This is a genomic window from Streptomyces sp. NBC_01465, assembly GCF_036227325.1.
Lineage (GTDB): Bacteria > Actinomycetota > Actinomycetes > Streptomycetales > Streptomycetaceae > Streptomyces.
This window is the reverse complement of record NZ_CP109467.1, coordinates 344794-455684: the sequence shown is the minus strand read 5'-3', so window position 1 is coordinate 455684 and position 110891 is coordinate 344794. Positions and strand designations below refer to the sequence as shown.

General features: G+C 70.5%; 112 protein-coding genes and 1 pseudogene (2 of these 113 only partly in view). 60 read left to right on the top strand and 53 right to left on the bottom strand.

Features of this window, described 5'->3' with window-relative positions; translation table 11 throughout:
- On the bottom strand, positions 1-597 hold the 5' portion of the coding sequence (locus OG707_RS01950) for a TetR/AcrR family transcriptional regulator (RefSeq protein WP_329113626.1). It extends 36 nt beyond the left edge of the window; only the first 597 of its 633 coding nucleotides appear in the window; it begins with the start codon at positions 595-597; its stop codon lies beyond the left edge, outside the window.
- A 151-nt stretch (positions 598-748) separates the two neighbouring features.
- Positions 749-1456, bottom strand: coding sequence for an SDR family NAD(P)-dependent oxidoreductase (locus tag OG707_RS01945; protein WP_329113623.1), 708 nt, complete (start codon positions 1454-1456; stop codon positions 749-751).
- Between the two features lie 101 nt (positions 1457-1557).
- Here OG707_RS01945 and OG707_RS01940 point away from each other — a divergent pair, with 101 nt between their 5' ends.
- Positions 1558-2388: a helix-turn-helix transcriptional regulator gene (locus tag OG707_RS01940; RefSeq protein ID WP_329113621.1), complete on the top strand. Its 831-nt coding sequence runs from the start codon at positions 1558-1560 to the stop codon at positions 2386-2388.
- Here the strand turns inward: OG707_RS01940 and OG707_RS01935 are convergent.
- The 5 genes from OG707_RS01935 to OG707_RS01915 all read right to left on the bottom strand — a co-directional run bounded on the left by OG707_RS01935 (position 2360) and on the right by OG707_RS01915 (position 5975).
- Positions 2360-2965, bottom strand: a complete 606-nt coding sequence (locus OG707_RS01935) for an isochorismatase family protein (RefSeq protein ID WP_329113619.1) — start codon at positions 2963-2965, stop codon at positions 2360-2362. The two genes, OG707_RS01940 and OG707_RS01935, sit on opposite strands and share 29 nt — an antisense overlap.
- 53 nt (positions 2966-3018) lie before the next feature.
- Positions 3019-3714, bottom strand: coding sequence for an HAD family hydrolase (locus OG707_RS01930; RefSeq protein ID WP_329113617.1), 696 nt, complete (start codon positions 3712-3714; stop codon positions 3019-3021).
- On the bottom strand, positions 3711-4376 hold the full coding sequence (locus tag OG707_RS01925; RefSeq protein ID WP_329113615.1) for a phosphatase PAP2 family protein: 666 nt from the start codon (positions 4374-4376) through the stop codon (positions 3711-3713). The genes OG707_RS01930 and OG707_RS01925 overlap by 4 nt, the downstream gene beginning before the upstream one ends.
- Positions 4377-4409: 33 nt before the next feature.
- Positions 4410-5345, bottom strand: coding sequence for a M56 family metallopeptidase (locus tag OG707_RS01920; protein ID WP_329113613.1), 936 nt, complete (start codon positions 5343-5345; stop codon positions 4410-4412).
- Between the two features lie 75 nt (positions 5346-5420).
- Positions 5421-5975, bottom strand: coding sequence for a DUF5134 domain-containing protein (locus OG707_RS01915; protein ID WP_329113611.1), 555 nt, complete (start codon positions 5973-5975; stop codon positions 5421-5423).
- Positions 5976-6121: 146 nt separating this feature from the next.
- Here OG707_RS01915 and OG707_RS01910 point away from each other — a divergent pair, with 146 nt between their 5' ends.
- Complete coding sequence (locus tag OG707_RS01910) at positions 6122-6664, top strand: GNAT family N-acetyltransferase (protein WP_329113609.1); 543 nt, start codon at positions 6122-6124, stop codon at positions 6662-6664.
- On the opposite strand, the gene OG707_RS01905 is transcribed toward OG707_RS01910, so the two are convergent.
- From OG707_RS01905 to OG707_RS01895, 3 genes are all read right to left on the bottom strand, one after another.
- Positions 6654-7337 carry a glycerophosphodiester phosphodiesterase gene (locus OG707_RS01905; RefSeq protein WP_329113607.1) on the bottom strand — a complete coding sequence of 228 codons (684 nt, stop codon included), beginning with the start codon at positions 7335-7337 and terminating at the stop codon, positions 6654-6656. The two genes, OG707_RS01910 and OG707_RS01905, sit on opposite strands and share 11 nt — an antisense overlap.
- 67 nt (positions 7338-7404) lie before the next feature.
- Positions 7405-7530 carry a hypothetical protein gene (locus OG707_RS01900; protein WP_329113605.1) on the bottom strand — a complete coding sequence of 42 codons (126 nt, stop codon included), beginning with the start codon at positions 7528-7530 and terminating at the stop codon, positions 7405-7407.
- 78 nt (positions 7531-7608) lie between these two features.
- Positions 7609-8223, bottom strand: a complete 615-nt coding sequence (locus OG707_RS01895; protein ID WP_329113604.1) for a PadR family transcriptional regulator — start codon at positions 8221-8223, stop codon at positions 7609-7611.
- A gap of 66 nt (positions 8224-8289) precedes the next feature.
- Here OG707_RS01895 and OG707_RS01890 point away from each other — a divergent pair, with 66 nt between their 5' ends.
- The 7 genes from OG707_RS01890 (at position 8290) to OG707_RS01860 (ending at position 15131) form a co-directional block, all read left to right on the top strand.
- Positions 8290-9417 carry an LLM class flavin-dependent oxidoreductase gene (locus OG707_RS01890; RefSeq protein ID WP_329113602.1) on the top strand — a complete coding sequence of 376 codons (1128 nt, stop codon included), beginning with the start codon at positions 8290-8292 and terminating at the stop codon, positions 9415-9417.
- A complete protein-coding gene (locus OG707_RS01885; RefSeq protein ID WP_329113600.1) occupies positions 9414-10418 on the top strand; it encodes an alpha/beta hydrolase in 1005 nt (334 codons plus the stop codon). The genes OG707_RS01890 and OG707_RS01885 overlap by 4 nt, the downstream gene beginning before the upstream one ends.
- Before the next feature lie 81 nt (positions 10419-10499).
- Positions 10500-11900 carry a DUF6421 family protein gene (locus OG707_RS01880; protein ID WP_329113598.1) on the top strand — a complete coding sequence of 467 codons (1401 nt, stop codon included), beginning with the start codon at positions 10500-10502 and terminating at the stop codon, positions 11898-11900.
- A 44-nt stretch (positions 11901-11944) separates the two neighbouring features.
- Entirely contained in the window at positions 11945-12691 is a 747-nt protein-coding gene (locus tag OG707_RS01875) for an SDR family NAD(P)-dependent oxidoreductase (protein ID WP_329113596.1), read from the top strand.
- Entirely contained in the window at positions 12670-13749 is a 1080-nt protein-coding gene (locus OG707_RS01870) for a threonine aldolase family protein (protein WP_329113594.1), read from the top strand. The genes OG707_RS01875 and OG707_RS01870 overlap by 22 nt, the downstream gene beginning before the upstream one ends.
- A gap of 74 nt (positions 13750-13823) precedes the next feature.
- Complete coding sequence (locus OG707_RS01865) at positions 13824-14423, top strand: transglutaminase domain-containing protein (RefSeq protein ID WP_329113593.1); 600 nt, start codon at positions 13824-13826, stop codon at positions 14421-14423.
- A 15-nt stretch (positions 14424-14438) separates the two neighbouring features.
- A complete protein-coding gene (locus OG707_RS01860) occupies positions 14439-15131 on the top strand; it encodes a B3/B4 domain-containing protein (RefSeq protein ID WP_329113591.1) in 693 nt (230 codons plus the stop codon).
- Between the two features lie 13 nt (positions 15132-15144).
- Here OG707_RS01860 and OG707_RS01855 read toward each other — a convergent pair whose 3' ends face one another.
- Positions 15145-15876, bottom strand: coding sequence for a lysophospholipid acyltransferase family protein (locus tag OG707_RS01855; protein ID WP_329113588.1), 732 nt, complete (start codon positions 15874-15876; stop codon positions 15145-15147).
- 229 nt (positions 15877-16105) lie between these two features.
- Here OG707_RS01855 and OG707_RS01850 point away from each other — a divergent pair, with 229 nt between their 5' ends.
- The 5 genes from OG707_RS01850 to OG707_RS01830 all read left to right on the top strand — a co-directional run bounded on the left by OG707_RS01850 (position 16106) and on the right by OG707_RS01830 (position 20575).
- Complete coding sequence (locus tag OG707_RS01850) at positions 16106-16465, top strand: TlpA family protein disulfide reductase (protein WP_329113587.1); 360 nt, start codon at positions 16106-16108, stop codon at positions 16463-16465.
- A 195-nt stretch (positions 16466-16660) separates the two neighbouring features.
- A complete protein-coding gene (locus OG707_RS01845) occupies positions 16661-17167 on the top strand; it encodes a flavin reductase family protein (RefSeq protein ID WP_329113585.1) in 507 nt (168 codons plus the stop codon).
- Between the two features lie 200 nt (positions 17168-17367).
- Positions 17368-18153 carry an electron transfer flavoprotein subunit beta/FixA family protein gene (locus tag OG707_RS01840; RefSeq protein WP_329113583.1) on the top strand — a complete coding sequence of 262 codons (786 nt, stop codon included), beginning with the start codon at positions 17368-17370 and terminating at the stop codon, positions 18151-18153.
- Between the two features lie 55 nt (positions 18154-18208).
- A complete protein-coding gene (locus tag OG707_RS01835) occupies positions 18209-19171 on the top strand; it encodes an electron transfer flavoprotein subunit alpha/FixB family protein (protein WP_329113582.1) in 963 nt (320 codons plus the stop codon).
- Positions 19172-19276: 105 nt separating this feature from the next.
- Positions 19277-20575, top strand: a complete 1299-nt coding sequence (locus OG707_RS01830; protein ID WP_329113580.1) for a DUF6986 family protein — start codon at positions 19277-19279, stop codon at positions 20573-20575.
- A 10-nt stretch (positions 20576-20585) separates the two neighbouring features.
- Here the strand turns inward: OG707_RS01830 and OG707_RS01825 are convergent, their stop codons facing one another.
- The gene (locus OG707_RS01825) at positions 20586-21620 is read right to left on the bottom strand and encodes a LacI family DNA-binding transcriptional regulator (RefSeq protein ID WP_329113578.1); all 1035 of its coding nucleotides are present in this window, start codon (positions 21618-21620) and stop codon (positions 20586-20588) included.
- A 138-nt stretch (positions 21621-21758) separates the two neighbouring features.
- On the opposite strand from OG707_RS01825, the gene OG707_RS01820 reads away from it, so the two are divergent.
- Positions 21759-22718 (top strand): ROK family protein, encoded by a 960-nt coding sequence (locus OG707_RS01820; protein WP_329113576.1) that lies wholly within the window; start codon positions 21759-21761, stop codon positions 22716-22718.
- Positions 22719-22721: 3 nt separating this feature from the next.
- Here the strand turns inward: OG707_RS01820 and OG707_RS01815 are convergent, their stop codons facing one another.
- On the bottom strand, positions 22722-24743 hold the full coding sequence (locus OG707_RS01815; RefSeq protein ID WP_329113574.1) for an NPCBM/NEW2 domain-containing protein: 2022 nt from the start codon (positions 24741-24743) through the stop codon (positions 22722-22724).
- Between the two features lie 268 nt (positions 24744-25011).
- Between OG707_RS01815 and OG707_RS01810 the strand changes: the two genes are divergently transcribed.
- From OG707_RS01810 to OG707_RS01800, 3 genes are read left to right on the top strand one after another with little or no spacing between them, the layout of a single operon-like run.
- Positions 25012-26307, top strand: a complete 1296-nt coding sequence (locus OG707_RS01810; protein WP_329113572.1) for an ABC transporter substrate-binding protein — start codon at positions 25012-25014, stop codon at positions 26305-26307.
- 40 nt (positions 26308-26347) lie between these two features.
- The gene (locus OG707_RS01805) at positions 26348-27262 is read left to right on the top strand and encodes a carbohydrate ABC transporter permease (RefSeq protein WP_329113570.1); all 915 of its coding nucleotides are present in this window, start codon (positions 26348-26350) and stop codon (positions 27260-27262) included.
- Positions 27259-28173, top strand: coding sequence for a carbohydrate ABC transporter permease (locus OG707_RS01800; RefSeq protein ID WP_329113568.1), 915 nt, complete (start codon positions 27259-27261; stop codon positions 28171-28173). The genes OG707_RS01805 and OG707_RS01800 overlap by 4 nt, the downstream gene beginning before the upstream one ends.
- Positions 28174-28182: 9 nt before the next feature.
- Here the strand turns inward: OG707_RS01800 and nadE are convergent, their stop codons facing one another.
- The 3 genes from nadE to ku form a co-directional block, all read right to left on the bottom strand.
- Positions 28183-29013 (bottom strand): ammonia-dependent NAD(+) synthetase, encoded by an 831-nt coding sequence (gene nadE, locus OG707_RS01795; RefSeq protein ID WP_329113566.1) that lies wholly within the window; start codon positions 29011-29013, stop codon positions 28183-28185.
- 75 nt (positions 29014-29088) lie between these two features.
- A complete protein-coding gene (locus OG707_RS01790; protein ID WP_329113563.1) occupies positions 29089-29259 on the bottom strand; it encodes a hypothetical protein in 171 nt (56 codons plus the stop codon).
- Positions 29260-29428: 169 nt separating this feature from the next.
- Positions 29429-30370 carry a non-homologous end joining protein Ku gene (ku, locus tag OG707_RS01785; protein ID WP_329113561.1) on the bottom strand — a complete coding sequence of 314 codons (942 nt, stop codon included), beginning with the start codon at positions 30368-30370 and terminating at the stop codon, positions 29429-29431.
- 53 nt (positions 30371-30423) lie between these two features.
- Between ku and ligD the strand changes: the two genes are divergently transcribed.
- The 3 genes from ligD to OG707_RS01770 all read left to right on the top strand — a co-directional run bounded on the left by ligD (position 30424) and on the right by OG707_RS01770 (position 33261).
- Complete coding sequence (ligD, locus tag OG707_RS01780) at positions 30424-31308, top strand: non-homologous end-joining DNA ligase (RefSeq protein WP_329113559.1); 885 nt, start codon at positions 30424-30426, stop codon at positions 31306-31308.
- The gene (locus tag OG707_RS01775; protein WP_329113556.1) at positions 31305-32132 is read left to right on the top strand and encodes an ATP-dependent DNA ligase; all 828 of its coding nucleotides are present in this window, start codon (positions 31305-31307) and stop codon (positions 32130-32132) included. Before ligD ends, OG707_RS01775 begins: the two co-directional genes overlap by 4 nt.
- A gap of 91 nt (positions 32133-32223) precedes the next feature.
- Positions 32224-33261 (top strand): NUDIX hydrolase, encoded by a 1038-nt coding sequence (locus tag OG707_RS01770; protein WP_329113554.1) that lies wholly within the window; start codon positions 32224-32226, stop codon positions 33259-33261.
- Here OG707_RS01770 and OG707_RS01765 read toward each other — a convergent pair.
- The gene (locus OG707_RS01765) at positions 33220-33930 is read right to left on the bottom strand and encodes an MBL fold metallo-hydrolase (protein WP_329113552.1); all 711 of its coding nucleotides are present in this window, start codon (positions 33928-33930) and stop codon (positions 33220-33222) included. The genes OG707_RS01770 and OG707_RS01765 overlap by 42 nt on opposite strands.
- Before the next feature lie 53 nt (positions 33931-33983).
- Positions 33984-35348, bottom strand: a complete 1365-nt coding sequence (locus OG707_RS01760) for a dipeptidase (RefSeq protein WP_329113550.1) — start codon at positions 35346-35348, stop codon at positions 33984-33986.
- 155 nt (positions 35349-35503) lie between these two features.
- Here OG707_RS01760 and OG707_RS01755 point away from each other — a divergent pair, with 155 nt between their 5' ends.
- Entirely contained in the window at positions 35504-36718 is a 1215-nt protein-coding gene (locus OG707_RS01755) for a geranylgeranyl reductase family protein (protein ID WP_329113548.1), read from the top strand.
- Here the strand turns inward: OG707_RS01755 and OG707_RS01750 are convergent, their stop codons facing one another.
- Positions 36719-37168: a nitroreductase family deazaflavin-dependent oxidoreductase gene (locus OG707_RS01750; RefSeq protein ID WP_329113545.1), complete on the bottom strand. Its 450-nt coding sequence runs from the start codon at positions 37166-37168 to the stop codon at positions 36719-36721.
- A 124-nt stretch (positions 37169-37292) separates the two neighbouring features.
- Between OG707_RS01750 and OG707_RS01745 the strand changes: the two genes are divergently transcribed.
- Genes OG707_RS01745 through OG707_RS01735 form a run of 3 tightly spaced genes read left to right on the top strand, consistent with a single transcriptional unit; the run spans position 37293 to position 39926 of the window.
- On the top strand, positions 37293-37988 hold the full coding sequence (locus OG707_RS01745) for a TetR/AcrR family transcriptional regulator (RefSeq protein WP_329113543.1): 696 nt from the start codon (positions 37293-37295) through the stop codon (positions 37986-37988).
- A gap of 58 nt (positions 37989-38046) precedes the next feature.
- Positions 38047-39264, top strand: coding sequence for a sensor histidine kinase (locus tag OG707_RS01740; protein ID WP_329113541.1), 1218 nt, complete (start codon positions 38047-38049; stop codon positions 39262-39264).
- A complete protein-coding gene (locus tag OG707_RS01735) occupies positions 39261-39926 on the top strand; it encodes a response regulator transcription factor (RefSeq protein WP_329113539.1) in 666 nt (221 codons plus the stop codon). Before OG707_RS01740 ends, OG707_RS01735 begins: the two co-directional genes overlap by 4 nt.
- Here the strand turns inward: OG707_RS01735 and OG707_RS01730 are convergent.
- Positions 39887-40168 carry a DUF6332 family protein gene (locus tag OG707_RS01730; protein ID WP_329113536.1) on the bottom strand — a complete coding sequence of 94 codons (282 nt, stop codon included), beginning with the start codon at positions 40166-40168 and terminating at the stop codon, positions 39887-39889. The two genes, OG707_RS01735 and OG707_RS01730, sit on opposite strands and share 40 nt — an antisense overlap.
- Positions 40169-40247: 79 nt before the next feature.
- Positions 40248-41735: an MFS transporter gene (locus OG707_RS01725; protein WP_329113534.1), complete on the bottom strand. Its 1488-nt coding sequence runs from the start codon at positions 41733-41735 to the stop codon at positions 40248-40250.
- Between the two features lie 87 nt (positions 41736-41822).
- Here OG707_RS01725 and OG707_RS01720 point away from each other — a divergent pair, with 87 nt between their 5' ends.
- Positions 41823-42221, top strand: a complete 399-nt coding sequence (locus OG707_RS01720; protein WP_329113533.1) for a MarR family winged helix-turn-helix transcriptional regulator — start codon at positions 41823-41825, stop codon at positions 42219-42221.
- 16 nt (positions 42222-42237) lie between these two features.
- On the opposite strand, the gene OG707_RS01715 is transcribed toward OG707_RS01720, so the two are convergent.
- Both OG707_RS01715 and OG707_RS01710 read right to left on the bottom strand, forming a co-directional pair.
- Entirely contained in the window at positions 42238-42972 is a 735-nt protein-coding gene (locus OG707_RS01715) for a maleylpyruvate isomerase family mycothiol-dependent enzyme (RefSeq protein WP_329113531.1), read from the bottom strand.
- 21 nt (positions 42973-42993) lie between these two features.
- Positions 42994-44214 (bottom strand): MFS transporter, encoded by a 1221-nt coding sequence (locus OG707_RS01710; protein WP_329113529.1) that lies wholly within the window; start codon positions 44212-44214, stop codon positions 42994-42996.
- 88 nt (positions 44215-44302) lie between these two features.
- Here OG707_RS01710 and OG707_RS01705 point away from each other — a divergent pair, with 88 nt between their 5' ends.
- A complete protein-coding gene (locus tag OG707_RS01705; RefSeq protein ID WP_329113527.1) occupies positions 44303-45523 on the top strand; it encodes an ROK family protein in 1221 nt (406 codons plus the stop codon).
- Here OG707_RS01705 and ilvY read toward each other — a convergent pair.
- Complete coding sequence (ilvY, locus tag OG707_RS01700) at positions 45514-46365, bottom strand: HTH-type transcriptional activator IlvY (protein ID WP_329113525.1); 852 nt, start codon at positions 46363-46365, stop codon at positions 45514-45516. The two genes, OG707_RS01705 and ilvY, sit on opposite strands and share 10 nt — an antisense overlap.
- 89 nt (positions 46366-46454) lie before the next feature.
- On the opposite strand from ilvY, the gene OG707_RS01695 reads away from it, so the two are divergent.
- Positions 46455-47945: a ketol-acid reductoisomerase gene (locus tag OG707_RS01695; RefSeq protein ID WP_329113523.1), complete on the top strand. Its 1491-nt coding sequence runs from the start codon at positions 46455-46457 to the stop codon at positions 47943-47945.
- 2 nt (positions 47946-47947) lie between these two features.
- Here OG707_RS01695 and OG707_RS01690 read toward each other — a convergent pair whose 3' ends face one another.
- From OG707_RS01690 to OG707_RS01675, 4 genes are read right to left on the bottom strand one after another with little or no spacing between them, the layout of a single operon-like run.
- Complete coding sequence (locus tag OG707_RS01690; RefSeq protein ID WP_329113521.1) at positions 47948-48847, bottom strand: phosphotriesterase family protein; 900 nt, start codon at positions 48845-48847, stop codon at positions 47948-47950.
- Entirely contained in the window at positions 48841-49419 is a 579-nt protein-coding gene (locus OG707_RS01685) for a DUF4865 family protein (RefSeq protein WP_329113519.1), read from the bottom strand. Before OG707_RS01685 ends, OG707_RS01690 begins: the two co-directional genes overlap by 7 nt.
- Positions 49420-49429: 10 nt before the next feature.
- Positions 49430-49816: a (R)-mandelonitrile lyase gene (locus OG707_RS01680; RefSeq protein ID WP_329113516.1), complete on the bottom strand. Its 387-nt coding sequence runs from the start codon at positions 49814-49816 to the stop codon at positions 49430-49432.
- Between the two features lie 15 nt (positions 49817-49831).
- Complete coding sequence (locus OG707_RS01675) at positions 49832-50407, bottom strand: TetR/AcrR family transcriptional regulator (RefSeq protein WP_329113514.1); 576 nt, start codon at positions 50405-50407, stop codon at positions 49832-49834.
- Positions 50408-50575: 168 nt separating this feature from the next.
- Here OG707_RS01675 and OG707_RS01670 point away from each other — a divergent pair, with 168 nt between their 5' ends.
- Genes OG707_RS01670 through OG707_RS01660 form a run of 3 tightly spaced genes read left to right on the top strand, consistent with a single transcriptional unit; the run spans position 50576 to position 54179 of the window.
- Positions 50576-50857: an SHOCT domain-containing protein gene (locus OG707_RS01670; protein WP_329113512.1), complete on the top strand. Its 282-nt coding sequence runs from the start codon at positions 50576-50578 to the stop codon at positions 50855-50857.
- Complete coding sequence (locus OG707_RS01665; protein WP_329113510.1) at positions 50854-51612, top strand: ABC transporter ATP-binding protein; 759 nt, start codon at positions 50854-50856, stop codon at positions 51610-51612. Before OG707_RS01670 ends, OG707_RS01665 begins: the two co-directional genes overlap by 4 nt.
- A complete protein-coding gene (locus OG707_RS01660; RefSeq protein ID WP_329113508.1) occupies positions 51609-54179 on the top strand; it encodes an ABC transporter permease in 2571 nt (856 codons plus the stop codon). Before OG707_RS01665 ends, OG707_RS01660 begins: the two co-directional genes overlap by 4 nt.
- A gap of 32 nt (positions 54180-54211) precedes the next feature.
- Here OG707_RS01660 and OG707_RS01655 read toward each other — a convergent pair whose 3' ends face one another.
- Together OG707_RS01655 and OG707_RS01650 are read right to left on the bottom strand one after the other, a co-directional pair.
- Positions 54212-54667 (bottom strand): ATP-binding protein, encoded by a 456-nt coding sequence (locus OG707_RS01655; protein ID WP_329113505.1) that lies wholly within the window; start codon positions 54665-54667, stop codon positions 54212-54214.
- 141 nt (positions 54668-54808) lie between these two features.
- Positions 54809-55126 carry a hypothetical protein gene (locus OG707_RS01650; protein ID WP_329113502.1) on the bottom strand — a complete coding sequence of 106 codons (318 nt, stop codon included), beginning with the start codon at positions 55124-55126 and terminating at the stop codon, positions 54809-54811.
- Positions 55127-55346: 220 nt separating this feature from the next.
- On the opposite strand from OG707_RS01650, the gene OG707_RS01645 reads away from it, so the two are divergent.
- Positions 55347-56444: a PLP-dependent cysteine synthase family protein gene (locus OG707_RS01645; RefSeq protein WP_329113500.1), complete on the top strand. Its 1098-nt coding sequence runs from the start codon at positions 55347-55349 to the stop codon at positions 56442-56444.
- 3 nt (positions 56445-56447) lie between these two features.
- Here OG707_RS01645 and OG707_RS01640 read toward each other — a convergent pair whose 3' ends face one another.
- Together OG707_RS01640 and OG707_RS01635 are read right to left on the bottom strand one after the other, a co-directional pair.
- Positions 56448-56930: an SRPBCC family protein gene (locus OG707_RS01640; RefSeq protein WP_329113498.1), complete on the bottom strand. Its 483-nt coding sequence runs from the start codon at positions 56928-56930 to the stop codon at positions 56448-56450.
- 60 nt (positions 56931-56990) lie between these two features.
- Complete coding sequence (locus tag OG707_RS01635) at positions 56991-57830, bottom strand: DeoR/GlpR family DNA-binding transcription regulator (protein WP_329113496.1); 840 nt, start codon at positions 57828-57830, stop codon at positions 56991-56993.
- 147 nt (positions 57831-57977) lie between these two features.
- On the opposite strand from OG707_RS01635, the gene OG707_RS01630 reads away from it, so the two are divergent.
- Positions 57978-60257 (top strand): hypothetical protein, encoded by a 2280-nt coding sequence (locus tag OG707_RS01630; RefSeq protein ID WP_443071254.1) that lies wholly within the window; start codon positions 57978-57980, stop codon positions 60255-60257.
- Here the strand turns inward: OG707_RS01630 and OG707_RS01625 are convergent.
- From OG707_RS01625 to OG707_RS01610, 4 genes are all read right to left on the bottom strand, one after another.
- A complete protein-coding gene (locus OG707_RS01625) occupies positions 60217-62625 on the bottom strand; it encodes a right-handed parallel beta-helix repeat-containing protein (RefSeq protein ID WP_329113495.1) in 2409 nt (802 codons plus the stop codon). The genes OG707_RS01630 and OG707_RS01625 overlap by 41 nt on opposite strands.
- A gap of 87 nt (positions 62626-62712) precedes the next feature.
- Positions 62713-63318: an Rv1733c family protein gene (locus OG707_RS01620; protein WP_329113493.1), complete on the bottom strand. Its 606-nt coding sequence runs from the start codon at positions 63316-63318 to the stop codon at positions 62713-62715.
- A 70-nt stretch (positions 63319-63388) separates the two neighbouring features.
- Positions 63389-64222 (bottom strand): MOSC domain-containing protein, encoded by an 834-nt coding sequence (locus OG707_RS01615; protein WP_329113491.1) that lies wholly within the window; start codon positions 64220-64222, stop codon positions 63389-63391.
- Between the two features lie 41 nt (positions 64223-64263).
- Positions 64264-64716, bottom strand: coding sequence for a DUF6643 family protein (locus tag OG707_RS01610; RefSeq protein ID WP_329113489.1), 453 nt, complete (start codon positions 64714-64716; stop codon positions 64264-64266).
- A 260-nt stretch (positions 64717-64976) separates the two neighbouring features.
- On the opposite strand from OG707_RS01610, the gene OG707_RS01605 reads away from it, so the two are divergent.
- On the top strand, positions 64977-66230 hold the full coding sequence (locus OG707_RS01605; RefSeq protein ID WP_329113487.1) for a TerD family protein: 1254 nt from the start codon (positions 64977-64979) through the stop codon (positions 66228-66230).
- Between the two features lie 10 nt (positions 66231-66240).
- Here OG707_RS01605 and OG707_RS01600 read toward each other — a convergent pair whose 3' ends face one another.
- Entirely contained in the window at positions 66241-67413 is a 1173-nt protein-coding gene (locus tag OG707_RS01600; protein WP_329113485.1) for a glycosyltransferase, read from the bottom strand.
- 58 nt (positions 67414-67471) lie between these two features.
- On the opposite strand from OG707_RS01600, the gene OG707_RS01595 reads away from it, so the two are divergent.
- Together OG707_RS01595 and OG707_RS01590 are read left to right on the top strand one after the other, a co-directional pair.
- On the top strand, positions 67472-68257 hold the full coding sequence (locus OG707_RS01595) for a glutamate racemase (RefSeq protein WP_329113483.1): 786 nt from the start codon (positions 67472-67474) through the stop codon (positions 68255-68257).
- 59 nt (positions 68258-68316) lie between these two features.
- The gene (locus OG707_RS01590; RefSeq protein ID WP_329113481.1) at positions 68317-68874 is read left to right on the top strand and encodes a hypothetical protein; all 558 of its coding nucleotides are present in this window, start codon (positions 68317-68319) and stop codon (positions 68872-68874) included.
- On the opposite strand, the gene OG707_RS01585 is transcribed toward OG707_RS01590, so the two are convergent.
- The gene (locus OG707_RS01585; protein WP_329113479.1) at positions 68842-69924 is read right to left on the bottom strand and encodes an O-antigen ligase family protein; all 1083 of its coding nucleotides are present in this window, start codon (positions 69922-69924) and stop codon (positions 68842-68844) included. The two genes, OG707_RS01590 and OG707_RS01585, sit on opposite strands and share 33 nt — an antisense overlap.
- Before the next feature lie 183 nt (positions 69925-70107).
- Between OG707_RS01585 and lnt the strand changes: the two genes are divergently transcribed.
- The 4 genes from lnt to OG707_RS01565 are packed head-to-tail and all read left to right on the top strand — an operon-like array spanning position 70108 to position 74964.
- On the top strand, positions 70108-71688 hold the full coding sequence (lnt, locus tag OG707_RS01580) for an apolipoprotein N-acyltransferase (RefSeq protein ID WP_443071253.1): 1581 nt from the start codon (positions 70108-70110) through the stop codon (positions 71686-71688).
- Positions 71689-71697: 9 nt separating this feature from the next.
- On the top strand, positions 71698-72177 hold the full coding sequence (locus OG707_RS01575) for an NUDIX hydrolase (RefSeq protein WP_329113477.1): 480 nt from the start codon (positions 71698-71700) through the stop codon (positions 72175-72177).
- Positions 72178-72233: 56 nt separating this feature from the next.
- Positions 72234-73025, top strand: a complete 792-nt coding sequence (locus OG707_RS01570) for a 3-hydroxybutyrate dehydrogenase (RefSeq protein ID WP_329113475.1) — start codon at positions 72234-72236, stop codon at positions 73023-73025.
- A gap of 40 nt (positions 73026-73065) precedes the next feature.
- Complete coding sequence (locus OG707_RS01565; protein WP_329113473.1) at positions 73066-74964, top strand: helix-turn-helix domain-containing protein; 1899 nt, start codon at positions 73066-73068, stop codon at positions 74962-74964.
- Positions 74965-75015: 51 nt separating this feature from the next.
- Here OG707_RS01565 and OG707_RS01560 read toward each other — a convergent pair whose 3' ends face one another.
- The 3 genes from OG707_RS01560 to OG707_RS01550 all read right to left on the bottom strand — a co-directional run bounded on the left by OG707_RS01560 (position 75016) and on the right by OG707_RS01550 (position 77913).
- Entirely contained in the window at positions 75016-76392 is a 1377-nt protein-coding gene (locus OG707_RS01560; protein WP_329113470.1) for an MFS transporter, read from the bottom strand.
- Positions 76393-76553: 161 nt separating this feature from the next.
- Positions 76554-77210, bottom strand: coding sequence for a histidine phosphatase family protein (locus tag OG707_RS01555; RefSeq protein WP_329113469.1), 657 nt, complete (start codon positions 77208-77210; stop codon positions 76554-76556).
- 166 nt (positions 77211-77376) lie between these two features.
- Entirely contained in the window at positions 77377-77913 is a 537-nt protein-coding gene (locus OG707_RS01550; protein ID WP_329113466.1) for a MarR family winged helix-turn-helix transcriptional regulator, read from the bottom strand.
- Positions 77914-78023: 110 nt separating this feature from the next.
- On the opposite strand from OG707_RS01550, the gene OG707_RS01545 reads away from it, so the two are divergent.
- The 3 genes from OG707_RS01545 (at position 78024) to OG707_RS01535 (ending at position 80375) form a co-directional block, all read left to right on the top strand.
- Positions 78024-78368 (top strand): EthD domain-containing protein, encoded by a 345-nt coding sequence (locus tag OG707_RS01545; RefSeq protein ID WP_329113464.1) that lies wholly within the window; start codon positions 78024-78026, stop codon positions 78366-78368.
- A gap of 88 nt (positions 78369-78456) precedes the next feature.
- On the top strand, positions 78457-79749 hold the full coding sequence (locus OG707_RS01540; protein WP_329113462.1) for an MFS transporter: 1293 nt from the start codon (positions 78457-78459) through the stop codon (positions 79747-79749).
- Positions 79750-79781: 32 nt separating this feature from the next.
- Entirely contained in the window at positions 79782-80375 is a 594-nt protein-coding gene (locus OG707_RS01535) for a TetR/AcrR family transcriptional regulator (RefSeq protein ID WP_329113460.1), read from the top strand.
- 96 nt (positions 80376-80471) lie between these two features.
- Here OG707_RS01535 and OG707_RS01530 read toward each other — a convergent pair whose 3' ends face one another.
- The 3 genes from OG707_RS01530 to OG707_RS01520 form a co-directional block, all read right to left on the bottom strand.
- A complete protein-coding gene (locus OG707_RS01530) occupies positions 80472-81884 on the bottom strand; it encodes a methyltransferase domain-containing protein (protein ID WP_329113458.1) in 1413 nt (470 codons plus the stop codon).
- A 257-nt stretch (positions 81885-82141) separates the two neighbouring features.
- On the bottom strand, positions 82142-84553 hold the full coding sequence (locus OG707_RS01525) for a non-reducing end alpha-L-arabinofuranosidase family hydrolase (RefSeq protein WP_329113456.1): 2412 nt from the start codon (positions 84551-84553) through the stop codon (positions 82142-82144).
- A 137-nt stretch (positions 84554-84690) separates the two neighbouring features.
- The gene (locus tag OG707_RS01520) at positions 84691-86238 is read right to left on the bottom strand and encodes a sigma-70 family RNA polymerase sigma factor (RefSeq protein WP_329113454.1); all 1548 of its coding nucleotides are present in this window, start codon (positions 86236-86238) and stop codon (positions 84691-84693) included.
- Positions 86239-86402: 164 nt separating this feature from the next.
- Between OG707_RS01520 and OG707_RS01515 the strand changes: the two genes are divergently transcribed.
- From OG707_RS01515 to OG707_RS01490, 6 genes are all read left to right on the top strand, one after another.
- Complete coding sequence (locus OG707_RS01515; RefSeq protein WP_443071468.1) at positions 86403-87482, top strand: LacI family DNA-binding transcriptional regulator; 1080 nt, start codon at positions 86403-86405, stop codon at positions 87480-87482.
- Between the two features lie 125 nt (positions 87483-87607).
- Positions 87608-88909 (top strand): extracellular solute-binding protein, encoded by a 1302-nt coding sequence (locus OG707_RS01510; RefSeq protein ID WP_329113451.1) that lies wholly within the window; start codon positions 87608-87610, stop codon positions 88907-88909.
- 6 nt (positions 88910-88915) lie between these two features.
- A complete protein-coding gene (locus OG707_RS01505) occupies positions 88916-89905 on the top strand; it encodes a carbohydrate ABC transporter permease (RefSeq protein WP_329127576.1) in 990 nt (329 codons plus the stop codon).
- The gene (locus tag OG707_RS01500; protein ID WP_329113449.1) at positions 89902-90741 is read left to right on the top strand and encodes a carbohydrate ABC transporter permease; all 840 of its coding nucleotides are present in this window, start codon (positions 89902-89904) and stop codon (positions 90739-90741) included. The genes OG707_RS01505 and OG707_RS01500 overlap by 4 nt, the downstream gene beginning before the upstream one ends.
- 50 nt (positions 90742-90791) lie before the next feature.
- Positions 90792-93014: a beta-glucosidase gene (locus tag OG707_RS01495; RefSeq protein ID WP_329113448.1), complete on the top strand. Its 2223-nt coding sequence runs from the start codon at positions 90792-90794 to the stop codon at positions 93012-93014.
- A 103-nt stretch (positions 93015-93117) separates the two neighbouring features.
- Positions 93118-94230, top strand: coding sequence for an endo-1,4-beta-xylanase (locus tag OG707_RS01490; RefSeq protein ID WP_443071252.1), 1113 nt, complete (start codon positions 93118-93120; stop codon positions 94228-94230).
- Between the two features lie 15 nt (positions 94231-94245).
- Here the strand turns inward: OG707_RS01490 and OG707_RS01485 are convergent, their stop codons facing one another.
- Together OG707_RS01485 and OG707_RS01480 are read right to left on the bottom strand one after the other, a co-directional pair.
- Positions 94246-94467, bottom strand: a complete 222-nt coding sequence (locus tag OG707_RS01485; RefSeq protein WP_329113445.1) for a helix-turn-helix domain-containing protein — start codon at positions 94465-94467, stop codon at positions 94246-94248.
- Positions 94467-94958, bottom strand: a complete 492-nt coding sequence (locus tag OG707_RS01480) for a DUF2975 domain-containing protein (RefSeq protein WP_329113443.1) — start codon at positions 94956-94958, stop codon at positions 94467-94469. The genes OG707_RS01485 and OG707_RS01480 overlap by 1 nt, the downstream gene beginning before the upstream one ends.
- Positions 94959-95061: 103 nt before the next feature.
- On the opposite strand from OG707_RS01480, the gene OG707_RS01475 reads away from it, so the two are divergent.
- Positions 95062-95700, top strand: coding sequence for a LysE family translocator (locus tag OG707_RS01475; RefSeq protein WP_329113441.1), 639 nt, complete (start codon positions 95062-95064; stop codon positions 95698-95700).
- Positions 95701-95721: 21 nt separating this feature from the next.
- Here OG707_RS01475 and sigJ read toward each other — a convergent pair whose 3' ends face one another.
- Complete coding sequence (gene sigJ / locus OG707_RS01470) at positions 95722-96606, bottom strand: RNA polymerase sigma factor SigJ (RefSeq protein ID WP_329113440.1); 885 nt, start codon at positions 96604-96606, stop codon at positions 95722-95724.
- A 158-nt stretch (positions 96607-96764) separates the two neighbouring features.
- Between sigJ and OG707_RS01465 the strand changes: the two genes are divergently transcribed.
- Complete coding sequence (locus OG707_RS01465) at positions 96765-97394, top strand: LUD domain-containing protein (RefSeq protein WP_329113438.1); 630 nt, start codon at positions 96765-96767, stop codon at positions 97392-97394.
- A gap of 165 nt (positions 97395-97559) precedes the next feature.
- Here OG707_RS01465 and OG707_RS01460 read toward each other — a convergent pair.
- Together OG707_RS01460 and OG707_RS01455 are read right to left on the bottom strand one after the other, a co-directional pair.
- Positions 97560-97967 (bottom strand): annotated as a pseudogene (locus tag OG707_RS01460) (hypothetical protein); the annotation flags it as partial.
- 180 nt (positions 97968-98147) lie between these two features.
- Entirely contained in the window at positions 98148-98747 is a 600-nt protein-coding gene (locus OG707_RS01455) for a TetR/AcrR family transcriptional regulator (RefSeq protein WP_329113435.1), read from the bottom strand.
- Positions 98748-98863: 116 nt separating this feature from the next.
- On the opposite strand from OG707_RS01455, the gene OG707_RS01450 reads away from it, so the two are divergent.
- Positions 98864-99709, top strand: coding sequence for a class I SAM-dependent methyltransferase (locus OG707_RS01450; protein WP_329113433.1), 846 nt, complete (start codon positions 98864-98866; stop codon positions 99707-99709).
- Positions 99710-99733: 24 nt separating this feature from the next.
- Here the strand turns inward: OG707_RS01450 and OG707_RS01445 are convergent, their stop codons facing one another.
- Positions 99734-100531 carry a polysaccharide deacetylase family protein gene (locus OG707_RS01445; RefSeq protein WP_329113431.1) on the bottom strand — a complete coding sequence of 266 codons (798 nt, stop codon included), beginning with the start codon at positions 100529-100531 and terminating at the stop codon, positions 99734-99736.
- Positions 100532-100648: 117 nt separating this feature from the next.
- On the opposite strand from OG707_RS01445, the gene OG707_RS01440 reads away from it, so the two are divergent.
- From OG707_RS01440 to OG707_RS01420, 5 genes are all read left to right on the top strand, one after another.
- Complete coding sequence (locus tag OG707_RS01440) at positions 100649-101422, top strand: hypothetical protein (RefSeq protein WP_329113429.1); 774 nt, start codon at positions 100649-100651, stop codon at positions 101420-101422.
- A 139-nt stretch (positions 101423-101561) separates the two neighbouring features.
- Entirely contained in the window at positions 101562-102935 is a 1374-nt protein-coding gene (locus OG707_RS01435) for a hypothetical protein (RefSeq protein ID WP_329113427.1), read from the top strand.
- A 59-nt stretch (positions 102936-102994) separates the two neighbouring features.
- Complete coding sequence (locus tag OG707_RS01430) at positions 102995-104221, top strand: AAA family ATPase (protein WP_329113425.1); 1227 nt, start codon at positions 102995-102997, stop codon at positions 104219-104221.
- Positions 104218-105462, top strand: a complete 1245-nt coding sequence (locus OG707_RS01425; RefSeq protein ID WP_329113423.1) for a vWA domain-containing protein — start codon at positions 104218-104220, stop codon at positions 105460-105462. Before OG707_RS01430 ends, OG707_RS01425 begins: the two co-directional genes overlap by 4 nt.
- Before the next feature lie 57 nt (positions 105463-105519).
- Positions 105520-106068: an FABP family protein gene (locus OG707_RS01420; RefSeq protein ID WP_329113421.1), complete on the top strand. Its 549-nt coding sequence runs from the start codon at positions 105520-105522 to the stop codon at positions 106066-106068.
- Here the strand turns inward: OG707_RS01420 and OG707_RS01415 are convergent.
- Positions 106052-106657 (bottom strand): sigma-70 family RNA polymerase sigma factor, encoded by a 606-nt coding sequence (locus tag OG707_RS01415; RefSeq protein ID WP_329113419.1) that lies wholly within the window; start codon positions 106655-106657, stop codon positions 106052-106054. The genes OG707_RS01420 and OG707_RS01415 overlap by 17 nt on opposite strands.
- Positions 106658-106733: 76 nt before the next feature.
- Between OG707_RS01415 and OG707_RS01410 the strand changes: the two genes are divergently transcribed.
- The 3 genes from OG707_RS01410 to OG707_RS01400 all read left to right on the top strand — a co-directional run bounded on the left by OG707_RS01410 (position 106734) and on the right by OG707_RS01400 (position 110082).
- On the top strand, positions 106734-107561 hold the full coding sequence (locus tag OG707_RS01410) for an alpha/beta fold hydrolase (RefSeq protein WP_329113417.1): 828 nt from the start codon (positions 106734-106736) through the stop codon (positions 107559-107561).
- Positions 107562-107657: 96 nt separating this feature from the next.
- The gene (locus OG707_RS01405) at positions 107658-108383 is read left to right on the top strand and encodes a response regulator transcription factor (protein WP_329113415.1); all 726 of its coding nucleotides are present in this window, start codon (positions 107658-107660) and stop codon (positions 108381-108383) included.
- A 10-nt stretch (positions 108384-108393) separates the two neighbouring features.
- Positions 108394-110082: a hybrid sensor histidine kinase/response regulator gene (locus OG707_RS01400; RefSeq protein WP_329113413.1), complete on the top strand. Its 1689-nt coding sequence runs from the start codon at positions 108394-108396 to the stop codon at positions 110080-110082.
- Here OG707_RS01400 and OG707_RS01395 read toward each other — a convergent pair whose 3' ends face one another.
- Both OG707_RS01395 and OG707_RS01390 read right to left on the bottom strand, forming a co-directional pair.
- A complete protein-coding gene (locus OG707_RS01395) occupies positions 110083-110427 on the bottom strand; it encodes an STAS domain-containing protein (RefSeq protein ID WP_329113411.1) in 345 nt (114 codons plus the stop codon).
- A gap of 207 nt (positions 110428-110634) precedes the next feature.
- Positions 110635-110891: the 3' end of a M28 family peptidase gene (locus OG707_RS01390; RefSeq protein WP_329113408.1), read on the bottom strand. 3241 nt of this gene lie beyond the right edge of the window; only the last 257 of its 3498 coding nucleotides appear in the window; its start codon lies beyond the right edge, outside the window — the gene reads right to left on this strand; the stop codon is at positions 110635-110637.

Here is a 110891-nt window from a genome sequence, read left to right as displayed (position 1 = left end):
CTCCCCGCCCGGCGGGACGCCGAGTTCCCAGTCGAGCCCGTACCGCTGGAAGAGCTCCGCGCGCAGCCGCGTCAGCGGCATCGGGGCGCCGGGCAGCAGCAGCGCGAAGACGGTGCCCATCAACTGGGCGCGCAGCAGCGGGTAGTCGGCGTCCGGATCGTCCGACCCGTACCCGATCATGGTGGAGCGGAGCAGGTGCGCGAGCCGCTGCTGCTCGGCGCACTTCACAAAGCCGTCGGCCTGCAGGATTCCCGCCATGTGTGTGCGCATCAGGACCGGATGGTCACCCGCGAGCCCGAGAATCGCGTCGATCGCCCGCGCCATCAGCTCCGCACCGTCCTCGGTGCGCGGCTCGCGCTCCAGGGCCGCGGCGAGGGTGAGGTGCATCAGCCGGTGCACGGCCGACTGCAGCAGCTGGCGCTTCCCGGGGAAGTAGTACGAGACGAGTCCGCGGGCCGAACCGGCCCGGTCGGCGATGTCGGCGAGGGTCGTCGCCTCGTACCCCCGCTCACCCACCAGCTCGACGGTCGCCTGCAGCAGCCGCTCGCGGGAACGCCGCCGCAGCTCCTCATTGACCGACGGGCTCCGCGGGGACATGCTTAACTCCTGCGTTGACTGGCTCTCAGCCAACTATAATCAACGCGTCCTGCAAAGACCCCTGTCAGGGGTCTGTTCTGTGGGGCCCACCGACTGGATCGGGCGACGCGGGGGATCGTCCGATCCGGTCGGTTTCTGCTGTTCGGGGCGGTTACCAGGGCAGTGTTCCCTCGGCGTCGAAGTAGCCGCCGGTCGGGCCGTCCTGGGTCACCTGTGCCATCCGGACGATGATCTCGGCGCCCTGCTCGACCGTCTGGATCCCGGTGTTGCCGTTGAGGTCGGTCTTGGTGAAGCCGGGCTCCACCGCGTTGATCCGCAGATCCGGGAAGGCCTTCGCGTACTGCACGGTGATCATGTTGACCGCGGCCTTCGACGCCGGGTAGGCGACGCCCGGATAGGCGTGGGTGGGGGTGCCCGCGGTGCTGACCCGGGTCAGGGAGGCCAGGCCGCTGCTGAGGTTGACCACCACGGGGGCGGCCGAGCGTTGCAGCAGCGGGAGGAACGCGTGCAGGACGCGGACCGTGCCGAAGACATTCGTCTCGAACGTCCCGCGCATCGTCTCGGCGGTCACGTCCGCGGCGCCGATGACGGTGTTGCCGGCGGCCCGCTCCTCGATGCCCGCGTTGTTGATCAGTACGTCGAGGCCGCCGTCCGCCGCGACGGCCCGCGCGGCCGCCTCGACGGATGCGTCGTCGGTGACGTCGAGCTGGACCGAGCGCGCGCCCAGCTCCTCGGCCGCCCTGCGCCCGCGCTCCGCGTCCCGGCTGCCGATGTAGACGGTGTGGCCCGCCGCGACGAGACGGCGGGCGGTCTCGAAGCCGAGACCCTTGTTCGCTCCGGTGATCAGTGTGGTGGTCATGCATCCACGATGCGGCGAAAGAGCCCGGTCAGCCAGGAGTCCCCGCTTCCTGGGACTGCCAGTACCAGGAAGATCCCGGCCGGCCGGTGCACAGTGGTGGCATGGCGACCACGGAGTTCGGACGGACGGTACGGCGCCGGCGCGACCGCGTCTCCCCGGAGGTGGCAGGGCTGCCCGCCGGCGGTCACCGGCGCGCGGCCGGGCTGCGCCGCGAGGAGCTGGCCCTGCTCGCCGGGATCTCCGTCGACTACGTGACCCGCCTCGAACAGGGCCGCGCGACCAACCCGTCCGAGCAGGTCGTCGAGGCGCTCGCACGTGCGCTGCGTCTCTCCGGCGCCGAGCGCGCACACCTGTTCCACACGGCCGGGCTCGTCCCGCCCGGGCAGGGCACGGTTCCCGCGTACATCACACCGAGCGTGCAGCGGATGCTGGACAGGCTGACCGGGACACCCGTCGCGGTCAGCGACGCGACGTGGACGCTGCTGCTGGCCAACCCGATGTACGTGGCCCTGATGGGCCAGTACCGGGGCAACGAGCGCAACGCCGTGTGGCGCCACTTCCTCGGCTCCGGCAGCCGCGTCCGGCACACCCCGGAGACCGTGTACGCACTGGAGACCGCGCAGGTCTCGGAGCTCCGCGCGACCGCGAGCCGGTATCCGGCGGACCAGCGACTGCGGCGCCTGATCGCGGAGTTGCGTACGCACAGCGACCGGTTCGCCGAACTGTGGGACTCCGGAGCGGTCGGCGACGTCGAGGCCTCCCGCAAGACCGTCGATCACCCCACGGTGGGCGCGCTGACACTCGACTGCGATGTGCTCAGCGTCGCGGGAAGCGACCTGCGGATCATGGTCTACACGGCCGAGCCCGGCACCGACGACGCGGAACGGCTGGCGCTCCTCGGCGTCATCGGGACCCAGACTCTCGTCGAGTAGCAGAACCCGGCGGGGCCGCGAACGAGACGTCCGCCGCGCGGGCCGGGACTTCCAGATCGCTGCCGAGCGCCCATTCAGCGACCCGCGAGACCGTCGCCGCAGGGACCCTGTCGCTGAGGCCGGGAGCCGCGGGGATGTCCTGCGTCGCATGGGCGTCGTGCGGGAGGACCACCCGATAGCCCCGCGCCAGCGCCGTACGGGCCGTCGCCTGGACGCACATCTCCGACATCAGACCGCAGACCGCGACCGCCCGGACTCCCGCACCGGTCAGCAGAGATCCCAGAGGCGTCCCGTCGAAGCTGTCGTCCACACGCTTGCGGATCGCGACCTCCGCAGGCCCCTCCTCGACAGGGTGGTGGAGCTCCCAGCCGGGCGTATGCGGTTCGTCGGCCGCACCGGGCCGCCCGTCGTTCTGGATGTGTACGACGAGGGACCCGTCCTTGCGGGCCCGTGCGATCAGGTCCGCGGTCGTCTCCAGGAGCCGGGCCGCTCCCGGGACCGCGCCGTTGCCCATCACGGAGGACGACTGGATGTCCACCACCAGCAGGGCTTCCACGGGAATCGTGTCAGGGATCATGCCGTCATCATCACCTTCGACGTCCCCTGGACGCACCCGATTTCGTCGCGCTTTCAGCCGACGAGACCGAGCACGGGGCGCAGCCCGTCGGGCCGTTCCGTCACCGGCAGATGGTCCACGAAATGCACCGCGCAGCCCGCGTCGAGCGCACCGCCGTCCGCCCGCCGGTCGTCGCCGACCATCAGGACGTCGCGCGGGTCCACGCCGATCGCCTCGCAGGCGATACGGAACAGCCGCGGGTCCGGCTTCTGGATCTCGTGCTGGTACGAGAGGACACTGGCGTCCAGGTACGGAGCGATCCCGTGCGCGGCCAGCACCGGCTGGGTGTCCCAGCCGATGTTGCTGATCAGCCCGGTGCTGATGCCCCGCTTGCGCAGCCCGCCGAGCACCTCCACGGCGTCGGGGTACGGGTGCCAGGCAGCCGGCGTCATATGGCGGTCGTAGAGCGCGTCGTGCAGCGCCGGATCGGGCAGTACGACCTGACGGCTCAGACCCGTGTACGCGGCCCGGTGCCGCTCCGCACTCTCGTCGCGCGTCGCCCACAGCTCGGCGAGATGCGTCGGCACCTGTTGCGGGGACGGTCCGCCGGGGAGTGCGCCGCTCGCCTCCAACTCCTCGGTACAGCGCGCCAGTTCATCGGCAGGCAGCGCAATGCCCGCCTCGTCGAGGACCGCGCCCAGCCAGTCCGCCACCGGTTCGATGCGGCAGAGGGTCCCGGAGAAGTCGAAGAGCACACCCTTGATCGTCATGGCCGCAGTCTTTCGTACGCGGAGACCGAGAAGGCCACCAGGGCCGCACCGAGCAGCCACCCGCCCAGTACGTCCGAAGCCCAGTGCACCCCCAAGTACAGCCGGGTCAGGCCCACTCCGGCCACCGACACGGCCGCCACAGCGACCGCTGCCCACCACAACCCCGCGCTCGGACCGCAGCGCCGCAGCAGCCACAGCAGCAGGCCGAGGCCGACCGTGGCCGTCATCGCGTGCCCCGAGGGGAAGGACGCGTAGTCGGCCGAGTCCACGGGGTCCGGCCACTGCGGGCGCGCCCGGCCGACCGCCGCCTTCAGCCCCTGCTGGAGGAGCGTGCCCACCGCACCCGTCACCCCCACCCACAGTGCCAACCGCCACTCCCTGCGCAGGCACAGCCACAACACGGCGAGGCTCAGCATTGCGCGAACCGTCGTGGGATCCCACACCCAGTCGCTGAGGACCCGGTTGACGTGCGTGAAACCGGGATCGGCCACCGCCCGGCGGTGCAGAGCGGTGGCGAGCCACCGGTCGAACCGCATCAGCGGCGACCACTCGGCCGCGACGAGGACCAGCAGGAGCGCGAAGAGCGCCGCGTACACGGTGCCCGTCCGCAGCCGGTCCGTGCGGGGCGGAGGGGCCGTCGGCGACAGGAGTGCGGATTGCATGGGGAGATACTCGCCGACGGCGGACGCCGCAGGCTATCCCAGCGCGCTGAGCCCCGGCACGAATGCCACCAGCAGCGGAATCACCGGCACCAGCGCGGCAGCAGCGGTCAGCCGCAGCCGCCGGCCCGCCGTCAGCCGCGGGGCCGCCAGCAGGAGGCGGTCGACCCGCCGCGGGACCTGGGCGTCCGGTGCGGGGCAGGGTCCGAACACACCGCGGTGCTCGTTGAGTTCGACGAGGGCGAGCGCGATCGTGAGCCGCCCGAAGCGCCGCGACGCCACGTCGTCGGCGGCCAGCTCCACCAGTCGGTGCATCTCGTCGCGGAACGCCGCGAACACCGGAATCTGCGGGAAGCCCCCGGCCAGCGCGGCCGAGCAGTGCAGGAGCCAGTCGTGGCGCGCCCGTGCGTGCCCCTGCTCATGGGCGAGTACGGCATCGAGCTGACGCCCCTTGAGGCGCTGAAGTGCCCCGGTGGTGATGGCCAGTTGAGGGGCGGGCCCCGGCAGCCACCAGGCGTCGGACCGCTCGCCCTCCAGGATCACCAGACGGCTCGCCCTGGTCTCCTCGCCGGGCAACTGAGGTGAACGCACCAGCAGTTCACCGCGGCGCAGCCTGCGCCGGGCGCGCGCCCGGCGGATCTCCCGTACGAGCATCGCGGCCGTCCAGACACCTCCGCCCGCCAGCACCAGCGACAGCCCGGCGGCCCACTGCGTGTACGCACCGAGGGCGTACGCGTCGACCACGGCGCTCGGCGCGTGCGCGAACACCTGCCCCCGCACGCCCTGCCAGGCCACGGCCGCACTGAAGGTCATCGCAAGCCCGAAGGAGAGCAGCACCGCGGCCACCGCGCACTGCCACACCCAGAGCGCCACCACCGGCTCCCGCTCCGGCCATTCGGCGCGCGCCAGCAGACGCGGTGCCCCGACGGCGGCCAGGGCCCCGAACAGCAACAGTGCTACGGAGACCAACATGGGCGTCAGCCTATGAGCGGGGCCGCGCTCAGGGGTATGGCCTGGCCCGGCAAGTGACGTACGCCACGATCACCCCTACAAGGTGACCAGCATCGCCAGCATCCCGAGCCCCATGGACAGCCGACAGGCCAGCGCCAGTTCCGGCCGTGCGCCCCAGCCGCCCCCCGAGGAGCCGCCCGCCCCGGCCTGCGCGGGCATCAGCCGGACCCCCGCCCTCAGTACGTACACCGCGAAATAGGCCAGCAGAGCGCCCGTGACCAGCGGCACCCCGCCCGCGGTGTGCGCCGCATGCCCGGTGTGCGCCCCCGCCGGGGCCATCGTCACCGCCATGTAGACCATGGCCGCCGAGCCGACGAGGTGGTGCAGATGGTGCGCATCCGTCCTCGCCAGCCACAGCGCGCGCAGCGCCGCGCCTCCGAACACCGCGGCGAACACCGCCCACCCCCACGCGGGAGGTGCGGCCGCCGCCGCGGGTACGGCCATCACCGCCATCCCGAACCCCATCACCGCTTCACTGCCCGCCGCCCTGCGCGCCTGCTCCGAGCCGCTGCGCATCCGCAGCAGGCAGTAGGCCCCGGTCGCCACGCACAACGCCACCAGGAGCCAGCCGGACATCGCCGGTCCGTGCACGGCGTACCTCCCCGTTCGACCGTGTCGCCATCTCGACGAGTCGATTCCCTCCTCGGACGGTGCGCACGCGAGCGCAGAGGCGTACAGGGGGAGCGCGCTACTCTCGGGCCCGTACACCTATCGACGTCGACGGGAGACCCCGCACCATGGACACCGCCCCCGCCCGCCTCACCTTCCGGGATGCCGCAGAGAGCGACGTACCGGCCCTGGTCGCGCTGATCGAGTCGGCCTACCGCGGAGATGCGAGCCGGTCGGGCTGGACCACGGAGGCGGACATCCTCCAGGGGCAGCGCACGGACCCCGACGGCGTCCGCGCGGTCATCGCCGCCGAAGGAAGCCGGCTGCTCGTCGTGGAGCGCGACGGCGGGATCATCGCCTGCTGCCAGCTCGAACACCGCGGCGACGCCGCCTACTTCGGGATGTTCGCCGTACGCCCCGAGCAGCAGGGCGGCGGTCTCGGCAAGCAGATCATCGCCGAGGCTGAGCGCTGTGTGCGCGAGGACTGGGGCGTCGACGAGATGCACATGACGGTGATCTCGGTGCGCGACGAGCTGATCGCCTGGTACGAGCGGCGCGGTTACCGCCGTACGGGAAAGATGACGCCCTTCCCGTACGGCGACGAGCGCTTCGGCATTCCTCAGCGCGACGACCTGCAGTTCGAGCTGCTGGTGAAGGAGCTCAGGCCGTGAACCGGCCGGTGCGCCTGATCTCCGGATAGTCGGTGGTGGCGGCGTCCAGTTCGAGCGCCCTGACCAGCCGCAGATGGTCCTGGGTGTTCACCACCCAGCCGATGACCTTGATGCCCGCCTCGTGCGCGCGCTCGACGGTCTCCAGGGTCAGCCTGCGGATGCTGAGGGCCAGCGAGGCGGCGCCCACCGCCTTCGCCCGTTCCACCACGTCGTCGCCCCAGCGACTGGCGATGAGCACCGTGCGTACGCCCGGAACCAGCGAGGAGATCTCCGCGATCGCCTCGTCGTGGAAGGACGACACCTCGACGCGGCCGACCAGGTCGCGTCGGTGCATGACCTCGGCGAGCGCACGCGCCGCGGCCACGTCCTTGATCTCGGCCTGGAGCGGTGCCCGTACCGCGTCCAGGACCTGCTCGAACACGGGGATGCGTTCGCCCTGGCCCGCATCCAGTTCCCGCAGTTCGGCCAGGGTCTTGTCGGCGATCGCCCCCTTGCCGTCCGTGGTGCGGTCCACTTCTGCGTCGTGCATGACGACGAGGGCGCCGTCCTTGCTCAGATGAAGGTCCAGCTCGATGACGTCCATGCCCGCCTGCTGTGCGTGGACGAAGGAGCGCAGGGTGTTCTCCGGTTCGACACCCATGACTCCGCGATGACCGATGGTGAGGAAAGTCAAGGTTCAACTCGCTTCCGTCGACGGCGGCTCCCACATGGCATTGCTACCCACGCGGCACGGCCGCAGCCTAACGGCCCGCCCCTGAGACCGCCCCCCGCTCGGCGGAGGGAACGGTGTACCCGGCCCTGGCTCCGACCACGCCCAGGATCAGACCGGTGATGACGGCTGCGACAAGGACGGCACGGATGCTCACGGGGCAGGGCTCCAGAGGCGCGGGGGAGGGCGGATCACCTCCGTACTACCGGCCGGGACGGTCCTGCGGCGAGCTGCGTCACCCGGGCGTGGGCGTGTCCGACGGGTGTTGACGCGCCGTCCCCGGTACGCGTGCGAGATCGGCCAGCATCGCCCGCGCCAGCTCCAGTTCGGCCAGCTGCTGGCGCTCGCTCCAGCGCAGCGCGACCTGCGGGTACGACCACTCCTCGATGCCCTCGGCCCTGGCCAGGGCGTCCCGCGCCTCCTTCAACTCCCCTTCCGTACGCGCCACATGGAGCTCCACGCGCTCGCGCAGCCGCTCGGGCGATGCCAGATGCCCCAGCCAGATCCGCAGCACGAGAGGGTGCTTGAGCACCGGGGGGCCGGAGTCCGCCGTCCCGCTCGCCCACTCCGCGAGGGCCTCGCGCCCGGTCTCGGTGATCGCGTACTGCCGCTTGGTGCGCGGCTCCTCGGGACCCGAGCGCCGCGACGAGGCATAGCCGAGCCCTTCGAGGCGCCGGAGCTCGGCGTAGATCTGGCTGATCGCGGGGGACCAGTAGAAGAAGCGCAGTGAGGCGTCCGCCCACTTCTTCAGCTCGTACCCGGTCCGCTCGCCCGGGAAGGAGAGCAGGCCGAGCACCGCCCAGGCGGTGGGCGGGAGTTGGCCGTGTCGTGTGTCTTGCTTCTTCGGCATCTGACTACTAGTCATATGACTGATTGAAGTAAGGACAGCGCACGGACGCAACCCCCTGGAGGCACCGTGAAGTTCTCGGTCATCTTCGAAGCGCAGCTCACCGACCCCACGCCCGAGCGTGAGCATCAGGTCATCCGCGACTGCGTCGAACAGGCCGTACTGGCCGAGGAGATGGGCTTCGACCGTATCTGGGCGGTCGAGCACCACTCCCTCAAGTGGTACGCACACATGTCGGCGCCCGAGATATTCCTGACCTGGGTCGCGGCGAAGACCAGCACCATCCGCATCGGGCACGGCGTCGTCTGCATGCCGTTCAAGTTCAACCACCCCGTCCGGGTCGCCGAGCGCGCCGCCATGCTCGACCTGCTCTCCGGCGGGCGCCTCGACCTCGGCGCCGGGCGCGGCGGGACGCTGCAGGAGACGTCGCTCTGCGGGGTCGACAAGGAGCGCACCGTCCAGGAGGTCGAGGAGGCGCTGCGCATCATCGGCGCGGCGTGGCAGAAGGACGAGCTCGAGTACCACGGCGAACTCATCGACATCGATCCGCACCCGATCCTGCCCCGCCCCGAGCAGACCCCGCACCCGCCGCTCTTCCTCGCCTGCAGCCGTGCCGAGACGCTCACGCAGGCGGCCGAACTCGGCATCGGGGCCCTGGTGATGGGCTTCGCGGGACCCGAGTCGATCGCAGGCATGCGGAGCACGTACGACGCCGCGATCGGCGCCCGCACCGGCGATCGCCTCGTCTCCACCGTCGTCAACGACCACTTCTCGGTGCTCTGCCCCACGATCGTCCTCGACGACCGCGAGGAGGCCCGGCGCATCGGCATCCGGGGCCAGCGTTTCTTCGCCCAGTCCATCGGCCACTGGTACGGCGGCGCCGGCATCCCCGACGAGGCGGTCGACGGCTCCGCCGACGAGGCCGCCGCGATGCGCAGCGCGGCCGAGCAGGTGGTCGCACGGCTGAACGAGCAGAACATCCCCGTCCGTCCCGCGGCCACCGCCACGTTCAACGCCGACCACGCCTATGGCTCGGCGGACGACGCCATCGCCTATGTGGAGCGGCTCCGCGACGCGGGCGCCGACGAGATCATGTGCCTGATCCAGATGGGCACCGTTCCGCAGGAAGCCTGTCTGGAGACGATCCGCCAATGGGGCGCGAAGGTCATTCCGTACTTCCGGGGGAGCGCACGATGACATCCGACAGCGACCGTCTGACGCCCGCCGCCCGCTCCCTCGTCGACCTGATGAACTCCGTCTTCCCGGATCTCGGCGGCGCCGTGACCGATGCGGCCGAGGCCCGGCGGATCATCGACGCACTGGAGTCGGGACGCCCGGCACAGGCGGTCGAGGTCGGGTCCGTCGAGGACCGCGTGGTGCCCGGTCCCGAGGGGGCGCCCGGGATTCCCGTACGCATCTACCGGCCGGTCCCCGGCGAGACGCCCTGGCCGCGCCCGACCGTCGTGTACTTCCACGGCGGCGGCTGGGTCATCGGCAGCGTGGACAGTTACGACACCAGCGTCCGCAGGCTCTGCCGTGCGTCGGGCGCCACCGTGGTCTCCGTCGGCTACCGGCTCGCGCCCGAGCACCGCTTCCCGGCCGCCGCCCAGGACGCGTACGCCGCCCTGTGCTGGGCCGCCGCGAGCATCGGGGAGCTGGGCGGCGACCCGGAGGCGCTCGTCGTCGCGGGCGACAGCGCGGGCGGCAACCTCGCCACCGTGGCCTGCCTCGTCGCGCGCGAGCGCGGCGGGCCCGTGCCGGCCCTCCAGGTCCTCGTCTATCCGGGGACCGGCGGCGGGCAGGAGACCGACTCGTACCGGAGGAACGGGAGCGGCTACTTCATGGACGTGACCGCGCTGCGCTGGTTCTGGGAGCAGTACATGGGCCCGGAGGGTGACGCCGCCCACCCCTGGGCGGCCCCTCTGCGGGCTGCGGATCTCTCGGGGATGCCACCCGCGTACGTGGTCACAGCGGGCTGCGACCCGCTCTGCGACGAGGGGCAGGCCTATGCGCTACGGCTGCGCGAGGCCCAAGTCCCTGTGGTGGAACGGCACTTCCCCGGGATGTTCCACGGCTTCTTCGCCTTCCCCGACCTCCTCGACGAGGCCCGCGAGGCCCTGGCCGGAGTGACAGAAGCGATCGCCGAAGCAGGCCGGGACAGGAAGAACATCTGCGATCAAGGGGGTCGCGCAGGATAATTTATTGAGACCCCCCTTGAGGGGGAGAACCGAACATGGATACGCTGCCTTGACGCGAGGTTCTCCTGTGGAGGAAGTGACATGACGGAAATTCTTGTGCAGGACATGGCTGCCGGGGGCATATCTGCCGACCCGCGCGTGGTCGAGCACCCGGCCTGGCCGACGCTCAAGGATGCCGTCGAGGAGATCAGGCCCTGGCAGTCGAAGGACGGCTCGATCGACTTCGACGCCGAGGGAGCTCCTTCCCGTACGACCGCCGAGGCCGCCCTCGACCGCGTGATCGCCGCGGTCGAGGAGCTCTCCCCGCTGCTCCCGCACGACGCCGCCTACCACCGCGCGCTGGTCGACGACCTCCGCAAGTGGGCCGACAGCGCCTTCGACGTGCCCGACTTCCTGGACTCGCTGCTCGCCTTCCAGCCGGCCGCCGGGCGCGCCGACGGGCTGCAGCACCTCGCCCTCTTCGCGATGTACACGCAGAACGGCAACCCCGACCGCAACCTCGAAGCGGTCGTCCTGCGCATGGTCTGGCCGGAGTGGCTCGCCGAGCTGGAGGCCACCCGCTACGACAACCCGCTGTTCTGCGGCATCACCTTCGAGGACTTCACCTCCGGGTACGACACCAACTCGGCCGTCCTCTTCCCCGAGACGATCGCCGTGCGCGAGGCCCCCGACCGCTTCAGCTGGGGCGGCATCTTCTGCGACCGCGAGGCCGCCCGCTTCCGCGCCGTCACCGAGGCCTCCGTCGAACTCCTCGGCCTCGAACTCCCCGACGACATCCGCGAGATGGTCGGCGACCAGACCCGCTGCGAGCAGGCCTTCGTGCTCTGGGACATGGTCCACGACCGCACCCACAGCCACGGCGACCTGCCCTTCGACCCCTTCATGATCAAGCAGCGGCAGCCGTTCTGGATGTACGGCCTGGAGGAGCTGCGCTGCGACCTCACCGCCTTCAAGGAGGCCGTGAAGCTGGAGGCCGAGGGCAACGCGCACGGGCGCGACGTCCAGTACGCGGTGCTCTTCGACCGGATGTTCCGCTTCCCGGTCACCGGTGAGCGCGTCCGCAACTACGACGGCCTCGGCGGCCAGCTGCTCTTCGCGTACCTCCACAAGCACGACGTGGTGCGCTGGACCGACAACACGCTGAAGATCGACTGGGAGCGGGCGCCGCAGATCACCAACCAGCTGTGCGGAGAGATCGAGGACCTCTACCGGGCCGGCATCGACCGCCCGAAGCTGGTGCACTGGTTCGCCGCGTACGACCTGGTCTCCACCTACCTCGCGCCGCACCCGGGATCGCGCTGGGCCAAGGGCCCCGACGCCCTGGATCTGAGTCTGCCGCCGCGGAAACTCGTCGACGACGTGCTTCCGGACGAGTTTCCGCTCAGCATGTTCTATGAGGCACTCTCCAAGAAGCTCAAGGACGTGATCGCCTCCACCAAGGGGATCACCGCCGCGGGCGCCCCGGAGCGAGTGGCCGCATGAGCACACCTGCGCACGAAACTCAGGAAACTCTGGAGGCGGTTCCCATGAGCACTGGACCTTTGGACGGAGCGGTCGTCGCGGTCGCCGGAGCGGCCGGTCCCGCGGGCCGGGCCGCCCTGCTGAAGCTGGCGGAGGCCGGTGCGACCGTCGTGGCGGCGGACGCGGACGCCGCACGCCTCGCCGAGGCCGTCGACGCCGCGCGGTACGCACACGGCGGGGCCACCGTCACCGGTGACACCGTCGACCTCCTCGACCTGGACGCCACCCGCGAATGGGCCGCGCGTACGGAGAAGGAATTCGGCCGCATCGACGGCCTGGTGCACCTCGTCGGCGGCTGGCGCGGCAGCGCCTCCTTCATCGAAACCGACCTGGCCGACTGGGAGTTCCTCGAGAAGCTCCTGATCCGCACCGTGCAGAACACCTCCCTCGCCTTCCACGACGGGCTGCTGCGCAGTGAGTGCGGCCGCTATCTGCTGATCAGCGCGGCCGGCGCGTCCAAGCCCACCGCGGGCAACGCCGCCTACGCGGCCTCCAAGGCCGCGGCCGAGGCCTGGACGCTCGCCCTCGGTGACGCCTTCCGCAAGGCGGGCGGCGAAGAAGGCCCGCAGGCGGCGGCATCCGTCCTGGTCATCAAGGCGCTGGTGCACGACGCGATGCGCGCCGAGCGGCCGAACGCCAAGTTCGCGGGCTTCACGGACGTCCATGACCTGGCCGAGGCGGTCGTGGGAGTCTGGGACAAGTCCGCATCCGAAGTGAATGGGAAGCGCCTGTGGCTGACGCCCGAGCCGTAAAGACCGACGCCGTCCGCCATCACGACCCGGCGGTGCGCGGTTTCGCCAGCGACAACTACGCGGGCGCGCACCCCGAGATCCTGGCCGCGCTCGCCCTTGCCAACGGCGGGCACCAGATCGCGTACGGGGAGGACCAGTACACCGAGCACCTGCAGCGGCTGATGCACAGCCACTTCGGGGCGACGGCGGAGGCCTTCCCCGTCTTCAACGGCACCGGCGCCAACGTCACCGCGCTCCAGGCGCTCACCGACCGGTGGGGTGCGGTGATCTGCGCCGAGTCCGCGCACATCAACGTTGACGAGGGCGGCGCCCCGGAACGCATGGCCGGGCTGAAGCTCCTCACCGTACCGACGCCCGACGGCAAGCTCACGCCCGAGCTCATCGACCGGCAGGCGTTCGGCTGGGACGACGAGCACCGCGCGATGCCCCAGGTCGTCTCGATCACCCAGAACACCGAACTGGGCACGGTCTACACGCCCGAGGAGATCCGGGCGATCTGCGAGCACTCCCACGAGCGCGGGATGAAGGTCCACCTCGACGGGGCGCGCATATCCAACGCCGCGGCCTCCCTCGACGTCCCCATGCGGACCTTCACCAACGCCGTGGGCGTGGACGTCCTGTCGTTCGGCGGAACGAAGAACGGGATGCTCTTCGGCGAGGCGATCGTGGTCATCAACCCCGACGCCGTGCGCCAGATGAAGCACGTGCGGAAGATGTCGATGCAGCTTCCCTCCAAGATGCGCTTCGTTTCGGTGCAGTTGGAGGCTCTGCTCACCCGCGACCTGTGGCTCCGCAGCGCCCGGCACGCGAACACCATGGCGCAGCGGCTGGCCGAGGGCGTGCGCGGGATCGACGGCGTCGAGATCCTCCACCCCGTCCAGGCCAATGCCGTCTTCGCACGGCTGCCGCACGACGTGAGCGAGCGGCTGCAGAAGCGCTACCGCTTCTACTTCTGGGACGAGGCGGCGGGCGACGTCCGCTGGATGTGCGCCTTCGACACCACGGAGGAAGACGTCGACGGCTTCCTGCAGGCGCTGAAGGAAGAGCTGGCCCGCTAGCCCGTACTGCATAGATATGTGACCGACCGGAAATTGATTGACCTCCGGTCGGTCGCACTCGTACGCTCGCGACCATGGAGCTGATCCAGGAAAACCCGGACCTGTCCGCCTACTTGGCCGCCGACGAGGTCATCGACCACGAACATCCGCTCGTACGCGAGACCGCGGCGCGCCTGCGTGCTGAAAGCCCGGACGCATACTCATACGCCAAGGCCGCCTATGAGTTCGTACGCGACACCATCCCGCACTCCGCCGACGCCGGGGACATGCGCGTCACCTGGCGCGCCTCGGACGTCCTGGAGAAGCGCACCGGCATCTGCCACGCGAAGGCACACGCGCTCGCGGCGCTCCTTCGAGCCGAGTCCATCCCGACCGCCCTCTGTTACCAGCGGCTCACCGAGGACGACGGTTCCGACCCGATGCTGCACGGTCTGATCGCCGTCAGGCTGCCGAGGAGCGGGGCGTGGGCCCGCCTGGACGCACGCGGAAACAAGCCGGGTGTCGACGCCCAGTTCTCGCTGGACGGGGAACGGCTGGCGTGGACCGTACGGCCAGAGTTCAATGAGGTGGACTATCCGGTGCTCTATGATGTACCTCATCCGGCCTGTCTCCGCGCCCTGCAGGAGGCGTCCGACCGGCCGCACCTGTGGCGCATCCTTCCCACCGAGCTCTGAAGCAAGGCAGCAGACATGACCCTCACCTTCTCCGTGTCCGACGAGGTACGGGCCCTCGCCCCCGGCTTCACCCACCTCGTCGTCGAGGCGCGCGGCCTCGTCAACGGGCCCAGCAGTCCCGACAGTTCGGCCCTGCTCGACGACGCCGCCCGCAGGCTGGCGGAGCGCCTGGACGGCCGTGCCCCGCACGAGGACGCGCACATCGCCGCCTGGCGCGAGACGTACAGCGCCTTCGGCTCCAAGCCGAACCGCACCCGCAACTCGGCGGAGGCGCTCGCCAAGCGCGCCCTCGCGGACGGCGGACTGCCGCGCATCAACCTGCTGGTCGACGCCTACAACGCGATCAGCGTCGCCCATCTCATCCCGGTCGGAGGAGAGGACACCGACCACATCAAGGGCGGAATGCGGTTGATCCGCGCCACCGGAGAAGAACCGTTCGTCACCGTCGCGGGCGGTGAGCGGACCGTGGAGCACCCGGACGCGGGCGAAGTCGTCTGGTGCGACGACGAAGGGGTGACCTGCCGGCGCTGGAACTGGCGCCAGGGTGTACGTACCCGGCTGACCGAGGAGTCGGTCAACGCCGTCTTCCTGCTGGAGTCACTGGCCCCCATGACGATCGGCGAGCTCGAAGCCGCAGGCTCCGAACTCGCCGAGTCGCTGGAGAAGTTGAGCCCCGGGGCGCAGATCTCGGTCCGTACCCCGGAGTGACGTTTCGGCCGCGTCAGCCCTGCCGCTCGGCCTCGCGGACCTGCTCCGCGGTCGGGGCCGTACCGCCGAGGTGCGCCGGCACCCACCAGGTGTCGTCGGCGTTCTTCGGTCGTACGGGATAGGCGCGCTGCGCGGCCTCGAGCAGCTCCTGCACCCGCCCGCGCAGCCGGCGCGTGATCGCCCCCGCGTACTCGTCGGCCGGAGCGTCCATCGGCTCGCCGACCCGGATGGTCACGGGGATGTGGTTGCGCTTGAGGTTGCGCGGCCGGCCCTTGGTCCACAGCCGCTGGGTGCCCCACAGCGCCATCGGGATGAGCGGGACGCCGGCCTCCTGGGCGAGGCGGGCCGCGCCCGACTTGAAGCTCTTGAGCGTGAAGGACTCCGAGATGGTCGCCTCGGGGAAGACGCCGATGATCTCGCCGGAACGCAGCGACTCGAGCGCGTGCTTGTACGCGTCCTCGCCCTGCTTGCGGTCCACCGGAATGTGCTTCATTCCGCGCATCAGGGGGCCGGAGATCCTGTGCCGGAAAACCGACTCCTTCGCCATGAAGCGCACCAGGCGCTTCTGCGGGAGAGCGGCGAGGCCGTCGAAGATGAAGTCCAGATAGCCGATGTGATTGCTGACGAGAACGGCGCCGCCCGTACGTGGGATGTTCTCGGAACCCTGAGTATCGATCTTCAGGTCGAGCGCCTTGAACAGCCCGAGAGCCGCGCCGATGACCGGTCGATAGACGAGTTCTGCCATCTGGAAGAGGCCCTTCTGTGCCCGGAGGAGATTGTTCCTCCGGTGGAAGTTACGGCGCCGTAGGTTTTCGGCATTGGGCAGATCGTGCCCCATGCGCAGCCGAGTAGCCAGTCCTGATGCCGCCGATCCGCGAGATTCTCGTCACGTCGTCCCAGGCGGGCGGCCCCGGCGCATCAGGAGGCACATCTCGTATCCCCGCAGGAATCTTTGCGGTTGCACGGACGCTGTAGTGGTCGACGAGTGGAATGGCGGGAGGCTTCAGGTGCACGGGCGCGACGGTGAAGGGCGGCTGGGGACGGCCGAGTTGGGGACCGGTCTGGGGGAGCGGGCGACACTCGTCCAGTTCTCCAGCGCCTTCTGCGCACCCTGCCGGGCCACCCGGCGGACCCTGGAAGAGGTGGCCTCGATGGTCGCCGGGGTCGCGTACGTCGAGATCGACGCCGAGGCGCGGCTCGCTCTCGTACGGGAGCTGAACATCCTCAGGACGCCGACCGTTCTGGTCCTCGACGCGGACGGCCGGATCGTGCGGCGGGCCTCGGGCCAGCCGCGGAAGGCCGATGTCATCGCCGCGCTGGGACGGGCGGTCTGAGGGCCGTGATGGATCTCCCACATGCCGATACGCCCTTGACTGGGCCCCTGTTGGATCGTCAGTCTGACGACATGCCGAAGGACCTCCTTCTCTTCCGCCGGGCCGATGTGGATCTCGCCCGTAACGCGAGTGCGCGCTGTCCGGGTGCCTGAACAGTCCGGGCCCCGTACGCATCCCTCGCAGAAGGACAACTCCATGACGGCTTCGACCGATCTCGCCACCGGCCGGCTCGCCACCCCCGAACTGCTCCGTTCCGTCTTCCGGCAGCACGCCGCCGGTGTCGCGGTGATCACCGCCGCCGGTGAGCGCCCTGTCGGGTTCACCGCCACCTCGCTCAACTCGGTCGCCGCCGAGCCGCCGTTGATCTCCTTCGGCGTGGGTACCGGGTCCTCCAGCTGGCCGGTCGTCGCCGAGGCCGAGCACATCGGAGTCCACATACTCGGCGAGCACCAGCAGGAACTGGCCGCGACCTTCGCGCGCAGCGGCGCGGACCGGTTCGCCGCGCCCACCGGATGGAGCACGGGCCCCGAGGGGGTTCCGGTCCTTGACGGCGTACTGGCCTGGCTGGTCTGCCGGGTGGTGGCGCGGATTCCGGCCGGGGACCACCGCATCGTCATCGGTCAGGTCGTCACCGGGGACCCGGCGGGGGCCGGGCGTCCGCTCCTCTATCACCAGGGTCGCTTCAACGCTTTGCGCGACTGAGAGTTCCCGGCATCCTCTGATTACTCAGCGTTGGCAACGTCACAGTTCAAAGCGCTTGCTCAGTGGGCACACAGTAGGTGTACTCATGAGTAATATTTCGGTCGGAGCCTCGGTCGCCCCGACCGGAATCCGCCCCATCAGGCGCCTATGCTGCGTGCAACAAGGCAGCCCGGAAATGACGATGCAGTAGGAGAGCCGGCGTGAGCTTGAGGATCGTTGTCTGTGTGAAGTACGTGCCCGACGCCACCGGCGACCGGCACTTCGCCGATGACCTGACGGTCGACCGCGATGATGTGGACGGTCTGCTGTCGGAGCTCGACGAGTACGCCGTCGAGCAGGCGCTGCAGATCGCCGACGAGGCGGACGACGCGGAGATCACCGTGCTGACGGTCGGTGGCGAGGACGCGAAGGACGCGCTGCGCAAGGCGCTGTCGATGGGCGCGGACAAGGCTGTTCACGTCGAGGACGACGATCTGCACGGCTCCGATGTGATGGCGACCTCGCTGGTGCTGGCGAAGGCCGTGGAGAAGACCGGCTACGACCTGGTGATCTGCGGCATGGCGTCCACGGACGGCACAATGGCCGTTCTGCCGGCGATCCTCGCGGAGCGCCTGAACATCCCGCAGGTCACCCTCCTGTCGGAGGTGAAGGTCGAGGACGGCACGGTGACCGGCCGCCGCGACGGCGACAGCGCTTCCGAGCAGCTGCAGGCGTCCCTGCCCGCCCTGGTGTCCGTGACGGACCAGTCGGGTGAGGCCAGGTACCCGTCGTTCAAGGGGATCATGGCGGCGAAGAAGAAGCCGGTGGAGTCCCTGGACCTGGAAGACCTGGAACTGGAGGCCGGCGAGGTCGGCCTGGCCGGTTCCTGGACCCAGGTGGATTCTGCGACCCAGCGCCCCGCGCGCACGGCGGGCACGATCGTCAAGGACGAGGGCGAGGGCGGCAAGCAGCTCGCCGAGTACCTCGCGAGCCAGAAGTTCATCTAAGGCCCGCACCACCCGCCGTCCTCCCCTTTCTTCTCTTCCGCTGGAGATCACTGTCATGGCTGAAGTTCTCGTCTACGTCGATCACGTGGACGGTGCCGTCCGCAAGCCCACCCTCGAACTCCTCACCCTGGCCCGCCGCCTCGGCGACCCCGTCGCCCTCGCCCTCGGCGCCGGCGCCGAGAACACCGCCGGTGTGCTCGCCGAGCACGGCGCGGTCAAGGTCCTCACCTCCGACGCCCCCGAGTACGCCGACTTCCTCGTCGTGCCGAAGGTCGACGCCCTCCAGGCCGCCCACGAACTCGTGTCCCCGGTCGCGGTGCTGGTCCCCTCGTCCGCGGAGGGCAAGGAGATCGCCGCCCGCCTCGCCGTGCGGATCGAGTCGGGGATCATCACCGACGCCGTTGACCTCGAAGCAGGTACTGAGGGTCCGGTCGCCACCCAGGCCGCGTTCGCCGCGTCGTTCACCACCAAGTCCCGTATTACCAAGGGCACCCCGGTCATCACCGTCAAGCCCAACTCGGCTCCGGTCGAGGCAGCCCCCGCCGCCGGTGCGGTGGAAGCCCTCGCGGTGTCCTTCTCCGACACCGCGACCGGCACGAAGGTCCTCTCCCGCACCCCGCGCGAGTCCACCGGACGCCCCGAGCTGACCGAGGCCGCGATCGTCGTCTCCGGCGGGCGCGGCGTCAACGGCGCCGAGAACTTCGCGATCATCGAGGCCCTCGCCGACTCCCTGGGCGCCGCCGTCGGCGCCTCCCGCGCCGCCGTCGACGCCGGCTGGTACCCGCACTCCAACCAGGTCGGCCAGACCGGCAAGAGCGTCTCCCCCCAGCTCTACATCGCCAACGGCATCTCCGGCGCCATCCAGCACCGCGCCGGCATGCAGACCTCCAAAACCATCGTCGCCGTCAACAAGGACGCCGAAGCCCCCATCTTCGACCTCGTCGACTACGGCATCGTCGGCGACCTCTTCCAGGTCGTCCCCCAGCTCACCGACGAAGTGAACACCCGCAAGGGCTGAGCAGTCTCACTTCCTGGCCGGGGCCGTTGACCTTGTCAACGGCCCCGGCTACTTTCGTTCTACGGATTGTTGAATCCGCAGAGCGGAAAACTGGAGGGTGTACGCATGGGTCAGCAGGAGAAGGTGGCAACGAGCCTCGCCGGTACGGTCAGCGAGGACATCAGCGCCTCCCTCGCGGGAGTGGACGCGGAACTGGCCCGTCGCTACCCGGGAGACCCCGGCACCCGCCAGCCCGTCCACACGGTCTACGTACCCGGCGACGTCTTCGCCCCCGACACCCTCCGCTCCTGGGGCGACCAGGCCCTGGAGGCTCTCGACCAGCACGCGCCGGACGCCGGCGCGCTCGCGCACGTACTCGGCATCTCCGAAGAGCTGGCGTCGCCCGTGTACGACCGGGTGCGCGCCAAGCTGGAGCGCGAGCCCGTCGAAGACCTGCGCATCGACTTCGAGGACGGCTACGGACCGCGCCCGGACGCCGAGGAGGACGAGGCGGCCGCCCGTGCGGCCCGGCTGGTCTCCGAGGCGTACGGGAACGGCACGGCGGCCCCGTACATGGGCATCCGCATGAAGTGCATGGAAGCGCCCGTACGCGACCGGGGCATCCGCACCACGGACGTCTTCCTCAGCGGACTCATGCAGGCCGGGGGCCTCCCCGAGGGCATGGTCCTCACCCTTCCCAAGGTCACGTACGCCGAGCAGGTCACGGCCTTCGTGCAGCTCCTGGAGGCGTTCGAGAAGGCGCACGGACTCGCGGCCGGCCGTATCGGCTTCGAGATCCAGATCGAGACCAGCCAGTCCATCCTCGCTGCCGACGGCACCGCGACAGTCGCCCGCATGATCGACGCCGCGCAGGGCCGGGCGACCGGGCTGCACTACGGCACCTTCGACTACAGCGCCTGCATCGGCGTCAGCGCCGCCTACCAGGCCAGCGACCACCCGGCCGCCGACCACGCGAAGGCCGTGATGCAGGTCGCCGCCGCGGGCACGGGAGTTCGCGTGTCCGACGGCTCCACCAACGTCCTCCCCGTCGGCCCGACCGCACAGGTCCACGAGGCCTGGAAGCTCCACTACGGACTGACGCGGCGCGCCCTGGCCCGTGCGTACTACCAGGGCTGGGACATGCACCCCGGCCACCTGCCGACCCGTTACGCGGCCGTCTACGCCTTCTACCGCGAGGGGCTCGACGCGGCGGCGGCCCGTCTCGCCGCGTACGTGGCGAAGGCCGGCGGCGACGTGATGGACGAGCCCGCCACCGCCAAGGCGCTCAGCGGGTTCCTGCTGCGCGGTCTGGACTGCGGGGCGCTCGGCGACGAAGAGGTCACGCGGCTGACCGGGCTGTCCCGCGCGGACCTGGACTCCTTCTCCAGCCCGCGCCGCGCAGCGCTGACGGTCACCGCTCCGTAATCAGCGGCAATCAGCCCTCGTGGGGCGGGAGTTCCCCCGAACCCCGGGTGATCAGGCGCGTCGGCAGCACCTTCTGGGCCGGCGCGCCGCCCCCTCCCTCGAGACGGTGGAAGAGGCTCTCGGCCGCCGTGCGGCCCAGGGTGGCCGCGTCCTGGGCGATCACGGTGATGCCCAGCAGATCGGCGAGCTCGATGTCGTCGAATCCGACGAGGGCGGTGGGCCGTTCTCGCCCGGCCAGCATGCGCACCGCGGTGACCGTCACACGGTTGTTGCCGGCGAAGATGGCGGTCACCGGCTCGGGGGCGTCGAGGAGCGTGGTGACGGCGGCCGCGACCCGGTCGGGGGCGGTCGTGCCGAGCGAGACCCAGGAGTCCTTGACCGGCAGCCCGGCCTCGTCCATCGCGGCGTGGTAACCGCGCAGTCGCTCTATCGCGGTGTGGATGCGCGGCTGGTCACCGATGAAGCCGATGCGGCGGTGGCCGTGCGCGATGAGGTGCGCGACGCCGTCGCGTGCGCCGCCGAAGCTGTCGGACCGTACGACATCGGCGTCGATCTTCCCGGCGGGGCGGTCGACGAAGACCGTGGCGACCCCGGCCGCGATCTCCGGCTCCAGATAGCGGTGGTCGTCCCCGGCGGGGATGACGATGAGACCGTCCACCCTTCGCGCGCAGAGCGCGAGTACCAACTCCTGTTCGCGCTCCGGGTCTTCGGCGCTGGAACCGTTGATCAGCAGGGCGCCGTGTGCGCGGGCGACCTCCTCGACCGCGCGGTTCAGCGGCCCGTAGAACGGGTCGGCGAGATCTTCCAGTACGAGACCGATGCTCGCGGTGCGGCCCTTGCGCAGCACCCGCGCACTGTCGTTGCGGCGGAAGCCGAGCGCCTCGATCGCCTCCTGGACGCGGCGCTCGGTGTCGGGGGTGACTCCGGACTCGCCGTTCACCACCCGGGAAACCGTCTTGAGGCCCACTCCGGCGCGGGCGGCGACGTCCTTCATGGTCGGCCGATTGCCGTAGCGGGGCTCGGGGTGGCGGGCGGTCTCGGCCACGGTGCGCTGTCCTGTCGTCGACTGCAGAGGGCTGTACGGGCTGTGGCGTCGAGCATAGAGCCTGGACAACGTTGTCAGGTGAATGGAGACTGGTCATCGCAGTCTTCGTCACCCCCGCCCTCTGGAGATCCCACACCGATGCACAACGACCTCTACGCCGCGCTCGACATCGGCGGCACCAAGATCGCCGGCGCGCTGGTCAGCGGTGACGGACAGATCCTCCTCCGAGCGCAGGCTCCGACGCCCGCGCGGGAGGACGGCGAAAGGGTCATGGGAGCCGTCACCACGGTGCTCGACACCCTGCTCGCCGACCCTCGCTGGGAGCGCGTGAGCGCCGTCGGCATCGGCAGCGCGGGCCCCGTCGACGCCTCGGCCGGTACGGTCAGCCCGGTCAACGTCCCCGGCTGGCGCGGCTTCCCGCTGGTCGATCGCGTACGGAGCGCCACCGGCGGACTGCCCGTCACGCTGGTCGGCGACGGCGTCGCGATGACGGCGGCCGAGCACTGGCAGGGTGCGGCCCGGGGCTACGACAACGCCCTCTGCATGGTCGTCTCGACGGGGGTCGGCGGCGGGCTGGTCCTCGGGGGCACGCTCCACCCGGGCCCCACCGGCAACGCGGGCCACATCGGACACATCAGCGTCGACCTCGACGGGGACCCGTGCCCCTGCGGCGGACGCGGCTGCGTCGAGCGGATCGCCAGCGGCCCCAACATCGCCCGCAGGGCCCTGGAGAGCGGCTGGCAGCCGGGCCCGGACGGCGACGCCACGGCCGCTGCCGTGGCTGCGGCGGCGCGGGCCGGAGACCCCCTGGCGGTCGCCTCGTACCAGCGCGCGGCACAGGCGCTGGCCGCCGGGATCGCCGCCACGGCGACACTGGTCGAGATCGACATCGCGGTGATCGGCGGGGGAGTGGCCGGCGCGGGCGAGGTGCTCTTCGCGCCGCTGCGGCGCGCGCTGCACGACTACGCGACGCTGTCCTTCGTCCAGCACGTGAAGATCGCTCCCGCACTGATGGGTACGGACGCGGGTCTCGTGGGTGCGGCGGCTGCCGCCTCGCTCGGCGCGCAGGGCGAGGCGGCAGCCGCCGTCAGCGGATAGCGGCTAGCAACTGAGCTGTGCGTCTGCCCAGTCGGCGTGGTCGGAGTCGTTCCCGTCCCCGCCGTCGGTGACCACCAGCCGTACGACCTTCGCCCCGCTCACGTCCGCGGTGAGCGGCTGGGCGGGCATGGCGGTGGTCAGGACGCCCGTCGAGGCGACCTTGATCCCGTCGGCCCAGATCTCGAAGGTGACCGTGCCCTTGGTGCTCTTCTCGTCGTCGACGCCGACCTGCGCCGTCACGGAGCTGCACTTGGCGCCCGTGTAGTACGCGATGTCGCTCGCCGCGTGCGCCCCGATCCCCTTGGCGAAGACCGTCCCGCCGAGGGTGATCGGCTTGCCGTCGCCCGCCGCGCTCTCACCGTTGCTGGTGTTGCGCTCCACGGGGCCCCACCCGTTGCTCGAGGACATCCACGGCAGATCGCCGAGGTACGACGTCCCGGCGGGCGGTGGCACCACCACGCTGCCCCCGAAGGGCAGTTGGCTCTCCACCCTGGTGCCCGACGGTGAGCGGTAGGCGGCGGTGAGCGTGAAATCGTACGCGCCGACCGTCGTGCCCGCGGGCGCGGTCACCTTCCACTTCGTGGTGAGCGCCGTGCCGGTCGTCACGACCGCCTTGGACGTCGGACCGGCCGGAGTGACCTTCCAGCCCGCCGGACCCGTCAGGGCGACGGAGGCCTGGAGCGCGGGCGTACGGCCGAGGTCGGTGACCGTGGTGGTCAGATCCACCGTGGCACCGCTCTCCAACAACGGGCTGCTGTTCAGGCCGAGTTCGACGGCAGGCGGGTTCTTCGCCCACTGCTTGTCCGCCGAGACGCGCAGCAGCACAGTGCCGTGCGCGGGGACGGTCGCCGAGACGGTGCCCGCGGTGTTGAAGCTCTGGTGCTTCCACAGATCGCGCTCGGTGTACGCGGTCGCCTTCGGCAGCCCCGCCGCCTGCGCGGTGGTGGCGATGCGCTGCGCGGTCCCCGTCTCGTTGAAGAGGGCGATCGTACGGCTGCCGTCCTTCATCTCCTTGGACACGACCCAGCGGCCGCCCTCGGAGGAGAGCACGGTGCCCTGCTTGCCTAGCGGGTCCTGGTCGACTGCGATGACTTCACTGTTGGTGACGATGTCGAAGGTCTCCGGCGTCGCCTTGCGCAGATCGGATCCGATCAGCAGCGGTGAGGCCATGACGGACCACATCGAGAAGTGCGTGCGGTACTCGGTGTCCGTCATGCCTCCGTTGCCGACCTCGAGCATGTCCGGGTCGTTCCAGTGCCCGGGGCCCGCGGCCGCGGCGAGCGGCAGATTCTGCTTCATGATCGACAGCATGGAGCCCCAGCTGTCACTGATGTCACCGGTGGTGCGCCACAGATTGCCGACGTCCGCCGCCCACTCCCAGGGCTTGTTGGAACCCCATTCGCAGATGCTGTAGACGATGGGGCGCCCGGTGGCCTTCAGTGCGTCGCGCATCGTCGTATAGCGCTGAATGGCGTCGACGCCCTGGTTGTTGCAGTTGTCGTACTTGAGGTAGTCCACACCCCAGTCGGCGAACTGCTGGGCGTCGCTGTACTCATGGCCCAGACCGCCGGGGAATCCGGCGCTGTTGCACGTCTTGGTTCCGGCACTGGTGTAGATGCCGAGCTTCAGTCCCTTGGAGTGGACGTAGTCGGCAACTGCCTTGATTCCATTGGGGAATCGCACCGGGTCGGGCACCAGTTTGCCGTTCGCGTCGCGCTGCGGAAGGGCCCAGCAGTCGTCGAGATTGACGTACTGGTAGCCGGCGGCCTTGAGGCCCTTGTCGACGAAGAGGTCGGCGATGCCCTTGACCATCGATTCGTTGAACTCCGCCCGGCAGCCCGTGGAGTTCCAGTTGTTGAAGCCCATCGGAGGGGTGAGGGCCAGACCGTTGTTGAGCTGTGGCGCGGCGGCCGGTGCGGAGTCGTGTGCCGCGGCCGGAGCCGCGAGCCCGCCGGCGCACAGCAGTGCGGTGGCCAGCGCTCCGAGGACTCTTCGGCCGGTGGTGCGGGATGGGAGATGACGCATCGTTACGTTCCTCCGTGCTCGCCAGTGATCGGATCACTTCATGTACGCGTCAGGTGCGCGCGTTTACGGTAGAGCCTGTTGAAGTCTGTTGGAAGAGATGCGGTAACGGTTGTTCGATATCTCGTCAAACCCCTTGACTGGTCCCCCACTTGGGAGTGAGATCCAAGCCTCGCGTTCGGTTGTGTTGGGTTCCACCCCGGAGGAGGGGGACATGGCGCAGTCTTCGTACAACGGTTCAGTCATCCCTGGAAGCGTGGCTGGACATCGGATGTCCCGGCGGAATCTCCTGCGCGGTGCAGCCGTAGGGGCCGGCGCCGTGGCGCTGCCTTCGCTGCTCACCGCCTGCAGCAGCGGCCCCGGGGGCGACCCCAAAACCATCAGGATGGGGTCGAACTCGTCGGACCCCGTTCCGAAGAAGGCCTTCGCGGACGCATTCGCCGCGTACGAGAAGCAGTCCACGGCAGGCCGGAAGATCAAGGTCAACACCGTTGACCACAACACCTTCCAGGAGAACATCAACCGCTATCTGCAGGGCAAGCCGGACGACGTCTTCATGTGGTTCGCCGGATACCGCATGCAGTTCTTCGCCAAGAAGGGTCTGCTGCTCGACATCAGCGACCTCTGGAAGAACTACCAGGGCTTCTCACAGGCGTTGAAGGACCAGTCGACGGGCGAGGACGGCAAACAGTACTTCACGCCGTACTACTACTATCCCTGGGCCGTTTTCCACCGGAAGAGCCTCTTCGCGCAGCACGGATACACCGCACCGAAGACGCTGGACGAGTACATCGCGCTCGCCAAGCAGATGCAGAAGGACAAGCTGGTCCCCATCGCTTTCTGCGACAAGGACGGCTGGCCCGCCATGGGCACCTTCGACTACATCAACATGCGCACCAACGGCTACGACTTCCACAAGTCCCTGATGGCGGGCAAGGAGGCCTGGACCGACAAGCGGGTCAAGGACGTCTTCGACACCTGGCGCAGCCTCCTCCCGTACTGCCAGCCCGCAGCCAACGGCCGCACCTGGCAGGAGGCCGCCACCAGCCTTCAACAGCGCAAGACCGGCATGGCGGTCTTCGGAATGCCGCACCCCGGTCAGCAGTTCCCCAAGGCGGAGCAGGGCGACATCGACTTCTTCCCCTTCCCGGAGATCAACCCGGAGCACGGCCAGGACGCCGTCGAGGCGCCCATCGACGGCTTCCTGCTGGCGAAGAAGTCGAAGACGCTGAAGAACAAGAAGACCCTCGAGAGCGCGAAGGACCTGCTCACCTACCTCGCCACGCCCAAGGCCGAGGACGTCTACCTCGCCGGTGACCCCAACAACGTCGCCGTCAACAGCGGGGCCAGTACGTCGACGTACTCCGATCTGCAGAAGAAGGCCGTCGAACTGGTCTCGGGAGCCAAGCAGATCTCCCAGTTCCTGGACCGCGACACCCGGCCGGACTTCGCGTCCACCGTGATGATCCCGGCCATCCAGAGCTTCATCAACAACCCCAAGGACGTCGACGGCCTGGTCAACGGGATCGAACGGCAGAAGAAGACCATCTTCGCCACCGAAGGCTGACCGGCTCAGACTTCACCGGACCCACCTGGAGTTCACAGACGTGTCGCTCACCTCTGCGCGGCGCGCCAAGCGACGAGGCCCACGGCGTTTCACCCGCCGTGACCTCGTCGTACTCGGCGTGCTGCTGGGTATTCCGATCCTGCTCGACATCGCGATCGTGTGGGGCCCGACCCTCGCCTCCGTCGTCCTGTCCTTCACCAGCTGGGACGGCATCGGATCGATCCACTGGGTCGGTACGCAGAACTACACCAACCTCTTCACCAACTACCCGCCGTTCTGGCCGGCGGTGCGCCACAACCTGATGTGGCTGGGCTTCCTCGGGCTCATCGCCACACCGTTCGGGCTCCTGCTCGCCGTACTCATCGACCGTGGCGTGCGCTTCAGCCGCTTCTACCAGTCGACGATCTACATGCCCGTGGTGCTCTCCCTCGCCATCGTCGGCTTCATCGCCCAGCTGATCTTCTCCCGCGACCAGGGCGTGCTCAACGCCGTACTCGGGAACAAAGACAACCCCACCGACTGGCTCGGCGACCCGAACCTGAACATCTGGATGATCCTCATCGCGGCCGCCTGGCGGCACACCGGCTACGTGATGATCCTCTATCTGGCCGGGCTCAAGGCAGTGGACCCCACGCTCAAGGAAGCGGCCGCCATCGACGGGGCGAACGACCGGCAGACCTTCTTCCGTGTCGTCTTCCCGACGCTGCGCCCGGTCAACGTGATCGTCGGCGTCATCACCGTCATCGAGTCCCTGCGCGCCTTCGACATCGTCTACGCCGTCAACCACGGCCGCAACGGCCTCGAAGTGCTCTCGGTGCTCGTCACCGACAACATCATCGGCGAGGCCAGCCGGATCGGCTTCGGCTCCGCCATCGCGGTGGTACTGCTGGCCGTCTCCATGGGATTCGTCGTGACGTACCTCGTCCAGGAGATCCGAGGGGAGAAGAACCGATGACGCTCGACACCACGGTGGACGTCGCGGCCACTCCGGCCGAGCCCGGTGCCCGGCGGGGCATCCGCCCCGGCCGCCTGGGCGTCCACGCCTTCCTGATGGCCGTCTCGCTCGCCTTCCTGGCACCGCTGCTGCTCGCCGTGTACGCCTCGCTCAGGCCGTACGACGAGACGTCGAAGAACGGCTACCTCTCCCTCCCCAAGCACCTCTCCTTCGACTACTACAAGCAGGCGTTCAGCGACTCGGGGATGACGAAGTACTTCGTCAACACCATGATCATCGCTATCCCCGGAGTGATACTCGCGCTGTTCCTCGCCTCGTTCGTGGCCTTCGCCGTCTCCCGGCTGCGGCTGAAGGGCGGGATCGTCCTGCTGATGCTCTTCACGGCGGGCAACCTGCTGCCCCAGCAGGTGATCGTCACTCCGCTGTACGTCGTCTTCAACAAGATCCCGCTGCCGTACTGGATGTCCGACTCGATGACGATGTTCGACTCGTACTGGGCGGTCGTCCTGGTCCAGGTCGGCTTCCAGATGGGCTTCTGCGTCTTCGTCCTGGCCAACTTCATGCGCACCCTGCCCACGGAGATCCTGGAGGCGGCGATCGTCGACGGGGCGGGCGTGTGGACGCAGTACTGGCGCATCACCCTGCCCCTGTGCCGCCCGGCGATCGCGGCGCTCGCCACGCTCCAGTTCACCTGGATGTACAACGACTTCCTGTGGGCGCTGGTCTTCATGTCCGACGGCGACAAGCTCCCGATCACCTCGGCGCTGAATAACCTGCGCGGGCAGTTTTTTACCGACTACAACCTGCTGGCGGCAGGTTCGGTGATCGTCGCACTGCCCACGCTCGTCGTCTTCCTGCTGCTCCAGCGCCACTTCATCGCGGGACTGACCCTTGGATCGAGCAAGGGGTAGAGCAACGGCTCAGGGAGCGACGGGCAGTTGGCGCTTGTGTTCGGTGAGGCGGTAGCGGTTGACGATGATCTCGAAGGCGCGCTCGTCCACCGGCTTGCCCTCCAGGAAGTCGTCGATGTCGTCGTACGTGACCCCGAGCGCGTCCTCGTCGGTCTTGCCCGGGTCGAGGGTCTCCAGGTCGGCCGTCGGGGCCTTCCAGACCAGCTCGGCCGGTGCGCCCAGCAGGTCCGCGACGGCGCGCACCCGGCGCTTGGTCAAGCCCGTCAGCGGGACCAGGTCCGCGGCACCGTCGCCGAACTTGGTGAAGAAGCCGGAGACCGCCTCCGCCGCGTGGTCGGTGCCCACGACCAGGCCGTTGTGCGCGCCGGCCACCACGTACTGGGCGATCATGCGCTGGCGGGCCTTGATGTTGCCGAGTACGAAGTCCTGGTGGCTCGCATCGCGGAAGCTCACGCCGCCGGCCAGCGAGGCCTCCAGCGCGGCGTCGCTCGCGGGCTTGACGTCCACGGTCAGGACCTCGTCCGCCTTGATGAAGGAGAGCGCGAGCTGTGCGTCGTGCTCGTCGGCCTGGACACCGTACGGGAGGCGCATCGCGTAGAAGCGCGCCTCGTGACCCGCAGCCCGGGCCCGCTCGACGGCCAGCTGGCAGAGCCGGCCGGTGGTGGTGGAGTCGACGCCGCCGCTGATGCCAAGGACGAGGGAGCGCAGACCGGTGGAGGTGAGGCGCTCGGCGAGGAAGGCCACCCGGCGCTCGATCTCCCGCTCGGCCTCGAACGTCTCGGCCACCTGGAGTTCCCGGGCGATCTCCTGCTGCAGGGCGATGGACGCCGGCTCGCTCACGTCTGCTCCTTGTTCCGCTTCACGATGTGCTGTCCCGGCCACTCTATCCAGGGGCTTGCGGCGGAACAGGTTCGGCTACTCCACGGGCTCCAGCTGCCGCGCGACCACGAGGAACGCATCCGCGTCGAGGTCCATCACGACCTCGACCGGGCGCCCCTGCGCGCGCTGCGCCGCGGCGAACTCCTCCGCGGGCCAGCTGCCGCGCGGGCCTCCGGCCGGAAACTTCTGCACCACCATGCGGTTCATGCCCAACTCCTCTGTCCCACTCGGGTTTTCCGGTGCTGGAGAACCCAACGAGATGCCGTGTGCGTGCGTCACGGTCTCCCCTTCCCCCGCGGAAGGACTCACAGGGAAGGACGCCCTGGGGTGGGCGATTCGTTGCTGCGGGGCGGGCAACAGTACCGCTACGGATGTCTCAGGCCGATGCGCGCTTCTTCGCCGCGGGCGCCTTCTTGGCCGGAGTCCGCTTCGTCGCCGTCTTCTTCGCGGCCGTCTTCTTTGCCGCGGCCTTCTTCGGGGTCGACTTCTTCTGGCCGGGGCGCAGCGCCGTGACCTTGGCCGGCGCCGAGTCCCCGTCGCCGCGAGACTCCTTCGCCTGGCGCACACTGTTCTCCAGCGCGGCCATCAGGTCGATGACCTTGCCGCCGGATGCCGCTCCGGCGGACTCCGTCTCCGCCTCACCGTCGGAGGTCTTCGCCGCGACCATGGCCTCCACGGCCTCGCGGTAGCCGTCGCGCAACGAGGCCATCTCCACCTCGCCGAGCGTGCTCATCAGGGTGTCCGCCAGGTCGAGTTCGGCATCGCTGACCGTCACCTCGGACTCGGGCGCGACCCCGTCGGGCGTACGGATCTCGTCGGGCCAGAGCAGACCGTGCATCGCGATCACGTCGTCGACCACGCGCAGCATCCCGAGCCGCTCGCGCCCGTGCAGGGCGAACTTCGCGACGCCCACCTTCTCGCTGCGCTTCAGCGCCTCGCGCAACAGCGTGTACGGCTTCGCGGCGGGGACGCCGTTCGCGACGAGGTAGTACGCCGAGCTCATCTGGAGCGGATCGATCGAGGCGGCCGGGGCGAAGGAGACGATCTCGATGGTCTTGGCGGTCGGCAGCGGCAGCGTGGCCAGGTCCTGCTCCGTGATCGGGATGATCGAGCCGTCGGCGTCCTCGTACCCCTTGCCGATGTCGGCGGACGCCACCTCCTCCTCGTCCAGCTCGCACACCTTCCGGTAGCGGATGCGGCCTCCGTCGGCGGTGTGGATCATCTTGAAGCCGATGGAGTGGTTCTCGGTGGCGTTCACGAGCTTGATAGGGATGCTGACCAGGCCGAACGAGATGGCGCCGTTCCATATGGATCGCACGATTTCTCCTACCCGACGGGCCGATATGTCCTGAATCGTGGGATTCTCATGGTATGCCGCCGATGACTGAGGTGGAGGGGCGACGCCTGGCGCTCAGCAACCTGGACAAGGTCCTGTACCCGTCCACGGGCACCACCAAGGGCGAAGTCCTCCACTACTGCGCCACCACCGCGGGGTCCCTTCTCGCCCATCTCTACAACCGGCCGGTCTCCTTTCTGCGCTATCCCAACGGGCCGGACGGCCAGCATTTCTTCACCAAGAACGTCCCGCCGGGGGCGCCGTCGTGGGTCCGCAGCGCCGAGGTGCCGCGTTCCGGCGGGAAAACCGCACGTCAGGTCCTCGTACAGGACGTGTCCACCCTGATGTGGGCCGCGAATCTGGTCGTCGAATTCCATGCGCCGCAGTGGCAGGCGGACACCCCGGGCGTCGCCGACCGCCTGGTCCTGGACCTGGACCCCGGCGCACCCGCCACGGTCGTCGAGTGCTGCACAGTGGCGATGTGGCTGCGCGAGCGCCTGGCGGCCGACGGACTGCACTCGTACGCCAAGACCAGCGGGTCCAAGGGGCTGCATGTGCTCGTCCCGCTCGAGCCCACTCCTTCCGACGACGTGAGCGCGTACGCGAAGGCCATCGCGATCGAGGCGGAGGCCGATCTGCCCGGCCTGGTCGTCCACACGATGGCCCGGGCCCAGCGCCCCGGAAAGGTCTTTGTCGACTACAGCCAGAACGCCGCCGCGAAGACCACCGCTTCCGCCTACACCCTGCGCGCCCGGCCCGAGCCGACCGTCTCCACGCCCGTCACCTGGGACGAGGTCCGCGACTGCCGCACCGTCGAGGAGCTGACCTTCCTCATGGACGACATCAAGCCGCGCCTGGAGCGGTACGGCGACCTCCTCGGGCCCCTCATCAACCTCAATCGCGCCAGGCCCCTGCCGTGAAGCAGCCCGTCGACGTGGCGCTCGCCGCCACCGTACGGACCCTGCCTGACAGTGGCGGATGGGCGTACGAGCCGAAGTTCGACGGCCACCGCATGGTGGTGATCCGGGGCGAGGACGTGGTCCTGCAGGCCCGGTCCGGGCGTAACGTCACCGGCGCCTTCCCCGACCTCGTCGCCGCCGCCCGGGAACTGCCCGCCGGCACGGTCCTGGACGGCGAGGTCGTCGTCTGGACCGACGGGCGCACCGACTTCGCCGCCGTCCAGCACCGCGCCTCCGCCTCGGCAACGCAGGCGGCAGCCCTCGCCGTAAGCCTCCCGGCCTCGTACGCCGCCTTCGACCTGCTCGAGGAGGGCGGCACGGATCTGCGGACCCGGCCGTACGAGCTGCGGCGCGAACAACTCGTCGCGCTGCTCACCCCGCTCGGCCCGCCCCTGCAGCCCGTCCCCATGACCACGGCCCCCGCCACGGCCGCCCTCTGGTACGACACCCTGCCCGCCACCGGCATCGAGGGCCTCGTCGCCAAACGGCTCGACCAGCCCTACCGGGGCGGCACCCGCGCCTGGAGCAAACTGCGCCACTCCGAGCCGCGCGACGCGGTCGTCGTCGGCCATGTCGGCAGCGCCGCCCGCCCCAGCGCCCTGCTGCTCGTACTGCCCGGTGACGACGACACCCCCGTCCAGTCGTCCCCGCTGGCCCCCGCGCTGCGGGGACAGGCAGGAGCGGCGCTGGCCGCCGGTGAGCTGGGGGAACTGGCCGCCGAGGTGGAGCAGGGCACCACCGCGCGGCACGCGGGGGTCACCGTGATGCGCCTGATCAGGCCGTGAGCTGTTCCGTACGGCAGTACCTGCCCGGCACGCGTTTCCGTGGCAGGGTGTTGCGGGCAAGCCACAGGGGGCTACGGATGAGGGGGGAACCGTGATCGTCTGGGTCAACGGTGCGTTCAGTGCGGGCAAGACCACGGCCGCGCGAGAACTGATCGATCTGATCCCGAACAGCACCTTCTACGACCCCGAGGTGATCGGCGGGGCGCTGCGCTTCCTGCTGCCGCAGAAGCGGCTCGCGGAGGTCACCGACTACCAGGACCTGCCGATCTGGCGGCGCATGGTGGTCGACGCGGCCGCGGCGCTGCTCGCCGAGGTGGGCGGGGTGCTCGTGGTGCCGATGACGCTGCTGAGGCAGGAGTACCGGGACGAGATCTTCGGGTCGCTGGCGGCCCGCCGCATTCCGGTCCGGCATGTGCTGCTGACAACTGACGAAACGATCCTGCGCCAACGCATCGCCGCCCGCGAGGAGTTGGAGGGCGACCCCGAGGGCAGTGAGCGCGTACGGCAGTGGGCGTACGACCACATCGAGCCGTACCGCACGGCACTCGGCTGGCTCCGCGACGACGCCCTTGTGATCGACAACAGCACGCTCACTCCGGCCGCGACCGCAGAACTCGTCGCCGAGGCGGTACGGACCGGGGCGGCCGGGATCTGCGAGATCGTCCAGACGCCCGAGCCGACCGGGGAGACCGTCGCCGCCGGGGTCCTCCTCTTCGACGAGCAGGACAGGGTGCTGCTCGTCGACCCCACGTACAAGCCCGGCTGGGAGTTCCCCGGCGGAATAGTGGAGCGGGGCGAGGCGCCCGCCCGTGCGGGGATACGTGAGGTGGCCGAGGAGGTGGGGATACAACTCGACCGGGTGCCAAGGCTGTTGGTGGTGGACTGGGAGCCGCCGCGGCCGCCCGCGTTCGGCGGGATGCGGCTGCTGTTCGACGGCGGGCTGCTGAGCCCCGCCGAGGCCGCGGGGTTGTCGCTGCCGGGCCCCGAGCTGCGCGGCTGGCGGTTCGTCACCGAGGAGGAGGCGGCCGGGATGCTGCCGCCCAACCGCTTCGAGCGGCTGCGCTGGGCGCTGCGGGCCCGCGAGCGGTCAGCCGTGATCAACCTCGAGGCCGGCGTCCCGGTCGGCTGAGGCGCGCAGGACCTTCGCCGCGTCCTCGGTCATGGGATCGCCGTGACCGAAGCAGACCGTCGCCGGCGCGAGAGCGGCCAGGCGGCGGTACGAGGCGAGGGCGCGGGGGCGGTCGGTGTTGAAGACGCCCAGCATCACCTGCCCCACCGCGGCGATCGCGTCACCCGTGAACAGCACGCCGTGGTGCGGGAGATGGACGGCGATGGAGCCGTCCGTGTGGCCGGGGGCGTGGACGACGCGGGCGCCGTCGCCGAAGCCGAGGTCGTCGCCGTCCTCCAGTTCCCGGTCCACCCGGGTGGGCGGGGCGACCGGCACGGTCAGCCCGTGCTCGTACAGCGGGATCTCCCAGTCGAGCAGCACGGGTTCGGGGACGGGCGCATCGCCGCGGACGACGGGGGCGTCCAGGCGGTGAGCGAGGATCTCGGCGCCGTACCGGCCGGCGAGTTCTCCCGCCGCGCCGACGTGGTCGCGGTGGCAGTGGGTGAGGACGATCCGGCGGAGGCGGTGCGGGTCGAGGCCCAGGCTCCGTATCGCGTCCTCGATCGCGGGCGCGCCGTCCGCGTGGCCCGCGTCGACCAGCGTCAGCTCCTCGCCGTCGCGCCAGAGGTAGGCCTGGCCGATGGGGAAGCGGAGGAGATGGAGGCGGGGGAGAACTTCGACGAGGTCCATGCGGCGAACGTAACGAGCTGCGTCCGCCCGCCGCACGGATCTTCGCTGACCGCTTAACCCAGCTTGGACTGCGCGTAGTTGACGAGGAAGTAGGCCTCGGCGACCGAGAGGCGCTCCAGCTCCTCCGGCGAGACGCTCTCGTTCACCGCGTGGATCTGTGCCTCCGGCTCGCTGAGGCCGATCAGCAGGATCTCCGACTCCGGGTAGAGCGCGGCGAGGGTGTTGCAGAGCGGGATGGAGCCGCCCATGCCCGAGGACTGCATCTCCTGGCCGGGGTAGGCGATCCGCATGGCCTCGGCCATCGAGGTGTACGCCGGGCTGGAGGTGTCCGCCTGGAAGGCCTGGCCCTGGCCGACCTGCTCGAAGGAGACCCGCGCACCCCACGGGGTGTGCTTCTCGATGTGCGCGAACAGTAGCTTCGTGGCCTCCGCGGCGTCCTGGCCGGGCGGCACCCGCAGGCTGATCTGGGCGCGCGCGCTGGCCGGGACGGACGGCGTGGCGCCGGCCACCGGCGAGCAGTCGATGCCGATCACGGTGACGGCGGGACGGGCCCAAATGCGGTCCGCCACCGTGCCGTTGCCGATCAGGTGCACCCCGTCGAGGACCTTCGCGTCCTTGCGGAAGTCGGCCTCCGGGTACGCCAGGCCGTCCCAGTCCGCGTCCGCGGCCAGACCGTCGACGACCGTGGAACCGTCCTCCGCGCGCAGCGAGTCCAGTACGCGGATGAGCGCGGCCAGCGCGTCGGGGGCCGCGCCGCCGAACTGGCCCGAGTGCAGATTGCCTTCGAGGGTGTCCAGGGTGACCCGGATCATCGTCATGCCGCGCAGCGTCGCCGTGACGGTGGGCAGACCGACGCGGAAGTTGCCCGCGTCGCCGATCACGATGGAGTCGGCTGCCAGGAGCTCGGGGTGCGCCTCCGCGTACCGCTCGAGACCGCCGGTGCCCTGCTCCTCCGAGCCCTCCACGATCACCTTCACGGAGACCGGGATGCCGCCGTTGGCCTTGAGGGCGCGCAGCGCGAGCAGGTGCATGATCACGCCGCCCTTGCAGTCGGCGGCACCGCGCCCGTACCAGCGGCCGTTGCGCTCGGTCAGCTCGAAGGGCGGGGAGATCCAGGCGGCCTCGTCGAGCATCGGCTGTACGTCGTAGTGGGCGTAGAGAAGTACGGTCGGCGCGCCTTCGGGGCCGGGCAGGAAGCCGTACACCGACTGGGTGCCGTCCGGGGTGTCGAGGAGGGCGACGTCCTGGAAACCCTCGGTGCGCAGGGCGTCCGCCACCCAGTTCGCGGCGGCCTCGCACTCGCTCTTCGGGGCCACGGCCACGTCCGCCACCGACTGGAACGCCACCAGCTCGGCGAGCTCCGCCTGGGCGCGGGGCATCAGCGAGGCAATGGTCTCGGCAATCGGATTCGCGGTCATGGGCACGCTCCTCGTGGGTGCGACGTTGGATTACGTGTACGTGTTTGTACGACGAAGGTGAGATCGATCCTCCCACAGCGGGATCGAGCGACACCGCGCCGTAGGATGCCGTCGACAGCACGGGCCACTGGTCGGATCAGGAGCAGCAGCACATCGTGAGCAGCGAGAACGCAGACGCGGGCACGGAGAACGACCTGTCCGTCTGGGACGTCGTCGTGGTCGGCGCAGGGCCCGCGGGGGCCTCGGCCGCCCATGCGGCGGCAGTCGCGGGACGGCGGGTGCTCCTCTTGGAGAAGGCCGAACTGCCGCGCTACAAGACGTGCGGCGGTGGAATCATCGGCCCCTCGCGCGACTCCCTGCCGCCCGGCTTCGAACTGCCGTTGCGGGACCGGGTGCACGCCGTCACCTTCTCCATGAACGGAAAGCTGACGCGCACCCGCCGGTCGAAGCAGATGCTCTTCGGGCTGATCAACCGGCCCGAGTTCGACCAGGGTCTGGTAGAGGCGGCGCAGAAGGCCGGCGCCGAACTGCGCACCGGGGCCACGGTGTCGAGGGTCGAGCAGCACGGCTCGTCCGTACCGGACCGGCGGACCGTCGCCGTGGTGCTCTCCGACGGCGAGACCGTACTGGCCAGGGCCGTTGTCGGAGCCGACGGCAGTGCCAGCCGCATAGGGGCGCATGTCGGGGTGAAGCTCGACCAGGTGGACCTCGGTCTGGAGGCGGAGATCCCGGTGCCGGCGACCGTCGCCGAGGACTGGGCGGGGCGGGTGCTCATCGACTGGGGTCCCATTCCCGGGAGTTACGGGTGGGTGTTCCCCAAGGGCGACACCCTGACCGTCGGTGTGATCTCCGCGCGCGGCGAAGGCGCCGCCACCAAGCGGTACATGGAGGACTTCGTCGCACGCCTCGGGCTCGCCGGGTTCGAGCCCGCCGTCTCCTCCGGACATCTCACGCGGTGCCGCAGCGACGACTCGCCGCTGTCACGCGGCCGGGTGCTGGTGTGCGGGGACGCTGCCGGGCTGCTGGAGCCGTGGACGCGGGAGGGGATCTCCTTCGCCCTGCGTTCGGGCCGGCTCGCGGGGGAGTGGGCGGTGAAGGTCGCCGAGTCGCACGACGCGGTCGACGCCCGGCGCCAGGCGCTGAACTACGCCTTCGCCATCAAGGCCGGGCTCGGTGTGGAGATGGCGGTGGGGCGGCGGATGCTGGCGGCCTTCGAGCGCCGTCCGATGCTGCTGCACCTGGCGATCACAAGTCTGCGGCCCGCATGGAACGCGTTCGCCGACATCACCCGTGGTGCGACGTCGCTGGGTGAGCTGGTGCGGACTCATCCGCTGGCGCAGCGCGCCCTGTCGGCGTTGGACCGCGACTAGTCAGCTCTGCACGGTGATGCGGAAGACGGGGTGGTCGGGGGCGATGCGGCGCAGTTCCTCGGCGGTGGAGTCGGGGCCGACGCCGTTGAAGAAGATCCCGACCTCCGCCTTCCAGCGCTTGAGGTAGGCGCGCAGGATGTCGGGCTTGTCGTCGTCGCCGACCTCGACGGCGGTGAAGGTGTCCGCCTTCTTGCCGAGGTGGAGTTCGCCGCCGCCCGCTGCGCGCATGTTGTGGGTCCACTGGACGTGGCCGCGGGGTGCGACCAGGTACTGCTGACCGTCCAGGGTGAGCAGGTTGACCGGCGTACGCCGCCACTCACCGCTCTTGCGGCCGCGCACGGCCAGCACCCGCGATCCCCAGACGCTGAGGCCGCGCCGTGTCATCCAGGTGACGGTCCGGTTGAGGACGTTGATCGTGAACCAGCCGGGCTTCCGAACGTGTGCGGACATGACCACTCCCTGTTTTGTGAGCACTGCTCTCGCTTGAGAGCAGTCTGCACCCGATCGGTGCTCCAAAGCAAGAGCACTGCTCTCGTTATTGGGCAGTGCTCTGAAATCTGGCAGACTGTGTTCCATGAGCACCATTCGAGGAGCCCGCGCCCGCGCCCGTATCGAAGTGACCGCAGCCATCAAGGACGAGGCGCGCAGTCAGCTGGCCGCCGAGGGCGCCGCGAAACTCTCGCTGCGCGCGGTCGCCCGTGAACTGGGCATGGTCTCCTCCGCGCTCTACCGCTACTTCCCCAGCCGCGACGAACTGCTGACCGCGCTCATCGTCGACGCGTACGACGCCGTGGGCGAAGCCGCCGAGACCGCACTGGCGAAAGCGTCGCGCTCCGGCCACCGCTCCCAGTGGTCGGCCGTCTGCACGGCGGTCCGGACCTGGGCGCTGGCCCACCCCCACGAGTACGCCCTGATCTACGGCTCGCCCGTCCCCGGCTACACCGCCCCCCAGGACACCGTGGTCCCCGCCGGCCGGGTCGCCCTCGCCCTCATCTCCGTCGTCCGCGACGCCCACCGCGCCGAAGGCCTCGCCCTCGCGCCGCTGCCCGACGCCGTACGCCCGGAGGCCGAGCGGCTCGCCGCCGACATCGCCCCCGACCTTCCGCCCGCCGCCGCCCTTGCCATGGCCACGGTATGGGCGCAGCTCTTCGGGCTCGTCTCCTTCGAGGTCTTCGGTCAGTTCAACCGGGTCGTCGAGGACCGCGACGCCTTCTTCGCGCAGGCCGCCGAGGGACTCGCCCAGACCGTGGGCCTACTCCGCGGGGAGTAGGACTGATCACCACGCCGGGCTGACGCCCCGGCCGCCCCACCGGTCTAGCGTTACGGACATGGAAGAGCAGCGAGCACACACCTGGGGCGGACCGCCGCGTTGGCAGCCGCCGTGGGCCCGGGACTCCCACGACCGGCTGCCCTGGGTGTCCACCCTGGCGCTCACCCTCTTCGTGCAGGCGGGCTCGACGTTCGCCTCGCACAGTCAGGCGGCCGACCGTTCACCGCTGGACGTCTTCGCGCGGCTGCTGCTGTTCGCCGGCACGGCCCTGCTCCTCGTCCGCCACCGCCACCCCGTCCTGGTGGCCTTCGGTACGGCCGGCACCGCGATGATCTACCTCGGCGCCGGTTACGCCTACGGCCCGGTCTTCCTCACCGTCGCCGTCGGCTGCTTCGCCGCGATCGTCGCCGGGCACCGCCGCGCCGCCTGGTCGGCCGTCGGCATGCTCTGGGCCGGACATCTGCTGGTCGCCCACTGGCTCTACCGCTGGCTGCCGCCCACCGGCGACACCTCCCCGCCCTGGGGTCAGGAGTTGGTGGTGCTCGCCTGGGTGGTCGCCATCGTCGCGGCCTCCGAACTCGCCCGCGTACGGCGCGAACAGTGGGCCCACGCCCGCGCCGAGCGCGCAGCCGCCGAAAAGCGCCGCGCCGACGAGGAGCGGCTGCGCATCGCCCGTGAACTCCACGACGTCCTCGCCCACTCCATCTCGGTCATCAACGTCCAGGCCGGTATGGGACTTGCCCTGCTCGACGCAGACCCCGAGCAGGCGAGGTCCGCCCTCACCACCATCAAGGCCGCCAGCAAGGAGGCGCTCGGGGAGGTCCGCCAGGTCCTCGACACCCTGCGCGCCCCCGGTGAGGCTCCCCGGGCACCCGCCCCCGGACTCGACCGGCTCCCCGAACTCGTCGAGCAGGCCTCGGGCGCCGGGCTGACCGTGGAGGTCGAGCGGGCCGGCACCGTGACGCAGCTCCCGCCCGGTGCCGATCTCGCCGCCTTCCGGATCGTGCAGGAGGCCCTGACCAATGTGGTCCGCCACTCCGGTTCGCGTACCGCGCACGTCAGACTCGACTACGCCCCGGGCCGCCTCGGGCTCCGTATCGACGACAAGGGCCCGTCCACCGGCGGGGATGCGGGAGGCAGCGGAAACGGACTGATCGGAATGCGGGAGCGGGCCGCCGCTCTCGGTGGCACGATCGAGGCGGGCACGCGCCCGGACGGCGGTTTCCGGGTCGAGGCCGTCATCCCGCTGGCCGCCGCGTCGAAGGAGTCGCTGTGATCCGTGTACTGCTGGCCGACGACCAGTCCCTGGTCCGTGCCGGATTCCGGGCGCTCCTCGGCGCGCAGGCCGACATCGAGGTGATCGGGGAGGCCGCCGACGGCGACGAGGCCGTGCGTCTCGTCACCGAACTCCGCCCCGACGTCGTGCTGATGGACATCCGCATGCCGGTGCTCGACGGTCTCGCCGCCACCCGCCGGATCACGGGCGACGAGAAGCTCGACGGGGTGAAGGTGGTCATGCTCACCACCTTCGAGCTCGACGAGTACGTCTTCGAGGCGATCCGCGCAGGCGCCTCGGGATTCCTGGTCAAGGACACCGAACCGGAGGAGCTGATCCGTGCGGTGCGTGCGGTGGTCGAGGGCGACGCACTGCTCTCGCCCGGCGTGACCCGCAGGCTGATCTCCGAGTTCGCGGCCCGCTCCAAGGAGCCCGCGGCGGCGGACGGCCTCGGTGAACTCACCGACCGCGAGCGGGAGGTGATGGCGCTGGTCGGCATCGGCCTCACCAATGAGGAGATCGCCCGGCGTCTGGTGGTCAGCCCGCTCACGGCCAAGACCCATGTGAGCCGGGCGATGGTCAAGCTCGGTGCCCGCGACCGGGCCCAACTGGTCGTGCGCGCCTACGAGTCGGGCCTGGTGCGCCCGGGCTGGATCGGCTGAGGCGCGGGGCGGCCCCGGTAGCGCCACAGGACGTACACGACACGCACGACGAAGACGAGCGCCGCGGCGCAGACGGCTGTGACGGTCATGACCTGCCGCGCGATGCCGTCCGGTTCGAGGAAGTGGACGGCAGGGCCGAGGATGCCCAGCAGGGTGGCCCCGGCGACGAAGGCCGCGCTGAGCAGTGCGTAGCCGATCTCCACGGTCATCGCGTCCCGCTCGGCCTGATTTCGGTTCCCCATACGGGAAAGTCTCACAGCTGTGCGGCCGACGGGCAAGGAACACCCGTCGGCCGCAGACCGGTTCGTATGGGGCGTGCGGTCAGTCGCGTACGGCCACGCGCTCCGTGCTCTCCTCATGGACGGGCTCGGATTTGGCGATCAGCACCGTGTGCTGCTGCGGTCGCCGCGTACGCAGCCCGGTCAGCGTGATCAGCAGTCCGGCGAGCGCGACCACCGTCACCACGACCAGACCCGGACGGTAGCTGTCGAGCAGTGCCTGCGGGGAGCCGGAGGCGCTGCCGTCGGAGGTGATGACGGCGGTGACGACGGCCAGGAAGATGGCCCCGCCGACCTGGACCGAGGTGTTCAGCAGGCCCGAGACCATGCCCTGCTCGTGGTCGTCCACGCCGTTGGTGGCCTGGATGTTGAGCGACGGGAAGGTCAGCGCACAGGCCGCGCCGATCAGCAGCATGGTCGGCAGGATGACCGCCGCGTAGCTCGGGTCGAGGCTGGTGCGCAGGAACAGCGCGTAGCCCACCACCATGAAGGTGAAGCCCGCCGCGATGAGCCGTGGCGTACCGAAGCGGTCGACCACCGCGCCGACCTTCGTGGAGGACAGCGCCACCAGCGCGCCCGCCGGGAGGAAGGCCAGCGCGGTCTGCAGCGCGGACCAGCCCAGGACCGTCTGCAGATACTGCGTGGCGATGAACTGGAAGCCCACGTACGAACCGAAGAACGCGGCCGCGCCCAGCTGGGCCCTGACCTGGGTGCCGGAGCGCAGTACGCCGAGTCGGATCAGCGGATGGCTGCTGCGCTGCTCGATCACCACGAACGCGGCGAGCAGGATCGCGACGGCGAGGAAGGAGAGCAGCGTACGGGCGGAGGCCCAGCCCACTTCGGAGGCCTGGACGACGGTGAAGACGAGCAGCAGCATCGAGACCGTGCCGGTGACGGCGCCCGGCAGGTCGTAGCCGCGGTGCGTACGGTCGCGCTCGCTGCGCGGGATCAGCTTCGCGCCGAAGACCAGGGCGATAAGTGCGATGGGTGCGGGGAGCAGCATGGTCGAGCGCCAGCTCACCTCGGTGAGCAGGCCGGACAGGACGAGGCCCATCGAGAAGCCGGTGGCCGCGCAGGTGGTGTAGATGGAGAGCGCGCGATTGCGCTGGGGGCCTTCCTTGAAGGTCGTGGTGATGATCGAGAGTCCGGCCGGCGCGGTGAACGCGGCGCTGAGGCCCTTGATGAAGCGGCTGGCGATCAGCAGCGGCCCCGAGTCGACGAATCCACCGAGCAGGGACGCCAGGGCGAAGACGGCGAGCGCGATCAGGAAGACCTGGCGCCGGCCGAGGAGGTCGGCCGCGCGGCCGCCGAGCAGCAGCAGTCCGCCGTAGCCCAGGATGTAGCCGCTGACGATCCATTGCAGGGTCGAGGTGGTGAGGTTCAGGTCGCTCGCGATGGACGGCAGGGCGACGCCGACCATCGAGACATCGAGTGCGTCGAGGAACATCGCGGCACAGAGCACCAGCAGGGTGCCCCACAGGCGGGGGCTCCAACGCTCTTGGGTTGCGGGGACGTTGAGCGGTGAGGTCATGCGGGGAACAGTACATGCACATGCATCGAGTGCAAGTGCATTTAATTCCGATGCAACAAAGTGCCCGAACTCTGCTACCGTGCGGACATGGCGGTGAAGAAGACTGAGCGTGTCCTCGCGGACGAATGGCGCGACATCCTCGCGCTGCATGCCCGCACCCAGTGCGAGCTGGACCGCGAGCTGCATCAGCACGGTCTCGGCGCCAGCGATTTCGAGGTGCTGGACGTCCTGTCGGAGAACGGGGCCGAGGACGGCGGAGCCGCCTACCGGGTCCAGGAGATCGCCGCCCGCGTCCACCTCAGCCAGAGTGCGCTGTCGCGGCTGATCGCCCGGTTGGAGAAGGACGGCCTGGTCTGCCGGGGCATGTGCAGCGAGGACCGCCGCGGGGTGCGTGTCGTACTCACCGACGAGGGCCGGGCGCGCCATGCGGAAGTGCTTCCGCTGCAGCGGGCGGTGCTCGCCCGGATGCTCCGGCCCACGCCGTAGGGTCGTAGAGGCGGGATCAGATCCCGGACTTCTCCACCCACAGCTCCGCGAGCGCGGAATCGCCCGTCACGGTGACCGTCGAGAGCGGCTGTCGGTTCCACAGGGCCGCGTAGAGCTGCGCGGCCGTGCCGGTCAACTCGCAGTCGGCCGCGCCCTCTTCGCCGAGAACGGTCAGCGGGGGCTCACTGGTCAGTCGGCACGTCCATACGTCGCCCGTGTCGCTCGCCCTGACCCGCAGGGTCTTCGGAAGGTCGCTGCGCACCCGGCTCCTGGTGCGGGCGTGGAAGAGCCGCAGCAGTTCGTCGATGCCGTCGGCGGCGAACTCCGGTTCCAGTGGGCTGAGTTGTATACCGGCGGCCAGTTCTGCGTCGAAGCGGTGGACGGCGGTCTCGTGCGCCTGGCGGCGTGCCCAGAAGGCGAGCGGCGAGGGTGCGGGCATGAAGGCCCAGCACTCCACATCCGCGGGCGCCAGACTCAGGGTCGACATCAACGCCGTATGGCCTGCGCGGAACCAGGTGAGCAGCTCGTCGCCGGTGAGATCGGGGCCGACCCCGAAGGGGTGAGGCGTGGTGTGGCCCTCCGCGACAAATCCTGTTGCCCAGCGGTGCGCGCTGCCGGTGTGCCGCAGCAGATCGTCGACCTGCCAGTCGGGGCAGGTCGGCACGGGGGCGTCGGTGCCCGCCGATGCGGCGGCCGCGGCCAGCAACTGACCCTCGCGTTCGAGTGACTTGATGTGATCGGCGATGTCCATACGGGGATTCTGCCAGCAGCTTTACGCGGTGGAAGGGGACGCGCTCCGGGCGAGGAAGCCGATGAGCGCGGCGGTGGCGGCGAGCAGCGCCACGGTCGTCAGCGCCAGGGGCAGCGAGAAGGCGTCGGCCAGGAAGCCGATGGCGGGCGGGCCGAGCAGCATGCCGCCGTACCCCAGCGTGGAGGCGGTGGCGACACCGCTCGGACCGGCCAGGGCGCCGGCGCGTGCCACGGCCACCGGGAAGATGTTGGCCAGCCCGAGCCCGGTCACCGCGAACCCCAGCAGCGCCAGCCAGGCCGTCGGTGCGAGCGCGCCGAGCAGCATGCCGACGGCCGCGGTCGAGCCGCCCGCGACGAGCGTACGGGTCTGGCCGAGCCGCTCCAGGAGGGCCGTGCCGGTGAGCCGGCCCGCCGTCATGGCCAGGGCGAAGGCGGAGTACCCGGCGGCGGCGACGCCCGGGTGGGTGTGCAGGTCCTGCTCCAGATGGAGCGCGCCCCAGTCGGCCAACGCCCCTTCCCCGTAAGCCGTACAGAGCGCGATGATGCCGAACACCAGGACCAGGCGCCTGCTGCGGCGGTCGAGCCGGTGCGATCCCGTTTCGGCGGCGGCCTGTTCGGGGGCGGACGGGGCGTCGTACCGCAGCAGTACGCGACCGGCCGCCGCGGTCATCAGGAGCCCGACGACGGTCAGGGCCAGCAGATGAACCGTGGGGGAGAGGCCGCCCGCGACCAGTCCGCCGAGCCCCGCCCCGACCATGCCGCCGAGGCTGAACGCCGCGTGGAAACTCGGCATCAGCGGGCGGCGCAGTGCGGCGACCACATCGACGGCCGCGCTGTTCATGGCCACATTGACACCGCCGTACGCGGCACCGAAGACCAGCAGGACCAGACCGAGCGAGAGTGCCGAATGGGTCAGCGGCGGCAGCGCGATGCTGAGGGACAGCAGGACGGCGCAGACGACTGTGACCGCGTGGCTGCCGAAGCGGCGGCAGAGCCGGCCGGTCAGCGTCATGGTGATCACGGCGCCCGCCGAGACCCCGAGCAGGGCGAGTCCCAGTGTGCTGGCCGACGCTCCGGTCTGGTCCTTGATCGCGGGGATACGGACCACCCAGCCCGCGAACAGGAAGCCGTCCAGGGCGAAGAAGGCGGTCAGGGCGGTGCGCAGTCGGGTCAGGGAGGCGGTGGCGGAGTCCGGACCGGTTGCCCCCGGAACGGCCGTACGTAGTTTGTTTAGTAGCGGCACAAAGGCAGGATAGGGGTAGCTGTCCACTTCGGACAAGTGAGTAACCGGAAGGCTTTCCTTCGCCCGGGATCATGCGAGACTCACCTCCATGAACGGCAAGGTGACGACGGCCAGGACTCGGCTGGAACGCGGTCGCAGCGCGCTCGGACCCGCACTCGAACTGGTCCACACGGGCCGCGCGCCCACCCGCGCCGTGCTCACCGCCGAACTCGGAGTCACCCGCGCCACCGCGGGTGCGGTCGCCGCCGAGCTCGAGGCCCTCGGCCTGATCAGGGTCGACTCCAGGCCCGGCGCCCCGGCCGGCTCCCAGGGGCGGCCCTCGCACCGGCTCTCCATCGACCCGGGCGGCCCCGTCGTACTCGCCGCCCAGGTGCACTCCGACGGTTTCCGCGCCGCGCTCGTCGGTCTCGGCGGCCGGATCGTCGCCACCTCGCCCGGTGCCGTCACGGTCTCCGCCGACCCCGCGCAGGTCCTCGGCGAGGTCGTCGACGCGGGCGCGAAGCTGCTGCGCGAGACCGGACTCCGCTGTGCGGGCGCGGGACTTGCCGTACCGTCGGCCGTCGCCGAACCCGAGGGCACCGCCCTCAACCCGCTCCATCTCGCCTGGCCCGCGGGCGCCCCGGTCCGCGACATCTTCGCCGAGCGGGTACGGGACGCGGGCATCGCGGGCCCCGCGTTCACCGGTAACGACGTCAACCTGGCCGCGCTCGCCGAACACCGCCACGGCGCGGGCCGCGGCGCCGCCCACCTCCTCTGCGTGGCCACCGGACACCGCGGCGTCGGCGGCGCCCTCGTCCTCGACGGCCGTCTGCACACCGGGAGTTCGGGCCTCGCCCTGGAGGTCGGCCACCTCACCGTCAACCCCGAGGGCCGCCCCTGCTACTGCGGCAGCCGGGGCTGTCTCGACGTCGAGACCGACCCGCTCGCCTTCCTCACCGCGGCCGGCCGCGAAGCAGGCCCCGAGGGTTCGCTGCTCCAGCAGGCGCGCGATCTGCTCCGTACGGAATACACGGACACGGCCGTACGGTCCGCCGCCGAGGAGATCGTGGACCGTCTCGGCCTCGGGCTCGCGGGCCTCGTCAACATCCTCAACCCCGACCGCATCATCCTCGGCGGCCTCCACCGCGAACTCCTGGACACCGACCCCGAGCGGCTGCGCGCCGTCGTAGCCGACCGCAGCCTGTGGGGGAGGAGCGGCGGCGTGCCGATCCTCCCGTGCACGCTCGACCACAACAGCCTCGTGGGAGCAGCCGAGTTGGCTTGGCAGCCGGTGCTCGACGACCCCCTGGCCGCGCTCGCTCAGGCCTGAGCGGCGAGACTCCACACGGCGGCCACCAGCGGGCGCCGCAGATCGGCACGGCGGACGCACAGGCCGATGGGGAACGGTTCCAGCGCCGGCTCGGCGGGCACGGTCGTCACCCGGTCCCGTACGGCACTGATGTCCAGGACCAGCTTCGGTACGACACCGACACCGCACCCCAGGGCGACCAGCGTCAGCAGCGCCTCGTGCCCGTCCGCCTCGGCCGCCACCTCCGGCGCCGTGCCGTGGCCGCGGAACCAGCGGTCGGCCGCCTCCCGGACCAGACCGCCGCGCGGCAGCACGAACGGGCCGCCGAGGTCGTACGCGGACTGCCGCGCCGTCACGAACACCAGCGGTGTGACGGCCACCGTGCGACTCACCAGCGAGGCCGGCAGCCGGGCCGGAATCCCCGCCACGGCCAGGTCGACCTCGCCCTCGTCGAGCCGGGCCAGCGCGGTCGCGGCGTCGCCGGTACGCAGATCCACCCGTACCTGCGGATGGGCCTTCCGGAGCGGTGCCAGAAGGTCGGGAAGCAGCGCCTGACAGGCCGTCACCGTGGCGAACACGCCCATTCTTCCGGTGAGTTCGGCCGGGTCCGGGTGCTCGTCGCGATACGTGTGCCAGAGCTCCAGCGCGTCGCGCGCGTACTCCTGGAACCGCCGCCCCTCGGCGGTCAGCGCGACCCCGTGCGGCCCCCGGTCCAGGAGCCGGTGGCCGAGCCCCGCCTCCAGACGCTGCACGGTGCGGGTGAGCGTCGCCGGGCTGACATGGCAATCCAGGCTGGTGCGGCCGAAGTTGAGGGTCTGCGCCAGATGGAGGAAGAGACGCAGCGCACGAAGGTCGTCGGCCACCCGTTCACCTCGGTCTTTCGTTTCACGCAACGGACCGCTGCGATTCTTGCGCTTGCCGCAATGTCGCGGCGGAGCCTACAACGGCATGCATGACCTCCACGACCTCCACCACGACGAACACCTTTACCTCGACGGTCTTCCCGACCGAGACGATGGACGTGCCCGGCGGCACCGAGACCATCCTGCGCGGCGGCCGGCACCTCTTTCCGCTGCTTCCCGCGGCCTTCCGCGGGATCCGCCGGATCGGGGTCATCGGCTGGGGCCCGCAGGGCCGCGCCCAGGCCCTCAACCTCCGTGACTCACTGGCCGGTTCGGACATCCGCGTCGCCGTCGGACTGCGCCCGGGATCGTCGTCGGCCGCAGACGCCCGCGCCCACGGATTCACCGAGGAGGACGGCACGCTGGGGGACTGGCTCGCCGTCACCGCCGACAGCGACCTCGTCATCCTGCTGATCGCCGACGCCGCGCTCGCCGCCCACCACCAGGAGGTCTTCGCCGCCCTCGCGCCCGGCGCCACGATCGGGCTCTCCCACGGCTTCCTGCTCGGTCATCTGCGGGAGACCGGCGGCGACTTCCCCGCCGGGCATGGGGTGATCGCCGTCTGCCCCAAGGGCATGGGCGACTCGGTGCGCCGGCTGTACGTACAGGGCGCCGAGATCAACGGTGCAGGCATCAACAGCAGCTTCGCCGTCCACGCCGACCCCGACGGCCACGCCACCGACCGCGCCCTGGCCTGGTCGGTCGCGCTCGGCTCCCCGTACACCTTCCGCACCACCCTGCGCGGCGAGTTCCTCTCGGACATCGTCGGCGAACGCGGCATCCTGCTCGGCGCCGTCCACGGCATGGTCGAGAGCCTGTACCAGCACTTCCGGATCGCCGGGGACGACGAGATCACCGCGTACGAGCGCTCCTGCGAGAACGTGACCGGACCCATCGCCCGCACCATCTCCCGCTCCGGCCTGCGCGCCGTGCGCGAAGAACTCACCGCGGACGGCCGGGAGATCTTCGACCGGGCGTACGCGGCTGCGTACAGCCCCGCCCGCGACCTCGTTGCCGAGATCTACGACGAGGTGGAGGACGGCACCGAGCTGCGCAGCGTGATCCTCGCCGAACAGCGCCTGGGTGCCCGCCCGATGACCGTCGTCGGCGCCTCCCCGATGTGGGCGGCAGGCGGCGCGGTGCGCGCGCGTCGCTGCGAACGCGAGCTGCCCGTCGACCCGTTCACCGCCGGGATCTTCATCGCCACGATGACGGCCCAGGTCGACGAGTTCGCCGACCGCGGCCACCCCTGGTCGGAGATCGTCAACGAGTCGGTCATCGAGGCGGTCGACTCCCTGCTGCCGTACATGCACGCGCGTGACGTCGCGTACATGGTCGACAACTGCTCGCGGACGGCCCGCCTCGGCACCCGCCGCTGGGGGCCGAGGTTCCAGGCAGCGTACGAGCAGATCGCCTACCCGGCGGCCGCGGGGGCCGGCGACCCGTCCCTGATCAAGGCATTCCTCGCCAACCCGGTCCACGAAGCGCTGGCGGCGGCCGCCGAGATGCGACCCTCCGTGGACATCTCCGTGACGTCCTGACCTCAGCCCGCGGACCCGGCCAGGGCGAAGGCGCGCGCCGGGTTCGCGGTCAAAATCTGCTCCACCAGCTTCTCGCCCAGGGCGAGTTCGAGCCGGGGCCGCAGCCTGCGCAGCAGATACGGCATCCCCGGAGTCTCCGGCACGACCGTGTCCCCGCCGAGCAGCAGCCGGTCCCCGTACCCCGCATCCGCGAGCGCGGCCAGCACCTCGGGCAGCCGCCAGTCGGTGGCGTGGTTGGCCCGGGAAGGCCCGTCGAACCCGAGGAACGCACCCGCACGCGCAGCCTCGTGATGCACCGCGGAATCGGGGGAGCGGTTGAGATGTCCGAGGATCACGTGGCCGGGCGGAACCCCCAACTCACCGCACAGCAGGTCGAGTACGTCGAGCGCGGCCGTTCCCAGCTCCAGGTGTACGGCGATCGGCGCACCCGTGAGGTGATGCGCCTCGGCCGCCGCGCGCATCGTCGTCCGGGCGTGCGCGTCCAGTACGTGGAAGCTTCCGGCCACCTTGATCAGCCCTGCGCGCACACCCGTCGACCCGATGCCCTCCGTCACCTCGGTCACGAACAGCTCGGCGAGCGATCCGAGGACCCGGTCGAGCGTCTCCGCGCTGTAGTTCCCCGCCTGGTGGAACCCGGTCGCGGCCACCACATGCGCACCGGTCTCACGGGCCAGCGCCACCAGCGCCTCGGGCTCGCGCCCCATGCCGTACGGCGTCCACTGCACGACGGTCCGGCCGCCGAGTTCGCGGAACTCCCGCAGCGCGCGGCCCGCCCGCTCCAGGTCGTCGAGCTCAAGACCCGGCAGCAGCGGACTGCGGATGAACAAGTGGTCATGGGCGTCAGTGATGCCCAACTCGCCTGCGGGGACGTCCCCGAGGACCGTACGGACGAAGCTCACCACTGCCTCCCGCGGACCAGCGACGCACGCTCGGGCGCGGAGAGGTGCAGCACCTCGAAGCGGTCGCCGACCGCCCTCGGCGCCCCTTCCCAGAGGGTGAAATGGACCAGCTCCCAGTGGCGCGGATCGACGCCGAGCGCCGCGCACACCACCCCGTCGATACGGGCCAGCCGCTGCGTCTCGCGCACCGCCTCGTCGATCGCGGCGGCGAGGTCACCGCCCTCCGCGATCCGCTGCCTGCGCCGGACGGCGTGGCGCGCGGAGGCGCCGGCCGCGGGGCCGTCCTCGTACACGAGACCGGTCCAGTGCTGCACCTCGGGCCGCCCGAAGTCGTTGACGAGGCCCTGGAATCCGGGCCCCCAGAGGAAGGAGTTCATGCCCTCGGGCGTGTTCCAGAGATAGAAGGGCGCGTACTGATTGACCGGTGAGTCCGAGCCGCGCTCCCGCATCAGATACGCCTTGATGCCGAGCCCGGGGAAGTCGTCGAGCAGATGCCCCTTGGCGGCCACCCGCTTGCGGATGATCTCCATGTCGTAGTCGGCGGGGAGGGTGATCTCGTACTGCATGGCATGCATGGAATGCTCCTCAGATCTCGGCGTCGACGAGTGCGTCCCAGGTGATGGTGGTGCCGTCCTCCGCCGCTTCGACCACCGCGAGATGCGTCATGAAGGTGCGCGGTCCGGCGCCGTGCCAGTGCCGTTCGCCCGGCTCGATCCAGACGGTGTCACCGGCGCGGATCGGCTCCACGGGACCGCCCTCGCGCTGCACGAGCCCCTCGCCCTCGGTGACGTGCAGGATCTGGCCGTGCGGGTGGGTGTGCCAGGCGGTGCGGGCGCCCGGCGCGAAGTGGACACTGAACATCCGTATGCGGGACGCGGGTTGAGGTGCGTTGATCTCGTCGAGCCACACCGTCCCGGTGAAGTTCTCCGCGGGACCTTGCACACTGTCGGGGCGCTTGCGGGTGATCTGCACGTGCGGTCTCTCTCCTCAGTCGCGGGGTGCGAGCAGCGCGAGAAGTCCACGGACTCCCGCGTCGAAAGCGGCGGTCGAGCCGGAGGCGCGGGCCAGGACGTAGCCGCCCTGCACCGTGGCGACGATCGTCGACGCGACGTCCCCGGGCTCCACCGAGGCGGGGAACTCGCCGTCCCTCACGCCCTGTTGGGCGATCTCGGCCAGCCGTCCGCGCAGCCACGTGATCGTCTCGTCGACCGGTGCGCGCAGCTCGTCGCTGGCGATGATGTCCGGGTCCATCGTGAGCCGCCCGACGGGGCAGCCGCGCAGGACGTCGCGCTCGCGCAGCAGATACGACGCGATCTTCTCGTACGCCGAACCCTCGATCCCGAGCGTGGCGTCGGCCGTGGCACGCAGCTCCTGCGCCGTACGCCGGATCGCGGCCAGCGCCAGATCCGGCTTCCCGGTGAAGTGGTGGTACATGCTGCCCTGGCCTGCGCCCGCCTGCTGCTGGATCGCCTTGGGGCTGGTGCCCACGTATCCGCGCTCCCACAGGAGCTCGCGGGTGGCCTCGATCAGACGCTCCGGAGTGCTCATGCGCTCACTGTACATACTAGTAGGTACAGAAACCAGAGGGCCGAGGAAGCAGCCGACCACCCACCCGCGTACTCCCGTGGTGGTACACCCACTGCCGCTGGCCGTACGACGACCCGGCCCCCCTCCCGGCGGGAGGCTCGATACCAGAGCAACAGCCCATCCCCACCGAGGAGCTGAACCGAAATGAACACCCTCGCGCACGCAGGCGGACCCGGCCCGTGGATCCTCTTCTTCCCGCTGATCTGGGCAGCCGTCGTCGTCACCGTCGTCACCGTCCTGCGCCGCACCGTCTGGCGCGGCCGCCGCGGCCCCTGGCAGGTCAGGGCCGCCCACGGCGAGCACTCGCCGATCGCGATGCTCGGCCGGCGCTTCGCCGCCGGCGAGATCGACGAGGACGAGTACTGGCGCCGGCTCTCCGTCCTGGACGAGCAGTTCGGGCGCGCCACCAAGGGCGGTGCGGCATGAGCACCGCCACCCGTACCGAAACCGCCGCGCGTGTGGTCGACGCCGTGAAGGTCTACGGCAGGGGCGACACCGAAGTGAGGGCCCTGGACGGGGTGAGCGTCGACTTTCCGGCCGGCCGTTTCACCGCGATCATGGGGCCCTCGGGCTCCGGCAAGTCCACCCTCATGCACTGCGCCGCCGGACTCGACACGCTCACCTCCGGCTCCGCCTTCATCGGCGGTACGGAACTGAGCAGCCTGGACGACCGCCGCCTCACCCTGCTCCGCCGGGAGCGGATCGGCTTCGTCTTCCAGGCCTTCAACCTCATCCCCACCCTGACCGTCGCCGAGAACATCACCCTCCCGCAGGACCTCGCCGGAGCCCGCGGCGACCAGGAGTGGACCGACGCGCTCATCGACGTCGTCGGACTGCGCGACCGGCTGCACCACCGGCCCAGCGAACTCTCCGGCGGCCAGCAGCAACGCGTCGCCGTCGCCCGCGCCTTCGCCGGACGCCCGGACGTCGTCTTCGCGGACGAGCCCACCGGCAACCTCGACTCCCGCTCCGGCGAAGAGGTCCTGCGTCTGCTCGGCCGCGCGGTGCGCCAGATGGACCGCACCGTCGTGATGGTCACGCACGACCCGGTGGCCGCCGCCCACGCCGACGAGGTCGTCTTCCTCGCCGACGGCCGGCTCGTCGACCGGATGCAGAGTCCCACCGCCGACCGGGTCCTCGACCGGCTCAAAGCCTTCGACACCAGGGGTGTTCAGACATGAGCAGGCTCCCCGCTTCCCTCCGCATCAGCCTCTCCTCGCTCCGCGCCCACAAGCGGCGCTTCGCGGGGACCTTCACCGCGGTTCTCCTCGGCGTCGCCTTCCTCGCGGGCACCCTCGTCATGGGCGACACGCTGCGCGCCAGCTTCGACACCCTCTTCACCAATGCCACAGGCAGCACCGACGCGGTCGTCCGCAGCTCCAACGTGGTCACCGTCTCCGGTGAGGGCCAGGGCACCCGCCAGCCGGTGAGCACCACCCTCGTCGACACGATCCGGCGCACTCCGGGTGTCGCCGCCGCGGCTCCGGACATCCAGGGAGCGGGCCAACTCGTCGGCTCCAATGGCAAACCCGTCGGCGGTCAGGGCCCGCCCACCCTCGCCGGCAACTGGATCGACGACCCGAAGCTCAACCCGTACCAGCTTGCCGAAGGCCGCGCCCCGAGCGCCCCCGGCGAGGTCGTCGTCAACCGCGCCGCCGCCGACAAGGGCGGCCTCAAGCTCGGCGACACCACCGTGCTGCGCACCCCCGACCCGGTCACCGTCCGCATCGTCGGCCTGGCCACCTTCGGCGGCGAGGACGGGATGGCCCAGGTCACCTACACCGGAATGACCCTGGCCGACGCGTCGAAGTACCTCACGCCCAAGCCGGACCAGGCGTCGTCCATCCAGGTCAGGGCCGGCCCGGGCACCACGCAGCAGCAGCTCGTCGACGCCCTGGAACCCGTACTTCCCAAGGGAGTTGAGGCCATCACCGGAGAGGAGTCCGCGCAGGAGAGCCAGGACGCCGTCTCCGGCCAGTTCCTGACCCTCTTCACCGCCCTCCTCCTGGTCTTCTCCGGCATCGTGCTCCTCGTCGCGACTTTCTCCATCCACAACACCTTCGCGATCGTCGTCGCCCAGCGCACCCGCGAGAACGCCCTGCTCCGCGCCCTCGGCGCCTCCCGCCGCCAGGTCGTCTCCTCGACCCTCGCCGAAGCGACGGTCGTCGCCGTCACGGCATCCGCAGCCGGACTCCTCGGCGGCATCGGCATCGCGGCAGGCCTTCAAGCTCTCTTCCCGGTCATCGGATTCCCCTTCCCCAAGGGCGACTTGGTGATCAGCGGCCTCTCCCTGGCGCTGCCCCTCGCCGTCGGGATCCTCGTCTGCCTGGGCTCCGCCCTGCTGCCCGCCGTCCGCGCCGGACGCACCGCGCCCCTGGCCGCACTGCGCGAAACGGCGGTCGACCATTCCGGGGCGTCCCGCACCCGGGCGGTCACCGGTACGGCCCTCGGCGTCGCCTCGATCGCCACCGTCCTCACCGGCGCCCTGCTCTCCCCGTCCATCTGGCTCTCCGCGGCGGGCGCGGTCCTGGCCCTGGTGGCCTTCGTCGTCCTCGGTCCCGTCGCGTCCTCCTTCGCCGTACGCACTCTCGGCGGACCCCTCGACCGCCTGCGCGGCGTCACCGGCGGCCTCGCCAAGCGCAATGCGCTGCGCAGCCCCAAGCGCACGGCCGCCACCGCGACCGCGCTCATGATCGGCGTCGCCGTCGTCTCGCTCTTCACGGTCTTCGCCGCCTCGCTGAAGGCGACCATGGACCAGACGGTGGACCGCGCCTTCGCCGGCGATCTGGCCGTCAGCGCCCCGGCGTTCGGAGCGGGCGGCAGCGGACTCAGCCCCGCGCTGGGCCCCGCGCTCGCCAAGCTCCCCGAGGTGGACACAGCGGTCGGCCTCGGTAAGGGCGTCGCGGAAGTCAACGGCACGGGACGCAATCTCACCGTCACCGACCCGGCAGCGCTCGCCAGGGTCCTGGACCTCGGCACAGTCACCGGTTCGCTCGAATCGCTCGGCACGGACGGCATCGCCGTCTCGCAGAAGGAGGCCGACAAGCGCGGCTGGCAGCCGGGCTCCACGGTCGCCCTCGCCTTCACCGACGGCAAGAAGCAGACCTTCACCATACGGGCGGAGTACAGCCGCTGGGAGCTCCCCGGCGACTACCTGATCACCCGCCAGGCCTGGGCCCCGCACCGCGGCCAGGACTCCGACACCCTGGTCGCCGTCGCGTTCAAGGACGGAGTGACGGCAGCGGACGGCAAGGCCGCCGTGAAGAAGACCGCAGCCGCCTACGGCAGCCCGTCCGTACAGACCCGCGGCGAGTACGCGCAGTCCTCGGCAGGCGGCATCGACATGATGCTGACGCTGGTCTACGCCCTGCTCGCGCTCGCCGTACTCATCGCGCTGCTCGGCATCGCCAACACGCTCACCCTCGCCATCCACGAGCGCACCCGCGAACTCGGCCTGCTGCGCGCCGTCGGACAGACCCGCAGGCAGCTGCGCGCCATGGTCCGCTGGGAGTCGGTGCTGGTGGCCGCCTTCGGCACGGCGGGCGGCGTGGGACTGGGAGCGTTCCTCGGCTGGGTGCTCGTCAAGGCCTCGGAAGGGGCGGGGGACACCGCATTCGCCTTCGCGCTCCCGCCGGTGCGGCTCGCGGTGATCGTGGTCGTAGGACTGACCGCCGGAGCGCTCGCCGGGTGGCGCCCTGCTCGCAGGGCGGCGCGCCTGGACGTGCTGCGCGCCATCGCCACCGAATAGGCCCCGGCAGCTGCGCACCGTGCACGGCCCGGTCAGCCCGCAACGGCGGACCGGGCCATCCGCTCGGGGCAGGGCGGCAGCGCCACGGCGGGGGTGGGCGCGGGCAGCGTGAACCACACGACCTTTCCCGTCGGGCCCTCCGGTCGTACGCCCCAGCTCTCGCTCACCGCCGCGATCATCGCGAGACCGCGCCCGCACGTGGCGAGTGGATCCGCGTCGCGGACCGTGGGCAGATGGGGATCGTGGTCATGCACCGACACCGTGAGCCGGTCGAGCAGCAGCTCGATCTCGACGATGCACATCTTGTCCGGCTGGGCATGACGATGGACGTTGGTGAGCAATTCGGTGACGCCCAGCGCTGCCTGGTCGATCAGAGGATCGAGATGCCAGTAGCGCAACTGCGCCGATACGATTCTGCGGACTTGCCCGATCCGCGACGGCAGAGCCTGCAGCTCCACCGTGCAATGCCTGCTTGGCTGGCTGATCACGACTGCGACTCCCCGAATGAGGTCCGGAAGTGCTGTGTGGACCGGCGGAGTGAAACTGGATCTCAGTGTGACCGCCGGTGAACCCTCAGTGATGTGAGACCAGGGTCGCCCAGCGGATACGGCCGCGCAACTCGCGCCTCATCAGTCCCGTGCGCCCCGTGCGTCCCGCACGGCGTCGAGGAAGCGGCTGACCACCCCTGATGCGTCGGGGATACGGTCCGGCCGCCCCATGGTCAGCCGGTAGCGCGTGCCGTTGACCGTTGCCACCGTACGGTCGCCCCCCGCGAACCAGGGCCGGCCCGCACTGACCGTCCCCAGCGGGGCACTGTCGATCTCCCGCCCGCTGCTCGTCAGCAGCGCCAGCCTGCCGTCCTTGATCAGGACCTTCCCCGCCCGGGTGAGCGAGCGGGGCCACCGCTCTATCCGTACGCCCGTCGCAGTGAACTCCGGTTCCGCCATGGCCGTCCCGCCCCCTTCGCGTCGACTCCTGCGGTGCAGTCTGCCGGGGCCCGGGCCCGCGCACCAGTGTGCACGGTGAACGGATCGGCGAAGGGATCGGCCGCTTCTCACTCCCGGCCCACAAGCAACTGCTATGGCGTATCAAAGTGAACGTTTGTGCAGGTGAGGGGCGTATGTTGGCCAGAGGTGAGGGAAGTCGAACCGACGAGGAGTGGCGCGGATGAACACCATCGACGTGGACCGCAGCGATCCGGAGTACCGGGCCTGGCTGAAAGAGGCCGTCCGTAAGGTCCAGGCCGACTCCAACCGCTCCGCGGACACGCATCTGCTGCGCTTCCCGCTCCCCGAGCACTGGGGCATCGACCTCTATCTGAAGGACGAGTCGACCCACCCGACCGGCAGCCTCAAGCACCGTCTCGCCCGCTCGCTCTTCCTCTACGGGCTGTGCAACGGCTGGATCCGCCCCGGCAAGCCCGTCATCGAGGCCTCCAGCGGCTCGACCGCGGTCTCCGAGGCGTACTTCGCCGGGCTGATCGGGGTGCCGTTCATCGCGGTGATGCCGCGCACCACCAGCCACGAGAAGTGCCGGCTGATCGAGTTCCACGGCGGGAAGTGCCACTACGTCGACGACTCGCGGAAGATGTACGAGGAAGCCGCCTCGCTGGCCGCCGAGTCGGGCGGCCACTACATGGACCAGTTCACCTACGCGGAGCGTGCCACGGACTGGCGGGGCAACAACAACATCGCCGAATCCATCTACCAGCAGCTGAAGTTGGAGCGCTACCCCGAGCCCGCGTGGATCGTGGCGACCGCCGGGACCGGCGGCACCTCGGCGACCATCGCGCGCTACGTCCACTACATGCAGCACGACACCCGCATCTGCGTCCCCGACCCGGAGAACTCCTGTTTCTTCGAGGGCTGGACCAACAACGACCCGCTCGCCACCAGCGACTGCGGATCGCGGATCGAGGGCATCGGCCGGCCCCGGATGGAGCCGAGCTTCGTCCCCGGTGCGATCGACCGGATGATGAAGGTGCCCGACGCGGCGAGCGTCGCCGCCGTACGCGCCCTGGAGCAGGCCATCGGCCGCAAGGCCGGCGGCTCCACCGGCACCGGGCTGTGGAGCGCGCTGAAGATCGTCGCCGAGATGGTCGCCGAGGGCCGCACCGGAAGCGTCGTCACCCTGATCTGCGACCCGGGCGACCGCTATCTCGACAAGTACTACTCGGACGCCTGGCTCGCCGAACAGGGCCTGGACATCGCACCGTACGCCGCGGCCATCGACTCGCTCCTGGCCACCGGACGCTGGGCGGACTGACCTCTACGGGGCGGGTGTCGCCGCCAGCCGCCGGTCCAGATTGCGGACCGCGTCGCGGAACGACCGCCCCAGACCCGCCCGGACCAGCTTGATCCCCGTACGCACCGGGGCGGACCCGTCGGCGGCGAACGTCCACTGCACCAGAGTGCCGTTCGCCGTCGGGGTCAGCAGCCACTCCTCCAACAGGGCGCGCAGTCCAGGGGCGTTGGTGGAGTCGACCCGGTACGCGTACCGGGTCGAGGGCTCCTTCGCCAGGATCGTCTCCTGGAAGTGGACGCCACCCTTCAGCCTGACCTCGCGGGCCGCGCCGCCCGCCGTCGGCCGCGCCAGCTTCACCGCGGTGAACCACTCGGGCAGGGTCTCGACTTCCTCCGCGAGCGCTTGGTACACCGCGTCCGCGGAGGCGGAGACCTCCGCGGCGAAGACCAGGCGCAGGGGTGCGGTGTTCACGAAGTCGAGCTCCACGGGGCGGAGTTGACGCGCCATGGGTGGTGCACCTCCAACAGGGTCTGCGGGCCGGGCCCGGACACCATAGCTGGCACACCGTCAGATGTCTGCGGCGCCTTCGCCCTCGCCCGCGACCACCAGGCCCGGCAGATGCTCCTCGATCTCCTCGCGCACCTCTGCGGAGAGCCCCGAGTCGGTGACGAAGATGTCGACCTCCTCCAGCGTGGCGAAGGAACTCAGGCCCACCTTGCCCCACTTGGTGTGGTCGGCGACCACGACGACGCGCCGCGCCGACTGCACGAACCGCCGGTTGGTCTCCGCCTCCGCCAGATTGGGCGTGGACAGACCCGCGTCGGCCGAGATCCCGTGCACACCGAGGAACAGCACATCGAAGTGGAGGGAGCGGATCGCCTGGTCGGCCACCGGACCCACCAGCGTCTCCGACGGCGTACGGACCCCGCCGGTGAGCACCACCGTCGCCGCCCCCGGACGCTGCCCGTTCCCGCCGGACGGGCGCTGAGCCGACTGGAACACATCGGCGACCCGCACCGAGTTGGTCACCACCGTCAGATCCGGTACGTCCAGGAGCTGATGGGCCAGTGCGTACGTCGTCGTGCCGCCGGCCAGCGCGATCGCACTGCCGGGCACGGCCATCGCCGCGGCCGCCCGCGCGATGTCCTCCTTGGCGCTCAGCTCCAGCGACGACTTCGCCTCGAACCCCGGCTCGTGCGTGGACGCCTCGACCACGGGGACGGCGCCGCCGTGCACCTTCTCGATGACACCCTGCCGGGCGAGCGCGTCCAGGTCCCTGCGGACCGTCATGTCCGAGACCTTGAGCTTCCGGGTCAGTTCATTGACCCGGACCCCGCCGCGCCGCCGGACCTCGTCCAGGATCAGGGCGCGACGCTGTTCCGCGAGCAGGTTCTGATTCTCGCTCACCGCAGAGTCGGTCCTTCCGCATCGTCGTGCCGTGCACAGGGGTTTCTCATCCTCCCATGCCGATTCCCCGGCTGCCCCACTGGTTGCCGCGCCGATGTGTGATCCGGGATTCTTGGTCCCTGCCCCCGAGGAGAGCGAGCCGCAGACGTGTCCACACCATCGCTGGAGCTGCTCGTCCACGGCGTCGGAGGAGCCACACCCCAGGAGATGCTCGGAGACCCGCGTACCGTCCGCGTCACGGGCGACGAGACCGCCGCCGTCTACCGGCGCAGCGCGGACACAGGGACCGAGTCCGGCGGACCGGTCCAGGAGGCGTACGTCTGGTCCAACCTGACCTCCGGCAACGGCGCCCGCGCACTCTGGCTCCTCCTGCTCCCCTTCATGGTCGTCAACCTCGCGCACTGGATGCGGCCCCCCACCAGGGGCCTGTCCAGGACGGTCCGCGTGTACGGGGTCCTGGTGCGCCTGGTCGCACTCAGCCTCACCGTGCTCCTCGTCGCCGCCGCGTGCGAGGTCGCGCTCGATCTGACCGCCTGGCAGTGCGCGGGCGCCGCAGCCTGCACCCGCTCCAAGTCCTGGCTCGGCTTCCTCTCCCCGCAGCACGGCGGCTGGTGGGCGCAGCCGGGCCGCCGCCTCGCGCTGGCCGCCGTGGTCCCCGCGGCGCTCACCGCGTTCCTCTGGTACCTCTCCAACCGCACCTGGAGCGCGTACGAGTCACAGCAGCCGCTGACCGGCGCCGACGACGAAGAGGACCCCGAACCGACCGCCAGGCCCGCCCTCTCCACCCCCGGATTCTGGTACGGCCGCAGGCTGGTGGCCCGGCTGCGCGCCGCGCACACGGCCGCCGGATTCCTGACCGTGGCCGCCGCGCTGACCACTGCCGCGGTCGGCTTCGACCGCCGCTCGTCGGCCACTCTCCTCGAGGCGATCGGCTGGCTCCTGGAGGCAACGCTCATGGTGGCGGCCGGAGTTGTGGTCTGGGTGGTCTGCCGCAGAGGACGCACCGAGAGCCGGCTCGACGAGGAACTCGACCGGGCCGTCGTGACCCTGCTGCCCGGTTCGGCCCTGGTCCTGCTCGTCCTCTCGGCGCTGTACGCGGCCTGGTCCCGCCCCGGCTGGACCTCCCACGGCTCGCTGCCGGGCGACCGTACCTTCGGCGTCATCACCCTCGGACAGGGCGTCCTGGTGGTGGCCCTCGCCGTGGTCGCGACCCTCCTCTTCCGCCGGGCGCCCCAGGCCCGCACCGCCCTCCGGGGCTTCGGCGGCCCTGCCGTCGCGATGCTCGCCTGCGCCCTGGGCGGAGTGATGTCCGGCGGCGTCGCCCAGCGCGTGGCCGACTGGCTGGACGGCCGCGGCACCCCCGGCATGGGCTCCTCCATCGCCGGGCCGCCGGTGCTGCTCAGCTGGCAGGCCTCGGTGATCCCGCTGCTCCTCGTCCTGCTGCTGGTCCCCGCCGCCTTCCTCGCCGTACGCACCATGCACCGCACCCGGGTGGCCGGGCGCCGGGTCATGGACGACTACCCCCGCGAGAAGCCCGACACCGTCCGTACGCGCAAGATCGCGGGCGCCCGCTCGCGAGCCAAGCTCACCGACGCCGCACCGGCCCTGCTCGGCATCATGGCGACCGCCACCCTGCTCCTCGGCGCCGGGGCGCTCGTCGGTGCCTGGGCGAGCGACCAGGTCCCCGGCAAGGCGGCCGTCGGTGCACCCGAGGTCGTGGAGTCCGCCGCCGAGACCGCGCAGGCGCTGGGATCATGGCTGGTGGGTCTGGGCTTCGTCCTCTTCGTGACCTGGGGCAGGCGGGCCTACCGCGACGCATCGGCCCGGCGGACCATCGGCATCCTCTGGGACGTCGGCACCTTCTGGCCGCGCGCCGCGCACCCCTTCGCGCCCCCGTGCTACGCCGAGCGGGCCGTCCCCGACCTGACCTGGCGGATGTTCACCTGGACCGACCGAACCGGCGGACGCCTCGTCATCTCCGGGCACTCCCAGGGCAGCGTGCTCTCGGCGGCCGCGGTCTGGCAGCTGCCCGCCCGCACCCGGCGCAGGGTCGCGCTGCTGACGTACGGCTGCCCGCTGGAGCGGCTCTACGGGCGGTGGTTCCCCGCGTACTTCGGCCCCGCCTGTCTGCACAACCTCCAGGAGGAGCTGCACTGCTGGCGCAACCTGTGGCGCTCCACCGACCCGATCGGCGGCCCGGTACGCGTCGAGGGCGGAGTGGACGAAGGGCCGCTGCTCGACCCGGTCGCGTACGGGCGCACCCGCGAACACCCGCTGCCCGCACCGATCCTGGCCCACTCGGACTACCAGGCCGACCCGGTCTTTGCCCGCGAGCGCACCGGGCTGCTGAACGAGCTCGAGTCGGCGTCGCTGCCGAAACAGGGCGTCAGGGAAGTTCCGGCAGGTCCTCGGGGTGGAGCAGGCTGAGGTCGTCGGTGGAGACCTCCGCCTGCTGGGCGACCCGGCCCGCGTGCCGCTCGACCATCGACTCGAAGGTCTGGCGGGCGGTGCGCCCGTTCCCGAAGGCGGGACCCTTGGGGAGCACGGTGAAGTACTTCAGGAGCGCCTCGCCCGTACCCTCCGCGAGGCGGTACTCGTGCTCCTCCGACTGCTGCTCCACGATCCGCAGCAGCTCGTCGGGCGCATAGTCGCTGAAGGTGATGGTCCGTGAGAAACGGGACGCCACACCGGGGTTGATGTTCAGGAAGCGTTCCATCTCGGCCGTGTAGCCCGCCACGATGACCACCACCGCCTCCCGGTGGTCCTCCATCAGCTTCACCAGCGTGTCGATGGCCTCCTTGCCGAAGTCGCGGCCGGAGTCCTCGGGGGAGAGGGCGTACGCCTCGTCGATGAAGAGCACCCCGCCGCGCGCCCGGTCGAAGGCCTCCTGCGTACGGATCGCGGTCGAGCCGATGTGCTCGCCGACCAGGTCCACGCGGGAGACCTCGACGAGATGCCCGCGCTCCAGGACTCCGAGCGAGGCCAGGATCTCTCCGTACAGCCGCGCGACCGTGGTCTTCCCGGTGCCGGGGGAGCCGGTGAAGACGAGATGGCGGCGGACCGATGCGGCCTTGAGCCCCGCCTCCTGGCGGCGGCGGCCGATCTCGATCATGTCGGTGAGGGCGCGCACCTCGCGCTTGACGCTCTCCAGGCCGACCAGCGCGTCGAGTTCACCCAGGACGGCCTTCGCCGGCCGCAGCGGGTCGGCGGCGGGCGCGGGGGCGGCAGCGGCGGGTTCCGCGGTGCGCTGGCCCGGGATCGAGCCGAGCAGTCCGGTGGTCTGTGTGGCGGTCAGGACGGGGGGCGTCTCCTGGGGCTCGGTCCGCACTCCGCTCTCGTCGCTGGTGCAGTCCTCGACCAGGGGGCCGTCCTCGGCGAACTCGTAACCGCCGCGCGCACAGCGCTCGGTCCGGCAGCGGGTCAGCGTCGTACGGCAGCCGTCCATGACGTGGAAGCCGTAGCCGCTGCTGCCCGTGACCCGGCAGTTGTGGAACGTGCCGCGGCCCTCCGCGGAGACGTAGAAGCCCGCCTCGGCGGGGGAGGTCACCGTGCACCGCTCTATCCGGGGGTCGGCGCCCTTGGTCACGATCACGCCGGTCTGCGCGGCGTCGATGGTGCAGCCGTTGAGCGTGCCGCCGCTGCCGTGGTCGCGGAACCAGGCGCCCGTGGCGGCCTCGCGGATACGGCAGTCGTCGAGCTGCGCGCTCGCGCCGTCGCTCACCGACACCGCGGTGTTGCGGATCTGTGAGAGGTCGCTGTCGACGACGTCGGCGCGCGATCCGCGGTCCAGGACGAAGATCGCGTCCGGTACGTCGTGGACGCGGCAGGAGTCGAGGACGGCGGTCGCGCCGTCGCTGACCCAGACCGCCGGATAGTCGCCCGTACTGTCGTGGATCTCGCACTGGTTGGCGTCCACCCGGGTGCCCGGGTCCCACACCGACAGGCCGTTGCGGCCGAAGCGGCGGACGGCGGAGCGGGTGAGGGTGAGGACCGAGCGGGACCGCAGATCGACCGCGTTCTCCGGGATGTCGTGGATGTCGCAGTCGGAGAGCGTGAGGATCGCATCGGTGTCGAGGGTGACACCGTCCGTCGAAGTGCGGTGCACCGTGCAGTCGGTGAGGTGGGCGGTGGCGCGGGCGGCGATCTGCACACCGGTGCCGCTGATCTCGTAGATCTCGCAGCCGACCGCCTCCAGGGCGGTGCCCTCGCCGGTGACGCTCAAGCCCGATCCCGTGGCGTGGTGGATCCGGCAGCGCTCCAGACGCGGGTGGGCGCCACCGCGCACCGAGACCCCGGACTGGCCGGCCGCGACGACCTCGCACTCCTCGAACACCCCGCCGGCGCCGTCCAGTACACCGATGCCCACGCCCGCGGGATTGTCGACCGTGCAGCGCCGGACGGTCGGCCTGGCCGACCCGCGCACCTCGATCCCGGACGCGGAACGGGTGACGACCCGCAGATCGTTCAACTCGGGGGTGCCGTCCTCGACCAGGAGCGCGGGGGCTGCCGAGTCCTGGCCCTCCAGGTGCAGATCGCTGACGACGGCGGAGGCGCGCACGGTCAGCGCGACACCGTCGACCGGTGCGATCCGCACCGAGCCGAGCGCGCCCTCGGGGCCGCGCAGCGTGACCGCGCGCTGCACGACGAGGTTCTCTCTGTACGTACCGGGAGCGATGGTGAGGACGTCGCCGTCACCGGCGGCCTCCAGGGCTGCGGCGAGGGAGGCGTATTCGCCTGTGCGGCGCCGCCACCGCGATGTGCCGGTGTAGGTCACCTGGACCGTGCCCTGAGCCATGGTGCTGCTCTGCCCCCACCTCGTACGTAACGCGTCCGTTCTGGCTGCTCCACCGTAGCGCGCGCGGAGCGGGGGAGTTGACCGCTCTCAGCTCCCCGTCCCCGTTCGCCCCCAGTCCGGACCGGCCTCGGCCCAGGCGCGGTCGAGACGGGCGTACCGACGGTGCACCAGTCGCCATACGATCAGTTGCTGGGCGCCGACGACGAGGCCGGCGGCAGCCCCGGCCGCCGCGATGCCCGCGAGCACGGCGTGGGCCCGGGCCGTCGTGGTGTCCAGGGGGCGGTTCACGACGGTGCCGTGGTCGTCCGTCCATATCGGGAGTTTGTCCCCGGGTTTGTTGTGCAGTTTGCCGGCGATCAGTACGCCGGTGTGCCGACTCCCGTCCGTGGCGGTCCAGTTGGCCAGGACACGGCTGCGGGTCGATCCGTCCGCCGATCCGTCCGGGTTCGCCGACACCGCAGGACCCGGCAGGGTCCGGACGACCAGGGCCGTCGTGGCATGGCGCTGCCGGTGCTGGTTCTGCACCGCACGCTCCAGTGTCCGGTCGGTCAGCGCTCCGCAGCACCAGCCCACGACCGGGACGCTGAGCACGATCAGCAGCACGGCCGCCAGTGCCACCCAGGCCTCGACGAGATCCGTACCGCGACGCAGAGGATTGCGCCGCCAGCGCCACACGCCACCAGCTGCTCGCACAGTCCCGCACCCCCTTCCGCGTCCGTTCAACGCGCCCGCCTCCCCGGCGAGTTCCCGCGGAGGGGGGTTCCTATTCGAGGATGTGCACCACATCACCCACGCGGAGGGTGCCGGTGGTCTCGGGCACGAGGTTCTGCCCGAACAGGAGATCGCTGCCGGCCCGGCGATGACGGGCGAGGCTGTGCAGAGGCTCCTTGCCCCGCTCCGCCGTCTCCTGGTCGGTGGTGGTCACCACGCAGCGGTCGCAGGGCTTGGCCACCCGGAAGGAGACCTCGCCGATCGCGATGCGGTACCAGTCGTCCTCGGCCCACGGCACGGTGCCCGACACGACGACATTGGGCCGGAACCGGTTCATCGGCAGCGGCCCCTCGCCGGCGTGTTCCCCCTGCGCCACCAGGGAGTTGAGGGCGTCGAGCGACGACTCCGTGGTGAGCAGCAGCGGATAGCCGTCGGCGAGACTGACGGTCTCCCCGGGCCGGGCGAAGGCCGGGTCCACCGGGCGCCGGTGTGCCGGATCGTCGAGATGTACGAGACGCACCTCGGCCCCGAGGTACGCGCTGAACCAGGCATGGGCCGCGTCGTCGGCGAGGACGACCTCGACCTTCTCGCGGAAGAGCGCGGCGGTCATGGTCCCCGACGGAGCGGGCACGGCGACCGTCAGCGGCTCGCGGCCCGGGGCCGACAGCCGCAGCGAACCGTCGGCGCCGCACTCGGCACCGGCCAACGCCAGGCGCGCGTGCTGGCGTTGGGTGACCACCTTCCCCCCGGTGTCCACCAGCATCCACCTGCGGTCCCCGGCAAGACCCCAGGGCTCGACGACGGCCGAGCCCTGCGCGCACCCCCTGAGCGACTTGACCGGATGGACGTGGAGTGAGGACAGAACAGCATGAACCGCATGAGACATACGGCCATCCTGCCAGCCCGGTCGGACGTCAGTCCGACCGGTCAGTACCCCCGGCCTCCCTGGTAGGGGCGGTTGTACGGGTCCTCGTACGGCGCGGGCGCGGGACGCGGCGCCGCCGGGCGCATCGCCTCGTAACCGCTGCCGGCCGGGGGTCGCTGCATCTGGGCCTGTGGCCCCGGGTAGCCGCGGGGGCCGGCGGCCTGTTGCGGGATGTACGGAGCCGGGGCGTACCCCTGCGCGGGCACCGGCTGGGCCATCGGCTGCTGGTAGCCGTACGACGGATTGTGCTGGGCGGAGGGACCGGCCGGCAGCGCCGGCAGGGCGGACGGAAGGGCCGGCAGGTAGCTGTTGCCGGTGTCGTACGCGGAAGGCACTCGGATCGGGGCGATCTGAGGCGTGCCCCGCTCTGCGACGAGGGAATCGTAGATCGGAGTGTCCGGGAAGGACGGCGCGGAGTAGTAACCGCCGCCGTAGGTGGCGCGGGGGGAGGTCATGGCACATAAGTAAAGCCGACGATGTGCTGGATGGGGAGCCCGATAAGAGGGTTGTTTTGCGCGTTGTGTGTGACTGGGCATCCCCAATCCGAGCGAACGTGGGAAAAACGGTCGTCGCCCGGCGTTCGGATCGTGTAAAGGCCAGCTCGTAAGGGGGTTACCCGCGGGTCCGTACATGATCTTGCAGTGCCGTCCATGGGCTTCGCATGCCGTCACGGATTAGGTTGGGCGCACAGAAAACTTCGGCACCCGGACGCACGATGGGGGCGAGCATGACAATGCTTAAGGGAACCAATGTTCCGGTGTCGGCTCAGGCCGTTCGTATCGAATTGGGCTGGCGTTCGGGCCCGGGCGTGCCGGACGTCGATGCCTCGGCTCTGCTGCTGGCGTCCGGGAAAGTCCGCTCCGACGCCGACTTCGTCTTTTACAACCAGCCCGCCCATGCCTCCGGCGCCGTGCGCCACGAGGGCAAGAAGCCCGCAGGGGACGGCGTGAGCGACACCCTCGCCGTTGATCTCGCCCGCGTGGAGCCCTCCATCGAGCGCATCGTGCTGGCCGCCTCGGCCGACGGCGGCAGCTTCGGACAGGTCCCCGGTCTGTACATCCGGGTGCTCGACGCGGGCAGTGGCGCGGAGCTCGCACGCTTCGACAGTCAGGACGCTTCTGTAGAGACGGCCTTTCTGCTCGGCGAGCTCTACCGGCGTCAGGGAGCGTGGAAATTCCGCGCCGTGGGTCAGGGCTACAGCAGTGGACTCGCCGGTCTGGCAACGGACTTCGGGATCAGCGTGGACGAACCCCAGCCGCAGGCGCAGCCCCCGCAGCCCGTCCAGGCGCCCCCGCCCCCGCCCGCACCCCCGGCCGCCGCCCCCGCACCCGTACGGCTGTCCAAGGTCACCCTCACGAAGGAGGCGCCCACCGTCTCCCTCGCCAAACAGGGCGGCACCTCGGGCGCGATGAGGGTCAACCTCAACTGGCAGGTGCGCAAACAGTTCAAGGGCTGGGGCGCCAAACTGGGCCGGGCCGTCGCCCAGCACGCCGACCTCGACCTCGACCTCTGTGCGCTGTACGAACTGACCGACGGCCGCAAGGGCGTGGTCCAGGCCCTCGGCAATGCCTTCGGGGCGGTCAACCAGCCGCCGTACATCCAACTCGACGGCGACGACCGCACCGGAGCCGTGGACACCGGCGAGAACCTCACCATCAACCTCGACCACAAGGACAAGCTCCGCCGCGTCATCATCTTCGTGACGATCTACGAGGGCGCCCGCAGCTTCGCCGACCTCCACGCGACCGTCACCCTCCAGCCGCAGCACGGCGCGGCCATCGACTTCTCGCTGGACGAATGCACCGTGCCGTCCACGGTCTGCGCCCTGGCGCTCATCACCAACAACGGGGGAGACCTCGTCGTGCAGCGCGAGGCCCGCTATCTGGTGCCCGACCGCGGAGTGAGCCCGCAGCGGACCATGGACCGCGCCTACGGCTGGGGCATGAACTGGACGCCCGGCAGGAAGTGACCCGGCCGCCTCAGCGGTCCGGCGCCGTCTCCGGGCGGGCGTACGTCCGCCCCTTCCAGGCGGCGCCGCGGCCGCGGTAGTGCTGCACCGCGGAGTCCACCGTCATCAGCAAGTAGAGGAACGCGGTGAACGGCAGCAGCGGCGCGAGCCAGAGCGACTGCCGGTAGTAGGCCAGCATGGGCAGATACGTGCCCACCATCACCAGCCAGGCGAGACCGCCCGCCCAGGCGGCGGGCACATCCCCGGTGAGCAGCCCGGCCAGCAGTGCGACCGGCGGCGCGAGGTAGACCACCGCGAGTCCGGCGACCGTACCGGCGAGCAGCAGCACACTGTGCCGCAACTGCGCGTAGGCGCTGCGCGAGACCATCCGCCACAGGTCACCGAGGCCCGGATACGGACGGACGCTGTCCACACGCTCGGCGAGCCCCAGCCAGATCCGCCCGCCACTGCCCTGCACCGCCCGGGCGAGCGAGACGTCGTCGATGACCGCCTGACGGATCGACTCCGGTACGCGTGCCCGCTCGGCGGCCTCGGTGCGCAGCAGCACACAGCCGCCGGCCGCGGCCGCCGTCCTGGCCCCGGCCCTGTTGATCCACCGGAACGGATAGAGCTGGGCGAAGAAGTAGACGAAGGCCGGGACGACGAGCCGCTCCCACAGGCTCGCCACCCGCAGCCGGGCCATCAGGGAGACCAGATCGAGGTCCTGCGACCGGGCTGCGGCCACCAACTCCCGCAGACTGTCCGGCTCATGGGCGATGTCGGCGTCCGTGAGAAGCAGATACTCGGGCTCGCTCTCCCGGGCGACGGAAATCCCGTACCGCAGCGCCCAGAGTTTCCCGGTCCAACCGGGCTCGGGCTCGCCCGGCGACACGACGGTCAGCGGCAGTCCGCCGTGCTGTTCGGCGAGTGAGCGCGCCAGCTCCCCCGTACCGTCCGAACTTCCGTCGTCGACCAGATGGATCCCGGCCTCCCCGGGATAGTCCTGGGCCAGCAGGGAGGGGAGGCTCAGCGGCAGCACCTCGGCCTCGTCCCTGGCGGGCACCACGATCGCGACACGGGGCCAGTGGGGCGGGTCCGTGCGCGCGGGCAGGCGCTGATCGGTGCGCCAGAAGAAACCCTGGCCAAGGAGCAGCCACAGCCAGGCGGCCAGCGATCCGACGGCGATCCATGCCATGACGCTCATCCGCCGAAGTCTGCCCCACGAAGCAGGGTTCGCAGGGGTGGTCGACTAAGGTGACCGGGTGAAGATCGCGCTCATGGACTCCGGGATCGGCCTGCTCGCGGCAGCTGCCGCGGTGCGCCGACTGCGACCGGACGCAGATCTGGTCCTCTCCTCAGACCCCGACGGAATGCCCTGGGGGCGTCATACCCCCGAGGGCGTGGCCGCCTGCGCGCTGGCCGTGGCCCGCGCGGCCGCCGCGCACCGCCCCGATGCGCTGATCGTCGCCTGCAACACGGCCTCCGTACACGCACTGGCGACCCTCCGCGCCGAGCTGGAGCCGCAGATTCCGGTCATCGGTACGGTGCCCGCGATCAAGCCGGCCGCGGCCGGCGGCGGACCCGTCGCCATCTGGGCCACCCCCGCCACCACCGGCAGCCCCTACCAGCGGGGACTGATCCGCGACTTCGCCGCGGGCGTCGACGTCACCGAAGTGCCCTGTCCCGGCCTGGCGGACGCGGTACAGCAGGCGGACGAGGCTGCGATCGACCGTGCCGTCGCCGCCGCGGCCGCGCTCACCCCGGCCGGTGTAAGGACCGTCGTCCTGGGCTGCACCCATTACGAGCTCGTCGCCGAGCGGATCCGTACAGCTGTACAGCAGCCCGGCGCCGCCCCGGTCGTCCTGCATGGATCCGCGGAGGCGGTGGCGGCTCAGGCGCTGCGCCGGATCGGTTCCGGGCCCTCCCCGGCAGCCGCGCCGAGCACCGGGCTGACCGTCCTACTCAGCGGTCGTCACGCCGCCCTGCCCGATGCCGCGCTCGCCTATGTGGAAGGCCGCCTGCTCGAGGCGATGAGTCCCGCACACTGACCGCGGAAGGCGCCGCAGAACCACTGCCGCGGCGCCTGAACGTGAGTACCCTGCTTCGTATGAGGGATCAGAGCGACCCCACCCAGAACGCAGCTCCCGAAACGGCAGTCTGGACCGGCCGTGCGACCAATCGCGGTCAGTGGCTGCTCGCCGCAGCAGGTGCGGCCTGCATGGCTCTCGGTGTCGAGCTCGCGGTCGACTCCGAGTGGACCTCGGGACTCGCCCCGCTGCTGATGTCCGTGATCGGCTGTGTGGCCGCCGGACTGCTCATGCTCTACGGCACCCTCGCCTTCGTCCATGTGGCGGTGAAGGTCGACCGCGACGTCCTCGAAGTGCGCTGCGGCCACATCGGGCTGCCGCGCCGCCGCATCCCCCTCGACCACGTGGTGGACGCCGAGTTCGCGCCCCGCGTCACCCCGCGCCAGTGGGGCGGCTGGGGATACCGCTGGCGTCCCGAGAAGGGCACGGCCGTGGTCGTACGCCGTGGTGAGGGCCTGGTCCTGACGCTGGGCGACGGGCGCAGCTTCACGGTCACCGTGGACGATGCCGAGGCGGCCGTACGGGTCATCCGCGACCGGCTGCTTCTAGTGGCCGGTGGGAAGCCGGCCAAGGCCTGACCCGGTCTCCGCGGCATCCTCCCCGCCAGGACCGGCGCTCTCGCCCTGCGGGCGGGCCGTGGCCAGCCCGGCCAGCAGTCCGGCGCCCGCGGTCACCGGTGTGAAGCTCAGTGCGTTGCCGACGCTCGCCAGAGCGGCCAGCGCGGTGAGCGCCGCACCCGCCGTGAGGACCACCGGTGTGGACCGGGGCGAGCGCCAGAGCCCGTACAGGATCCAGCCGAAGGCGGCCGCGAGAAGGCAGACACCGACGACGCCCTCCTCGGCGGCCTGCTGCAGCGCCGCCGAGTGCGGTTTGCTGTCGGGGTCCAGCGACCGCTGGGCGGTCGTGCTCAGCTCGCCGAAGCGGTCGGGGCCCACGCCCAGCGCGGGATGCTCCTTGGCCAGCCCGATCGCGTCCTGCCACAGCAGCACCCGGTTCTGCGTGAGCTGGTCCTCGAGCGAAACGGCGAGACCGTCGGGAAGCGCGTGCTCGGCCACCGCCCACGACCCGCCCACCACAAGACCCGTGGCCAGAATCAGCCCCGCGAGGCCCGCGGCCCTGCTGCGCATCCGGGCTGCCGCGAGCGAGCACAGCAGGACGCCGAGTGCGGCCACGCACCCGGGAACGGAATCGAGGAGGAGCGCGGCCACCGCAAGAGCCGCCGCGAAGAGCCGCAGCACCAGCCTGAGCACCGGCGGCCGCGCGGCCCAGGCGGCCGAGCAGGCCGCGCCCGTCGCCAGGACCAGCAGGGCGGCCGTCGCACCGGTGTGGCCCACTGCATGGGCCGACGTCGCCCCGGGAACACCGTGGCGCGAGCCGACGGCCAGCCCCAGCGCGGCGAGCGCCGCGGCCACGGCGGCGGCCACCGGGAGCAGGGTTCCGCAGATACGGCCCCAGGCGTAGCCCGCGGCGAGGGCGAGCACGGCCAGCAGGACACCCTCGGGCCGCGCCTCGCGGCCCGCCGCGGTGACCAGCGCCCAGACGGCGCAGCCGCTCAGTACGAGCACCCCGACGACATCGGGCGCACTGCCGCCGGCCCGAGCGGAAGTGTCGTCCGCCGATGCGGCCATCCCGTCGACCCCCCGATCTCTGACGGGTCCCTCCCGACGGCCGGATCCGGCCACTCTGCAGGGACTGGCGCACACGCTAACGGCAGTGGGGGCTGTTTGTGGACACCCTGCGCAGAATCGATGCTGCAACCGGTGGGGGACCGGAAGGCCGCAGGCCAGGACCGTCACCGTAGACTCCGCCGCGTGAGCACCACCATCGCCCCTGTCGAGGCCCCCGCCCCTCCGCCTGCGCCCGTCCCGCGCTACCGCAAGCTGGTGCGGCCCGCCCTGGCGGCAGCCTCAGGACTGCTGCTGTACGCAAGCTTCCCGCCGAGACCGCTGTGGTGGCTGGCTCCTTTCGCCTTCGCGCTGTTCGGCCTGGTCCTGCACGGCCGCCGGGCCAGGGCGGGTTTCGGCCTCGGCTATCTGATGGGCCTGGGGTTCCTCCTGCCGCTGCTGGTGTGGACGGGCGTCGAGGTCGGCCCCGGACCCTGGCTGGGGCTCGCGGCGATCGAGGCACTGTTCGTCGCCGCGGCAGGGGCCGGGATCGCGTACGTCTCGCGGCTGCCGCTCTCACCGCTCTGGGCCGCCGGTGTGTGGATCGCCGTCGAGGCGGCCCGCGCCCGGGTTCCGTTCGGCGGGTTCCCCTGGGGCAAGGTCGCCTTCGGGCAGCCCGAAGGGGTCTTCCTGCCGCTGGCCGCCGTGGGCGGCACCCCGGTGCTGGGCTTCGCCGTGGTCCTCTGCGGATTCGGGCTCGGCGAGCTCGTACGGCGGTCGTACGCGCAGCGCCGGGTGTGGGAGCGCGGTGTCGCGGGCGCCGCCCTGCTGGCCGCGGTACCTGTCGCGGCGGGGCTTGCCGCGCTGCCCCTCGTCGACGACGGGGCCGAGGACGGCACCACCACTGTCGCCCTCATCCAGGGCAACGTCCCGCGGATGGGGCTCGACTTCGCCTCCCAGCGCCGCGCGGTGCTCGACTACCACGTACGCGAGACGAAGAAGCTCGCCGCCGATGTGAAGGCGGGGCGTGCCGAGCAGCCGGACCTGGTGCTCTGGCCGGAGAACTCCTCCGACATCGACCCGTACGCCAACGCCGACGCGTACATGGCCATCGACGAGGCGGCCAAGGCGATAGGCGCGCCCATCTCGGTCGGCGCGGTCGTCAACGCGAAGAACGGCGACCTGCTCAACGAGCAGATCCTGTGGGACCCGACGAAGGGCCCCACGACCACGTACGACAAGCGGCAGCTGCAGCCCTTCGGCGAGTACATGCCCTACCGCTCCTTCTTCCGGATCTTCAGCTCCGACGTCGACCTGGTGCGCCAGGACTTCACGCCCGGCAAGAAGTCCGTGGTGTTCGACATGGCGGGGACGAAGATCGGCCCGGTCACCTGCTACGAGGCGGCCTTCGACTGGGCGGTGCGCGACCAGGTGAAGGCGGGCGCGCAGATCATCTCCGTACCGAGCAACAACGCGACGTTCGACCGCAGCGAGATGACGTACCAGCAGCTCGCCATGTCACGGGTGCGGGCCGTCGAGCACAGCCGGGCCGTGATGGTCCCGGTCACCACAGGGGTCACCGCCGTGATCCGGCCGGACGGCTCCGTCGCGCAGAAGACGAAGATGTTCACCGCCGACGCACTGGTCGCCGAGGTGCCCAAGCGCTCCTCGACCACCCCGGCCACCGAACTCGGCACCCTGCCCGAGTGGTTGCTGGTCGCTGTCGGGCTGGGCGGGATCGGATGGGCGGGCACGCGTACGTACAAGATCAGGAAGGCCCGCGGTTAGGGTCGTGACATGGCAACTCCCGATTTCATCCTCGACATCAGGGCCACCGCGGGCCACCAGCTGCTCCTTCTGCCGGGCGTGAGCGTCGTCGTCCTCGACGACGACGGACGCGTGCTGCTCGGCCGTCGCGCCGACACGGGCAAGTGGGCCATCATCGGCGGGATTCCGGAGCCGGGGGAGCAGCCGGCGACGACCGCGGTGCGCGAGGTCTTCGAGGAGACGGCCGTGCGGTGCGTACCGGAGCGGATCATTCTGGTGCAGGCGCTGAAGCCGATCACGTACCCCAACGGCGACCGCTGCCAGTTCATGGACACCAGCTTCCTGTGCCGCGCCGTGGGCGGGGAGGCACGCGTGAACGACGACGAGTCCCTCGAGGTGGGATGGTTCCCGGTCGACGCGCTGCCGGAGCTCGCCGACTTCGACCTGACGCGGATCAAGAGGGCGCTCAGCGACGAACCCACATGGTTCGACGCCACCGTCGCGGAGTGAAGTATGGGTCCGGGCCACATCGGTGCGGACCCTGACCGCTGCCTAGGGTGCGGAGCATGACCGCGCCCACCACACCCCGTCCCGCCGGCCCCGATCTCCACGGCCGCAGCGCACTCGTCACCGGAGCCGCGGGCGGCATCGGCAGCGCCTGTGCGCTGCGGCTCGCCGCCGCGGGTGCCGCGGTCCGGGCCACCGACCGTGACGCTGCCGGACTCGACGAGCTCGTCGCAGCGGCCCGGGGGCTGCCCGGGCCCGTCGAGGCCCACGTCCTGGACCTGACCGATCTCGACGCGGCGGAGCGTGCGGCTGCCGGAGCGGACATCCTCGTCAACAACGCGGGACTCCAACTGGTGCGCCCCATCGAGGAGTTCCCGCCCGACGTCTTCCACACCGTGCTCACCGTCATGCTGGAGGCGCCGTTCCGGCTCATCAGAGGGGCGCTGCCGCACATGTACGGGCAGGGCTGGGGGCGGATCGTCAACATCTCCTCGGTGCACGGGCTGCGGGCCTCCGCGTACAAATCGGCGTACGTCACGGCCAAGCACGGTCTCGAAGGGCTCTCCAAGACCGCCGCGCTCGAAGGCGCCCCGCACGGCGTCACGTCGAACTGCGTGAACCCCGGCTATGTGCGCACCCCGCTGGTCGAGCGGCAGATCGCGGACCAGGCGGCCGCCCACGGCATCGACGAGTCGAAGGTGCTCACCGAGGTGCTGCTCAAGGACTCCGCGGTCAAGCGCCTGATCGAACCGGAGGAGGTCGCCGAGGCCGTCGCGTACCTCTGCGGCCCCCATGCCTCCTTCGCCACCGGCACCTCGCTCACCCTCGACGGAGGCTGGACCGCGCACTAGGGCTGGCGCCGCCGACCGTACGACAGGTATCTCTGTGACCATGTCCCACGACCAACCGCCGCCCGGCTCCGCCGAGGCCCCTTACCTGGAGCTTCTCGCGCGCGGAGCCGCAACCGAGGCCTACGACCGGCCGGTGCTCCTCGCCCGCGCCGACGGCGCCTCTCCCGAGGTGCTCGCCGCCCTGGAGTCCGCCAAGCAGGTCGCGCTGCGGGTACGGGCCGAACTGGCGGAGCGGCGGCGGCGCGAGGCCGAACTCTCCGCGCTCTTCGAGACCGCCAACGACCTGGCAGGACTGCGCGACCTCGACGCCGTGCTCCGGGCCATCGTGCAGCGCGCCCGGTCGCTGCTGGGCACGGAGGTCGCGTATCTCTGCCTCAACGACCCGGCGGCCGGCGACACCTATATGCGTGTCACCGAGGGCTCGGTCTCGGCCCGCTTCCAGCAGTTGAGGCTCGGCATGGGCGAAGGGCTCGGCGGGCTCGTCGCCCAGACCGCCCGGCCGTACGTCACCGAGAGCTATTTCGACGACCCGCGCTTCGAGCACACCAGGAACATCGACTCGGCGGTACGCGACGAGGGCCTGGCCGCCATCCTCGGCGTGCCCCTCACCCTCGGCAGCCAGATCATCGGCGTCCTCTTCGCCGCCGACCGCAGGGCCCGGGTCTTCGCCCATGAACAGGTCGCGCTCCTCGGCTCGTTCGCGGCGCACGCCGCCGTGGCCATCGACACCGCCAACCTGCTCGCCGAGACCCGCACGGCACTGGCCGAACTCGAAAAGGCGAACGCGATCATCCGCGACCACAGCGGAGTCATCGAACGCGCCTCGGACGTCCACGACCGGCTCACCGAACTGGTGCTGCGCGGCGGCGGCGTCCATGACGTGGCGGGTGCGGTGGCCGAAGTCCTCGACGGGGACGTCGAGTTCATCGAGGGCGACTTCGGCCCCGCGGGCGCCGACGGCCACGCGGTACGCCGCGGGGAGGACTGGGTCGCCGCCGTCTCGGCAGGCGGAGAACAGCTCGGCGCACTGGTCCTGCGCGGCAGGCCCGGCCTCGACCCGGTCGACCTGCGCACCCTGGAACGGGCCGCACTCGTCACCTCCCTCCTGCTCCTCGCCCGCCGCTCGGCCGGCGAGGCGGAGCAGCGGGTGCGCGGGGAACTCCTCGACGACCTCCTCGACGCCCCGGACCGCGACCCGCGACTCCTGCGCGAACGCGCCGCCCGGCTGCGGGCCGACCTGGACGCGCCGCACGTGGTGCTGGCCGCGCGGATCGACGTACCGGAGGGGGCAGGATCCGCCGAGCGGGAGAGCGCGGACCGGCAACGGCTGTGGTCGGCGGCCTCGCATCTGGCGGCGACCCGGCACGGGCTGGCCGCAGCGCGCGACGGCGGCACCGTACTGCTGCTTCCGCTGGGTCCTGACGACAACCCGGCTGCTCTGGCCCGGAGTTGCGCGAAACACCTCGGCGGGGCACTCCACGAGCGCGTCACGGTCGGCGCCTCGGCGCCGGTGGCGGCGCCCGCCGACCGCACCGCCGCGGTGGGAGACGCCTATGCCGAGGCGCGCCGCTGCATCGAGGCGCTGCGGCTGCTCGGCAGGTCCGGCGACGGGGCGGCGGCACAGGACCTCGGCTTCCTCGGGCTGCTGCTCGCCGACACCGGGGACATCGACGGTTTCGTACGGCGCACGATCGGCGAGGTCGTGTCGTACGACGAGAGGCGCGGCACCGACCTGGTGCGCACCCTGGACGCGTACTTCGCGTGCGGAATGAGCCCGGCCCGTACGAAGGACACCCTGCACGTCCACGTCAACACGGTGGCCCAGCGGCTGGAGCGGATCGGCCGCCTGCTGGGCCCCGACTGGCAGGCGCCGTCGCGCGCACTGGAGATCCAACTCGCCCTGCGTCTGCACGGGTTGTCGTCCGCGATCGCGCGCTGAACGCGCGGAGGCGCCGCACGGACCGGATCCGTGCGGCGCCTCCGCGGTGCTTCAGGCGGTACGAGCGTCGACAGCGGCGGACGGTGCCGGCGCGCCCGCGCTCTCCTCGATGTTGTCCAGGTCCCGGGTGCGGGTCTCCTTGGCGCAGCCGATCGCGACCACGGTCAGGAGCGCCGCCGCGATCACGTACAGGGCGATCGGCGTGGAACTGTCGTAGTCGGCGAGCAGCGCGGTGGCGATGAGCGGTGCCGGCGCACCGGCCGCGACCGAGGAGAACTGCGCGCCGATCGACGCACCGGAGTACCGCATCCGGGTGGCGAACATCTCCGAGAAGAAGGCCGCCTGGGGTGCGTACATCGCACCGTGGAAGATCAGTCCGACGGTCACGGCGAGCAGCAGGCTCCCGAAACTCTTGGTGTCGATGAGCGCGAAGAACGGGAACATCCACGCCCCGACGCCGACCGCGCCGATCAGATAGACGGGCCTGCGGCCGATGCGGTCCGAGAGCGCGCCCCAGGCGGGGATCACCGCGAAGTGCACGGCGGAGGCGACGAGTACGGCGTTGAGCGCGGTCTGCTTGCTGAGGCCGGCGGAGGTCGTCGCGTACACGAGGATGAAGGCGGTGATGACGTAGTAGCTGATGTTCTCGGCCATGCGTGCGCCCATGGCGACGAGCACGTCGCGCCAGTGGTGACGCAGCACGGAGACGAGCGGCATCTTCTCCACCTCGCTGGTTGCCTTGCGGGCTTCGGCCCGTGCCAACGCGGCCTTGAACAAGGGGGATTCATCGACAGAGAGACGAATCCACAGGCCGACACCGACCAGTACACCGGAGAGCAGGAACGGTATGCGCCATCCCCACGAAGTGAACGCGGCGTCCGAAAGGAGCGCGGTGAGCGCCGAGAGGACACCGGTGGCGAGCAACTGCCCGGCAGGCGCCCCGGTCTGCGGCCACGAGGCCCAGAACCCTCGCCGCTCGGGAGCTCCGTGCTCGGACACCAGGAGTACGGCACCGCCCCATTCGCCGCCGAGCGCGAAGCCCTGGACGAGACGGAGGACGGTGAGCAGCACGGGTGCCGCGGCGCCGACGGTGGCGTGGGTGGGCAGCAGACCGATGGCGAAGGTCGCGGCGCCCATCATCAACAGGCTGACGACCAGCAGCTTCTTGCGGCCGAGCCGGTCGCCGTAATGACCGAAGACCAGGGCGCCGAGAGGGCGGGCGGCGAAACCGACGGCGTAGGTGAGGAAGGAGAGGAGGGTTCCGACGAGCGGGTCGGAGTCCGGGAAGAAGAGCTTGTTGAAGACCAGCGCGGCTGCGGAGCCGTACAGGAAGAAGTCGTACCACTCGATGGTGGTGCCGATCAGGCTGGCGGCGACGACTTTCTGCATGCTCCGGAGCGAGGTGGCGGGTTCCGTGGGTGCGGCCATGGTGGTCACTTCCGGGCGGGAGACAGGGGACGATTCCGGTCGCCATACCGTAGGAACGCACAGGTCATGGGCGTATGTGGCGGGACACCACAGTTCGGGCGCGAGGTGTGCGGGCGGCCGCTACAACTGCCTTGTCGGGGCTGTTGGGAGCCGGCGCGGCCTCAACTCCCCAGATTCTCCCCAGCGGTCACGCTGTCCCACGGCTCATTCCCGGACGGCCCGACTGATTGGCCGGCCCAGGACAGGACCTGCCAGGTGCCTTCAGCGCTTCGGTCGACGATCACGGCACCGGTGTTGTCCAACGTGCGTCTCTTGGCGTCTCGGGCAGAGAAATTGGCTGCACGGGCGGCAAGCCAGACCCGGATGGCCACACCGTGACTGACCATCACCACCGTCTCCCCGCCGCTCTGCACAGCCTCGTGGACCACGCCGTCGATCCGCTGCAGTACCTCCAGACCGCTCTCGCCGCCGGGTACGCGGGTGGTGGGATCGGTGGGCCAGCCGAAGACGAGGTCCAGGAATGCGTTGTGGGAGGCGTGGTCGCCGGCGCCTTCCCAGTGGCCGGCGGAGACCTCTCGTATCCCGTCGCGGATCAGTACCTGCAGTCCGCGGTCTTCAGCGAGCGGGGCCGCGGTCAGCTGCGTGCGTTGATGGGTGGAGGCGAAGAGGGCGTCGATCTTCTCGTCGGCGAGAGCGCTGACAAGCGCACTCGCTTGCTGCTGGCCGAGGTGGGTCAGCTCAGGACCGGGGAGGGTGGTGTGCATGGTGTACGCGACATTGGTCGGTGTCTGGCCGTGGCGGATCAGAATCAGGCGCATGGCGTCATGGTCGCGTCTCGCTCTCGATTCGGGCAGGGGGCCTCGGTTTTGTGACCGGCGATCGGGGAACTGATGGTGCTGCTCGACCGCGCCGAACTTCGGTGCTGCGGCATCGAGTTCGGCGACTGCCAGGTCGCTTGCTTCCGCGGCGAGCGTGGTGTGCCGCTCAGTTGCTGTCCATGCCGGCCTGGTGGTTGGCGCGCCGATCTACTGCACTCGTCGTGCGTGCGACGCTGCCGGCGGCCTCCTGTCGCACGGTCTCGGCGACGCTGGAAAGTGCAGCGGCGAGGTGGCGTCGCTGTGCAGCGGTGAGAGGGTCGAATACGAGTCGGCGCACCTGTGCGACGTGCCCTGGTGCGCTGTCGACCACCTTCTCCCGGCCGTTGTCGGTCAGCGTGGCCAGGGTGTAGCGACCGTCGCTCGGGTCCACTCGGCGAACGATCCACTCGCGCGCCTCGAAGCGGTCCATGAGCTTCGACAGCCGCGGGAGAGCGCTGTCGCAGTCTCGGGCCAGTTCGCTGAACCGCATGGTGGCCTCATGCGCCATCGACAACCGGGCGAGCACGCTGTACTCGAAGTTCGAGATGCCCGCGTCGCGCTGCAATTGCCGGTCCAGGGCCGCAGGCAACGCGATCACGACGGTGAGAAGGTCCTGCCAGAGTTCCTGCTGCTCGGTGTCGAGCCACGGTGACGGTTCTTCCATGTGACCCATCCTACTTGCCCAGGCAAGAGACATCTGTTGCCTGGGCAAGTCAATGCGGTCTACCTTATGAGTTGCCCAGGCAAGTCAAGCGTGGCCTCAAGGAGTCCCCTGTGATCAAGCTCAGCATCTTCCTGACCCGGCGGGCAGATCTCACCCACGAGGAGTTCGTGGAGTACTGGACCCAGAAGCACACCCCGCTGCTCTCGCGACTGCCCGCCGGAGAGGTCCCGGTCCGGCGCTACGTCCAACTCCTGCCCACCGACGACGAGATCCCCGGCATAAGCACCGCCGTCTACGACGGTGTCGCCGAGGTGTGGGTCGACGGCATCGCCGACGCGGCCCGCTGGTTCACCTCCGACACCTACACCACGACCGTTGCCGCGGACGAGGAGAACTTCCTCGACCGCTCCCGGACCCGCTTCCTCTACGCCACCGAGAGCGCGATCTTCGGCTGAGGGCCCGCTTGACCTGAGTAGACCTGTCTGTCTAATCTCTGATGCGACTAGACAGACAGGTCTACTCACTCATTGGACGGGAATGGTCATGACGAATCTCTCGGTCGTCCCGGCGTACAAACCGGCTCGCACCTCGGATGCGGCGCCCGTCGACGCCGCATCCGCTTCCGGACCCGGCTCCGCCGCTGTATCCACGCGGGGCCTGCGGTTGCCGCCGAACGTGGCACTGTACGTACTCGCCTCGATCACCATCTCGTTCCTGGCCGCCTCCAGTGCGCCGACCCCGCTCTACGCGGTCTACCAGGCCGAATGGGGCTTCGACCCGATCACCACCACCGTGGTCTTCGGCGTCTACGCGGTGGCCGTGCTGCTCGGGCTGCTCACCATGGGCAAGCTCTCCGACCACATCGGCCGACGGCCGGTGCTGCTGGCAGCGCTGGCGGCGCAGGCCGCCTCGATGGTCGTGTTCGCCACCGCCGGCGGCGTGTCGGGGCTGATGGTCGCCCGGATCGTGCAGGGGCTTTCGACCGGTGCCGCGCTGGTCGCGATCGGGGCGGGGATGATGGACATCGACCGGCCGCGCGGCACCATCACCAACGCGGTCGTCCCGGGCATCGGCACAGCGACCGGCGCACTGGTCTCCGGCCTTGTCGTCCAGTTCCTGCCCGCCCCCACGCATCTGGTCTACCTCGGACTGCTGGCGGTCTTCGTACTCCAGGCCGTCGCGGTGGCACTGATGAAGGAGACGGTGACCCGCAAGCCGGGGGCGCTGGCCAGCCTGGCGCCGGAGATCAAACTGCCGCGCGCCGCACGCCGCCCGATGCTGGTGGCCGCGCCGGTGCTGTTCGCCGTCTGGGCGCTGGCCGGTCTTTACGGGTCCCTCGGCCCGTCCCTCGCACGGCAGTTGACCGGCTCCGGGTCCGAAGTCCTCGGCGGGCTCAGCCTGTTCGTGCTCGCCGGAGTGGCCGCCGTCTCGGTACTGGTCCTGCGGAGAGCCGCGACCCGGACCGTGATACTCACCGGCATCCTCGCACTGATCGCCGGAGTGGCCCTCACCCTCGTCTCGATCCGCGACTCTTCTCCCACCGGCTTCTTCGTCGGCACCGCCATCGCGGGCGTCGGTTTCGGCAGCGGGTTCCAGGGCGGCATTCGTACGGTGATGCCGCTGGCCCGGCCGCACGAGAGTTCCGGGGTGCTGTCACTGCTCTTCGTCGTCTCCTACCTGGGCATGGGAGTGCCCGCCGTGATCGCCGGGTTCCTCGTCGTCCACGCGGGCGGACTGACCGCCACCGCACAGGAATACGGCGTCGCCGTGATCGTCCTCGCGGTGTTCGCGCTGCTCGGGCTGGCGCGCGGCGGCCGGGAATCGGCCGGGGCATAATGTAGACAGATCTGTCTGAAGGAGTGACCGTCATGGCGAGTGCCCAGAGTGCTGCGAAGTCGTCGGCGCGTGAGCGCCTGCTCGCCGCCGCGAACGAGCTGTTCTACGCCGAGGGCGTGCAGAGCGTCGGGATCGACCGGGTCATCGAGCACGCGGGCGTGGCCAAGGCGTCGCTGTACAACACCTTCGGCAACAAGGAGCAGCTGATCCGGGCGTACCTCGACACCCGGCACGCGGGGACCGCCGACCGGATCACCCGGGCCGTGGCGGAGCGCGACACGCCCCGCGAGCAGATGCTCGCGGTCTTCGAGTCCCAGGGACGGCAGTTCGACCGGCCCGACTTCCACGGCTGCGCCTTCATCCGCGCAGGCGCCGAGGCCGGCCCCGGCGGGCTGGTCCAGGAAGCAGCGGACACCTTCCGCGCCTGGATGCGCGAGCTCTTCACCCGCCTCGCCACCGAGGCCGGCGCCGCCGACCCCGAGGCGCTGGGCCACCAGCTCCAACTCCTTTACGACGGCGCCGGCATCTCCGCCCTGATGGACCACGACTCCACGGTGGCCGCGACCTCCCACGCGGCGGCAACCGCCCTGATCGCAGCGGCGACGGGCGTATCCGCCGAGGCATGAACGGCGCCCCGGCCGCCGCCCGCTGGGCAGGCGTCCGTCTGCTGGATTCCCGAGGCATCAACGGATCAGGAAGCCATGGGTGGAGCGAGGCAGCGGCTATGGGTGGGTTACGCGGAAGTTCGGGCCCTGGCCGCGACGCGCTCGCTCGACGGCGTCAAGGCGGGCGAAGGGCATCTCGCCCATCAGCAGCCGCCATTGGCCGAGGTCATGGACTGCCCACATGTCGTGCTCGGCCGGATCGAGGCGGATCCGGCGCAGTTGCTCGCTGCTCAGTCGGCCGCCGTCGAAAATGAACTCGACTTTGCCCAGGGGCGCGTGAGGGCCGGGGAAGAGGTAGTGCGTCAGCAGGAGGCTGGGCGCGCCCTGGCCGAGTTCGAGCCCTGTCTCCTCGGCTGCTTCGCGGCGCGCGGTTCCCAGAGGGTCCTCTTGGGTGTCGGTGTTCCCGCCGGGGAATTGCCACGGCCGCTTGCCGTACACCGAGCGCAGTTGCACAGGCCGGTCGTGCTCGTCGCGGACGTACAGAGAGCTGGCCACCGTGTGGTGGGGCACCGTCTGCGCGTACTGCGCAGGTGTCATCGGCATCGTGCGGCCGGGCCGGCCGGGGCGATGGTCGAATTCGAGGGCCAGCGGGCCGAGTGCTTCCTTGTCCGGCGGATAGATGCGGCGGAGGTTGACGAGCTGCTCCGCACGTGAGGCATCGGGATCGATACGGGCCGGATCTTCGGTGGCGAGCAGCTCTTCGAACGAGGCGTACGGGGTGATGCGCTTGACGACGATGTCCAGTTCCCGGCTGTCGTCCTGGTCATGGAAGACGAGGGTGCCCCCGACTTCGATGGTCGCCCTCTCGGGAGTGGCGACGCGCACCTCGATCACCTTGCGGCCCGACTCCACCTGGTCGTAGTAGCGCTGTTGCAGATGGGCATGGTGCTCGCGCGGTGTCGAGGGCACAGGGCCGGGGCCGCGCAGGATCACGAAGGACACGCCCTCGGCGTCGTGGCGTTCGGCGCTGGACCAGCCGGCTTGGAGCTGGGCAAGTTGGTCCTCGTCGAAGGCGATGCCGCGCCGCTCGGGCGAGGTGTCGGCGGCGAGCGAGGTGATGACGACCAGGGCGCCGCCGGGGCGAAGGCGTTGTCCGAGGGAATGCAGGGTCTGATCGCGGGCGGTGAGGAACGGGGCCACGAATCGGAGGGAGATCAGGTCGTAGCCGTCGGTGTGCAGGGGCGCCCAGTCGTCCTTCTCGATGTCGAGCCGTACCCAACGGACGGTCGGGCCGAATTGGGCGGCGGCCTTGGCGAGGGCGGTCGTTGACCAGTCGACGGCATCCACGGTGTAGCCGAGTGCGGACAGGTGGGCTGCGAGTTCGCCGAGTCCGCAGCCGACGTCCAGAGCCCGTCCCTCGACTGGTGCCGGTGCATGTGTTGCCAGCAATGAGCGTTCGCTGTCGCGGAGTTGGCGATAACGGTGGCCGTCGGCATAACCGCGGTCCCATTTCTCCTGAGTGGTGAACATGTGGGGGGGTACGTCCTTCCGGGAAACCGCGGGCTCAAGGAAGTTCGGGTGCCGGGTTGTATTCCCGGCATACGGACGTCCTGAGCATCTGGCAGCACGATGAGCCGGTGGACGGTAGCTCGGTGAGGACGGTGTTCGGGGGGTGTGCGGGGGTGGACTGACCCGCGGTCGCGGGTCAGTCCTGGGTGGGGCCGTGCTCTCGCGGACGGTCTCCGCGTGGGCCGGCGGGCCTTTCCTACCCGGCCTGAGCAGACAGGTCAGCGCTGCAGGGTGAGGACCCCCGGCCGGTACGGCAACTGGTCGTAGGGGCCGCTCGCGGTCGGGGACTTGCCCTGGTACAGGAACTGCAGGTTGCAGGGGTCGATGGTCATGGTCTGGTCGGGGTTGTTGCGGACCAGGTCACCGTGGCTGATGTCGTTGGTCCAGGTGGCACCGCTGTTGGCCTTGCCCGCGAAGGGGTTGCTCTCGGTGGCGGCCTGCGGGGTCCACGTACCGCCCAGGCTGGTGGCCGTGAACGAGCGGAAGTAGCGCTGCTCGGTCGCCCCCCGCGCCTCGACGATCATGAGGTACTGGTTCTGGCCCTTGACCTTGTAGACCTGCGGCGCCTCGAACAGGTTGTTCGTCGTGTCGCTCATGACGGTTGTGTACGAGGACCCGAAATTGCCCGGGAAGTTCCCGATCGGCATGCTCGCCCGGTAGATCTTGCCGTTGTCACCGGCGAAGAACAGGTACATGTTCTGGCCGTCACCGATCAGGGTCTGGTCGATCGGTCCCGTACCGGAGCCCGCGATGCTGCCGGTGAAGAGCGACTGCGCCGCGGACCAGCCGTTGGGGTTGGTGGGGTCGCTCGACGTGCGGTACATGAAGGGCGAAGGACCCCACTGGTACGTCAGCACCCAGATGTTCTTGGGCGCGAAGTAGAACAGCGTGGGCGCCACCGTGCCCTGGCTCATCCCGGTCTGGCCTGCCGAGGCCATGTCCGACCAGTTGGTGAAGGGGGCGAACGCCATCGAGCCGTACGACGATCCCGACACGTTGGACGCGTAGACCAGGTGCTTGCCGTTGTAGACGACGTTGGTGAAGTCCTTCAGCGAGGCCCACCCGTTCGCCGGCTGCGCCAGCGCACCCGTCGACGACCACCGGTACGTCGAGGGAAGGGCACATGTGGTGCCCGTGGGCGAACTCGTGGGCGAAGGGCTCGCGGTCCCGGACGGGGCGGTCCACTTCTGGTTGCTGCCGGACCCGCAGGTGTACAGCTGGATCTTGGTGCCGTTGGCGGTGGCCGCGCCGACGGCGTCGAGGCACAGCCCGGACTGGACACCGGAGATCGTGCCGTTGGTGTTGACGTTCCACTGCTGGTTGGTGCCGCTGTTGCAGTCCCAGATGACCACCGCGGTGCCGTTGGTGGTGCCCTTGGCCTGGGCGTCCAGGCACTTGTTGCCGTAGAGCGTCAGCTGCTTGCCGGAGGTGTAGGTCCAGCGCTGGTTGGCCTGCCCGCTGCAGTCCCAGAGCTGCGCCCGGGTGCCGTTGGCGGTGGTGGAGCTGTCGACGTCCAGGCAGCGGCTTGAGGCGGCGCCCTTGATCTCACCGGTGCCGGCCGCGCCGGGCGTGGTGCCGGATGCGGCCTCCAGGGCCTTCATGACGGCGGTGTACGCGGGCTTCGGGTTGCCGTTGTTGTCGAACAGCAGAGGGCTCTCGCCGCTGCGCCAGGAGTCCTTGTCGCGGATGCCCCACACCGTGATGCCCGTACAACGGGCCACGGACAGACAGGCGTTGACCGCGTTGACGTAATTGGTGGGCGACGCCTGGGCGATGTCGAGTTCGGTGATCTGGACGTCGACGCCGAGGGCCGCGAAGTTGGCCAGGGTGGTCCGGAAACTGGCAGGCGGGCCGCCGGCGCCGAAGTGACTCTGGAACCCGACGCAGTCGATGGGAACGCCCCGCGCCTTGAAGTCCTTGACCATCGCGTAGACACCCTGGGTCTTCGCGTCGGTCCAGTTCTCGATGTTGTAGTCGTTGTAGCAGAGCTTGGCCGAGGAGTCGGTGGCCCGGGCGGTGCGGAAGGCCTCCTCGATGAAGCCGTTGCCCAGTACGTTCTGGAACACCGAGCTGCGGTGCTTGCCGCTGCCGTCGTCGGAGAACGCCTCGTTGACCACGTCCCAGGCGTAGATCTTGCCCTTGAAGTGGTTCATCTCGGTGGTGATGTGGTTGTTCATCACGCTGCGCAGGGTGTTCGCGTCGCCGATGGAGCTCACCCAGTTGGGCAGTTGGGAGTGCCAGACCAGGGTGTGGCCGCGCATCCGCTGGCTGTGCGCACTGGCGCGGTTGACGATCTGGTCGGCGGCGCCGAAGTTGAAGCTGCCGCGGGACGGCTCGGTGGCGTCCCACTTCATCTCGTTCTCCGGGGTGATCATGTTGAACTCCCGGTCCGCGATCCCGGCGTACGTCGAGTCGCTGAGCCGGCCGGCGGCCACAGCGGTGCCGATGTACCGGCCCGAGGGGGCCGCCTGCGTACCCAGGGCGGCGGCCCCGGCGGAGTCGGGGAGGAACGTCATCACACCGGCCACGACCGCCGCGGCCGACAGCCCTATCGCCGCGGTCCGGCGACGTCGGCCGAGTCGGTGCAAGCCCTTCGTGATTCGCCTCGGGCGCTGATCGTGTTGCGTCATGGGAACGGCTCTCTTCAGGGAACAGGTCGGTGGGGAAGCACCCCATGAAGTGGAGGCTGCCGAACTCCCGTTCCCGTAACGGAAAAGTCGAGCCGTTCGGAAAATCGCTCAGTGATGCATCTCGCAGGCAAAAAGTGTTACGCCGAGCCTGCCGTCCCGGTCCGCGCGAAGAAGGACGCCTGGCCTGCGAAGGCCCGCGTGCCGTCGGAGCCGTCCAGCCGGATGCCACCGTCGCGGTGGCGGAGGACTGATCCGGGATAGTTGTGTGCGTGCAGGGTCACCGATCCGGCGGTCGCGCCGGGGGACGGGCAGAAGGTGGCGTCTTCACGGAACAGGTCGCTGCCGTTGTCGGAACTCAGCCGTAGCCGCAGGTCACGATGGCGCAGATAGCGGCCGTCGGCGGCGCGGAAGGTGACGCACCGGGGATCGGCCAGCCCCCGTACCACCGTGAAGACGAACCGCCGGCGTGTCTGCGCACTGCTGTCCGCGGAGAGCCCGCCGAGCGTCGCGAAGGCGCCCGCATACGTGAGGTATTGTCCGGGTTCGTCCATGGACTCCAGTGACTGCGCGCCCAGCGGAACAGTGCCCGCGACGGCGGACGGACTCACCGGGGACGGCGCGGCCGGCGGGGCGGTGTGCGACGGGGCCGGCGTGGGACTGCCGACCGTGGGAGCGGCGGTGACGCCGGGGACCCGATGCGCCGGTTCGGGCCAGGTCACGTAAGCGGCGGTCCCGGCGACGAGCACCGCGCCGGTGGTGAGGCCCACCAGCTGATGCGTGGTCACCGCGGAGAGTTTGCCGATCAGTGTGCCGTGCAGACCGCCTCCTCCCGCTGCCGCCGTGGCCAGCCCGGCGGTGCTCGTGGCCGTACCCGACAGCAGGCCCTTGACGGCCAGCGCGGCGACGAGCCCGGCGGGGACCGCCAGCGGGGCGAGGCTGAAGAGCAGGAGCTCGGCCGGAACCCGTTCCGTCGTCGTTGCCGCGCAGACCGGGCATGCGCGGGTGTGCCGAGCGATCCTCTTGCGCCACACCGACGTACGCAGACCGTCCCAGCCGACGAGAGTCTCGTCCAACTGCGGACAGCGGGGGTCGGCCTCCAGCGCGGCGACGATCGTACGGCTCAACTCCAGCTGCTCACGCATGCGTTGGAGGCTCACCCCGACATGGGCGACGGTGAGCCCCGTCGCGGCGGCGATGTCGCCACGGCTCAGCGATCCGGCGCCCTCCTGCCACCACAGCGACAGCAGCACCCGCTGGTCCGGGTCGAGCCACCGGCCGGCCTCGACAGCCTGACGGCGCTCGTCCGACCTGTGCAGGCGCAGGATCGTGAGGTCCTCGGGTTCGGCACCGGCGTCCGGGATCTCGCGTGCCTCGTCGATGACCGCGGTCCGGCCGGCGAAGGCGCGTTGCCGTTGCCGTTGGGTACTGATCTGGCGGAGCGTGATCGACACCAGCCAGGACCGGAAGCTCTCCGGGGCACGCAGGGCGGGCAGGTCGCGCACCACGCGCAGCAGGGTCTCCTGGACGACGTCGTCGACATCCGCATGCCCGCTCAGTGCGCGCCCGACGATGTTGTAGAGCAATGGCAGGTATGCGGCGATCAGTTCCTCGCGTGCCCGGTCGTCACCGGCCTGTGCTGCGACGACCAGCCGCGCGTGGTCCGCATCCACGAGTTTTCTTCCCATCTCGCTCATCGTATTCGTCATGTCGAACATGGGTCGACCAGCCGGTCACTCAGGATTGTGGCGTCTCCTGCACACGTCAAGACTTCGGGTGCCATCAGGTCGACGGCATGGCATACGGTTTCCGGAAAACATCCGGAGTCTTCTCGGAAGGAAGCCGGATGGAGATGTCGACGGAGGTGGGGAACGTGGCCCGGGAAGACACCCAGCGCAGGACCGCCGCGCGGAGCCCGGACGGGCCGGCCAAGGTGACGATCACCGAGATCGCACGGGAGGCCGGGGTGTCCGTCCCGACTGTCTCGCGCGTCGTCAACGGGCGCTCCGACGTCGCTCCGGCCACCCGCGCCCGGGTCGAGGAGCTGCTGCGGCTCCACGGCTACCGGCGTCGCTCGCCCTCGCCGGGCGACCGGGCGGCCCTGCTCGACCTGGTCTTCAACGACCTGGACAGCCCCTGGGCCGTCGAGATCATCCGGGGTGTCGAGGAGGTCGCGCACGAGGCGGGGGTGGGCACGGTGGTCTCCGCGATCCACGACCGGGCGGGGGCGGCCCGCCAGTGGATGACCAATCTGCGCTCCCGTGCGTCCGACGGCGTGATCCTGGTGACTTCGGTCCTTGAACCGGGCCTCCACGACGAACTGCGGCGCCTGGGTGTGCCGTTGGTGGTGGTCGACTCGGCCGGTTCGCCCGCTTCGGAGGAGCCGACGGTGGGCGCCACCAACTGGGCGGGCGGGATGGCAGCCACCGAGCATCTGCTCGGTCTCGGGCACCGCCGGATCGGATTCGTACAGGGTCCGTCGCGGCTGCTGTGCTCACGGGCCCGGCTGGACGGCTACCGGGCGGCCCTGGACGTGGCCGGCGTAGCGGTGGACGACTCCCTGATCGTGCCCGGGGATTTCTATCATGCGTCCGGATTCACCGGCTGCAACCGGCTGTTGGACCTGGACCGGCCCCCGACCGCCGTCTTCGCCGCCAGCGACCAGATGGCACTCGGGGCGATCGAGGCGCTGCGCCGGCGCGGGCTGCGGGTGCCGGAGGACATGAGCGTGGTCGGCTTCGACGACCTTCCCGAGGTGCGGTGGTCGGCGCCACCGCTCACCACGGTTCGCCAGCCTCTGTCCGACATGGGCAAGTTGGCGGCCCGGATGCTGCTCGATCTGGCCCGTGCTGTCGAGCCCGCGTCCCCGCGTGTGGAGTTGGCGACAGAACTCGTGGTCAGGGCCAGTACGGCGGCGCCGCGCGCGTCCTAGCCGCGGCGCCGCCACCAGGGGTGTCAACAGCCTTTTTTGTTAAGGCTGTTGACACCCCCTTTTTGTGCCCGTAACTTCCGTGGCCATTCCCCGATAGTTTTCGGATCACTTCCGGAAGGTGTGCGATGCCCAGGACCGTCTCGTCACTCAGTCGCCGCAAGTTTCTGGCCGCCACGTCCGCGGCCGGCCTGGGCGCGGCGGCGCTCAGCGCCTGCTCCGACTCGGGTTCCGGCTCCACGGACAGCTCAGGACGGACCGTGGTGGAGTGGTGGAACATCCAGACCACCGAACCGACGAAGACCCTGTGGCCCCAGCGCGCCAAGGACTTCGAGGCAGCCAACCCCAAGGTGCACATCAAGCTGGTCACGCTGGAGAACGATGCGTACAAGTCGAAGATGACCGCGCTGACCAGCTCCGGAAAGCTTCCGGACATCTACCACACCTGGGGCGGCGGGGTTCTCGAGCAACAGATCGACGCCGGTCTCGTGGAGGACCTCACCGCATCCACCAAATCGTGGTCCGACACCCTCATCCCCGCATCGAGGGCGCCCTACGAGGTCGACGGCAAGACGTACGCCGTCCCCATCGACATCGGGGCCGTCGGCTTCTGGTACAACAAGGCGCTCTTCAAGAAGGCCTCGATCACCGCCCCGCCCGCCACCTGGGCGGACTTCCTCAGCGCGGTGAAGCAGCTCAAGGCCGCAGGGATCACCCCACTCGCCCTCGCCGGCAAGGAGAAGTGGCCCGGCATGTACTACTGGGCGTACCTCTCGATGCGCACCGCGGGCGTCGACGGGATGCAGAAGGCCATCGAATCCAAGGACTTCACCGGCGACCCGTTCGTCGCGGCAGGCGGCCACCTCAAGGAGCTCGTCGCCCTGGAGCCGTTCCAGAAGGGCTTCCTCGGTGCCGCGTACTCCACGCCCACCGGCGAGGCGGCCGCCATGGGCAACGGCAAGGCGGCGATGGAGCTGATGGGCCAGTGGGCCCCGGTCACCCAGGCCGACGCGGGCAAGGGCCTCGGCGACGACCTCGGCTTCTTCCCGTTCCCCTCGGTGGCGGGCGGCCAGGGGGCGCTCACCGACGTCTTCGGAGGAGGCGGCGGTTACGCGGTGCGCAAGGGCGCCCCGAAAGCGGCTGCCGACTTCCTGAAGTGGTTCATGACCGCCGAGTCCGACCGCATCCTCGTGACCAAGGGATCCATGATGCCGGTCGTCAAGGACGCCGTGAGCGCGCTCACCGACCCGAACCTCAAGGCGGTCTCCGACACGCTCGGCAAGGCGACCGGCTTCCAGCTCTACCTCGACCAGGCCCTGCCACCGGCGGTCGGCCAGGAGGTGAACGACTCCGTCGCGGCCCTCATCGCCGGGTCCAAGTCGCCGGAACAGGTCACCCGTTCCATCACTCAGGTCTTCAAGAGCCAGTAAATGACGATGACTTCGACCCAGATACGTGGCGGGCGACCGCCGCTCGCCGAAGGCCCGGACCCCGCCGCGGCGAACAGGCGCCCCCTGGGGCGCCGGGTGCGGGAGTGGCTGACGGCCGTCACGTTCACGGTGCCGGCCCTCGCACTCTTCGGGCTCTTCGTCCTGCTGCCCATCATGTACGCGCTCTACGTCAGTTTCTTCAACTGGGGCGGTTTCGGGTCGCCTTCGGACTTCACCGGCCTCGGCAACTTCACCCGCCTCCTCGACGACCCGGTCTTCCTCGGCGACCTGTGGCGCGGGCTGATCCTGGTCGTGGCCTCGCTCGCGCTCCAGTTGCCGTTCGCCCTGGCGATGGCGGTCCTGCTCAACCAGAAACTGCGCGGCCGCGCCTTCTACCGGATGCTGTTCTTCGCCCCGTACGTCCTGTCCGAGGTCATCACCGGAATCCTCTTCGGCATGATCTTCGCGCCCGACGACGGGCTCGCGGACAAGGTGCTCGGCGCGGTCGGCCTCGACTCGCTCGGCGGGCTGTGGTTCGCCGGGCAGGACACCGTCATGCCCACGCTCTTCCTGGTCATGATGTGGAAGTACTTCGGCTTCCACATGATGCTCTACCTCGCCGGGCTCCAGGGCATCCCGCCCGAGCTGCACGAGGCCGCCCGCATCGACGGCGCCGGGCCCTGGCAGCGCTTCCGTCATGTGACGCTGCCGCTGCTGGGCCCGACCATTCGGATGAGCATCTTCCTGTCGGTCATCGGCGCCATCCAGCTCTTCGACCTGGTGTGGGTGACCACCCAGGGCGGCCCGGACCACCACTCGGAAACCATGGCCGTGAGCATGTTCCAGTACGGCTTCAAGCGCTACCAGGTCGGCTACGCCAGCGCGATCAGCATCGCCATGTTCCTCATCAGCCTTGTCTTCGCCCTCGCCTACCAGCGCTTCGTGCTGCGCCGCGACACCGAAGGAGCACTCACCACCATGCGAGCCTCCCGATGACGGCCCCCGCGCTGCGGCGCCGGCTGCGCTCCGTTCCCCTGTACGTGACCGTGTGGGTGGTCGGCATCGTCATGGTGACGCCGCTGCTGTACGCACTCGTCTCCGGGTTCAAGTCCACCGACCAGCTCTCCAGTAATGTCTTCGGGCTTCCCTCGCCCTGGGAGACGGGGAACTACACGGCGATCCTGAAGTCCGAAACGTTCTGGCGGGCCATCGGGTCCTCCACCCTCATCGCCGTCGGTACGACCGTCCTGACCGTCGGCGCGGCCGCCCTCGCCGCGTTCGCGCTGGCCCGATTCGCCTTCCGTGGGCGGGAGTTGCTCTTCACGGTCTTCACCGTCGGACTCATGTTCCCGTTCGCCGTGGCGATCCTGCCGCTGTTCATCCTGCTGCGCACCTTCGGACTGCTCGACAACCCGTGGGGCGTGATTCTGCCGCAGGCGGCGTTCGGGCTGCCGATCACCATCGTCATCCTGCGCGGCTTCTTCCGGGAGATCCCCGGCGAGCTGGAGGAGGCGGCCACTCTCGACGGCTGCTCGTCGTTCGGATTCTTCTGGCGGATCCTGCTGCCCATGGCGCGGCCCGCCCTCGGCACCGTCTCGGTGCTCGCGGTGGTGGCGAGCTGGAACAACTTCCTGCTGCCGCTGCTCGTGTTCAGCGAACAGACCTGGTGGACGATCCCCGTCGGCGTCCAGCAGTTCCAGGGCCAGTACTCCGCCGACATCGCCCGCGTCTTCGCCTACCTCGTCCTCGCCATGGTGCCCGCGCTGGGCTTCTACGCGGTGGCCGAACGGCAGCTGATCGGCGGGATCACGCTGGGCGCGACCAAGGGCTGACTCGCGACCGCCCGCCCACCCCCCTGCACACACCGCACTTGAGGAGTTCCATGGTCAAGCCATGGCAGGACACCACCCTGCCCGCCCACGCCCGGGCGGCGGACCTGCTCGCCCGGATGACCAACGAGGAGAAGACCGCCCAGCTGTCCAGCGTGTGGATCGGCGCCGACACCGAGGGCGCCGACGTGGCCCCGGGGCAGCACACCTTCGCCGCCCGCAGCGCCGTACTGGACGCACTCCTCCCGTACGGCCTCGGGCACCTCACCCGGCCCTTCGGAACCGTCCCCGTCGAACCCGCCGAGGGCGTCGCACGCCTCGCCGACCTGCAGCGCACCATCAGCGGGGGCAACCGGTTCGGCCTGCCCGCGATCGCCCACGAGGAGTGCCTCACCGGCTTCACCGCCTGGCAGGCCACCGTCTTCCCGACCCCTCTCGCCTGGGGCGCCACCTTCGACCCGGCGCTGATCACCGACATGGCCCTGGCGATCGGGGTGTCGATGCGCGCGGTCGGCATCCACCAGGGGCTCGCCCCGGTCCTCGACGTCGTACGCGATCCCCGCTGGGGCCGCACCGAGGAGGCCATCGGCGAGGACCCGTACCTCGTCGGCACCATCGGCACCGCATACGTACAGGGGCTGCAGAGCGCGGGCATCGTCGCCACGCTCAAGCACTTCGCCGGCTACTCCGCCTCGCGCGCCGCCCGCAACCACGCGCCCGCCTCGCTCGGCCCGCGCGAACTCGCCGATGTGATCCTGCCCCCCTTCGAGATGGCCCTGCGCGACGGCGGCGCCCGCTCCGTGATGCCCGCGTACAACGACATCGACGGACTGCCCGCCCACGCCCACCCCGCACTGCTCACCCAACTCCTCCGAGAACAATGGGAGTTCACCGGCACGGTGGTGTCGGACTACTACGGTGTCTCCCTGCTGGAGGAGGCGCACAAGATCGCCGACGGGGAGGGTGCGGCGGCGCGCCTCGCCCTCGCGGCCGGAGTCGACGTGGAGCTGCCGGCGGCCCGCTGCTTCAGCCCCACCGACGCGCTCCCTGAGGACCTGCTCGACCGGGCCGCCCTGCGCGTCCTCACACAGAAGTGCGAACTGGGGCTCCTCGACCCCGGCTGGGAACCCGTCACCGCCGACGGACCCGTCGATCTGAACCCGCCCCATATGCGGGAGCTGGCGCAGAGGGTGGCCCAGGAGTCCGTGGTGCTGCTCGCCAACGACGCCGGGGTGCTGCCCCTGCGCGACGGGCTGCGCATCGCACTCGTCGGGCCGCTCGCCGACGAGCAGGCCGCCATGCTCGGCTGCTACACGTTCCCGCGGCACGTCGGCGTCCACCACCCCGGCCTGCCGACCGGCATCGACGTGCCGACGCTCGCCGAGGCGCTGCGCACCGAGCTGCCGGACGCCGCGTTCGTCGGCGACCTGGCGGGAGCAGACATCTGCCTTGCCGTGGTCGGGGACCGGTCGGGACTGTTCGGGCGCGGCTCCTCCGGAGAGGGGTGCGACGCGGAGGATCTCCAACTGCCGTACGGGCAGGCGGAGGTGCTGGACTCCGCGATGGACTCCGGGGTTCCCGTCGTCATCGTCGTACTCAGCGGCAGGCCGTACGCACTCGGCCGCTGGGCCGGCCGGGCAGCCGCCGTCGTCCAGGCGTTCTTCCCCGGGCAGGAGGGCGGCGGGGCCGTGGCGGGCGTCCTGTCCGGGCGCGTCGATCCCTCCGGACGCCTGCCGGTCGCGGTCCCCGCCAGGCCGGGAGGACAGCCCGCCCCGTACCTCGCGCCGCCGCTCGCCCTGCACGGCTTTCCCAGCACCGTGGACCCGACGCCCCTCTACCCGTTCGGGCACGGCCTGTCCTACTCCGCCTTCGCCTGGGACCTCCCCGAGTGCGACGCACCCGAACTGCCCACCGACGGCGACACCACGGTGCGCCTCACCGTCCGCAACACCGGCGACCGGGCCGGCACCGAGGTCGTACAGCTCTACCTCCACGACCCCGTCGGCACCGTCGCCCGCCCCGAAGTCCGGCTCGTCGGCTACGCCCGCGTACCGCTCGACGCCGGCGCCTCGGCCGAGGTCCACGCCACGTTCCCCGCGGACCTCGCCGCCTACACCGGAGCCGACGGCCGCCGTGTCGTCGAACCCGGTGCCCTCGAACTGCGCATCGCCGCCTCCAGCGCGGAGGTCCACCACACCGTGCCGCTCACCCTCACCGGGCCGGTACGGGAGGTCGGGCACGAGCGCCGGATGCGGTGCGAGATGCGCGTCAAGTAGCGCGGGGCCGGGCGCGCGCCAGCCGCCGCCCGGCCCGGCGCGACCAGCACATTGCGTACGTCGTCAACTGCACGTCCACATCCCCCAGTTGAGGAGCCGCACGATGACCCTTCCCGTCCAACGCACCCGCACCCGCACGTGCGCCAGAGCCGCCGCCCTCGGCCTGACCGCCGCGCTCGCCCTCGGCCTCGCCGGAATGCCTGCCGCCCACGCGGGCACCGAACGGCACCATCGCGCGGCCACGCTCGACGACCTCGCCCAGAAGACCGGCCGCTACTACGGCTCCGCCGTCGACAACCCCGAACTCGCCGACACCGCCTACGCCGACCTCCTCGGCACCGAGTTCGGCGCCACCACCCCCGGCAACGCCATGAAGTGGGAATCAACCGAACCCCAGCGCGGTGTCTTCGACTTCACCGCCGGCGACGAGATCGTGAACTACGCCCGCGCCAACGGGCTCAAGCTCCGCGGCCACACCCTGCTGTGGCACAACCAGCTGCCAGGCTGGCTGACCTCCGGCACCTGGACGCCGGACGAGCTCCGTTCGATCCTCAAGAACCACATCACGACCGAGGTCAAGCATTTCAAGGGCAAGGTGTTCGCCTGGGACGTCGCCAACGAGATCATGAACGAGGACGGCACCTACCGGGAGAGCATCTTCTACAAGACCCTCGGCCCCGGCTACATCGCCGACGCCCTGCGCTGGGCCCACGCGGCCGACCCCAAGGTCAAGCTGTACCTGAACGACTACAACGTCGAGGCGATCGGCCCGAAGTCGGACGCGTACTACACCCTCATCAAGCAGCTCAAGGCCGACCGTGTCCCGATCGACGGCTTCGGCCTCCAGGGCCACCTGGCGCTGCAGTACGGCTTCCCGTCCGGGCTGAAGGAGAACCTCCAGCGCTTCGCCGCCCTCCGCGTCGACGTCGCCTTCACCGAACTCGACATCCGAATGAACCTGCCGTCGGACACGGCCAAGCTGACCCAACAGGCCGACTGGTACCGGCAGGTGACCGACGCCTGCCTCGCGGTGAAGCGCTGCGTCGGCATCACGGTGTGGGGCTACTCGGACCGGCACTCGTGGATTCCCGCCGTCTTCCCGGGCGAGGGCGCAGCCCTCCCGTGGGACGAGAACCTCGCCCACAAGCCGGCCTACGACGCGATCCACGACGCGCTCGCGGCCGCTGCAGCGCCCCCGCACGGCAAGAACGGCTGAAACGACCGCCGTCAGTCATTCGCTCGCGGTGTCCTCGGCCTCCCAGCGGAGCAGGTCGCCCGGCTGGCACTCGAGGACCGCGCAGAGTGCGGCGAGCGTCGCGAAGCGCACCGCCTTGGCGCGGCCGTTCTTGAGTACCGCCAGGTTGGCGGGAGTGATCCCTACGCGGTCCGCGAGTTCGCCCACGGACATCTTCCGCTTGGCCAGCATCACGTCGATGTCGACGGCGATCGGCATCAGATCACCTCGTCCAACTCGGCCTGCATCTGCGTCGCTTCGACGTCGCGGGCGACGGCCTGGGCGAGCAGCATGCGCAGTACGAGCACGATGAGGGCGACGCCCAGGATGGCCAGGCCGATCCCGCCCATGATGAAGGTGACGCCCGGGTCGTCCCGCTGGCCGGGCGCATTGACGGCCGTGACCGTGAACCACAGGAGAGAGTCCGCGACGATCGCGCCGATGATGATGTCCACGTAACGGAAGGCGGCGTGGGAGAACACGGTTCCGCGTCGCACCATCGTGACCAGTCGCCATACGGACAGCAGGGCGGCCTGGGCCGCCCCGATGCCCAGGATCGTGATCACGCGCAGCGGGGTCAGCGGGAGCGAACCGTCCTCCGGATCGTTCCCGCTGATCAACGTCCACACCATCAATACCTGTACGAGCACCGTGCCGGTGAGTACCACCGCGAGCACGGTGCGCAGTGCGCGCACGGTCAGCTTTCCCATGGCCCATCCTTCCATCGAGCAACGATGGGAATCTATCGAATTTCGATAGACGCGACAAGGTTCGACCTTGCCGGTGCTCTGTCACGGAGTCAGCATGGTGAGCATGGTGAATCCAACTCTGTACGCGGCTTTCCTCGTTGCCGCCTTAGTGCTCTGCATCACTCCGGGACCCGACATGATGTTCATCGTGGCCATGGGGGGCCGCGGCGGGCCGTCGACCGGCGTACTCGCCGCGCTGGGAGTGGCCTGCGCGATGTTCGTGCACGCGCTCGCCGCGGCGCTTGGCCTTTCGGCGCTGTTCCTGGCGCTCCCGGAGCTGTACCACGTGCTGCGCTGGGTGGGCGCGGCCTATCTCTTCTACCTGGCGGTCAAGGCGTTCCGCGATCGATCGCTGCCGGGGGAGGACGCGGGCGAGGACGGCGGGAGGCCGGGGCCGGTGAGGCGGCGTGCCTTCTGGCAGGGCGCCCTCACCAACCTGCTCAACCCCAAGGTGATCCTCTTCAACGTGTCGTTCCTGCCGCAGTTCGTGGATCCCCGACTCGGGCACATGACAGGGCAGTTGATGATTCTCGGCCTGACCATCGTGGTCATGGGGTTCGTCGTCGACGGCTCGATCGGACTGCTCTCGGGGCGGTTGTCCGCGATGCTCCGGCGCAGCCGCCGGGTGGCCCGCGGCCTCAACATCTTCAGCGGCACGGTGTTCGCGGGGCTGGCCGTACGACTGGCCGCCGCGCCGAAGTAGCCTCCCTCCGGGGCCCGTCGGCTACCAGCGTGAGAGCTTCTCGGGGTTGCGCACCACCCAGATGTGCTTGATCCGGCCGCCCGCGACGTCGAACGCGAACACCGTCACGGTCCTGCCGTCCTCCTGGGCCACCAGCCCGGGCAGACCGTTGACCGTACGCTCCAGCAGCGTCATGGTGCTGGGCCTGCGCCGGGCGAGTTCGACCCAGGCGTGTGCGACGTTCTCGCCGCCCTCGATCGGGTGGAGGAAGGTGACGGCCCGGCCGCCGCCGTCCGCGATCGCCGTGGCGTCGGGGTCGAGCAGACCGATCAGCGCGTCGATGTCCTTGGCCTCCCACGCCTGCTTGAAGTCCCGTACCACGACCGCGTGTTGGGCCGCCGGCGCCGCGAGAGGCTGCGACGCCCGGATACGGCGGCGGGCCGACGAGGCCAGCTGGCGGCAGGCCGCCGGGGTGCGGCCGACGATCTCGGCCACTTCGGCGAAGGAGTGGCAGAAGACGTCGTGGAGGATGAACGAGACGCGTTCGGCGGGGGTCATCGACTCGAGCACGACGAGGAAGGCCAGGTTGACCGACTCGTCCAGGGTGATCCGGTCGGCCGGGTCGGCGGCGGTGGAGTCCGGTTGTCCGGGAAGCGGTTCGGGGATCCATTCGCCCACGTAGGTCTCGCGCCGGGCCCGGGCGGAGCCGAGCACGTTGAGGCACACGCGGCTCACGACCGTCGTCAGCCAGGCGCCGGGGGAGTCGATGGCGTCCTGCTGCTGCGGGGCCATGGCGTACCAGCGGGCGTACGCCTCCTGGACGGCGTCCTCGGCCTCGGCGAGGGAGCCCAGCAGCCGGTAGGCGACATTCGTCAGCTGACGCCGCTCGCGCATGATCGCGTCGAGGCCAGGATCAGGGGTGGTCATGGTGCCTGCAGCTCCCTCGGTCGTCTCCGCCTTCATCCGTACGACAAGACAGCGCGCCCGAATGTGAGGCGGGTGCGGCGCCTCACACTTCCGGGGGCTGCGTTGTCGAACGGCCGAGACGGACACATCATCCAGCGAACAGGGAGTTGAGGGGCATCATGACGACCTCCACACCGACCACGCAGTTCACCGAAGCGGCGACCGCGGACCGCCTGGAGCGGGCGGCGGGCGCGCTGACCGCGCACGGTTTCACCGTGGAGATCCTCGACGACGATGCCGCCGCGCGGACGCGCATCCAGGACCTGATCCCGGAGGGCGCCAGTGTGTTCACCGGGGCCAGCGAGACCCTCCGCAGGTCCGGCATCGAGGAGGACATCAACGCCGGCGGGCGGTACGACGCCATCAGGCCACGCGTCCTGGCCATGGACCGTGCCACGCAGGCGGACGAGATCCGGCGGCTGACCGCCACCCCCGACGTCATCGTCAACAGCGTCCACGCGGTCACCGAAACCGGCTCCCTCGTCATCGCCTCGGGCAGCGGAAGCCAGTTGCCCGGCAACGCGGGCGGCGCCGCCCGCGCGATCTGGGTCGTCGGGGCGCAGAAGGTGGTGCCCGACCTGGACACCGCACTGCGGCGCGTCGAGGACCACTGCCTTCCGCTGGAGAGTGCCCGCACCCAGGAGGCCTACGGATACCCCAGCGCCGTCAACAGGCTCCTCGTCCTCAACGGTGAGTACGTCCCCGGGCGCGGCACCGTCCTGCTGCTCCGCGAAGCCATCGGTTTCTGAACCGTGTCATCCCGCCGCCGAGCTGAACACCACGGTGGAACTCTTCAGGGAGGTGAGAAGCGCCGCACCCGACGGCAGTTCGCCGAATGCGGCGGTACTGAATTCACTGCTGTCGGGTGTATTTGCAGATGTCACGAGCGGACGCCGGCGGTCCGGTGGCATTTCCGCAGCGGGCGCGGAGAGAAGGGGTGTGGCGCGCTGCATCCGCAACGCGTCCACCGACTCGGCGAGCAGTTCGTATTCCGTCGTCTCGTCACGGACGGCGAAACGCATCAGGCGACCGGCGGTCAGCACTTCGGCAGCCGAATCCTGGTGCACCGAGTTGTCGCGCCAGGAGCGGAGCGCCCCGGGTATGTCGGGTGCGTCCGCGGCCAGTGGGAAAAGCGCCTGCGGCGGAAAGTAGGCGGTGTCCGGGCCGGGATCGAGCCGCTCCGAGATCCAGGTGGCCCTGTCCCGCAGCCACCACAGGGCCAGCGCGAGGGTCGGCGCGCGGTAGGTTCCCAACGGCACACCGACACGTCGGCCACCGCAGACTCCGTACGCGGTGACATGGCACAGGAATTCGTCGTGCACAGCCACTCCCCTTGGGCAGTTTGCGGCTTGGCAGTTAAAGTCGTGCGTCGGCGCCTCAAGTCCCCTGGGTTCATTACTCAGTTGACTCAACAGACGATTATCTTCGCACCCGCCACACTGGTACCCCATGAATTCTGGCCATATCCGTGGCATATTCACCGCGCCGCTTGGCTGAAAGCGTCAGGGTGGTGTCACAGCGCCGCAGAGCAGGACGATCAGCCGCTCCACCTGGTCGCGGGGGTCGGGCGAACCTGCCCAGCTCGTCATCAGCAGATGGTGGACGGTCCCGACGAGGGCGAGGGCGAGCGAGGCGGTGTCGGCGCCCTCGGTGAGGCGTCCGAGCTGCCGTTCGGCGTCCAGGTAGCCGGTGACCGAGTCCTGGACCGCCGCGAAGCCGGGTGCGCCCGACTCCAGCGCCCTGCGCACCAGATCGGCCGCCCCGGGGCGGGCGAGGGCAAGCCCGGCGACTTTCGGACTGGTCGACGTGAGGAGCGCGAGCGCCACCCCGGTGAGGTTGTCGGCCACCGTCGCCCGGCCCGCCCGCGCGGAGAGTTCCCCGGCCAGTCGCGCGGTCCGCGCGAACCGGTCCAGCACGAGTTCGGCGACGAATTCGTCCAGCCCGCCGCTGAAGTGCGCATGCAGCAGCCCCTTGGCGCAGTCCGCCTCGTCCGTGACGGCGCGGCTGGTCAGCGCGACGGGATCCGCGCGGTCCAGTACACGCTCGGCGGCGGAGAACAGCCGCTCGCGAACGTCGGGGATGGCTACGCCACGTGGCGACACAGGGCTCTCCAGGTACGGGCTCGGGACGAACACCCGGTACCGGCAGGGGGATTGCCGGAATGGGCGCACGCCCATACTGTTTGGGCGGATGCCCATTCTATCCATGGAGGAATCGCATGCACGACCTCGTCAACACCGAGCAGGCACAGGCATGGAACGGCTACGAGGGCACGCACTGGGCGCGGAACCAGGCCAGGTGGGACGCCGTGAACGAGGGCTTCAACGAGCCGCTCCTCGCCGCCGCCGCGATCGGGGAGCGCGACCATGTCCTGGACATCGGCTGCGGAGCCGGCTGTACGACGCGACTCGCCGCGCAGCGCGCGTCGGGCGGCCGGGTTCTGGGCCTGGATCTTTCGGCGCCGATGCTGGAGCGCGCCCGTGAGTCCGCGCAATCCGCGCACATCTCCAACGTGTTCTTCGAGCAGGGTGACGCCCAGGCACATCCCTTCGAGGCGGGCACGTTCGACGTCGTGATCAGCCGCTACGGGGTGATGTTCTTCGCCGACCCCGTGGCCGCCTTCACCAATATCGGAAAGTCCCTGCGTCCGGGCGGCCGGATGGCATTCGTCTGCGGTGCGGAGGCCGAGGGAAACGAATGGCTGCGGGCCGTCGCGGGGCTGCGCGACATCCTGCCCATGGGGGGCTTCGGTGAACCGGGTGGTCCCGGAATGTTCTCCCTGGCCGACCCCGACCGGGTGAGGGAGCTGCTTTCCGCCGCGGGGTTCGTCGACATTGCGGTGGCACGCGCGCAGGCGCGGGGGAAATGGGGGAGGGGCGCCGACGATGCGGCCGACTTCCTTCTCGGGTCAGGGCCGGGCCGCCATCTGATGGACCAGGTCGATCAGGAGGCAGAGGATCGTGCCCGTAAGACGCTCGCCGGCATCCTGCGCCCCTATGAGGAGAACGGTGACGTACGACTGCGCAGTGCCGCCTGGCTGGTCACCGCGAACCGCCCGGAATGAGCCCGACAGTGCCTGCGTGGTGGCTCATTGGGCGTTCCAATAGGCGACGCCCGGCTGCGGTTCGGCGGGGGCGAAAAGCTGGGAGACCGTGACTGGCGTCAGGCCGCGGGCGCGGAGCCCGTCGATGATGCCGGGCACCGCGGGCACGGTGCCCGGGTAGATGTCGTGGAGCAGGATGATTCCGCCGGGCGCGGCGCCGTCCAGGATTCGGCTCTTGATGATTTCGGGGTCGTGGTCGCGGTAGTCGCTGGCGGTGACGGTCCACAGGATCTGGGCGAGCCCGAGGGAGCGGGAGACCGCGGCGACCCGCTCGTCGGTCCGCCCCTGGGGCGGGCGCATCAGCGTCGGGGTCCGGCCGGTGAGCTGCTTCACGCGGTGCTGTACGCGGCCGAGTTCACGTCGGATCTCCGCGTCGCTCACCTCGGTCAGCCGCGGATGGGTCCAGCTGTGGTTGCCGATCTCGTGACCTTCCATCGCTTCCCTCGTCACGAGCTGAGGACGCGTCTGGATGTCGTTGCCCAGCAGGAAGAAGGTCGCGTTGACGCGCTTGGCCTTGAGGATGTCCAGCAACGCGGCGGTGTCACGGCCGGGCCCGGCGTCGAAGGTCAGTGCGACGCACCGGGCCGTACGGCAGTCCACCGGGTGAGGCGCGGCCGGCGCGGGACGGGGCGAGGGCGTCGGGCTCAACGGCGCGGCGAGGGGCGACGCCGCCGCATTCCTGGCCAGGGGAGAGGCAGGTTTCTGCGCCGAGCCGCAGGCTGCCACGGCGACGGACACGGCGGCAGCGACGGCTGTCTGTACAAGACGACGGGAGGTGAACACGGGGGAATCTGTACCAGAGCGGGAGGTTCGGTCGAGGTCCTGACATGCGGTGTTCAGCCGGGGTTTCCCTCCGACGGAGATCATCCGTGGGTACTGCTCGAGAAGAGAGGCCCTCACGTGCAACGACGTCATTTCGCAGCCGCCCTGACAGCGGCTCTTGCCACCCCGGCCGTCCTCACTGGGACACCGGCCCACGCCGACGACCGTTCGGGCGACGGGCTGTCGCGCCGGATGCGGACGGCGCTTGCCGCGGAACTCGGCGACCAGCGCGCGGCCCGTGCGTTGGTCCCGTACCTCCACGACGTCGGATTCGACTGGCACCCGGAGACCGCCAGGCTGGAAGCGCTGGACTTCATCGTCGCCTACGGCTTCGGCAACCGGCCGCCGGCCGGCGGCGGTGACCCGTCAAAGGTCCTTCCCGAGCCGGGCCCGGTCAATGAGGAACTGGCCGACACCGTCGCCCGCATCCGCCGCCGTCGCGACGTCCCCGTGTACGCGCAGTGGGAGATCGCCCGGTTCCTGAAGGCGAAGTACCGCATGACGAACGTGACATCGATCGAGCCTGTGACCGCCCCCGACGGGACGATCACCTACTTGAGCACCGACGGGGTCGCCGCTCAGGTCGTCGAGGCCCGCAAGAACCTGCCCGGCGGTATCGGCACCGCGGGTGTGGTCGGCTTCCGCGACCATGTGAAGCGGTGCGTGCAGACCACCCGCGACCGGGGCGTGACGGCGTACGCACCACGCGGCTTCGTGATGCCGGGTACGTACGACCCGGACTCGGGGCAGGCCTGGACGCGGCGCCGTGAGCTGTATCTCGTCCACGACATGACCGCCCAGTGGACGGTCCTGCGCCAGAAGCTCCTCGCCGAGGCCTATCCCAACGGCTGAACGTCCCTGTGGAGCAGTCGTGTCGGGGACAGTCCCGGAAATGGCCCTGGCCGATCGCGGTCGGCAGAGCTACGATCTTCCCGATGACGACTCAGACTCTGAACAGATCGGGGGTCCCGTCCGCGCAAGGTGAGTGCTGATGCTCACTGAGACCGCGTACGAGGAATCCCCTCCATCCCTCCCTTCGTTCTGGCCGCGCGTGCGTGAGTTCGCCGTGCCGCCGTCGATGATCGAGACCGCGACCGCCCGCCGTTGTGCCGGAGACTGGGCCGGGGCGTGTGCTGCCGCAGGAATCGACGTCGATCTCAATCTCCGTTGCGTGGCACGTCGTTACGGCCATGAACTCGCCACCCGCATCCGGGCCGATCTCCGGCAACTGGCACCTGATCTGCTGCGCTGGCACATGCCCAGAATCGCTCCCGACGGCCTGTTGCGTCCGGGTCTGACCATCGCTCTGGTCCGGTACGAAGGCCCGAGCCCGGTGCAGCTCGTCGTACGGACCCCGCCCGCCTGGGCGGATGGGGGACAGCGGATCAGCCTTGCCCTGTGGGACAGGTCCTGTGCGGAGCCCGGCGCACGGTCACATCCGCATCCCCATCCGGACCGGCGGTTCCGGTTCGACCTGCACCGCCACCTCTGGGATGCGGGCAGGTCTGGCGAACTGAAGGTCAGGGCCGGGGTCGGGCAACTAGCGGCGGATGAAGGCCTGTTGGGCCTGGGATCGGGCCACTGCGCCGTTGACCGGTGGGCCGACGAGGCAGGGATCCTGCTCCGCTCCGAGGGGCGGACGACCGGCACGGTCGCGGTGCGCGTCGGCTCACAGCACTGGCTGGCTCTGGACCTGGTCACGGGCCGGGACGGAACAGGGCCGCCTGCGCTGCGGACCACGGCCGCCCCCACGGACGGCAGTTCGGCCGTGCTGCCGGTCCTGCCCGACGCGGCGACCTGGGTGCTGCCCGATCTCGAACTGATCCGCACGGGTGCGATCGAGGCCGACCGGCTCCACCCGCTGGTCGCCTCGGTCCTCGTACCGGACCGTCGGGCAGACGGCGGCGCCTCCTGGACTCCCGACCGGGCGGGCCGGCCGCGCATCGTCGAGTGCAGGGACGCCCGGCACCGGATCGGTCTGGTCGACGGGGTGCTGACGCCGCTCGACCACGACCCGGTCGAAATCCGTCGCGAAGAACTGCTGGCCGCACTCGGCGGTCCTCCGCTGCCCTGTCTGCAGGCCATCGACGAGGCGCACCGGCGCCCGGAGTGTCTCGCCGGTGTCCGCGAGCGCCTCATCCACGGTGACATCACCGGGGCACTCGACGTCGTCGAGAGTCTGCTGGGCGCCGGCGCATCGCTCCGCCACGGCGCACTGCGCGACGAACTGCAGGCCGCGGCGGACCGGCGCATCGCCCACGGACTGTTCCGGGCCGGCCTGGCCGTACCCGAACCGCGCCGACCCCGCCCGCATCGCAGCCCTCGCGACCAGCGCTCCCACCCGCGCCAGGCCACCTTCCGCTGAACCGGGGGCTCCGTTCCCCGCACCCACTTTCCGTACCACGAACACACAGGTGATCACTGATGCCCACGTACTCCCAGACATCCCAACTCGACGTCGCAGGCGAACTGTTGACGCTGCTGCGCGACACCACCACCGAACCGCGCCCCGACACACAACTGGAGGCCCTGACCCTGGCCGTCGCCGCCGACCTGCCCGTCCTGCTGTGGGGCGAGCCGGGGATCGGCAAGACCGCGGCCCTCACCCAGCTCGCCGAGTCCCTGAACCTTCCTCTGACCACGGTGATCGCCAGCGTGCACGAGCCGTCCGACTTCTCCGGGCTGCCCGTCGTGGGCGACGATCCCGCGGAGCACGGTGTCCCGATGGCGCCGCCGGACTGGGCCGTGCGGCTGGTACGGGCCGGACGGGGGCTGCTGTTCCTCGACGAGTTGTCCACCGCGCCCCCGGCCGTCCAGGCCGCCCTGCTCCGTCTCGTACTGGAGCGGCGTATCGGCGCCCTTCAACTGCCGCCCGGGGTACGGATCGTGGCTGCCGCCAACCCGCGGTCGTCGGCCGCCGACGGCTGGGAGCTGAGCCCGCCGCTGGCCAACCGGTTCGTGCATCTGCAGTGGACCCACGACCATGAAGTCGTCGTACGCGGCCTCGCCGGGACCTGGCCCCGCGCCACACTCCCGCAGCTCGACCCGGAGGCACTGCCGGACGCCGTGGACTTCGCGCGGCGCGCGGTCTGCGGACTCCTCTCCGCCCGCCCGGGACTTGTGCACCGGCTGCCCAGCGGCGAAACGCGCCGGGGCGGTCCCTGGCCGTCGCCGCGGAGCTGGGACATGACGCTCTGTCTGATCGCCTTCGCCACGGCCGCGGGCGCCTCGCGGGACGTGCTCTCGCTGCTGGTCAGGGGCACCGTCGGCGACGGCCCGGGGCTTGAACTGCTCGCAAGCCTCGACCGGATGGACCTCCCCGACCCCGAGACCCTGCTCGCCGACCCGGCAGGGGCCGTCCTGCCCGAGCGCGGGGACCTGCGCCAGGCCGTGCTCGACGGAGTGGTCGCCGCCGTCCGCAGCCGCCCGGAGAAGTCCCGCTGGGACGCCGCCTGGGCGCTCCTGGTCCGGGCGTTGGAGACAGGGGCACCCGATCTGGTGGTCGTACCCGCGACCACGCTCGCCACCCTGCGCCGCGAGGACTGGGATGTACCGGAATCGATCGAGCGGCTCGCCGGAGCGGTCTCGGTGTCCCGCCGCGCCGACCATGCGGCGGCCCGCGTCGCGGTCGCCGCGAAGGCGGGCCGATGACGCACCGGACCCCGGACACGCCGGGGGAGCTCGACCTCGACAAGCTCTACGCCGCCCGGCTGCACGCCGCCCGGGCCCGTCCGTACCTGGCGACGGCGCTGTTCGCCCTGCACACCGTGGCGTCGCGGTCCGTACCGACGATGGCCGTCGACCGGCACTGGCGGTGCTACGTCTCACCGGGCTTCGTGGACCGGACACCGGTGGAGGAACTGGCCGGGGTGTGGGTGCACGAGGTCTCGCACCTGCTGCGCGACCACCACGGGCGCAGCGACCGGGTGGCGCGGGAACGCGGGCTGACCGGGCCGGGGGAGCGGCTGCGGATGAACATCGCCGCGGACTTCGAGATCAACGACGACGTGTACGGCGACGGACTCGCCGAGCCCCAAGGTGCTGTCCGTGCGCGGGACATGGGGCTGGTCGAGGGGAAGCTGATGGAGGAGTACCTGCGGCAGTTCAAGCTCGGGCCGCGTACGGCGGAGCTCGCCTGGCTGGACTGCGGCAGCGGCGCCGACGGCCTTGGCCGGGAGTGGGAGCTGGGACCCGACGGCGCCCACGGACTCACCGCGCAGGAACGGGACGCGGTCCGGTTCCGGGTGGCTCAGGGCATCAGGGGCCGGCCGGGGAGCGCCCCGAAGGGGTGGCAGCGGTGGGCGGAGGAGGCGTTCCATCCGCCGCAGCCCTGGCGGGACCTGCTGGGGGCCGCGGTCCGCTCGGCGGTCTCCGGTGCGGGTGCGGGCGAGGACTACACCTACGGCCGTCCGTCACGGCGCTCGGCCGGGGTGCCAGGCGTCGTCCTGCCGAGCCTGCGGCGCAGACCGCCCAAGGTGACCGTCGTCATCGACACCTCGGGGTCGGTCAGCGACACCGAACTGGGCAGCGCGCTCCTCGAAGTCGCCGCGATCTCCCGTGCCGTGGGCGGCCGCAGGGACCTGGTCTCCGTGGTGCCGTGCGACGCGACCGCCGACTTCGTGCACGCGCTCTGCCGGGGCGAAGGCATCCCGCTGACGGGCGGAGGGGGTACGGATCTGCGCACGGGTTTCGCCAGGGCGCTGAAGGCGCGGCCCGCGCCGGACGTCGTCGTGGTCCTGACCGACGGGCAGACGCCCTGGCCGGAGACCCGGCCGCCGTGCCGGACGGTGGTGGGCCTGTTCCCGAGAGGGACCGGATCCTGGATCGAGAGCGATCCCGACTACGTACCGGACACGCCGCCCGCGTGGGCACGGGTGGTGGACATCGGGTAGGCGCCCGGCGCCATAGGCTTCGAGCCGGCCCAGGCCCCGATCCCAGGAGCGCACACCGTGTTCGACCCCGTACCGGAGAACCCGTACCCCGACAGCCACCGACGGGACGGGGCGCCGCAGCCGCACGCGCTGCTCGCCCCCGTGCTCGGCCTCATCGGCACCTGGCACGGGCGGGGGCGCGGCGAATATCCCACGCTCGACGCGGACTTCACGTACGCGCAGGAGGTCACCTTCTCCCACGACGGGCGTCCCTTCCTGCGCTACGAGGCCCGTGCCTGGCTGCTCGGCGCCGACGGCGCGACGCTGCGCCCCTCGGCGCGCGAGAGCGGCTGGTGGCGGCTCCAGCCCGACGGCCGGGTGGAGGGGCTGGTCACCCAGCCCACCGGCATCGCGGAGATCCTGGTCGGTACGGCGGAGGCCGACGTTGTCGATCTGTCGACGCACGAGGTTGCCGTCACGCCCACGGCCAAGGAGGTCAACGGCACCCGCCGCAGGTACTCCTTGAGCGATGACGGCACACTCGCTTTCACCCACGATCTCGCGGCGGTGGGTCAGCCCCTGCAGCACCATCTCTCGGCGCGACTCGTCCTCAGGAATCGCCCCTGAGGCTGTCGCGCTGGACCTGGTGGGCGAGGGTGCGGCGCAGTGAGGCCGATGCGGTGGCGGCAGGGGTCTTCGCGGGGACGTCGAGGCCCCGGCTGATCGTGTCGTACGCGGACCGGTGAGCGCCGCCCAGCCGGTTGTGGTGCTGCCTCAGATCGTCCTCGACGAGGCGTCGCAGTGCGTCCACGTTCCGGGGCGTGAAGCGCGTCCTGCCCCGGGCGAGGTCCTGTACGCAGCGGGTGCAGGCGGCGGCGCCCTGCAGGGTCTCGGAGATCTCCTCGGCGAGGGCCCAGAGCCGTCCTTCGAGCCAGGGGGTGTCGTGCTGGTCGAGGGAGAACTCCATCGGGGGCACAGGATCCTCCGCCCGGTACTTCGTCACCTGCTTGGAGACGGCGGGCTGGCTCATGTCCGTGAGCCTGGCGATCTTCTCCTGGGTCCAGCCGAAGCCCGTGAAGACCTTGATCATCTCGGTGCGGAGCTTCCGCATCTCCTCGCCGGCGCGGATGACCTCGTTCATCCGCGCGAGCATCCGCTCGGCCTGCGCCTCGCTCAGCGATCCGGGGTTCCCTGCACTGCTCTCTTCGCCTGCCACCTCTCGGTTATACACCGTGATCGAACACAGTCATAACCGGGTTGTATAACTCGGTTATGACTGTCATCATCGGCGCATGCCCACCTTCTCCGCCTCAGACGGCACCCGGCTCGCCTACCGCACGGCCGGGGACGGCGACCCCGTCATCTGCGTCCCCGGAGGCCCCGCGGACTCCACGTACCTCGGTGACCTCGGCGGACTGTCCGCGCATCACCGGCTGATCGTTCTGGATCTGCGCGGCACCGGCCGGTCCGCCCTCCCCGACGACACCTCCACCTACCGGTGCGACCGCCTCGTCGACGACATCGAGGCCCTGCGCGTACACCTCGGCCTGGACACGATCCGGCTGCTCGGCCACTCCGCCGGCGCGAATGTCGCGACGCAGTACGCGGCACGCCACCCCGAAAGGGTCAGCAGGCTCGCCCTCGTCACCCCCGGAATGCGCGCCGTCGGCATCGACATCACCGGAGAGATGCGGCGCGAACTCGCGCAACTCCGTAAGGCCGAGCCGTGGTTCCCGGCGGCGTACGCGGCCCTGGAGGCCATCACCGAGGGCAGGGGCAGCGACTGGGAGGCCATCGACCCCTTCTTCTGCGGCCGTTGGGACGCCGCCGCGCGGGAGAACCTGGCCGCGGGCCGGCCGCAGAACCAGGACGCTGTTGCTCACTTCGGTGCCGAAGGGGCCTTCGATCCGGCCGCCACACGTGCGGAGCTGACCGCCGGTGCGGCCCGCGTTCTGCTGCTCGCCGGGGAGTTCGACATGAACAGCCCCCCACGCGCCGTGGCCGAGTTCGCCGGCCTGTTCCCCGACGCCTCGCTCGTGGTGCAGCCGGGTGCGGGGCACTACCCCTGGGTCGACGACGCCCGGCGGTTCGTTGCGACGACCGCGGCGTTCTTCGCCTGAGGCTGGCTGTACGCATTCGGTTGAGGGTGGGCCAACTGTCCCTCTAGCATTGGCACATGGTCGGGACATCAACGTCCGTTCGCCGCCGGATCAACCGTGCGGCCCTCGCCTAGCGGCGCTGCGGGACTGCCCGCAGCCGTCCGTCCGCGCATCGTGCTGATCGAGGACGATGCGGATCTGGCGGCGATGTGTCGCGCCTTCCTGGAACGCGACGCCTTCCAGGTGACCTGGGCCCACGACGCCCGCACAGGCCACGCCGCCGTCCTGGGACATCCGACGGACCTGCTGGTCCTGGACCTCGGACTGCCGGACGGCAGCGGACTCGACCTGCTGCGCGCCCTGCGGCGGACCAGCGGCATCCCGGTGATCATCGTGACCGGGTGGGGCGAGGAGGCCGACCGGGTCGTCGGCCTGGAGCTCGGGGCCGACGACTACCTGGTCAAGCCGTTCTCCCAGCGTGAACTGGCCGCACGTATCCGGGCCGTACTGCGGCGCAGCGGTCCCGAGGGCGTCTCCGACGTCATCGAACTGGGGCTGCTGCGCATCGACACCGCGGCCTGCCAGGCCAGCACCGGCGACGTCGCGCTCGCGCTGCGGCCCAAGGAGTACGCACTCCTCGAGGTTCTCGCCCGCGCGCCGGGCCGGGTGTTCTCCGCCGACCAACTCCTCAAGGTGGTCTGGGACTCCACTCCCTGGCTGGCCACCAGCACCGTCACCGAGCATGTGTACCGGCTGCGACGCCACCTCACGACCGGTCTCTCGGGCCGCCCGGGCCCGGCCATCATCACCGTGCGGGGCTTCGGCTACCGCCTCGACGCCTGAGACGGCAGCCTTGACGATCAACCCGAGTCCCGCACCACCCGCCTACGACCGGCTGTTCGACGCGGTGCTCTCCCCGCTGCTCGTCCTCGCCCCCGACTTCACCATCGTCGCCGTCAACCACGCCTACCTCGCCGCGACGTCCACCAAGGCGCCCGAGATCATGGGCCGGTCGATCTTCGACGTCTTCCCCGACAACCCCGACGACCCGACCGCGGACGGAGTGGCGAACCTGCGGCGCTCCCTGGAGACCGTGGTCGCCACCGGCCGCACCGACACCATGTCCCTGCAGCGGTACGACATCCCCTCCGCCGACGGCGGCCCGTTCACCGAACGCTACTGGAGCCCCGTCAACGCCCCTGTCCTCGACGACAAGGGGGAGGTGGCGCACATCGTCCACCGGGTCGAGGACGTCACCGACTTCGTCCATCAGCGGCGGGCGGGCCGTGAACAGGAACGGGCCAGGGCCGAGGCCCAGATGCGCGCCGAGCGCATGGAGATCGACCTGTTCGTCCGCGCCCGCGAGATCCGCGAAGTCAACGACCAGCTGCGCCAGGCCAACACCGAACTGGGCGTCGTCACCGAGCAGTTGCGTCACCAGCAGGAGGCGAAGGACCGGTTCATCGCCACTCTGTCGCACGAGCTCCGCAACCCCCTCGCTGCGGCGAGCGCCGCTGCCGAGCTGCTCGGCCTCGACCTGTCGGCCGGCCATCCCGCGCTGTCGGTCCTCGACCGCCAACTGGGCGTTCTGGCCCGGATGAGCGACGATCTGCTGGACGCGGCACGCGCCCTGACCGGCCGTCTCGAGCTCGTACGCGAGACCCTCGACCTGCGCACCGTGGTCCGCATGGCCATCGACGACGTGGAGCACACCTTCACCCGCACCCAGCGAACCGTCGAGGTGAAACTGCCCGAGCTGCCGGTGTACGTCGACGGTGACGGCGTGCGACTCGCCCAGCTCCTGGTCAACCTGCTCACCAACGCCCACAAGTACACCGGGCCCGGCCGCAGCACCTTCGTCGCGGTGGAGCGGGCCGGCGAGCGGGCCAGACTGACCGTACGCGACCAGGGCATCGGCTTCGAACCCGCCCGAGCCGAGGAGCTGTTCGGCGCCTTCACCCGTGTCGCGCAGGCGGGCCCCACCACCCCGGAGGGCCTCGGGCTGGGGCTCTCCGTCGTACGCACCATCGCCCATCTGCACGGCGGCTCCGTCACCGCCCACAGTGACGGGCCAGGCACCGGGGCCACCTTCACCGCACTGCTGCCGCTGGCGTCCGCCGCTCCCGCACCGCCGACACCCGAACCGCGCGCAGAGGCGATCCGGCCCCCGCAGGGGCTGCGCGTCCTGCTCGTCGAGGACAACAGCGAGCTCGCGGCCGCCTACGACGCCCTGCTGCGCCGCCGCGGACACCGGGTCACCACCGTCCACACCGGACGCGACGCCCTCGCCTCCGCCGGGGACAGCTCCTTCGATCTGGTCCTGTGCGACCTGGGCCTGCCGGACATCGACGGGATACAGGTCGCCAGGAGCCTTAGGGCCGCTCCCCGGAGCTGCCCGGCCCGGCTCGTCGCGGTGTCCGGGCTGAACCGCCCCTCCGACCAGGCCAAGTCGTACGAAGCCGGATTCGACGCCCACTTGGGCAAGCCCCTCGCCCTCGCCGACCTGGATGCGCTCCTGGCCGCCTGGGAGCGCGGGCGGTAGTCACGAGCGGCTCCGCCGCCGCCCCACCAGGGCGAGCGCCCCGTCCAGAGTCGGCGCCGGGCGCAGCAGGTCCAGGGCGTCGTGGATGCGCAGCACCCGGAGCACCGAAGGGGCCGCGCAGACCACCGCGTAGGAGACGCCCACGCTCAGGGCGCGCTGGCGGGCGCGGAACAGCAGCCGCAGACCGGTGCTGTCCAGAAAGGTGACCTGCCGCAGATCGACGACGAAGACCGGTGCCTGCCGGGCCAGTGCGGCATCGAGCCGGCTGCGCACCCGGGTCTCCACGGCGAGGTCGATGTCGCCGTGGAACTCGACGATCGTCAGGCCGTCCTCGGCGCGCAGCACAGCCGGATCCTGAGATCCGGCACCCGCATGGACCCGGGCGACAGGCGTCGGCGCACTCCCGTTGCCCGGGTCCATACCGGTTCCCCCCTTGCGCGTTCCGGGAGGATCCCGGACCACTTCTTTGTACCTGCGGCACATGGCCGCGACATCAACGCCGCATTGGTGTCTGATCCGTCCCGGATCGTCCGGAGCGGCAGGTGAGGGGCGTCAGCTCACCTGAAGGGTGACGTCGTCCACGACGTACGAGCTCTGCAGTGCCTGGTCCTCCACTCCGTTGAATTTCAGGACGACGGTCTGCCCGGCGAACCGCGAGACGTCGAACGACTTCTGTACGTAGCCGGAGTTGGCGTCCAGGTTGGAGTAGCTCGCCAGCGTCTGGCCGCCCACCGAGACGGTGAAGGTGTCGTAGGCGACGTTCTCCGTCTCGTCCGTGTCGATGTGCTGGTAGAAGGAGAGCCGGTAGG

What these genes read in the sequence shown, in the direction of transcription:
- OG707_RS01555 (WP_329113469.1), bottom strand. Translation starts at nt 77,210, where the DNA reads ATGCGCCTGATTCTGATCCGCCACGGCCAGACACCGACCAATGTCGCG.
- OG707_RS01855 (WP_329113588.1), bottom strand. Translation starts at nt 15,876, where the DNA reads ATGGCAGAACTCGTCTATCGACCGGTCATCGGCGCGGCTCTCGGGCTG.
- OG707_RS01835 (WP_329113582.1), top strand. Translation starts at nt 18,209, where the DNA reads ATGGCTGAAGTTCTCGTCTACGTCGATCACGTGGACGGTGCCGTCCGC.
- OG707_RS01465 (WP_329113438.1), top strand. Translation starts at nt 96,765, where the DNA reads ATGACGACCTCCACACCGACCACGCAGTTCACCGAAGCGGCGACCGCG.
- sigJ (WP_329113440.1), bottom strand. Translation starts at nt 96,606, where the DNA reads ATGACCACCCCTGATCCTGGCCTCGACGCGATCATGCGCGAGCGGCGT.
- OG707_RS01610 (WP_329113489.1), bottom strand. Translation starts at nt 64,716, where the DNA reads ATGACCTCCCCCCGCGCCACCTACGGCGGCGGTTACTACTCCGCGCCG.
- OG707_RS01450 (WP_329113433.1), top strand. Translation starts at nt 98,864, where the DNA reads ATGCACGACCTCGTCAACACCGAGCAGGCACAGGCATGGAACGGCTAC.
- OG707_RS01790 (WP_329113563.1), bottom strand. Translation starts at nt 29,259, where the DNA reads ATGAACCGCATGGTGGTGCAGAAGTTTCCGGCCGGAGGCCCGCGCGGC.
- OG707_RS01505 (WP_329127576.1), top strand. Translation starts at nt 88,916, where the DNA reads ATGACTTCGACCCAGATACGTGGCGGGCGACCGCCGCTCGCCGAAGGC.
- OG707_RS01665 (WP_329113510.1), top strand. Translation starts at nt 50,854, where the DNA reads ATGAGCACCGCCACCCGTACCGAAACCGCCGCGCGTGTGGTCGACGCC.
- OG707_RS01810 (WP_329113572.1), top strand. Translation starts at nt 25,012, where the DNA reads ATGTCCCGGCGGAATCTCCTGCGCGGTGCAGCCGTAGGGGCCGGCGCC.
- OG707_RS01845 (WP_329113585.1), top strand. Translation starts at nt 16,661, where the DNA reads ATGACGGCTTCGACCGATCTCGCCACCGGCCGGCTCGCCACCCCCGAA.
- OG707_RS01510 (WP_329113451.1), top strand. Translation starts at nt 87,608, where the DNA reads ATGCCCAGGACCGTCTCGTCACTCAGTCGCCGCAAGTTTCTGGCCGCC.
- OG707_RS01490 (WP_443071252.1), top strand. Translation starts at nt 93,118, where the DNA reads ATGACCCTTCCCGTCCAACGCACCCGCACCCGCACGTGCGCCAGAGCC.
- OG707_RS01670 (WP_329113512.1), top strand. Translation starts at nt 50,576, where the DNA reads ATGAACACCCTCGCGCACGCAGGCGGACCCGGCCCGTGGATCCTCTTC.
- OG707_RS01865 (WP_329113593.1), top strand. Translation starts at nt 13,824, where the DNA reads ATGGAGCTGATCCAGGAAAACCCGGACCTGTCCGCCTACTTGGCCGCC.
- OG707_RS01695 (WP_329113523.1), top strand. Translation starts at nt 46,455, where the DNA reads ATGACCTCCACGACCTCCACCACGACGAACACCTTTACCTCGACGGTC.
- OG707_RS01435 (WP_329113427.1), top strand. Translation starts at nt 101,562, where the DNA reads ATGCTCACTGAGACCGCGTACGAGGAATCCCCTCCATCCCTCCCTTCG.
- OG707_RS01830 (WP_329113580.1), top strand. Translation starts at nt 19,277, where the DNA reads ATGGGTCAGCAGGAGAAGGTGGCAACGAGCCTCGCCGGTACGGTCAGC.
- OG707_RS01860 (WP_329113591.1), top strand. Translation starts at nt 14,439, where the DNA reads ATGACCCTCACCTTCTCCGTGTCCGACGAGGTACGGGCCCTCGCCCCC.
- OG707_RS01935 (WP_329113619.1), bottom strand. Translation starts at nt 2,965, where the DNA reads ATGATCCCTGACACGATTCCCGTGGAAGCCCTGCTGGTGGTGGACATC.
- OG707_RS01895 (WP_329113604.1), bottom strand. Translation starts at nt 8,223, where the DNA reads ATGCCGAAGAAGCAAGACACACGACACGGCCAACTCCCGCCCACCGCC.
- OG707_RS01530 (WP_329113458.1), bottom strand. Translation starts at nt 81,884, where the DNA reads ATGTTCACCACTCAGGAGAAATGGGACCGCGGTTATGCCGACGGCCAC.
- OG707_RS01715 (WP_329113531.1), bottom strand. Translation starts at nt 42,972, where the DNA reads ATGGACATCGCCGATCACATCAAGTCACTCGAACGCGAGGGTCAGTTG.
- OG707_RS01560 (WP_329113470.1), bottom strand. Translation starts at nt 76,392, where the DNA reads ATGGCCGCACCCACGGAACCCGCCACCTCGCTCCGGAGCATGCAGAAA.
- OG707_RS01645 (WP_329113500.1), top strand. Translation starts at nt 55,347, where the DNA reads ATGAACACCATCGACGTGGACCGCAGCGATCCGGAGTACCGGGCCTGG.
- OG707_RS01590 (WP_329113481.1), top strand. Translation starts at nt 68,317, where the DNA reads ATGAGGGATCAGAGCGACCCCACCCAGAACGCAGCTCCCGAAACGGCA.
- OG707_RS01720 (WP_329113533.1), top strand. Translation starts at nt 41,823, where the DNA reads ATGGCGGTGAAGAAGACTGAGCGTGTCCTCGCGGACGAATGGCGCGAC.
- ligD (WP_329113559.1), top strand. Translation starts at nt 30,424, where the DNA reads ATGCCGCCGATGACTGAGGTGGAGGGGCGACGCCTGGCGCTCAGCAAC.
- OG707_RS01760 (WP_329113550.1), bottom strand. Translation starts at nt 35,348, where the DNA reads ATGACCGCGAATCCGATTGCCGAGACCATTGCCTCGCTGATGCCCCGC.
- OG707_RS01540 (WP_329113462.1), top strand. Translation starts at nt 78,457, where the DNA reads ATGACGAATCTCTCGGTCGTCCCGGCGTACAAACCGGCTCGCACCTCG.
- OG707_RS01815 (WP_329113574.1), bottom strand. Translation starts at nt 24,743, where the DNA reads ATGCGTCATCTCCCATCCCGCACCACCGGCCGAAGAGTCCTCGGAGCG.
- OG707_RS01820 (WP_329113576.1), top strand. Translation starts at nt 21,759, where the DNA reads ATGCACAACGACCTCTACGCCGCGCTCGACATCGGCGGCACCAAGATC.
- OG707_RS01625 (WP_329113495.1), bottom strand. Translation starts at nt 62,625, where the DNA reads ATGGCTCAGGGCACGGTCCAGGTGACCTACACCGGCACATCGCGGTGG.
- OG707_RS01650 (WP_329113502.1), bottom strand. Translation starts at nt 55,126, where the DNA reads ATGGCGGAACCGGAGTTCACTGCGACGGGCGTACGGATAGAGCGGTGG.
- OG707_RS01880 (WP_329113598.1), top strand. Translation starts at nt 10,500, where the DNA reads ATGACGGAAATTCTTGTGCAGGACATGGCTGCCGGGGGCATATCTGCC.
- OG707_RS01605 (WP_329113487.1), top strand. Translation starts at nt 64,977, where the DNA reads ATGGGGGCGAGCATGACAATGCTTAAGGGAACCAATGTTCCGGTGTCG.
- OG707_RS01515 (WP_443071468.1), top strand. Translation starts at nt 86,403, where the DNA reads ATGTCGACGGAGGTGGGGAACGTGGCCCGGGAAGACACCCAGCGCAGG.
- OG707_RS01475 (WP_329113441.1), top strand. Translation starts at nt 95,062, where the DNA reads ATGGTGAATCCAACTCTGTACGCGGCTTTCCTCGTTGCCGCCTTAGTG.
- OG707_RS01485 (WP_329113445.1), bottom strand. Translation starts at nt 94,467, where the DNA reads ATGCCGATCGCCGTCGACATCGACGTGATGCTGGCCAAGCGGAAGATG.
- OG707_RS01745 (WP_329113543.1), top strand. Translation starts at nt 37,293, where the DNA reads ATGAGCACCATTCGAGGAGCCCGCGCCCGCGCCCGTATCGAAGTGACC.
- OG707_RS01750 (WP_329113545.1), bottom strand. Translation starts at nt 37,168, where the DNA reads ATGTCCGCACACGTTCGGAAGCCCGGCTGGTTCACGATCAACGTCCTC.
- OG707_RS01565 (WP_329113473.1), top strand. Translation starts at nt 73,066, where the DNA reads ATGTCCCACGACCAACCGCCGCCCGGCTCCGCCGAGGCCCCTTACCTG.
- OG707_RS01480 (WP_329113443.1), bottom strand. Translation starts at nt 94,958, where the DNA reads ATGGGAAAGCTGACCGTGCGCGCACTGCGCACCGTGCTCGCGGTGGTA.
- OG707_RS01550 (WP_329113466.1), bottom strand. Translation starts at nt 77,913, where the DNA reads ATGGAAGAACCGTCACCGTGGCTCGACACCGAGCAGCAGGAACTCTGG.
- OG707_RS01585 (WP_329113479.1), bottom strand. Translation starts at nt 69,924, where the DNA reads ATGGCCGCATCGGCGGACGACACTTCCGCTCGGGCCGGCGGCAGTGCG.
- OG707_RS01640 (WP_329113498.1), bottom strand. Translation starts at nt 56,930, where the DNA reads ATGGCGCGTCAACTCCGCCCCGTGGAGCTCGACTTCGTGAACACCGCA.
- OG707_RS01940 (WP_329113621.1), top strand. Translation starts at nt 1,558, where the DNA reads ATGGCGACCACGGAGTTCGGACGGACGGTACGGCGCCGGCGCGACCGC.
- OG707_RS01570 (WP_329113475.1), top strand. Translation starts at nt 72,234, where the DNA reads ATGACCGCGCCCACCACACCCCGTCCCGCCGGCCCCGATCTCCACGGC.
- OG707_RS01740 (WP_329113541.1), top strand. Translation starts at nt 38,047, where the DNA reads ATGGAAGAGCAGCGAGCACACACCTGGGGCGGACCGCCGCGTTGGCAG.
- OG707_RS01925 (WP_329113615.1), bottom strand. Translation starts at nt 4,376, where the DNA reads ATGCAATCCGCACTCCTGTCGCCGACGGCCCCTCCGCCCCGCACGGAC.
- OG707_RS01910 (WP_329113609.1), top strand. Translation starts at nt 6,122, where the DNA reads ATGGACACCGCCCCCGCCCGCCTCACCTTCCGGGATGCCGCAGAGAGC.
- OG707_RS01705 (WP_329113527.1), top strand. Translation starts at nt 44,303, where the DNA reads ATGAACGGCAAGGTGACGACGGCCAGGACTCGGCTGGAACGCGGTCGC.
- OG707_RS01945 (WP_329113623.1), bottom strand. Translation starts at nt 1,456, where the DNA reads ATGACCACCACACTGATCACCGGAGCGAACAAGGGTCTCGGCTTCGAG.
- OG707_RS01725 (WP_329113534.1), bottom strand. Translation starts at nt 41,735, where the DNA reads ATGACCTCACCGCTCAACGTCCCCGCAACCCAAGAGCGTTGGAGCCCC.
- OG707_RS01615 (WP_329113491.1), bottom strand. Translation starts at nt 64,222, where the DNA reads ATGTCTCATGCGGTTCATGCTGTTCTGTCCTCACTCCACGTCCATCCG.
- OG707_RS01730 (WP_329113536.1), bottom strand. Translation starts at nt 40,168, where the DNA reads ATGGGGAACCGAAATCAGGCCGAGCGGGACGCGATGACCGTGGAGATC.
- OG707_RS01500 (WP_329113449.1), top strand. Translation starts at nt 89,902, where the DNA reads ATGACGGCCCCCGCGCTGCGGCGCCGGCTGCGCTCCGTTCCCCTGTAC.
- OG707_RS01430 (WP_329113425.1), top strand. Translation starts at nt 102,995, where the DNA reads ATGCCCACGTACTCCCAGACATCCCAACTCGACGTCGCAGGCGAACTG.
- OG707_RS01765 (WP_329113552.1), bottom strand. Translation starts at nt 33,930, where the DNA reads ATGGACCTCGTCGAAGTTCTCCCCCGCCTCCATCTCCTCCGCTTCCCC.
- OG707_RS01525 (WP_329113456.1), bottom strand. Translation starts at nt 84,553, where the DNA reads ATGACGCAACACGATCAGCGCCCGAGGCGAATCACGAAGGGCTTGCAC.
- OG707_RS01410 (WP_329113417.1), top strand. Translation starts at nt 106,734, where the DNA reads ATGCCCACCTTCTCCGCCTCAGACGGCACCCGGCTCGCCTACCGCACG.
- OG707_RS01920 (WP_329113613.1), bottom strand. Translation starts at nt 5,345, where the DNA reads ATGTTGGTCTCCGTAGCACTGTTGCTGTTCGGGGCCCTGGCCGCCGTC.
- OG707_RS01800 (WP_329113568.1), top strand. Translation starts at nt 27,259, where the DNA reads ATGACGCTCGACACCACGGTGGACGTCGCGGCCACTCCGGCCGAGCCC.
- OG707_RS01600 (WP_329113485.1), bottom strand. Translation starts at nt 67,413, where the DNA reads ATGAGCGTCATGGCATGGATCGCCGTCGGATCGCTGGCCGCCTGGCTG.
- OG707_RS01520 (WP_329113454.1), bottom strand. Translation starts at nt 86,238, where the DNA reads ATGGGAAGAAAACTCGTGGATGCGGACCACGCGCGGCTGGTCGTCGCA.
- OG707_RS01535 (WP_329113460.1), top strand. Translation starts at nt 79,782, where the DNA reads ATGGCGAGTGCCCAGAGTGCTGCGAAGTCGTCGGCGCGTGAGCGCCTG.
- OG707_RS01495 (WP_329113448.1), top strand. Translation starts at nt 90,792, where the DNA reads ATGGTCAAGCCATGGCAGGACACCACCCTGCCCGCCCACGCCCGGGCG.
- OG707_RS01575 (WP_329113477.1), top strand. Translation starts at nt 71,698, where the DNA reads ATGGCAACTCCCGATTTCATCCTCGACATCAGGGCCACCGCGGGCCAC.
- OG707_RS01875 (WP_329113596.1), top strand. Translation starts at nt 11,945, where the DNA reads ATGAGCACTGGACCTTTGGACGGAGCGGTCGTCGCGGTCGCCGGAGCG.
- OG707_RS01425 (WP_329113423.1), top strand. Translation starts at nt 104,218, where the DNA reads ATGACGCACCGGACCCCGGACACGCCGGGGGAGCTCGACCTCGACAAG.
- OG707_RS01675 (WP_329113514.1), bottom strand. Translation starts at nt 50,407, where the DNA reads ATGTACAGTGAGCGCATGAGCACTCCGGAGCGTCTGATCGAGGCCACC.
- OG707_RS01685 (WP_329113519.1), bottom strand. Translation starts at nt 49,419, where the DNA reads ATGCATGCCATGCAGTACGAGATCACCCTCCCCGCCGACTACGACATG.
- OG707_RS01660 (WP_329113508.1), top strand. Translation starts at nt 51,609, where the DNA reads ATGAGCAGGCTCCCCGCTTCCCTCCGCATCAGCCTCTCCTCGCTCCGC.
- OG707_RS01930 (WP_329113617.1), bottom strand. Translation starts at nt 3,714, where the DNA reads ATGACGATCAAGGGTGTGCTCTTCGACTTCTCCGGGACCCTCTGCCGC.
- OG707_RS01885 (WP_329113600.1), top strand. Translation starts at nt 9,414, where the DNA reads ATGACATCCGACAGCGACCGTCTGACGCCCGCCGCCCGCTCCCTCGTC.